This is a genomic window from Paraburkholderia sp. BR14312, assembly GCF_040948675.1.
Classification (GTDB): domain Bacteria; phylum Pseudomonadota; class Gammaproteobacteria; order Burkholderiales; family Burkholderiaceae; genus Paraburkholderia; species Paraburkholderia nodosa_A.
The window spans coordinates 56451-169844 of the sequence record NZ_JBFPKI010000012.1 but is presented as its reverse complement, the minus strand read 5'-3'; the positions used below and the strand labels follow the sequence as shown (position 1 = coordinate 169844).

The following is a 113394-nucleotide window of genomic DNA, read 5'->3' as shown; positions in this document are numbered from 1 at the left end:
GTGCCGACCAGGAGTTCATCGAGGCGCATCGGCACTTTCTGTTGCGCGGCGAGTTGCGCACGCGCTTCGCGCACCCAGTCGAGACCGTACTGAATCGTGCTGCGAGTGCCGCCCTTTTCCTGGATCGTCAGGACTTCTACCGGACGGCCGCTCGCGCGCACCTGCTCCACGAGATAGTGCTTGTTCATGCTCTCGCAGCCGAGCGAAACGAACAGCACCGCGCCCACGTTCGGATGCGTGGTGAGCTGCTTCATCATCTTCTCGGCGTAGCTGTTGGGGAAACAGCCCGGAAAACCGATCAGATGCACCGGCGGCGCTTCTGGCTGCTGCAGCGCGGGCGGATCGTCGAACGCGCCAAGGGGTTCGCGGAACTGCGCGACGATTTCCTGCGCCACGTGGTGCGCGCATTCCACGAGATAGGCCACCGCAACCACGTTGCGTATGCCCTTGCGTCCGTCGTTGCGCAGCCAGCCTTGGAGCATGGGCGCGGCGGCTCGTGAAGGGGTGACGTTGCTATCGCTCATAACATGAATCCTGCTCGCGGCGCGTGCCGCATCATGGTGGCGTTACTTGTGCGGCACGAATTCGTGCCCCGCGTCGTGCGTGTAGGTCGGCAAGTAATCGCTTTCCAGGTTGTGCGTGTGCAGATGCTCGCCGCGCGCCACCGGCTCGTTTACGTGGCCGATGCGCGCGCCATAGCGCAGCACCTTCTCGTCTTGTGCGAGCGCGCGGCGCGCCACCTTGTGACCGAGTTCGATCGTCCTGGCGAGCGTCACACGCTCGCCTTCTATCTCTACCGTTTCGCCCGCTGCCAGACGCGCTGCCGCGATCAGGCAGTTGTCCTCGGGCGCGAGCAGAATCAGGCGTGCGTCGGTATGGGGTGCGTTGCCGTTCACAGATCGTCTCCGCGTTTAATCCTGCGCCCTTGTCGCCATCGAGCGAAATGCCGCCGCGCCCGCGACCTGTTGCAACTGCCTTTTCCCAACCTGACGACGCTGGCGTTTATTCACCAGTGAATGCATTATTCATATACGCACATCCCAAGGTCAAGCGATGTGCAGTGCAGCATGGGTCCGTGATTTCCCTGGGGACGATCGAATGGAAAAGAACACGAAGAAAAGTCAGATGGACAACGTGCCCGAGGAAGCCGACGAGAAAGACGACGCCGATCGCTATCGCGCGCCCGCGCTGGACAAGGGGCTCGACATCCTCGAACTGCTTGCGGAACAGCGCGCCGGCCTCACGCGCGCCGAGATCACGAAGGCGCTGGGACGCAACGCGAGCGAGATCTACCGCATGCTTGAGCGGCTCGTGGCGCGGCAATACGTTATCCGTTCGGAAGGCGGCGACCGCTATGCGCTGAGCCTGAAACTCTTCGCGCTCGCCCATCGTCACCCGCCCATGGAGCGCCTGATCTCGGAAGCGCTGCCGCTCATGCAGCGCTTCGCCGACGAAGCCGAACAGTCGTGCCATCTCACCGTCTACGACCGCGGCAACCTGCTCGTGATCGCCCAGGTGGACGGGCCGGGCACATGGGGCATCGCGGTGCGGCTGGGTTCGCGCGTGGGTCTCGTCGACACGAGTTCGGGCCGCACGCTGCTCGCCTGGCAAACGCCGGAGCAGCGCGCGCACATGCTCGCGGAGCATACGAAGGTGAAGGGCGAGGTGGCGATCGATCACGCGGCGCTCGAAGCCGCGTGCGAGCAGGTGCGCGAGGCGGGCTTCTCGCGCAAGGACAGTCAGCAGATTTTCGGCGTGACCGACGTGACGTTTCCGGTGCTCGGGCCTTCGGGTCAGGCGATCGCGGCGCTCACCTGCCCGTTCCTCAAGCGCATCGACGACTATGTCGCGCCCTCGCTCGACGAGGCGACGCAAATGCTGAGCGCGACCGTGCAGACCTTGTCGATGTTCCGCGAGGACGGCGCAGCCTGACGCCCGGTGGACTCAAGCCGGCCACGCAAAACGGTTAGAATGGCGGCCCTCTCAAAAAAACCTGTGCGCCGCGCGCGCTGCCGCAAACCGGCGGGCAAGCGGCTCACGCGCATTCGAAACCCATGGCGAAACTCCTGACCGATCAAGAATTCCAGCGCTTTTCCGAGCTTCAGCAGAAACAGGCGAGCTTCACGATCTCGGCCGACGAAGCCGACGAGTTGCGCGATATCGTCGCGCGCGCACAGAAAAAGCGCGACGACCGCGACGACGCGATGAAGACCGTCGAAACCGCCATCGCGCAATTCGAGATCGCTCCCGAGGAGCTGTTCACGGCCGAGCAGATAGCCGAAGCCGCGCGCAATTTCGGCCTGATTCCGGCCACGCGCAAGGAGCGCGTGCTGCCGCCGTCGCTCACCTTCAACGGCAAGACGCATCAGTGGACCACGCGCGCGCTGCCCGAGGAAATCCGCATGCCGCTGTTCGAGGCGTTCCAGGGCGGCCAGTCGGTGAAGGCGTTCATCGCCACGCCCAAGGACGCCGCGCGCTGCGCTGCGACCATCGCGCGGCTGGAGAAGGAAACCGGCGCGCAGTACGGCGAGGCCTGGCTTGAAGAGCTCGCACTCACGCGCGGCCAGATCGACGACGCGCTCGCGAAGCTGGCCGCCTAAGCAGCGAGGTGCGCCGGCTCAGTCGAGCGGCATGCGAAAGCCGACCACGCCCGGGTCTTCCGTGGGCGTGACGGTGAAGCCGCAGGCGCGCGCGAGGCCGATCATCGGCGCGTTCTCGCGCAGCGCCTCGCCGAGCAGCCAGTGCGTGCCGCGCGAGCGCACGTACTCGATGATGCGCGACATCAGCAAGCGGCCAAGGCCGCCGCGCTTGAGATTCGACAGAATCGCGACCGCGAACTCGGCGGTCTCGTTGTCCGGATCGGCCACGGCGCGCACCACACCCAGCGTGCGCGGCTGGCCGTCCTCGCCATGCACCACCGCAATCAGCGCCATCTCGCGGTCGTAGTCGATTTGCGTCATGCGTGCGAGTTGCGTGTGATCGAAGCTGCGCACCGCCGAGAAGAAGCGCAGGCGCAAGTCGTCGGGTGTCATCGACTCGACGAACGTGCGGTGCATCTCCTCGTCTTCGGGACGGATCGGGCGGATCGTGAGGCGCTCGCCGTGCCAGTCGATGGTTTCTTCGAGCCGCCGCGGATACGGCATGATCGCGAAGCGGCTGCGCTTTTCCGCGAGCTGCAGGCAGGGCGCGACGACCACGACCGCCTCGGGCAGCACACGCAGCGTCAGACGCAAGCCCACGATTTCCCGCACCTCGCACACGAACTGCGATAGCTCGGTGAGCGCGGCCAGCGTCGGCTCGGGCGCCGCGTAGCGCGCATAGGGCGAGTGCGCGACGATGTCGCGCGAGAGCACGGGGTTCAGTGGCGGCAGGCTGTACACGCGCAGCGGCGGCGAAAAGTCGTCCGGCGAAGGCGCGGCGAAACGGAACACCGGGCCGAAGTTGTCGTCGTCGCGAAACTCGACCGACACATCCACCACGGGCTTCACACCCGGTTCGTCCTGCGCCTGCGTGGCGAGTCCGAACAAGGCCAGCAGTCTGCCCGCCTCCTCCCCTTTCAGTTCCGTGCGCCCGGCCGCCAGCGCCGCGCGCGCTTTGCCCTGCGCGGCCTCGATCGCGGCCGGGCCCTGCGCGGGCATGGTCTCCGGCGTCTGCATCAAGAGCTCGCGGCCCAGCCGGTAATCGACGAGACGGGCAAACGCGCGCGCGAGGCGCCGCGGCGTGGTGTGTACCGGAATGCCGTGCGCGTGCAGTTCGTCGCGCGTGGTTTCGTCCACCCCGCCGAAGAAGCACGCGAGCATGCCGCGATACGCGAAACGCTGTTGCTCGATCAGCGTGCGCGCCACCGCGTCCACCGGCGCGCTGTGGGTGGGCGCGTGCACGACGAACGCCGTGCCGCTCGAGCGGTGCGTGGCGAGCGTTTGCAGCGCGAGGCCGAAGTGCTCGGGCTTCGCGGTGTCGCCGAGCACGAGCGGATTGCCGGCCTGCGCGTGCGGCAGCGCGGCCTGGACGGCCGCCAGCGCTTCGTCGTTCCAGCGGGCGAGCGTGTCGCCGGCTTTCATGAAGGCGTCGCGCGCAAGTGTCGCCACGCCGCGGTCGCTCGTGATGAGCGTGGCCGTGTCGCTCGCGGCCACGCGGCCCACGCCGAGCGTTTCGATTTCGTCGAGCAGGTCGTCGAGCGTGTCGACGCGCACGAGACCCGCGCGCCGGAACGCCGCCGTGTAGAGCGCATCGCCCTTGTCGTCGCGGCCGCTTCTCAGCGCGAGCACAGGCTTGTTGCGCGCCGCCGCGCGCGCCGCCGACATGAACTTGCGCGCCGCGCGGATCGTGTCCACTTCGAGCAGGATCGCGCGCGTGCTCGGGTCGCTCGCGAGGTAGTCGAGCACGTCGCCCACGTCGACGTCGGCTTCGTCGCCGAGCGCGATCACGTGCGAAAAGCCCAGGCCGCGCGGCGCGGCCCAGCGCAGCACCGCGTTGGTGAGCGCGTTGGACTGCGACACCCAGGCCACGCCGCCCTTGCGCGCAATCGACGCTGCCGCGCCCAGCTGCGCGTTGAGCGCGGGCGTGAGCGCGCCGAGACTGCCGGGGCCGACGATGCGCAGCAGATGCGGGCGCGCCGCCGCCAGTGCGTGGCGCAGGTCGGCCTGATCGGCCTCGTCGCTCGCCTCGCCGACGATGATCGCCGCACGCGTGCCCATGCCGCCCAAGCGATGCACGAGCGCGGGCCACGTGGCGGGCCGCGTGCAGATGATCGCGACGCCGGGCGCCTCGGGCAGGTCGCTTGCGTCGGCGAGCACGGGCCGGCCGTCGAAGGCTTCGAAGTCGCCCGCATGGCGCGGATTGACGGCCCACAGCGGGCTCGTGAAGCCGCCTTCGATCAGCCGCCGCCATACCATGCTGCCGATGCTGCCGGGGCGCTGCGAAGCGCCGATCACGGCCACGGATTTCGGCTGGAACACTGCATCGAGATTGCGTACGGTCACAGGCACTCCTCGTCGGTCGGACAGGCGCTTGCCATAGAGGCGAACGCCGGTTTGTCGTCTTTTACCGTTACGAGAAGAGGATAGGGCAAGCGCGCAGGCGCTGCGCGTATTTCGCCCGGCGCCTATGAGCGCAGATGCGGCGGCATGGCGCCGCACGCCGCCCTGGGCGTGTGGCACCACGATGCGCGAGAAGGACTTTGCCTGGTCTGTGAACGCGGCGCGAGCGCGCCGTGTGTGTTACATCGACTTGCGGAACGGCGCGCCCGAATGCTCGCGCAGCTCGTTGAACACGATCTTCGGCCAGGCCTTTTGCGCGACCTCGATTTCGGAGACGTGCGAGGCGAGATAGGTCGGCGCGTTCGACGCGTCGTAGGCCATGCGGGCCTCGTACGAATCGGTGAAGCGGCGCAGTTCGGCGGGATCGTCGCAGGTCACCCAGCGCGAGAGGCGATAGCGCGCGGGCATCAGGCGCACGGCAACCTTGTACTCGGCCGCGAGGCGGTGCGACACCACTTCGAACTGCAGCTGGCCGACCGCGCCCAGGATCGTCGCGCCGCCGTGGATCGGGCGGAACACCTGGATCGCGCCCTCTTCGCCAAGCTGCTTGAGCGCTTCGCCCAGTTGCTTCGCGCGCATCGGATCGACCACTTCGATGGTCTGGAAGATTTCCGGCGCGAAGAACGGCAGACCCGTGAATTGCAGGTCTTCGCCTTCGGTGAGCGTGTCGCCGAGGCTCAGCGTGCCGTGGTTAGGAATACCGATGATGTCGCCAGGGTACGCCTCGGCCACGGTCTCGCGGCGCTGTGACAGGAAGCTCACCACGTTATTCGCGCGGAAGGTCTTGTTGTTGCGCGTGACCTTCAGCTGCATGCCGCGCTCGAAATGGCCCGAACACACGCGGATGAACGCCACGCGGTCGCGGTGCGCGAGGTCCATGTTGGCCTGCACCTTGAACACGACGCCCGTGAACTTCGGCTCTTCTGGCGAGACCGGTCGCTGCACGGCCATCCGCGGCGACGGCGGCGGCGCGAGATCGACCAGCGCGTCGAGAATTTCCTTCACGCCGAAGTTGTTAATCGCCGAGCCGAACAGCACCGGCGACTGCTCGCCCGCGAGGAAGGCGTCGCGATCGAAGGTGGGCGTCGCGCCCGTGATCAGCTCGACTTCTTCCTTGGTGCGCTTCCAGTGATAGCCGAAGCGCGCTTCGCCATCGGCGTCGCTGATGTGCTGCAGCGTTTCCACCGCGCCGCCCAGCGACTCCTGACCCGCGCGGAACACGCGTACCTGGTCGCGCTGGATGTCGTACACGCCCTGGAACTCCTTGCCCATGCCGATGGGCCAGGTGAACGGCACGGCAGCCACGCCCAGGTGCTGCTCGATTTCGTCGAGCAGGTCGAGCGGCTCGCGCACTTCGCGGTCGAGCTTGTTGATGAACGTGAGAATGGGCGTCTTGCGGCTGCGGCAGACTTCGAGCAGCTTGAGCGTTTGCGCTTCCACGCCGTTCGCACCGTCGATCACCATCACGGCGGCGTCGACCGCCGTGAGCACGCGGTACGTGTCTTCCGAGAAGTCCTCGTGGCCCGGCGTGTCGAGCAGATTGATGACCGCGTCGCCGTACTCGAACTGCATGACCGAGCTGGCGACCGAAATGCCACGCTGCTTTTCGATCTCCATCCAGTCGGAGGTCGCGAAGCGGCCGCTCTTCTTGCCCTTCACGGTGCCCGCGATCTGGATCGCGCCCGAAAATAGCAGCAGCTTTTCGGTGAGCGTGGTCTTGCCCGCGTCCGGGTGAGAAATGACCGCGAACGTGCGGCGGCGTCTGAGTTCGGCTACTGACATGGATAGGGCGGGTATCACAGATGAATTCGGGCAACCGGGCCGCGCGGCGGGGGTTGCGGCGAGCGCGGCGGCGCTTGCGGGCGCGTTTTCAAGCAACGCTTACGGCGCGTGCGGCGAGCAGTGCGCTGCCTGCGACGCACGGCAAATAGCACGAGCGATCGGGAATGTCCCGCGGATGCCCGCGCAAAAAAGCGAAAAGGCGCCGGGACCGAATGATACACGGCATTCGCCCCGCCGACTAAAGGTTTGATGGGGTTCGAACGGGTTGGACGCGCTGGTTCGCGCCGCGTTGGCAAAGGTGAGCTTTTACAGGACCTCGATGCGAGCGCACCGTCGACAGCTTCGTGCACCCGCCGCGCTCGCGAGACGCCCCCGTTTTCACGAGAATTTCCTTTCGCCACAGACATGCAAGCGCTGCGTGAGCGTCCTGGTCCCGCTCGTTGCGGCATGCCGCTGCGCGCCGCGCGGGACCTGAGGTGAGCTTTTTCGGGACTCAATACGGTGCGGCCGTCACGGCGGGTGCTGCGCACCCCTGGTGCAACGGCCTGGCAGGAATTGGCCCGTTATTCCTTGATGAGGAAGCGTTCGCGGTTCTTGCCCGCCAGCCAGCCCGGCGCGCGGCCACGGCCGCTCCAGGTCTCGCCGGTTTTCGGGTTCATGTAGCGGGCCGGCAGCGCCTTCTTGCGCGCGGGGCCTGCACGTCGGCTCGTGAAGCCCATTTCTTCCGCGGTGATGTCGTACTCCGCGATTTTTTCCTTGATCTCGGCGATCGCCTGGTCAATTTCCTTTTCACGCGCCGCAGCCACTTCCTTGTGAAGCTTCTCCAGCTGGGCGGTCAGTTGCTTGTAGCTCGGCATGAAAACGCATCTCCAGTTCGGTCAAGAGAGTGCCATTGTGACCGGTTTGGAGCCCGTGCGACGATGCAGGCGCGCATTTTTACAACGCTATCGCAAACGTTGGCGTTACCGTTCGCGTTGCCCAAGCGATTCGTGCGACAGACGGCTTTCGAGCGCGCGCAGCGCTTCGTTGAGCCGCTTCACGCGCTGCACCTGCGAAGGCACGAGGTTCTCGCCGGAAACCGACTCGAGCCGGCCGCGCCAATAAGAGAGCGGAATACGGTCGCGCCCCGAGAGCCGCCCGATGATATGTTCGAGATGCTCAATGTCCTTTTCGAGTTGGTGATGATTCATCGCTGCCCCCGGTAATGACAAGTTTTATCGAGCGCGCACAAAAAGCGCGCACTCACTTTCGTCGCATCGCCGCTTTTCCGCACGCCGCGGATAATCGGTCGGCTTGGTAATCGCGCCGGCTGACCGTGCTAAATGCACGCCGCAGCGGATTGACTGCTTTTGTTCGTACTGTCAGACCAGAATAAAGCCAGCGCGACCGGCTATCCGTTGGATACCGCACGGAATTCCAGAGGCCGCTCGTCCACGCTCGCGGTTGTATCCGCATCCATATCGAAAGGCAGATTAACGGGGGCTATTGCGCCTGTATATTCCTCAATTGTGGAACGCTATGCGGAGCGCATTTTGCTGCCATCAGTCTTTCACAATACGAACAACGAGAATGGCGTGAAAACAAACGAATTACAATACGATCGCCTGCTGCACCTTATTTACGACACCCTCGATAATCCTTGCGCCTGGAAGGATTTTTGCGCGCAATTGCGCGAAGCGACTGGAGTGGCGTCAGTTCATTTGTATGCCTTTGACCGGCAGCGCGATCTATTTTCCTGGAGCGACGGTTTCGCACTCACCGGCGCGGAACCGCTGGAGCGCATCCGGCCGCTGTACCGCGACGATGCGCGCCTGGCATGGCTGCGCGCTTACCCGCCGGGCAAGTGGCTGCATTGCGGCATCGAGCTCGACTGCGCGGACGGCGACTGCTCAGCCGGGTTCGAGCTCTGCCCGCTCGAGGCAGGCCATCGCTGCGCGGCGCTGTGCAAGCTGATCGAACAGAACGGGCTCGCCGTTATGCTCGCGTGCCGTGTGGACGCCCAGGCCGGGCCGCTCCCGGGCGAGCACCGCGAGCTGCTCGAGCGGCTCACGCCGCACCTCGTGCGCGCGGTGCGCCTGTACCTGCGCCGCTTTGCCTTGAACGCCGACACGCTTGCAAACCGCTCACGTCCGCCAGCCATGCTCGTGAGCGCGCTGGGCGAGGTGCTCCATAGCAACGAGGCCGCACAGCGGCTCCTGAAGGCGACCTCGCTCGTGCGGGTGCGCGGCCGGCGCATCACGCTCGCGGCGCCCTATCACGCGCGCCTGCTCGAGGACATCGCCGTGAGCGAGGCGCGCCTGCGCAACCGCATGAGCGGCGCGCGGGCTGCGGCGGCGCGCTTTCGCGCGTTGCGTATCGTAGGGGCCGCCGACGGCACGCTCGCGCCGGATGCGCCCGATGCTGCGGCCGCAACGGACCCGCACGGCCAAACCCATGATGGGCGGGGCCGCGCGCAGGCCTCGGCGAGCCAGCAGGAGGTGCTCTACGCGTTCTACAACGTGGTGACGGCCGACGACGCCTCGGCCCCGGAATTGCGCGCTTTCGCGGCGCTGACCTTCTATCACCCGCGCTCCGCGCCGCTGGTCGACGAGCGGGTGCTCGCGACGGCCTTCGATCTCTCGCCGGCCGAATGCCGTATTGCGCTGCTGCTTGCGGAAGGTCTCACGCAAAAGGAAATCGCCGCGCACGTCGGCGTGAAGCACGACACCGTGCGCAAACAATTGCAATCGATCTTTCAGAAGACGGCGACGCGCCGCCAGCCCGACCTGCTGCGCCTTTTGCTGAACCTGCCGGCGCGCGGACCGAGCGCCGCCGCCGAGGGCTGAGCGGGGCGCGAGAGGCTTATTGGGCCTTGCGGCAGGCGAACACGAGCGTGTAGTTGCCGTTGTCGGTCGAGGTCGCGACGGTGTCGTAGCCTGCGCCGGCGCAACGGGCACGCGCCTGCTGCGCGCAGGAATCGCGATCGCCCGAGGCCGGGCATTGCACCTGGATCGTCGGACGGCCGTCCGACAGGAACAGCGGCGGGCCGCTGCTGCACGCAGCCAGCCCTGCGATCAAGGTCAACGCACACGCCGCGAACGGCAATCTGTGCAAACGGAACAACGACGAACCAGGACGAGTCATTTGGAGCACCCCAACGGGCTTCTAGTTTTTCGACGTTGCGATTGTGCCACGCCGCGAGCCATGTGCGATGCATCGCCGCGAGCGCCGCGTGCACGCGCTCAGGGCGCGGTCGAGAGCGTCTTGTACGGCAGCGCGCCTTGCGGGTCCGAACTCACGCGTACGAAGACCTGCTCGACGTCGGGAATCGCGGCGAGCCGGCGCTCGAGCGCCGCACTGTCGAAGCCAGGGCCCGCGCATCCCTCCGCGTAGACGAAACGGCGCTGCACCGTGATCCAGATGCTCGTGCCCGCAAACAGGGCATCGCCTTGCAGTTGCTGGCGAATCGCCGCTGCAATGTCCGCATCGTAAAGATACGAGTTCGGCTTCGAGCACTTGTGCGCGAGCCAGCAGGTCGTGCCGCGCTCCACGCGATAGTGGGCGTCGTCATCGGCTTCGGCTTTCGTCATCCGCGGGCCGAGCGGCTGCGGACAGGCGCTGATCGCGTTCGACAGCGCGAAGAACGGGTCGTTGTACCAGTTCTTGCGCTGGGTATCCGGCGCGTTCGTCGTGTTCTCGGCCTTTGAGCCGGGCGCGGAAGCGCCGGCTTGCGATTGTGCGAACGCTGCGCCCGCCCAAATGACCGCAAAAGCGCCCACGCAAACAAGCGCCGCCGCAAGCCGCGCTGTCTGCACCGCCCGCACGCGCCACGCACCTGGCCCGCCATTACCGATTGCACTCATTGACTGGCACCTCTGCGGCTCGCTCTTCTGCGCAACGATAGGACCGAGCGGCCACGCTCGCAATAACGAGATAAATCCTTTCGTTACAATCGCTGCGACGCACCACGGCCTCGCCGCACGAAAGGACGCAGCGAAAGCCATCACACACGCAGCAAGCTGAATCGCGCAACGCGATCGATCCGCAGGAGACTCCATGTCGTTTGTTATCGTTCTCGCCGCCCTCGCGTTCCTCATGCTTGCCGCGTACCGCGGCTACAGCGTGATTCTCTTCGCGCCCATCGCCGCGCTCGCCGCGGTCCTCCTCACCGAACCCGCCGCTGTTGCACCCGTCTTTTCGGGCATCTTCATGGAAAAGATGGTGGGCTTCGTGAAGCTCTACTTTCCTGTGTTCCTGCTCGGCGCGGTATTTGGCAAGGTGATCGAACTATCGGGATTTTCCGAAGCGATCGTGCACGCCGCCATCCGCTATATCGGCCGCTCGCGCGCCAACGCCGTGATCGTCGCCGTCTGCGCGCTGCTCACGTACGGCGGCGTTTCGCTCTTCGTAGTGGTGTTCGCCGTCTACCCGTTCGCCGCCGAACTCTATCGCCAGAGCGATATTCCGAAGCGCCTCATGCCGGGCGCCATCGCGCTCGGCGCCTTTTCGTTCACGATGGATTCGCTGCCCGGCACGCCGCAGATCCAGAACATCATTCCCACCACGTTCTTCAAGACCACCGCGTGGGCCGCGCCTGCGCTCGGCGTGACCGGTTCGCTCTTCATCATCGTGGTGGGCCTCTCGTACCTCGAATGGCGCCGCCGCAGCGCGATGTCGAAAGGCGAAGGCTACGGCACCTCGCTCGTGAACGAACCGGAACACGTCAAGACCGAACACCTGCCCAACCCGCTGCTCGCCGTCGCGCCGCTCGTGCTGGTGGGCGTGGCGAACTTCCTGCTCACGCACTGGATTCCCGTCTGGTACGGCGACACCGTGACCGTGCCGCCCGAAGTGCTGCCCGGCATTCATACGCCGGTCACGGCCACCGTCAAGCAGGTCGTGGCGATCTGGGCGGTTCAGGGCGCGCTGCTCGCGGGTATCGTGCTCGTGATCGTCACGGCGTTCGGCCGCGTGAAAGACCGCTTCGCGAACGGCACGAAGGCGGCCGTGGCCGGGGCGCTGCTGGCTTCGATGAATACCGCCTCGGAATACGGCTTCGGCGGTGTGATTGCGGCGCTGCCCGGATTCATCGTCGTGAGCGATGCGCTCAAGAGCATTCCGAATCCGCTCGTGAACGCCGCCGTTTCGGTGAGCGCGCTCGCGGGTATCACGGGGTCGGCATCGGGCGGCATGAGCATCGCGCTCGCGGCCATGTCGGATCTCTTCATCAAAAACGCACAGGCAGCGCATATTCCGATGGAAGTGCTGCACCGCGTGGTGGCCATGGCCAGCGGCGGCATGGACACGCTGCCGCACAATGGCGCGGTCATCACGCTGCTCGCGGTTACGGGGCTCACGCACCGCGAGTCGTATCGGGACATTTTTGCGGTGACGGTGATCAAGACGTTGGCCGTCTTCTTCGTCATCGCTGTGTACTATGCGACGGGGATTGTTTGACGTGGGGTGCTCGCAGCGGCACTGGTGAAACAACTTGAGTTTTTCTTTCTCCGGAAACTCAAGTTGCAGCGTGTCCATATCTTCTGAAACAAGGGCGGCAAACTCGTGTCGCCCTGCCCTGCCCGACCCGATTTCATTCAGAAAAGTCCTCCGGAATCTCCTTTGCCGCGCTCTGATAAAGAATCATCACGAGCGGAATTCTGGGCTCTGCCGTGGCGTCGGTTCGTCGTCCCGTCACCTCGCCCGTGACTTCGGTCGTATACTCCGCGACCACTTCGCCAAAGGTATTGCGCTGGATTGCCACTTTCTGGCCCGCGTTGACCTTGTCATTGACTTTGACCAGCAGTTCGACGAATCCACCGTGCGTCGACATGACTGAGTGGCCGCTGTTGCCGACGAAGGTCCCGACGTCTCGTCCAGTGCGCCCCATCGGACCCGATACGATGTTGTAGCGCTTGAGCACGTTCATCGTGCCTTCGACGAACGACGGAATCATGTCGAAATCGAAAACGCGCGCGGAACCGATCTCGGGCGTGATTGCGGGAATCCCCACGTTGATGAATGCATTGGCAAGCAGCGTGGGATAGGCGGGGTTGTCGAAGATTTGCTTGATCGGAAAAAGCTCCGCCATGGCTCGCGCCTCCGGCAATTCCATTCTGGCCAGATTGAAGGACGTCAAATCCATGCCGGTCGTGGCCGTATGAAAATCGAGTGCGTAGTCGGTGTTCGGCCTCAACAGCCGGTTGAACAGCAGTCCCGCATGCCGGCTCGGCGCGCTGCCGCCATTCTCGTTGCCCGGCCATTCGCGGTTGATGTCGATGAGGCCGATTCCAAGTGCGGAATTGGGCCATCTGCGCTCCATGGCCTCGAGCGCGGGGCGCGATACGTCGAGCACCGCCAGCACGGTGCCTGACATCTGCGCGGGGTCGAGCTGGCTTATCACGCTGTGGATGGTATGCACGGGGCTCATTTCATCGCCATGCACCCCGCTGATCAGCGCGACGCGCTTGCCCGGCTTCGCACCGTGGACAACGATCACCGACACATACCAGTTCTGCCCCGTCGGCATTTGCACGCCCTGAAAGTAGAACTTGTGTGTCTTGCCACGCTCGAGGTCGCCGACGTCGAGCGCGCTGATGACCTTCTTTGCCTGGATCACATCGCCGGTATAAACCGTCCCCGTCCCTTGCGGGCCCCCGGCGGTCGGCGCATTGGCGCCTTGGGCATTTGCGGCCTCGCTTTGCGAGACCAATGCGGATGTTGCGCCGACCAGCGCAACGGCCTTCTTCATGAAGTCGCGACGAGCGACAACATCTTCCGATTCGTCTTGCATGATGGCGAGGTCCTGACGTAGTGGGGAGAGATCAGTCAACGGCGCCTCACGGATTACCGGTTACCGCGAATGGCATTGCGATAATGCCGGCTACGCTGGCGGCCGCCAGGCACTCTGTGGGGAGTCGTGCCGCCGCCGATTACGGCGACTGTCGGTCAGTTCAGAACATCTGCTAACGTCTGCATTCGTTTCCGGCTAGTGACTTCGAACAGGCCTCCTGCTCAGCCTTTCGAAGCTCGCCGCCAAAACCGCGCTCCCGCCTTTCGCACGTCTGCGAGGGCGCGTCGACATGCATTCTCCCCCGAAGCGCGGAAGCTTGCTTCCCCCATGCGAAAGCCCCCCTCAGAGCAGTTCAGCTGACCCGCCGGGGCCCCTGCGGCCCACTTCAGCACTGCCGCCCCTGTCGTACGTGCGCCTTCGTACATTCCTGACCTCGCAATCCGGAACGCAGAAGCTATATTTGTAGACCTGATGTTCGGCACGCGCATCGCACGCCATGCCGCATCGGCTGAGTTAACGCACCGGACAATAATCAGGATAGCGAACAAATGTTCCGTGGATAGCGACTGAATTGCCTGTGAGGAGCCGGCGATGTCCAAAACGATAGTCTTTTGCGCAGACGGCACGTGGAACGGCCCCGAAGATCCGGCAGGAAAAGGCGACGGTGCCGCGCCTGACGCCGCGGCAGGGTGCCAGCCGGGACTGACCAACGTATGCAAGCTTTTCGCGTGGCTCGATGGAAACCTGCTGCCCGAAGGAAGCAACTGGGGTGGCCTCGAGATGGAAAAGGCGCTTGCAGACGCCAACGGCACACCCGTACAGATCGCGAAATACATTCACGGCGTCGGAAATTCCCAGCAACTGCTCGATAAAGTCGCTGGCGGCGCATTCGGGGTCGGCGTCGTCGCTCGAATCGCGCGCGGCTATACGTATATTTCGCGCAATTTCGAGCCCGGCGACGGCATCGTGATCGTCGGATTCAGCCGCGGCGCGTACACCGCGCGAGCCCTTGCGGGACTGATTGCGGGACAGGGTCTGCTTCGGCCGGATCTCGCCGCGATCGACGATCAGAAACGTTACGACACCGCAGTGGCAGCGTGGTATCGATGGAGACACGGCCACGAAACGACGTTCCAGAAGATCGCAGACGGCGTGACGGAGTTCTTGACGATCCATCGCGCCTTCTCCAACCCGAAGCCTTTGGATGCCAACTCGTTCGTGAACGCAAAAGTCACCGCCGTGGCGGTTTGGGATACGGTGGGTTCGCTCGGCATTCCCATCTACTACGAGGGTTCCGCCATCGATCTGTTCCGGTTCTGCGATCTGACGTTGAACCCGGACATTGGCCTCGGCGTGCACGCGGTTTCGCTCGACGAGCAACGCAGACCGTTCGAACCGACCTTGTGGAATCCCAACCCGAACGTGACGCAAGCGCTCTTTCCCGGCGGTCATTGCGATGTCGGCGGCGGCTACCCCGATCACGGCCTCTCCGACGGCCCGCTAGTCTGGATCGTCGACAGGTTGCAGCACACTGACGTCGGATTGAAGTTCGCCCTTCATCCGCCCGTTGCCGTCCAGTCCAACCCCTTGGGGCCGCGACACCGCGAATGGGTAGAGGACCGTGCCTGGCTGGCCGCCGGAGTGGGACCGCGGGCGTTCCCGGAAGGCATGGTCGTCAACGACAACATACGGCAGCGGATGAACGGTCAACCCGAAGATCTTTTTGGGGCCAACGGCCAGCAGCCCAACTACTCACCGGGTAACTTGCCCGCACGCTAAGCGCAATGTCTTCCGCAGACCGAACGCTCGAAGCGCGCCCTACACTTCGAGCCATTCCTGGCGAACGCGCACATCGGCCTTCAACTGCTGCGGCGTCCCCTCGAACACGATCTGGCCGTGCCCCATGACGTACACGCGCTGCGAGATATCGAGCGCGATGGCCTGCTTCTGCTCGACGAGCAGCACCGAAATGCCGCGCGCCTTCAGCGTCTTCAGGTACTCGCCCACCTGCGCGACGACGAGTGGCGCGAGCCCTTCGGTCGGCTCGTCGATGATGATGAGGTCGGGGTCGCCCATGAGCGTGCGGCACAGCGTCAGCATCTGCTGCTCGCCGCCGGACAGCAGGCCCGCCGGCGTGTCCTCGCGCTCCTTCAGGCGCGGGAACATCCGGTACATGTCGTCGAACTGCCAGCGCGGCTTCTGGCGCGAACGGATGCGCTTTTCGCCGAGCATCAGGTTCTGCCGCACGGTGAGCGTCGGGAAGATATCGCGGTTCTCAGGCACGTAGCCGATGCCCCGGTGCGCAACCTCGAAGGTGCGCAGTCCGCGCACTTCCTCGCCGCGCAGCAGAATCTGCCCCTCGCACCGCACGAGCCCCATGATGGCTTTGGCGAGCGTCGAGCGGCCCACGCCGTTGCGTCCGAGCAAGGCGACGATCTCGCCCTCGCCCACCTGCATCTCGACGCCGTGCAGGATATGGCTCTTGCCGTAGTACGCATGCAGGTCGCGCACCTGAAGCATGGAATTCGCGGTCGCCATCAATGTGCACCTGCGGGTTCGTCCAGCGTGGTGCCCAGATAGGCTTCCTTCACGCGGCGGTTGTTACGGATGACTTGTGGCGTGTCCGTGGCGATCACCTCGCCGTACACGAGCACCGAGACGCGGTCGGCGAGGCCGAAGACGACGCTCATGTCGTGCTCGACCATCACCAGCGTCTTGCCGACGGTGACCCGGCGAATCAGCTCCACCGCATGATCCGACTCCGAGCGGCTCATGCCCGCCGTGGGTTCGTCGAGCAGGATGACTTTGGCGCCGCCCGCGATCGTGATGCCGATTTCGAGCGCGCGCTGCTCGGCGTAGGTCAGCAGTCCGGCAAGCGTGTCGTGGCGGCCCTGCAGGCCGATCAGCTCGAGCACTTCTTCGGCGCGCTCGCGCGCGTCGCGCAATTGCTCGAGCCGATGCCAGAACGAATACCGGTAGCCGAGCGACCACAACACGGAGCAGCGCACATTCTCGAACACCGAAAGGCGATGAAAAATGTTCGTCACCTGAAAGCTGCGCGAGAGCCCCATGCGGTTGATCTTGTACGGCGGCAGCCCGCCGATCTCGGCGCCGTTGAGTTTGACCGTGCCGGAACTCGGCGCCATGCGCCCCGAAATCAGGTTGAACGTGGTCGACTTGCCCGCGCCGTTGGGACCGATCAGCGCATGACGTTCGCCCTGCGCGATACTCAGGTCGACGCCGCGAATGATCTCCGTGCGCCCGAAATTCTTGCGCACGTCACGCAATTCCAGTGCGGCCGTCATGCGTTGCTCCCCGCGATTTCCCGTTGCACGCCCTCCCACGCGTCGCGCACCCGCGCGCCCGCGAGGCGTCCCGCCTGTGCGCCCACGGCCCACAGCACCGCGGCGACGGCCCAGGGCTTCCACGACGCCGCATCGAAGTTCAGGCCGAAGAACGCCATGGCCGTGCCGTTGTCGCTATCGATCTGCACCTTGTAGACGAGTTCGACCGTCAGCACGAGCGCCGCAAGCAGAATCATCCCGGCGCCCAGCGCCGCCGCATAGGACGGCAGCATGCGATTCAGCTTGCGAGCCGCAATGAGAGGGACCTGCTTCATCAGCAGGCTCGACACGCCGCCCGGCACGTACATGACCACCAGCACGAAGAAAAGGCCGAGGTACAGCAACCATGCCGGCGTGAGATTGGACAACGCGACCGCGAATAGCACGAACAAGATGGAACCGATGATCGGCCCGAAGAAGAACGCCCCGCCGCCGATGAACGTCGCGAGCAGCACGCCGCCGGACTGTGCGGCGCCGACATTCTCCGCCGTCACGATTTCGAAGTCGATCACCGAGAGGCCGCCCGCAATGCCCGCGAAGAACGCCGAGAGGACCATCACGAAAAAACGTACGCGCTGCGTGTTGTACCCGACGAATTCCGCACGCTCGGGGTTGTCGCGCACGGCGTTGGCGATACGGCCGAGCGGTGTCTGCGTCCACGCGTACATGGCGATCATCGACACGAGACACCACACCGCGATCAGGTAGTACACCTGGATCGCCGGGCCGTACGTGATGCCGAGCACCGCATGGCCAACCGTGCGATTGGTCGGCACCCCGCCTTCGCCGCCGAAAAAGCCGGGAAACATGAGCGAACTCGCCGCCACCATTTCGCCGATGCCGAGCGTGATCATCGCGAAGGTGGTGCCCGACTTGCGCGTGGTCACGTAGCCGAACAGCACGCCGAACAGCATGCCGCCGAGTCCGCCGACCAGCGGCAACATCGAAACGGGCAACGGGAAATGGTTCGCGCCGATCTGGTTGAGCACATGCGCCGCCACGAATGCGCCGAGCCCGGAGTACACCGCGTGCCCGAACGAGAGCATGCCGGTCTGCCCGAGCAACATGTTGTACGAGAGCGCGAAGATGATCATGATGCCCATCTGCGAGAGCAATGCGATCGCAAAGCCGCTGGAAAACACGAGCGGCAGCACCAGCATGATGAGCACCGTGGTGCCCCAGATGATCCAGCGCAGCGAATGCGCGGACTGCAGCCATCCGTGGCGTTGCATGGCCGAACCGGCGCCGGCCTGAATGAGCGGTTTCATCGGTCAGCCCTCCCGCTTGCCGAGCAACCCGCGCGGTCGCAGGATCATCATGAGCACCATGAGCAGATAAGGCAGAATCGGCGCGACCTGCGAGACCGGCATGCGCAACAGCGACGAGAGCGTCGTGCTGTCCGTGACCGTCACGCCGACGAGTGAGAACAGATCGGAGAGCGAGGCATCGATCGTGACGGCGAAGGTCTGCATGATGCCGATCAGCAGCGAGGCGATGAACGCGCCCGGCAGCGAGCCCATGCCACCCACCACGGCGATCACGAATACGATGGTGCCGACCGACTCGGCCATCGAAGGCGACGTGACGAACGCGTTGCCGCCGATCACGCCGGCGAGGCCCGCCAGCGCGGCGCCGCCGCCGAACACGAGCATGAACACGCGTTGCACGTTGTGCCCGAGCGCCTCGACCATATCCGGGTGCGTGAGCGACGCCTGAATGACGAGGCCGATGCGCGTGCGCGTCAGTACCAGATACAGCGCCACGAGCATGGCGATCGAGATGAGCATCATGAAGGCGCGATACTTCGGAAACTCCGACGTGTACACCTTGAACAGCGCCCCGTTCAGTTCAGGCGGAATGGCGTACGGCACCGCGGCCAGCCCCCAGACCAGCTTGACGCCCTCCACGATCAGATACGACAGGCCGAAGGTGAACAGCAATTCCGCCACATGCCCGTACTTGTGCACGGTGCGCAAGCCGAAACGCTCGACGAGTGCGCCGACACACGCCACGAGCACCGGCGCCGCCACGAGCGCCGGCCAGAAACCGATCTTGCTGGCAATGGTGTAGGCGAAGTAGGCCCCGAGCATGTAAAAGCTGGCGTGCGCGAAATTGAGCACGCCCATCATGCTGAAGATCAAGGTGAGGCCCGAGGAAAGCATGAACAGCAGCAGCCCGTAGCCGATGCCGTTCAACAGAGAGATGGTCAGGAATTCCACTGCCCGATGATCCTTGTGAAGTGTCGTAGCGAGAGCACGTTCAGCCCGGGCGCTTCATCTGGCAAGTGGTCGGCTGCGTTGCCGCGGTCGGCCCGAGCTGGACGTCGGTGCGCCAGCCATAGCCGGTGTTCTCCTGGTCGTACTTTACCGTTTTGCCGTCCGCCTTGGTCCATGTCGCGATCACGAGCGATTGCTGCGCCTGGTGATCGGCGGCGCGCATCGCGACCGGACCGTTCATGCCGTCGACCGTCATGCCCTCCATGGCCTTGGCCACCTTGACGGGATCGGTCGACTTTGTCGCGTTGATCGCCTTGCTCAGCATTTCGATGCCGGCATAGGCCGTCGCCAGGTAATAGTCGTCGTTGTACTTCTTCTTGTAGCCCTCGATGATCTGCCCAACCACCGGCGGATTGTTCGCCGTGTTCGGGCCGAACACGCCCACGTACTTCACGTGGTCGGCGCCGGACGCGCCCATGGCGGTCGGCACGCCGGTCGTGCCCGCGTAGTAGGTATAGAAGTTGGCCGTCACGCCCGCGTCCTTGCTCGCCTTCACGAGCAATGCGAGGTCGCTGCCCCAGTTGCCCGTGATCACCGTGTCGGCGCCGGACGCCTTGATCTTGGTAGCGTAAGGCGAGAAGTCCTTCACGCGCGCGAGCGGATGAAAATCGTCGCCGACGATCACGATATCCGGGCGCTTGCTCTTCAGGTCCTCGCGCGCCACGCGCGAGACGTCGTGGCCAAACGAGTAGTCCTGATCGATGAGGTAGACCTTCTTGATGTCCTTGTCGCGCGCGAGGAACGTGGTGAGCGCATCCATCTTCATGTCGGCGTTGGCGTCGAAGCGGAAGTGCCAATAGTCGCACTTCGCGTTGGTCATGGCCGGGTCCACCGCCGCGTAGTTCAGGTAGACGATTTCCTTGCCCGGATTGCGCGAGTTGTACTTGGCGACCGCATCCTCCAGCGCGAGGCCCACCGACGAGCCGTTGCCCTGCACGATATAGCGGATGCCCTGGTCGGCGGCCTGGTTGAGCAGGGTCAGGCTCTCCTGCGGCGAGAGCTTGTTGTCGAATCCGACCACCTCGAACTTCGTGCCGTTTGCCCAGTTGTGCTCGTTGGCGTATTCGGCCGTGTATTGCCAGCTATGCAGCTGATTCGTTCCGAGCGACGCCATCAAGCCTGACAGCGGATCGATGAAGGCAATCTTGACCGTTTGCGCTTGCGCGGCCCCCGCTAACAACGCCGACGATACCACCGCACCAACCAGCAACGAGCGCAACATCCTCATGGACTGTCTCCTTTGTTTGGGCATTGCTTATCGAGCGTGAATTTTCTGTCCGACCGTGCGATTTTTCGCTATATCACCACATTCCAGACGCTAATGACAGCACTCCAGGGAAATCGCTGACGCGAGCCGGCATAGCGAGTCATTGCGACTGGCTTACGGTTAGCCTGGGTCCGTTGGCGATCGCTCAAGCGCGCGTTCGGGACTTCAGGCCCGGCGCAACCGGGGCTTGCCGCCCGCCATCCGCCGCGCAGGCTCGAGAGAAGGCGAGCGCTCGGTCAGCGCCGGCGCAGCATGATCGTCGTCGAGCTTTGCGCCCTTGAATTGCTGTCGATAGGCCACGGGCGTCAACGCTTTCGTGGCCTTGAACTGCCGGTTGAAATTCGCGGCGTTGGGAAACCCCGAGCGGGTGGCGATCACCGAGATGGGCATCTGCGTGTCGGTCAACAGCCGGCAGGCATGGCCGATTCGCACCCGCGCGATGTACTGCCCCACGCTTTCGCCCGTGTGCTGCACGAAATGCCTCGTCAGCGTGCGTTCAGAGAGACCCGCGGCTTTGGCGAGCGTCGACAGCCGCAAGGGTTGCGCGAACTGCGTTTCGATCAGCGCAAGCACCCGGTTCAGCTGCTCGGGCTCGTAGCCCGACGACGCGCCAACGCGGCCTTCGAACGCGCTGGGCGTCGCCAGCTGGGTGGCAGGCACGTCGGTCAGCCAGACGAGGATCTCCAGCACGGCAGCCAGACGCCCGCGCGGGTCCGCAGACAAAAGACGGTCCAGATAGCCGCGCATCTGCGCGCCGGCGCCTTCTTCGAAGACCAGTCCGCAGGCCGCGCGGCGCAGCAGGTTGCGCAGGTTCGCGTATTCCGGGCAAACGTCGGCGAGGCGCTGCACCCAGCCGCCTTCGAACCAGATGACGATGGCAACCTGCGAGTCCGCCGGGTCGATCGAGCGATTGGACGACCAGGTGTGCGGCATGTCCGGCGGGACCAGGACGAGATCGTCGGCGCCATAAACGGTGACCGAGTCGCCGATATAGCGCTTGCCCTGGCTGTTCATCGTCAGCGTGAGTTCGTATTCCGGGTGGTGATGCCACTCGAACGGAATGCGCGGCAAGCGCCGGTGGTAAACCCGCACCGAACAGCGGCTACCAAAGTCGACGTGCTCGTACGCTGCTTTCATGGCCGAATCTACAAAAACATTGACTTGATAATATCACCGGCCAAGGCTGCGCCGGCGTACGCTCGCATCATTCGAAATCACCAGGATGGAGACAACGACATGGCTTTGCATATCGACGACCTGCCCGCGGCTATCCGCAAGGCCAAGCAGGAATTGCGGGAAATGCTGCCCAACTATCAGGCCGTGTTCGCCGAGGTCGAATCGGCCATGCACGAAGAGGCGCATCGCATCGCCCAGCTTCGCGACCGGGGTGAGCCGGTCATCCCCGAAATCGCGTTCGCGGACATCGTCGGCAACCGCGTGAGCGCGGAGCAGATCGCGCACGTAAAAGCGCGCGGCGCGTGCGTCATCCGCAAGGTCTTCGACCGCTCGCTCGTGGAGCGGTGGGACAACGACATTGCCGACTACGTCGCGCGCAACGATCTCGACCGCAAGCTGCTGCATCGCGCCGAAGACAAATACTTCGGCCAGTTGGCCTCGAGCAAGCCGCAGATCTACGGCGTCTACTGGTCGAAGCCGCAAGTGCTGGCGCGCCAGTCGCCGGAGCTCACGCAGGCGCGCGTGTTCCTGAACCGGCTGTGGCGTACCGAGAGCGAAGGCCGCGTGCATTTCGACCCGGATCACGTGCCGGTTTATGCAGACCGGCTGCGCCGCCGGCCGCCCGGCTCCGGGTCGCTGGGACTTTCCGCGCACTGCGACGGCGGCTCAGTCGAGCGCTGGATCGAAGCGAACTTCCGCAAGGTCTACCGCCACGTGTTCACCGGAAACTGGCGCGACTATGACGCGTTCGATGCGGCGTGGCGCACCGCGGTCGAGGAGATTCCGTCACCCGCTGTTTGCTCGATGTTCCGTACGTTTCAGGGCTGGACGGCGCTCACGCAGCAGGGCCCCGGCGACGGCACGCTGCAACTCGTGCCCATCGCGAACGCGATGGTCTACATCCTGCTGCGCGCCCTGCAGGACGACATCCCCGACGACGACCTGTGCGGCGCGATGCCGGGCCGTGCGCTCTCGATCAAGCCGGAGTATCATGCGCCGCTTTTCCACGCGCTTTCTTCGATTCCCTTGATGCAACCGGGCGACACCGTGTTCTGGCATAGCGACGTGATTCATGCCGTGGAGGACGCGCACCGCGGCAAGGGCTACAGCAACGTGATGTACATCGCTTCGGCGCCGTCCTGCGCCAAGAACGACGCGTATCTCGCGCGGCAGCTACCGAACTTCCTCGAAGGCAAGAGCCCGCCGGATTTCCCGACGGATCACTTCGAAGTCGATTTCGTCGGGCGTGCAACGGTGGCAGACCTGACGCCGCTCGGACGCGCGCAGATCGGGCTGAAGCCCTGACCATGCGTCATTCGGTCTTGTTCAGCGCATTGCGTACCGCAACGGCAAGCTCGTCGTATCGATAGGGCTTGCTGATGAGCGCGACACCTTCGTCGAGCTTGCCGTCGTGGAAAATCACGTCGCGCGTATAGCCGGAGGCAAACAGGACTTCGGCGTAATACGGCGGCCCGCTCGCGATACGAGCCAATTCGCTGCTTCGCACCGTGCCCGGCGTCACGACATCCGTGAACAGCAGGTCGAAGCGCTGGCCGCTCTGGATCAGCTTGAGCGCACTTTCGCCGTCTTGCGCGGAGACCACCTTGTAGCCGAGCTGGGCCAGCATTTCGATCGCGGCAATGCGAACGTCGGCATCGTCTTCGACGACGAGAATCGTCTCGCCGCCTCGCTCCTGTCTCGCAACGGTCGGCTTGTAAGCGTCGTATTCCGCTTCCAGGCTTCGCGGGAAATAGAGGTTGACGGTCGTGCCCTGGCCTTCTTCGCTTTCGATGAAGACGTGGCCGGAACTCTGCGCCACGAATCCGTGCACCATGCTCAAGCCCAGTCCCGTTCCCTGGCCCTCGGCCTTCGTGGTGAAGAACGGCTCGAACACGCGCGCTTTCACGTGGTCGGGCATACCGCTTCCCGAGTCGGAGACTTGCAGGCGTACATATTCGCCCGCCGGGACGCCATCGCGCAGCGCCAGTTCGTCGTTGCCCGCATCGATGTTCGCGAGACAAACGCAGATGCGTCCGGGTCCGTCGATCGCATCGCGCGAGTTGATGACCAGATTCAACAGCGCACTTTCCAGCTGGCTTCGGTCGGCGCAGATATTCCAGCTTTCCTGCGCAGGCACGATGGCGAGTTCGATCGTCTCCGGCAACGTACGGTGAAGCATCTCGGCGATGCCTTCGACCAGCCGGAAGGGATTCAGAACGGCCGGCGCGAGCGGTTGTCTGCGTGCAAAGGCCAGCAGTTGCGCGGCGAGTTTCGCGCCGCGCGACACAGCGTTGCTGACCGCCGCCACGCGCCGCTCGAGCGCGGCGTTGCCGCGCGTCGAAAGCTCGATGAGCTGCAGATTGGCGGAGATGACCTGCAGGACGTTGTTGAAGTCGTGCGCCACGCCGCCCGTGAGACTGCCGATCGCTTCCAGCTTTTGCGCCTGACGCAGCCGTTCCTCCATTGCCACGCGCGCCCCCACTTCCTCGGCGACGCGCTGCTCGAGTGTCTGGGTCAGTTGCAGCAGCGCGTCTTCGGCCACCTTGCGCTGCCTCTCCGCCAGGATTTTCGCGGTCGTTTCGAACACGATGGCAATGACGCCGGCCGGCCGCTCGTCATCTTCGAAAACCGGGCTGTAGCTCAGGTCCATCCAGACGTCTTCGGCGTGCCCCTCGCGATACAGCACGAGCTGCTTGTCCTGGAAGGCCAGCGTTCCGCCGGCGAGGCACGTATCGACGACATTGCGGTTGAACGCCGCCACCTCCGGCCAGCCGGTTTCGACCGGTTTGCCGAGCAGGAACGGATGCCGGCTGCCCGCGAAAACCGCGTAGGCGTCATTATAGACCATCGTGCCTTCGTGTCCCCAAAGCATGACGAGCGGAGATGGCGAGGCGAGGAGCATATTGATCGCGGCGACGAGGCTCGCCGACCACGTTTCGCGAGGGCCGAGCGCCGTGTCGCTCCAGTCGAATGCGGCGATGCGCTCGGCCATTTCGCCCGGCCAGCGGGTCGAGGGGCGCGCGATCGGCGGTGGAACTTCCTTGTTCATGACGCGACTCGGCTCCCAGGAGACGCTGGTGGAGATCGGAACTGCGAGGCTCGTGGAAATTCGAGGCTGCGCACGAGTCAGACGCTGCGCGCAATTATTGTTCCGGCTCCCGAGGGGAGCCTGGACCGCCACAAAGGGTAGCCGGCGCCAAAGCGGCAGTCGGTCAGAGCGGCGTCACAGGCAGGCCAGCAAGTCTTCGAGCCGCACCGGTTTCGTCAGACATTTTTCGAAACCGGCTGCCGCCGCCCTGGCCGTGATATCCGGGTCGACGTGTCCCGATAGCAGAACGTACCGGGTATGTGACAGAGCGGGGTTGAGCCGAAGCTGCCCCACCAGTTCGCCGCCGCTCATGTCGGGAAGCTTCCAGTCCACGAGAGCGAGCTCGGGAAGGAACGACCCGGCAACGAGCAGGGCCTCTTGTCCATCGGCGGCGCATCGGGCTTGATGACCTTCGAACTCGACGAGCGCCGCGAGCGCATCTGCGACGTCGCGGTTGTCATCGACCAGCAAGATTCGTTTTGGCATCGGGCACAAAAAAATGGCAGGAGAGTGAGCGCGACACAGGCAGAACCCGCACCGCGGTTCGCCTTCGAGTGTACCCGGATTCCGCCTTTGACAAACGCCCGCGCCATCGCACGCCAGGGTCGAAGTCCCGCATGCTCCATCACGCGAATTTCCTCGTTGTACTGAACAATGTGCTTTGCCCAGCGACAATGCGGCAAGTGCTTAACTCGTTGTTACCAATCTCGCAGCGCCGTTGCACCTGTGTCAGAGGGGGGCGCCTAGACTCGGAGCCGTGCTCATCAAAAACGCACGCAGCGTGCGAAGGAGTGGCGATATGAAGAGGACGATTCTCGGCCTGGTCCTGGGCGCAACGGCGTTGGCGGCTTCTACCGCTGCATTGGCCCACGTGGATGTGGCCGTGGGCGTTGGCGTGCCAGGCGCGGCCTATGCGGCGGCTCCCGTCCAGACCGACTGGCGGGGCGACGACGACTGGCGCGCGCGGCGTTGGCGGGAACACGAATGGCGCGAGCATGAACGTCGTGAGCACGAATGGCGCGAGCGGCAGTGGCGCGAACGCGAATGGCACGACCGCGACCGTTGGAACTACTGACGCCGGTCAGCGCAGGGCGTCCAGAAGCGCCTGAATGGGATGGCGCAGCTGGCGCCCGCGCAAGCGCTTCACCTGGCAGCGGCACGAATAACCCGTCGCGAGCAGTTCTTGCGCGCCCTGCGTCGCCGTCGATGCCGCATCGACATGCCGCGCCCACGATTGCTCGAAGATCGTTTCCGAGGTCGCGCGATTGCGCGCCTCGTGGCCGTAGGTGCCCGACAAGCCGCAGCAGCCGCTGGCCGGCGTCGCGAGCGCGAGGCCGGCCGCCGCGAAGACGTCTTTCCATAGGAGCGTAGCGGCGCTCGCGTTGGTGCGCTCAGTGCAATGCGGCAGCAGTCTGAACGAGCCGGACGCGCGCGGCGTCGTTGCACGCGTGCGCAATGCGCCGATCAGCCATTCCTGCGGCAACTGAACGTCGGGCACGGTTTCGATGCCTTCCACCTTGCGGTACTCCTGGCGGTACACGAGCGTCATCGCCGGATCGATGCCCACCAGCGGCACACCCGATCTGGCAAGCGCGGTCAGTTGCGCCGCATTGCGCTGCGCTGCCCGGCGAAACTGCGGCAGAAACCCCTGCACGTGCAGCGGCTTGCCGTTCGGCAGATAAGGCGCGACGAAGACCTTGAACCCGAGCCGCGCGGCGAGTTCCAGAAGCGCGGCGGCGACCGGCGTTTCAAAGTAGCGCGTGAACGCGTCCTGCACCACGATCACGCTGCGCTGGCGCTCGGCAACGGCGAGCTGCGAGAGGCGTTCGGGCGTTGCGATCTCCGCTCCCGAGCCGTGCAGAGCGGCACGCCATGACACCGGGCTCAACAACGGGCTATCGACAAGGCCAAGACAGCGCGCAAGCAACGACTTGACGGGACCCGCGCCCATCACCGCGTTGTAGACGGGTCTCGCTCCAGGCACCGCCGCTACGCGCGGCACCGTGAATTCGAGCGCGCCGATCAAATAGTCGCGCAGCGGCCGCAAATAGCGCGTGTGATACAGCTCCAGAAAGCGGGCGCGGAACTCGGGCACGCTCACTTTCACAGGGCACTGCCCCGCGCATGACTTGCACGAGAGGCAACCCGCCATGGCGTCATACACCTCATGCGAGAAGTCTTGTTCGCCCTGGCGTTTGCGCAGGCTATTGATCATGCGCACCGGCAACGCCGCCGCGGTTGGCACAGCCGTGAGATCCGCTCCGGCATCCTGTTGCCGACGCAGCCATTCACGCATCAGCGAAGCCCGGCCCTTTGGCGAATGCACGCGCTCGCGTGTGGCTTTCCACGACGGACACATGGCGTCGTTCGGGTCGAAGTTGTAGCAGGCGCCGTTACCGTTGCAGTGAACGGCGTCGGCATTGGCCTGCCAGACGCGCTCGTCTATGCGCCGGTCCAGTTCGCCGCGCAGCGTCGTCGCGTCGATCTTCAACAGCGCCGCACTCGCCCCCGCCGGCGTGGCGATCTTGCCGGGATTGAGCTGATTGTGCGTATCGAATGCCGCCTTGAGACGCTGCAGAGCAGGATACAAAGGCCCGAAATACTCCGGCACGTACTCCGAGCGCACGCCCTTGCCATGCTCGCCCCACAGCAGGCCGCCATACTTCATCGTCAAGGCGGTCACCGCATCCGAAATGGGGCGCACGAGTGCGGCCTCGTCGGGATTGCGCATGTCGAGTGCAGGGCGCACATGGAGCACGCCGGCATCGACGTGGCCGAACATGCCGTAACGCAAATCAAAACCGTCTAGCAGTGCCCGAAACTCCGCAATATAGTCGGCGAGATTTTCGGGCGGCACGGCCGTGTCTTCCACGAAGGGCTGCGGGCGGCTCGCGCCGCGGGCGTTGCCCAGCAGGCCCACCGCACGCTTGCGCATCGTATAGACGCGCTGGATCGTCGCCTCGCCCTCGGCGATCGTATGTCCCAGGCGCTTGACGCTCGCGTCGGCGCCCAGGTGCTCGGCGAACGCGGCCACGCGCGCGCGCAATTCGTCCACATCGTCGCCGCTGAATTCGACCATGTTGATACCGCTCGCCCCGCCTTCGACGCCTTCGTCGTCGGGGAAGAATTCGGCCACGCTTTGCCAGACGCTATCTTCGCGCGCCAGCCGCAGCACCGTGGAGTCCACGGTTTCGATCGAGAGCGGACGATGGGCCATCAACGCGCGTGCGTCGCGCAGGGCGTCCATGAAACTCTCGTAGCGGATATTGACGAGCGCGGCGTGCGTCGGAACCGGCAGCACGTTCAGCGTCGCCTCGACGATAAAGCCGAGCGTGCCCTCCGAGCCGCACAGCACGCTATTGATGTCGAAGCGCTCTTCGCCGTCACGCAAATGGGCGAGGTCGTAACCCGTCAGGCAGCGGTTCAGCTTGGGAAAGCGCTCGCGTATCAGGTCAGCTTCGCGCTCGCTGATGTCTCGCGCGGTGCGGAACACTTCGCCGACCTTGTCTTTGCGCGCACAGAGCGCCACGAGCGTGGCCTCATCGACCGGCGCGCTCGACAGGCGCTCACCGCCGACCAGGACCGTTTCCAGCGCGAGCACGTGGTCGCGCGTTTTCCCATAGGTGCAGCTGCCCTGCCCGCTCGCGTCCGTGCTGATCATGCCGCCGATGGTCGCGCGGTTCGACGTCGACAGTTCCGGCGCGAAAAAGAGTCCGTGCCGTTTCAGTTCGGCATTGAGCTGATCCTTGACGATACCCGCTTCCACTCTGGCCGTGCGCGCAACCGGATCGATGTCGAGGATCCGGTTCATATGGCGCGACATATCGACCACGATGCCTTCGGTCAGCGACTGCCCGTTCGTGCCCGTGCCGCCGCCGCGCGCCGCGACCGCCACGCCGCGAAACGCCTCGCGTCCGAGCAGGCTCGCGAGGCGTGCGACGTCATCCGCGTGGCGCGGAAACACCGCCGCTTGCGGATAGCGCTGATAGATCGAATTGTCCGTGGCCAGCACCGTGCGCGTCGCGTGAGTCGCATCCACCTCGCCTTCGAAACCCGACCTCTCCAATTCATGCAAAAATTGACGGATCAGCGGATGGTTGAATTCGCCGATGGGAAGCGGGGCAATTGTCATATCGTTCTCGAAGTCTCGCCTGGGGCGCACTATTCCCTTTCTGGCAGGGATTGTCGCGCCCCGCCCGGCACCGGGCAAACGTATATTCGTTGGGTTGATCATGAGGTTTATGAATGAATTTCCGCAAGCTCACGCCGTCCATGTCGCTGCTGCTCGCGTTCGAGGCATCCGCGCGACATGAGAGCTTCACGCGTGCCGCCGAGGAGCTGTCGCTCACGCAGAGCGCCGTGAGCCGCCAGGTTCAGGCGCTCGAAGCGATGCTCGATCTCGCGCTCTTCACGCGCGAGGGCAAGCGCATCATCCCGACGGACATCGGCCGCGCCTATATGGCCGAGATCTCGCACGCGCTCACGCTGATCCGCAGCGCGACGCTGCAGGCGCTCACCTCGAACGCGCCAAAAACGCAGTTGCGCGTGGCGACCCTGCCGACATTCGGCGCCAAGTGGCTGCTGCCGCGCCTGCACCGCTTCTATCAGGCGCACCCCGATCTGCAGATCGACCTCGACTCGCGCATCGAGGCCGCCGATTTTTCGACCCAGGACCTCGACGCTGCCATCGTGGTGGGCGACGGCCGCTGGCCTGGGGTGACGGCACACCGGCTCTACGCAGAAGAGCTGGTGCTGGTCGGCAACCTTGCCGCGTTGCCCCTCGCGCGAAAACCGAGGCGCAGGGCCGCCGCGCCAACCATCGAATCCCTCGAAGGACTCACGCTGCTGCGCGTGCGCAGCTTTCCCGACGCATGGCGCGAATGGTGCGCGCATTTCGGTTTGCCTCACGACGCGCTGCGGCCGGGCCCGAGTTTCGAACTGACCTCGCATTTGATCCAGGCAGTCGTGGCCGGTATCGGCGTGGGCCTTGTGCCGCGCATGCTGGTGGAAGACGAATTGAAGGAAACCCGGCTTTTCAGCCCATTCGAAGCGGTGCCGAGCTCACGCTCGTATTACCTCGTCTACCCAGAGCGTGCTCAGCGCCACCCCGTGCTGGTGGCGTTTCGCGAATGGCTGCTGGAGGAGCTTTCCGGGCAGTCGTGACGTCAAGGTTGCATCGGGGCCGCTGCATACGCGTGCCGATGCTGCTGGGCGGACGCTCGGCCGGGCGCACCGCCGACGTTTTCAACGCGCAAGTGTATGAGTTCAGCGACCGGCCTTCACCGCCGGCACGCCCGCGACCAGCGCCGCGCCGCTCGCTACCAGCAACGCCGCGAGCAGATACAGCGCGTTATCCATGCTGCCCGTATGCGTCTTGATGAGCCCGATTGCCCACGGGCTCACGATGCCGCTCGTAATGCCGATACTGCTGATGAGCGCGATGCCCGCGGCGGCGGCCTTGCCCGTGAGATACGCCGAAGGTACCGCCCAGAAGATCGGCAATGCGGCGAAGATCAGCACCGCTGCGATCGAAAGAATCGCCATCATCGCGGCGAAGCTCGCGAGGTGCAGCGTGAGCAGCGCCAAGGCAATGCCGCCGCCTACTGTGCACGCCGCGAAGTGCCAGCGCCGTTCGCCATGCCGGTCCGAGCGGCGCGCGATCCCCATGAGGCCCACCGCGCCCACCGCATTCGGAATGACGGTGTAGAGGCTGATCGCCAGCACGTCATGCACCCCGAAGTCGCGAATCATGAGCGGCATCCAGAAGTTCAGCGTGAGCGACGCACAGGTCAGCGAGAAATAGATGAACGCGAACAGATAGACGCGCGGGTTGCGCAGCGCCGCCCCGAACGAACGCGTGGAATGCGCGTGATCGCCGTCGCCGTCGCGTTGCGCGAGGAGGTGGGCCTTTTCTGCATCGGTCAGCCAGCGCGCCTTCTCAGGCCCGTCCACGAGCCAGAACGCAGCCATGAGGCCGAGCAGCACGGCCGGCAGCCCTTCGATCAGGAACATCCAGCGCCAGCCGGCAAGGCCCGCCACGCCGGCCATGTCGCGCATGATCCAGCCCGAGATGAGGCCGCCCAGCACGCCCGCCACCGCCACGCCCGCGAAGAAGATCGAGAACACGGCCGCGCGGCGCCGCGCCGGATACCAGTACGTGAGATAGAGCACGATGCCGGGAAAGAAGCCCGCCTCGAATACCCCCAGCAAAAAGCGCAGCGCATAGAACTGCGTGGGGCTCGACACGAACATCATGCTGGTGGAGGCAATGCCCCATAGCAGCATGATGCGCATGAACGTGCGACGCGCGCCGAAGCGCGCAAGCAGCATGTTGCTCGGCACTTCGCACAGCACGTAGCCCACGTAGAACACGGCGGCGCCGAGGCCGTACATCGCGTCGCTGAAGCCGAGATCGTGCTTCATCTGCAACTGCGCGAAGCCGATGTTGATGCGGTCGAGGAACGAGACGACGTAGCAAACGAACAGGAACGGAATGACGCGCGCGGAGACCTTGCGATAGAGCGCGTCTTCTTGCTGCGAGGAATGCTGCGCGGACGTAGCGTACGCGCGCGCGGCTTCGGACCGCCGGTCCGGGGCAATCGATTGGGGCATCTGCCTGTCTCCAAACATGACTCCGGTTCACCTGGGCGGGCCCGGGTAGACCGTCGATGCGCGGCGTCTTGCGCGCCTTGCGCGGCTCGCCCGGACACGTGGTTCGCGAATTTCCAGGCAGTGACGCCGATCATAGGTGGGGCAGGTTTAATTTGTCAATGGCGAATCGGTTCGTTTTACGCTAATGCGGGTTTGTCTTTACATGACACGGTTGATGGCGCATCGGCTCACGCTTTCGTCACACAAAAGCCGGTTCGAAACGCAATGTGCGCGCGCCAATAAAAAAGCGGCACACCGCGAGGTGTGCCGCTTCGTTACCGTGAGGGCTTTTGTGTCTTAGTGCTTCAGGAAATCGATCACCATGCGGTTGAAGGCTTCCGCATGCTCCCATTGCGCCCAGTGGCCGCACCGATTGAACACGTGCAGTTGCGCGTTCTGCATGCCCGCGAGCAAACGCAAGCCGATGTCCATCGGCACGAAACGGTCGTCGCGGCCCCAGATCACGAGCGTGGGCGCGGCGATTTCGCCAAGGCGCGGGCCGTAGTCGCTGAACTGCTTCGGGAAGGCCGCGAGGCTCTTTGCGAAGTTTTCCAGGTGGTCGCGGCGCGCGAGCATGTTGTCGAGGCGCGTTTGCATCAGCTCGTCGGTGAGCGCGCTCGCGTCGTACACGAACACGTTCATCATGCGCTTGAGGTTCTCGATCGTCGGATCGCGATAGAGACCTTGCAGCAGCTTGATGCCTTCGGTGGGCATCGGCATGAAGCTGCTCGGGCCGCCGGTGCCGCCGCCCATCAGCACGAGCTTGCCCACGCGTTGCGGGTTCGCCAGTGCGAACGCAACGGCGCTATGGCCGCCCATCGAATTGCCGAGAATATGCACGCGCTCGATGTCGAGCACGTCGAGCAGGCCCTTGAGCACGCGGCCGTTCAGGTCCGAGCGCGAGCTCGTGCAGACGATCGGGTCGCTCTTGCTCCAGCCCGGGCAGTCCATCAGGATCACGCGGTAGCCGGCCGCGACGAGCGGTTCGACGTTGCGGTTGAAGTTGGCCCAGCCGCTCGCGCCCGGACCCGAGCCGTGCAGCATCACGACGGTTTCGGCGCCAGCGCCTGCGTCGTTGTAGTGAATCTGGAACTCGACCTCGCCGTCCTTCACGCGCGCGAACCTGCTCGTCGAGGCTTCGGTGATTGCTTGTGCCGTATCCGTCATGATGACCATCCTTTAAAACGTATTTACCCATGCGGAAGAAGGCGCATGCCTTCTTCCCTTCACATTCATGCGCCCTGTGCGCCCAACGCGCTGCGCTGCCTGAAAGCACCCACCACGCTGAGCGCGCCAAGCGCCGCGATCACGACGAGCGGAATGCTCGAGCCCACCAGCATCGACGGGCTCTGGCCGAGTGCAAACAGCTGACCCGCCACGAGCGGCCCGAGAATCGACCCCAGACGCCCCACGGCCACTGCCGCGCCCACACCCGTGCCGCGCACTTCAGTGGGGTACGCATGGCCCGCGAGTGCGTACAGCACCGACTGGCCGCCCACGATAAAGAAGCCGCACAGCAGGCCGCCTACGGCCGTCGAGCTTGCGCCGCCCGCGCTTGCGAGCACCGTGAGCGCCACCACGATGCCGATGTACATGCCGATCACCGTGCCGCGGCGGCCGAAGCGATCCATGATCGTTGCGATCGCAACGGCGCCGATGCCACCGCCGATGTTGAACAGCATCAACACGAGATTCGACTGCACGCGCGTGAGGCCGCGTGCGAGCACCATCGAGGGCAGCCAGTTCATCAGGAAGTACAGCACGATCAAGGTGCCGAGGTAGCTGATCCACAGCGCGATGGTGGTACGCGCGCGGCCTTCTTGCCAGAGCGCTTGGGACACGCTCGGCGCGCCTTCCTGCACGACCTTCGAAGCCTGCGCGGCGACGAACTGCTGCGACTCGCGCAGGAACAGGCCAAGCAGCGGCACCATCACGATCGGGCCGAGACCGCCAACATAGAACACGTGGCGCCAGCTTGCGTCGCCCGTGCCGAGCATGCCGATGACGGCGGCAATCGCCGCGCCGAACGGCATGCCGCAGTACATCGCGCCCACTGCCGTGCTGCGCTGCCGCTCGCCCGCTGCCTCCGAGCACAGCGCGATCAGGTTCGGCATGGCCGCACCGAGACCGAGACCCGTGAGCAGACGCGCGACGAGCAGGCTTTCGAAATTCCACACCATGGTCGTGGCGAGCGAGAAGAGCCCGAACAGCGCCACCGACCACATGAGCACGCGCTTGCGGCCAAAGCGGTCGGCAAGCCGCCCGCCCAGCGCCGCGCCCGGCAGCAGGCCGATCGCGCCCGCGCTGAACGCCCAGCCCATTTGCGCGACGGCGAGATGAAACTCTTTCGCCATGCGCGGCCCTGCTACGCCCGCCGATTGCAGGTCCAACCCTTCGAGCAGCGCAATCGCCAGACACAGGGCGATGGTTGCCTTGCTGCTCGTTCCACTTCCTCCAGCACTACTGTTTCGCGACGTCATAAAAAGTCTCCATAGGTATATGCGAGCCACTCTTTCCGGCGGCTATAAGTGGCAACGCCGCGCACCACCCGAAGGCGATGCGCGGCGTGCTTGATCAGGACTGCAATGCTTGCTGGCGCTTCTTCAGATCGAGCGCCACGTCGACGATCATGTCTTCCTGGCCGCCCACCATCCGGCGCTTGCCCAGTTCGACGAGAATATCCACCGTCTTCAGGTCGTACTTCTTCGCGGCCACTTCCGAGTGGCGCAGGAAGCTCGAATACACGCCTGCATAACCGAGCGCGAGCGTTTCGCGGTCCACGCGAACCGGGCGGTCCTGCAGCGGGCGCACGATGTCGTCGGCGGCGTCCATCAGCGTGTAGAGGTCGGTGCCGTGGTTCCAGCCCATGCGTTCCGCAGCGCCAATGAACACTTCGAGCGGCGCGTTGCCTGCACCTGCGCCCATGCCCGCGAGCGAGGCATCGACGCGGTCGCAGCCTTCCTCCACCGCCACGATCGAGTTCGCCACGCCCAGCGAGAGATTGTGGTGCGCGTGCATGCCCGTCTGCGTTTCGGGTTTGAGCACGGCCTTCACTGCGCGGAAACGGTCTCGCACGTCGTTCATCGTGAGTGCGCCGCCCGAATCCACCACGTAGATGCAGGTCGCGCCGTAGCTTTCCATCTTCTTCGCTTCGATAGCTAGGTTCTCGGGCGTGGTCATGTGGCTCATCATCAGGAAGCCCACCGTGTCCATGCCCAGTTCGCGTGCGTATTCGATGTGCTGCTTCGAAATGTCGGCTTCCGTGCAGTGCGTGGCGATACGCACCACGCGCGCTCCCGCGTTGTACGCGGCCTTCAGGTCGTGAATCGTGCCGATGCCGGGCAGCAGCAGCGTGGCGATCTGCGCGTGCGTGACGACGTCGGCCACGGCTTCGATCCATTCCAGGTCGCTGTGCGCGCCGAAGCCGTAGTTGAAGCTGGAGCCTTGCAGGCCGTCGCCGTGCGCGACTTCGATGCTGTCCACTTTCGCCTTGTCCAGCGCGCGGGCGATGTCCTGCACGTTCTGGATCGAGTACTGATGGCGGATGGCGTGGCTGCCGTCGCGCAGCGTCACGTCGGAGATATAGAGTTTCTTGCTCATGGTCTTATCCCTCCACGCTCAGAAGCGTCTGCGCCATGCGTTCGGCGGTGGCGAGCGCGGCGGAAGTCATGATGTCTAGATTGCCTGCGTATGCGGGCAGATAATGCGCGGCGCCTTCCACTTCGAGGAACACCGAGGTCTTCAGACCGCTGAACTTGCCAAGGCCCGGAATATTCAGGGGCGCGTTCGCGGGAATCTCGTCGAACTGCACCTTCTGCTTCAGGCGATAGCCCGGCACGTAGGCGTGCACCTTCGCGGCCATCTCCTCGATGGACTGCTCGACCTTCTCGCGGTCGGCCGCCTCAGAAAGCGTATAAACCGTGTCGCGCATCATGACGGGCGGCTCGGCCGGATTCAGCACGATGATGGCCTTGCCCTTCGCCGCGCCCCCAACCACTTCGATCGCCTTCGACGTCGTCTCGGTGAATTCGTCGATGTTGGCCCGCGTGCCGGGGCCCGCCGACTTGCTGCTGATCGACGCCACGATCTCCGCGTAGTGGACCTTCGCGACGCGCGAGACCGCCGCGACCATCGGAATCGTGGCCTGGCCGCCGCACGTCACCATGTTGACGTTGGGCGCTTCGATATGCGCGTCGATGTTCACGACCGGCACGCAGTACGGGCCGATTGCGGCGGGCGTGAGGTCGATCACGCGGATCGACGGCTTGAGCGTGCGCAGCAGCGCGTCGTTCTTCACATGCGCGCCGGCGGAAGTCGCATCGAACACGAAGTCGATGTCGTTGAACACCGGCAGGCGCGTAAGGCCTTCGACACCTTCATGCGTGGTCGCGACGCCAAGCCGCGCGGCGCGCGCGAGACCATCGGAGTTCGGGTCGATGCCGACCATCGCCGCCATCTCCAGATGCTTGCTGTTGCGCATGATCTTGATCATCAGATCCGTGCCTATGTTGCCGGAGCCGATGATCGCAACCTTGAGTTTTTCGGAAGCCATATGAATTCCTGTATCAGGCGGAAAAAGTCGCGCGAACGCTGCCGAGGTCTTCGATCTGCGCGGTGTACGTGCCGGGTTCCTTCACGGCGACCATGGGTCCGAGTGCACCCGTAAGCACCACGTCGCCCGCACGCAGCGGCGTGCCGAGCTGCACCATGCGGTCGGCGAGCCACACGGCGGCGTTGAGCGGGTTGCCGAGACAGGCGGCGCCGTTGCCGCGCGAGAGCACTTCGCCGTCGCGCGAGAGTTCCATCGCGCACCCTGTCAAGTCGATCTGCGAGAGCGGCACCGGGCGGCTGCCCACCACGAAGCGCGCGCTCGAGGCGTTGTCGGCCACCGTATCGACGAAGCGGATGTCCCAGTTCTGGATGCGGCTGTCCACCACCTCGATGGCTGCGAGCGCATAGGCGCTGGCGCGCAGGATATCGACGAAGGTGTGCTTTTCGAACGTGAGGTCGTGCTCCAGCACGAGCGCGATTTCCGCTTCCACCTTCGGCTGGATCAGTTGCGAGAGCGGCATCGCTTGCGCGTCGCCGCAAGCCATCGACGCGAACAGGGCGCCGAAGTCAGGCTGATCGACACCGAGCTGCTTTTGCACCGCAAGCGACGTGAGACCGATCTTGCGGCCCACGATGCGCTCGCCGGTCGCCACGCGCAGATCGACGTTGGCTTGCTGGACAGCGTAGGCGGTGGCGATATCGTCCAGGGCGATCTCGCCGCGCACCGGCTCGATCACCTTGCGCGAGGCTTCGGCTTCGTAGAGGCGCGCGGCAAGCGCCGCGACGAGTTTCGGTTCTGACATGTTGATTCTCCGGAGTCCGTACTGTCCTATCAAGCCGCGTCGGGCGTGGCATGCATGGTGGCGAAACCCGCAATCCACTCGGGAATTTCGCGGTAGTAGTCGAGCGAAGCGCGATACGGGCCGTAAGCGGCCAGCACGCCGAATGCCGCGACCCACGTGCGAATCTCGTGCGCCGACTTGCCGCCGTCACGCGTGATAGCCGCGTTCGTCATGCCGTCCACGGAAGTCAACTCGCCCGATGCAAGGCGCGCGAGGAACGCGCGGTCCCATTCGGGATTGAGCGGATGAAGATGGCTGTCGCCCGCCGTGAACGATTTCGCCGCGGCCACGGTGCGCGCCTGACGTGCCGCGCGCGAATCCGCCGAGGGATTGCGGCCCGCGATCAAACGTTCGGCCACTTCCGGTGTCGCGCCGAACAGCTCCGGCACCGGCGGCTCGTGAGAAATGCCGCCCGAGCCCACGACGAGCACGCGCGTGTCGCTTCGCGAGAAGAAGCGGCCAATCGCGTCGCCGAGCAGTCGTGCGCGGCGCAGCGTCGCCATGGGCGGCGCCACGGAGTTGATGAACACCGGAATCACCGGATAACGGTCGAGAGCGCCCGTGAGCACTTCCAGCGCCTGCGCGCAGCCGTGATCGACCTGCATGCGGTACGAGAGCGCCACGTCGATATCGGCGGCGAGCACGCTTTCGGCGAGCTTGTGCGCAAGCGCTTCGGGCACCGGCAGCGTACCGGCCATGCTCTTGAAGTCGCCGATCGCATCCGCGCGCGCGCCGATGCAGAACGGCGGCATCACGTCGTAGAAGAAACCGTTGAAGTGATCCGGTGCGAACGCAACGATCACGTCCGGGTTGAAGGCTTCCACGCGTTCGCGCGCGGCGCGGCCGACCCGTTCGACTTCCGCCACCACGTCAGGCAGCGGATCGAAATAGCCATGCAACGGCGTATGCGACAGACATTCGAGGTGAATCGGCATGCTCATGCTCCTGCTGTGCGCGCAACGGCCACGCCGCGCACGGGACGGTTTTGCGGGGCAGCGGCGCTCGCCGCATGCAAGGCGGCTTCGGCCATGCCGAGCTTGCCCGCGAGTTCGACGATCGCGTCCGAGACCTGTTGCGGCGTGCAGACGGCCGCGACGAAGCGGTCCGGGCGCAGCAGCACGACGGATTCGGGCAGACGGCTGAACCACTCTTTCAGGCGGCCCTGCACGTCGCCGAGCGCGAGCACGCCCTCGGGCACGTCGTCGGCGTATTCGAGCTGCACGTCGGGCTTCGCGAAGATGAAGCGGGCGCCCAGGCGCTCCCACAATGCGCGGGCTTGCGGCGTGAGGCCGAAGGTCGGGTCCGCGCCCCAGGCCAGCACGGCGAAGCCGTTGCCGATCGCGTCGTCGAGGCGCACCACGCGGCCATCGGCAAGACGCACGCGCGGCTGGATGAACATGCGGCCCACGGGCGACGCCGCGAGCGGATCGCGGCCATACGCGAGGCGGCCGATCAGCGAGTCGCGCTTCTGACTCATCAGGCCGAGCAGGCGGCCCGGCGCCGAGTTGCCCGAGCGCTCCAGCAGGCTGGCGAACCAGCCGCCCGTCTTTTGCGGCGGCGGCAGCAGCACGATGCCCGCTTCGTAGCGCGGCATCGGCTTGAAGCGCATTTCCACGAAGTAACGCTTCACCGAAGGGAACACATTCATGTAGCGCACGAACGTGTCGCGAAAGCGCGCGCCAAAGCGCGTGGTGGGGGCGAAGATATCGCCCGCCACTTCGGAGAGGTGGATCATCGAGCGCGCGTGGGCGCGACGCTCCACCGTATAGCTGTCGAGCAGGCGCCCATCAGCCTGGCCCTTCGCGACCATCGCGAGCTTCCAGCCCAGGTTGTTCGCGTCGCGAATGCCGCTGTTGTAACCTTGGCCCTGCCACACCGGCATGATGTGCGCCGCGTCGCCCGCGAGCAGCACGCGGTCCACGCGGAACGTTTCGGCGAGACGCGCGTTGTGCGTGTACACACGCTTGCGGATGTAGTCGACCTTGTCGGGGTCCGCCACCACCTTGCGGATCAGCGCGGCCATGTTCTCGGGCTTCGAGAGTTCTTCTTCCGTCTCGCCCGGCATCACCATGAATTCGAAGCGGCGAATGCCGTGCGGCAGCGCAGCCGACACATACGGGCGCTGATGATCGCAATGCATATAGATATGCGGCGAGCCGATGGGGTCGTTGCGCACGTCCACCACGATCCATTGATTCGGCTTCGTCCGGCCTTCGAAAGGCACGTTCAGCGCGCGACGCACGAAGCTGTTGCCGCCGTCCGCGCCCACCAGGTACGCTGCGCGGATCGTGCGGCGCTCGCCGTTCGCGTCGCTCACGTCGATCGTCACGCCCTGCGTGTCCTGCTCGAATGCGTTGACCGTGTGGCCGAACAACACATCCACGTGCTCGAAGCGCGCGAGCCCTTCATACAGCACGCGATCGGCGAGCGGCTGAATGAACGCGTTGCGGCGCGGCCAGCCGAATTCGTCGGTGCGCGGCTCGATCGAGGCGAAGCAATGGCCGTCTTTCGTGACGAAGCGCATCCAGTGGTCGGGCGTGGTATGCGGCAGCAGCGCATCGGCAAGACCAATGGACTGGAACACGCGCAATGCTTCGTCATCCAGACCAATGGCGCGCGGGTAGTCGATGATCTGGTCGAGCTTCTCGACGAGCGTGACACGCACGCCTTGCAGGCCGAGAATATTGGCGATCATGAGGCCGACCGGACCCGCGCCGATGATGGCGACGTCGGTGGCAATCTGGCGAGGGCGGACGGTATCCGCCTCGTGGGCGAGGGGGGTGTTCATGTGTCTCCTTCTCGCGCGGCTTATGGAGCCGCTGCGGATGCTGACAGGTGGTGCCTGAAAACGGATCACCCGGGTGGACGTTCTGTCACAGTGCGGTGAATGGAAGCGAGTCTAGGTTCCGCCCGATGCGCGCTCAACATTTTTAGAGAAATGTGCATAGAATGCACACACCTGATTTTTAAGGCGTTTTTGATGACGAAGTATGCAAACGTGCGGGGACTGGCGCGCGGCCTGCAGGTCCTCCAGGCGCTCAACGCCATGGAGAACGGGCGCGCCACGAGCCAGCAGTTGAGCGAGGCAACGGGCCTGCATCGCACGACGGTGAGGCGCCTGCTGGAAACCCTGGTAGAGGAAAAGTTCGTGCGCCGCAGCGCTTCCGACGACAGCTTTCGTCTGACGATGAACGTGCGCGGCCTGAGCGAAGGCTTCACCGACGACGAGCTGATCGCGACCATCGCGCCGCCGATCATGGCGCAAATGCTCCAGCGCACCGTGTGGCCATCGGATCTCACGACGCCCGACGGCGACTCCATGGTGATCCGCGAGACCACGCACCGCTTCAGCCCGCTTTCGTTTCACCGCGCGATGGTGGGCCGCCGTCTGCCGATCCTGCTCACGGCGGCTGGCCGCGTGTACTTTGCGATGTGTCCCGAGGCCGAGCGCGAGGACATTCTCGAACTATTGCGCGCGGGGGCGGGCGGCGAGCAGCAGCAAAAACTCGCCGGCGACGCGGCCTATATCCGCAATCTCGTGCGCCAGACGCGCGCCGACGGCTTCGGCTCGAACCACGGCGACTGGGCCGACCAGCGCAAGATCGGTGCGCTCGCAACGGCCATCGAGGCGCATGGGCGCGTGCTCGCGAGCCTGAACGTGATCTACCTGGAGCAGGCCATCAATCCGGCAGAGGCCGTGCGCCGCTTCGTGCCCGAGTTGCAGCGCGCCGCGCAGGAAATGGTGACGGCACTGGAGGCGCAGGAGGAAACCACGAAGCGTTAAGCTTCGTTCTCGCGCACGAGTTCGAATAGCGCTTCAAGCTCCGCAGCATGCGGTTCTTTGCGCGACACCATCAGCAAGTCAATGGTGGGCGGCTCGCCTTCCAGCGGGCGCGTGCAGATCGCGCTGCTCGTGAGCGACGAGACATACGCAGGCAGGAGCGCATAGCCGAGCCCCATCCCCACGAGATTCAGATTGAGCAGAATATTGGTCGCGACCTGAGCCACCTTGCGCTCGATTCCGTGCGCCTCGCAATACGCCTCGACCACACTGTGCACCTGCCCCGAGAACTGCGGATGCGTGCTGATGAACGGCTCGCCGCTCAGCTGCGCCGGTGCGATGCGCGCTTGCTTCGCGAGCGGATGGCCGCTCGGCAGCACCACCACGAGCGGCTCGGTGAGCACGACTTCGCTGCGCAATTCAGGCGACAAAACGGGCCGCCGCATGAACGCCACGTCGATATCGCCGCGCAGCAGCGCGTCTTCCTGCTCGGCCGTCGGCAGGCTGCGCAACTCGACATTGACCTCGGGAAAGCGCAATCGCAAACGCGGCAAAATCACCGGGAAAACCCGGATCTCCGCGGCGGGCACGAAACCGATCGTCACCGTCGCGCGCCCCTGCCCCACCTGGCGTGCACGCGCCACTGCCCGGTCGGCCTGCGCCACCACGAGACGCGCCTCGGCGAGAAACACCTTGCCCGCGTCCGTCAATTCCACCTTGCGGCGCGTGCGCTCGAAGAGCGGCGTGCCCACTTCGTCTTCCAGATTGCGGATCTGCTGGCTCAGCGATGGCTGCGCCGTATGCAGGCGCTGCGCCGCGCGCGTGAAGCTCAGCTCGTCGGCAACGGCAATGAAGTAGCGCAGGTGTCTCAGTTCCATGCTCGATTTATCGTTTTGAAGTCTTAGTGGCAACAAACAAAATATTTCACATCGGCAGAGCGAGCAACGATCATCCGTCTGCGTTCTCCGCCAAAAGGAGAATGCTGCCACGGAGGAGACTCGCATGTCCGCAATCATCGACATCGATGCACTCGTCGACGCGCAAAATGGTCGCGTCACGTCGTCGATCTATACCGACCCCGACATTTACGCGCTCGAACTCGAGCGCATTTTCGGCCGCTGTTGGCTCTTTCTCGCCCACGTCAGTCAAATACCGAAAGCCGGCGACTTTTTCAATACCTACATGGGCGAAGACCCCATCGTCGTGGTGCGCCAGAAGGACGGCTCGATCAAGGCCTTCCTCAATCAGTGCCGCCATCGCTCGATGCGCGTGAGCCACGCCGATTGCGGCAACACGCGCGCGTTCACGTGTCCGTATCACGGCTGGTCGTACGGCGTGGACGGCGCGCTCATCGACGTGCCGCTCGAATCGCGCGCCTATCCGCAGGGCCTGTGCAAGGAGCAATGGGGCTTGCAGGAAGTCACGCGCGTGGCCGTGTACAAGGGCCTCGTGTTCGGCAACTGGGACGCGAACGCGCCCGACCTCGAAACCTATATGGGCGACATCGCCTGGTATCTCGACGGCGTGCTCGACCGACGCGAAGGCGGGACCGAAATCGTGGGCGGCGTGCACAAGTGGGTGATCGACTGCAACTGGAAATTCCCGGCCGAGCAGTTTGCGAGCGATCAGTATCACGCACTCTTCACGCATGCGTCCGCCATCGAGGTGCTCGGCGCAAAGGAAGGTGCGGCCGACAAGGCGCTGGGCGCGGGTCAAACGGCGCGCCCCGTGTGGGAGACCGCGAAAGACGCGCTGCAGTATGGCCAGGCGGGCCATGGTAGCGGCTTCTTCTTCACCGAGCAGCCCGACGCGAACGTGTGGGTGGACGGCGAAGTCTCGCAGTACTTCCGCGACACCTATGCCGAAGCCGAAGCGCGCCTGGGCAAGGTGCGCGCAATGCGTCTCGCGGGCCACAACAACATGTTCCCGACGCTTTCGTGGCTCAACGGCACGGCCACGCTGCGCGTGTGGCACCCGCGCGGGCCGAACCAGGTGGAAGTGTGGGCGTTCTGTATTGCCGACAAGGCAGCGTCCGATGAAGTCAAGGCCGCCTTCGAGCGCAGCGCGACGCGCGCGTTCGGGCCCGCAGGCTTTCTCGAACAGGACGACTCGGAAAACTGGGCTGAAGTGCAGAAGGTGCTGCGCGGTAGCCGCGCGCGCAAAACGAAGCTATGTCTCGAAATGGGCCTCGGCAACGAGCGCGTACGCGAAGACGGCATACCTGGCATGACGAACTACATTTTTTCGGAGACGGCGGCGCGCGGCATGTACCGGCGCTGGGCAGACCTGCTGATTTCCGAAACGTGGGACGAAGTGAACGAGCGCACCGCGCGCTACGAAGCGGAGGTGCTCAAATGAGCGAAGTCGCCGAACCGGTTTTCACGCCCACGCGCGTGGGTCTCGAACTGCATCATGAAATCGAGCAATTCCTCTTTGACGAAGCGGCGCTGCTCGACGGCTGGCGCTTTCGCGCATGGCTCGACCTCATGGCGAAGGACATTCGCTACACCATGCGCACGACCGTCAACGCGCAAACGCGCGACCGCCGGCGCGGCGTGCAGCCGCCCACCACGTGGATCTTCAACGACACGCATTTCCAGCTCGAGCGCCGCGTGGCGCGTCTCGAAACCGGCATGGCGTGGGCGGAAGAACCGCCTTCGCGCACCCGCCATCTCGTGACGAACCTGCGAGCGTTCACCACCGAAACGCCCGGCGAATACGAGGCACACGTGAACTACGCGCTCTACCGCTCGCAGAAGGAACGCGACGAGACGTTCTACGTGGGCCGCCGCATCGACCGCGTGCGCCGCGTGGAGGGCTCGCGAGGCTGGCAGGTGTCCAACCGTGAAATCACGCTGGACCAGGCGGTGCTCACTTCCCATAACCTGAGTGTGCTTTTCTGATCATGGCCCGTATTTTTGTCTGCCAGGACGACGCGTTGTCCGATGGCGAAGCGATCAAGGTGGACGGCCCGTCCGCCGCGATCGCCGTATTCAAGGTGAACGGCGAGCTTTTCGCGCTGAACGACCGCTGCTCGCATGGCAATGCCTCGATGTCCGAAGGCTATATCGAAGACGACGGCACCGTCGAATGTCCGCTGCATGCCGCACGCTTTTGTCTGAAGACCGGCACGGCCCTGTGCCAGCCTGCGACCGAAGCGCTCAAGACGTTCCCTGTCACGTGCGTTGACGGCGCGGTTTTCGTCGACGTTCCGGAGGCCGCGTAATGGGCTGGCTCGATAACGAAGTCGCGCTGATCACGGGCGGTGGCTCGGGACTCGGCTTTGCACTCCTCGAACGCTTTCTCGACGAAGGCGCGCGCGTGGCGGTGCTCGAACGTTCGGCAGAGAAAGTCGCGGCGCTGCAAGCGCGCTTCAGTGCGCAAAACGTCGTCGCCGTGCAGGGCGACGTGACCTCGTACGCCGACAACGAGCGCGCCGTGAGCGCCGCCGTCGAAGCGTTCGGCAAGCTCGACATCTTCATCGGCAACGCAGCGATCTGGGATCATGCTTCGAGCCTCGTCGATCTCTCGCCGGCGCAGCTCGACAGCGGTTATGAAGAGCTTTTCTCGATCAATGTGAAGGGCTATCTGCTCGGCGCGAAAGCGGCGGCTCGCGCGCTCATCGCGAGCGAAGGCAGCATGATCTTCACGCTCTCGAACTCTTCGTTCTATCCGGGCGGCGGCGGTCCCTTGTACACGGCGAGCAAGCATGCGGCCGTGGGCATCATCCGCCAGCTGGCCTACGAACTCGCGCCCAAGGTGCGTGTGAACGGCGTCGGCCCTTGTGGCATGGCGAGCGATTTGCGCGGCCCCGCTTCGCTCGGCCAGCAGGACTTGCGCATCATGGATTCGCGTTCGCCCGAAGCGATTGCGGGGATCCTGCCGCTGCAGTTCTTCCCGCAGCCTGCGGATTTCACCGGGCCCTACGTGATGCTTGCTTCGCGCGCGAACAATCGCGTGCTGAGCGGCGTGATGATCAATGCGGACGCCGGCCTCGGCATTCGCGGCATCCGTCACGCGGCGGGCGGCCTGCATCTGTAACGGGAAACAGATCATGAACGTCTCGACTATCGTCATCGTCGGTGCGGGCCAGGCGGGCGCGCTCGCCGCCGCCGAATTGCGCCAGCAAGGCTATGCGGGCCGCGTCGTACTGATCGGCGAGGAAGCGCACGCGCCTTATGAACGGCCGCCGCTTTCGAAGGACGTGCTGCTGCAACCGCAAACCGCGCGCTGTGCGATTCACAGCGAAGGCTACTACGCGGAGCAGAACATCGAGTTGAAGCTCGGCGTGGCCGTGACCGAGTTCGACGCGCAGGCGCGCATCGTCACGCTCGCGAACGGCGAATCGATCGCCTTCGACGAACTGCTGCTCGCCACGGGCGCGCGCGTGCGGCGCTTGCCGATGCTCGACGCGCTGGGCGAGAACGTCTACACGCTGCGTACGCTGGAGGACGCGCAACGCCTTATACCCGTGCTTCAAGCGCGCAAGCGCGTGCTGCTGGTGGGCGCGGGCGTGATCGGTCTCGAACTCGCTTCGAGCGCGGTCGATCTCGGCGCGGAAGTCACCGTGATCGAACAGGCGCCGCGTGCGATGGCGCGTTGCGCTCCGCCGCTGCTTACCGAGCATCTGTGCGACGTGCATCGCGCGCGGGGGGTGACACTGCATCTGGGCTCGCCGCTCGCGTCAGCCACTCGCGAGAACGGCGAACTCGTGCTGACGCTCGAAAACGGCACACGCATTACCGGCGACGCGGTGGTCTACGGCATCGGCGTCGAACCCGAAACCACGCTCGCTCGCAAAGCAGGCCTGCAAATCGACAACGGCATCGTGATCGACGCGCGGTGTCGCAGCTCGCACGCGCACATCTACGCAGCCGGCGACGCCGCCAGCCAGTGGGACGAGACAAGCGGCCACCACCAGCGCCGCGAAACGTGGGAGAACGCGAACCGTCAGGCGCAAACGGCGGCGCGCGCAATGCTCGGCCTCGAACCCGAAGCCTGGCAAGCGGCCTGGTTCTGGACCGATCAATGCGGCCTCAACATCCAGTTCGCGGGCGACATGACTGCGCCTGAATGGCTCACGCGTGGTTCGCTGCAAGCGCCGCCCTGCGTTCTGTTCGGCCTCGACGGCGAAGGCGCGCTGGTGGGCGCGATCACCGTGAATCAGGGTCGCGACATGCGCAGCGCCAAAGCGCTGATCGGCAAGCGCGCGCGCATCGCCCGCGAAACGCTCGCCGATCCCACGCATAACCTGCGCAATCTGGCGCGCGAATTCGCCTAGGCGCACACCCGAAAACCCGGCGTTTCACCCGATTCGAGAAAAGCGCTTGCAAGCGCGCGCGAGTGTCTCTATAATTCGCGCCTCGACAGGCTCGTAGCTCAGTTGGTTAGAGCACCACCTTGACATGGTGGGGGTCGTTGGTTCGAATCCAATCGAGCCTACCAACGAACATGCAGTAAAGAAGCTGTACCTTGCAGCATCTTGTGAATGACGCATTCCCTCGCGGGTCTGCGTCATTTTCTTTTGGTGCGCGCTAATCACACACGCAGCTATCCATAGCGCACTAACGCTCGCATAGCTTCGCAGAAATCGTCAGTTCTTCTCGCGGCGCAAGCCTGCTTGAATGGACGTTCCACGTCCAGCCGAGGAGACTTTCGATGTCCGACGTTCACACGCAGCGCCCCGCCGTTTCCGTTCCGTCTGCGCATCTGCATTCCTCCACGCAGCAACACGCCAGTACCACGCTAGACCTCCATCAGGTCGCGGGCCGCATCGGCGCGCGCATCGACGGTGTGCGTCTTCATGCCGATCTCGACAGCGCCACGTTCGACGCGATCAACGCCGCCTTGCTGCGCCACAAGGTGCTGTTCTTCCGTGGCCAGCAGCATCTCGACGATACCGCGCAGGAAGCCTTCGCGCGGCGCTTCGGCGAAACGGTCGCGCACCCCACGGTGCCCTCGGTGGAAGGCGGCAGCCTGCTGGAACTCGATTCGCTGCACGGCGCGCGCGCCAACTCGTGGCACACCGACGTCACCTTCGTCGACGCCTACCCGAAAGTCTCGATCCTGCGCGCCGTGGTGATTCCGCCGTTTGGCGGCGACACGGTGTGGGCCAATACGGCCACCGCGTACGCGCAACTACCCGAGCCCCTGCGCGCGCTCGCCGATACGCTCTGGGCGCTCCACACCAACGCCTACGACTACGCGTCCACGCACACGAACGCGGACAGCGCGCAGCTCAAGCGTTACCGCGAAGTCTTCACGTCGAAGGTGTACGAAACCGAACATCCCGTGGTGCGCGTGCATCCGGAAACGGGCGAACGCACGCTCGTGCTCGGCCACTTCGTGCAGCGGCTCAAAGGTCTCTCGTCGTCCGATTCGGCGCATCTGCTGCAGGTGTTCCACGAGCATGTCACGCGGCTCGAAAACACGGTGCGCTGGAACTGGCAGGAAGGCGACGTCGCGATCTGGGACAACCGCGCCACGCAGCACTACGCGATCAACGACTACGGCGACGCGCGCCGCGTCGTCCGGCGCGCGACCGTGCGCGGCGAAGTGCCGGTGAGCATCGACGGACGCACGAGCGTGGTCGTGCGCGAGGAAGGCGCGACGCTGCAGTAGCGCCGCGTTGGCGAATCAGCGAGCCAGATCAGCGGCCCGGCGCGAAGGCGTCGCCGTCGATCGGCAACTCGCGCTCCGCCAGCAGATCGGCGAGCAGCTGTGCGCTGCCGAGCGCGAGCGTGAAGCCGAGCGCGCCGTGCCCCGTGTTGAGCCACAGGTTGCGAAAGTGCGTGGCGCCGATCACCGGCTTGCTGTCCGGCGTGGCGGGACGCATGCCGGTCCACGTCTGCATGGCGTCGTAGTCGCCGGCGTTGGGGAAGGTTTCGCGCGCCTGGCGAGTGAGCAGCGCGATGCGGGCGTCGTCGGCGTGCGGGTTCATGCCTGTGAGATCGACCATGCCTGCAATGCGCAGTCGCTCGCCGAGCGGAGCGTAGACGACCTTGTGATGCGCATCCGTGACCGAGACGCGCGGCGCGCCCTGCGCATTTGCATTGGGGAGCGTGAGGCTGTAGCCCTTGAGCGGATACACGGGCACGTGCACGCCGAGCGAGGCGAGCATCGGCTGGCTCTGAAAACCCAGGCACACCACGAAAGCGTCGGCTTCGATGTCGCCCTGCGAGGTCTGCGCGGCGACCACCCGCAGCCCTTTCGTTCGCAGTCCGGAAAACTCGGTCGCCAGTTGCAGGTTGACGCCGTCGCGCTGTGCCGCTTGTGCAAGGCCGCGCGTGAACTGATCGCAGTCGGCGGCCTCTTCGCCTGGCGTGTGAATGCCGCCCACGATCTCCGCGCCGATATGCGCGAGCGCGGGTTCGAGCGCGACGCACGCCGCGCCGTCGAGCGCGTGTTGCACGCAGCCCAGCGTCGATTGGTAATGCGCCTGGCGGCGCGCAAGCGCAAACCCTTGCTCGTCGCGATACACCACGAGCTTGCCGTTGCGCACGTAGTCGAATGACAGCGCTTCGCGCTCGACCACCTCGTGCATGAGTCGCTGGCTCAAAAAGCCGAGGCTGAGCAATTCGGCCGTGGTCGCGCGACTGCGTGCGCGCGTGCACGCACGCAGGAACGCGGCGCACCAGCGCCATTGGTGCGGATCGAGCCGCGGCACGAAACGCAGTGCGGCGTCGCGCGAGAAGAGCCATTGCGGCAGCTTGGGCAGCGCGGAGGGGTCCGCGAGCGGCGCGACGTAGCTGTAACTGAGCTGCCCGCCATTGGCGTGGCTCGTTTCGCGCGCCACATCGGCATGGCGCTCGACCAGCGTGACTTCGTGCCCATCGCGAGCGAGCGCGTACGCCGTGCTTACGCCAATCACCCCACCGCCTAAAACGCAAACTCGCATGATCCCTTGTTCTCTTTCGCTGACGACCAAACCCTGACGGCCTATGCCGCCAGTCTCGCCGGGAACGATGGGGAACTCAATTGCGAATTGCGCGCGGGGTATAACCTCAGGTTAAAGCGGCCGGAGGTTGTCCTTGCAACGGCAAGGACAACCCGCCACGGCTGGCTCAGGCCAGCGCCGGCGTACTCCCGCGGGCCGCGCGCGCGTCCGCCGCAGCGGCTTGCGCCGGACGCGTACCGGCCTGCCCCGCGCTGCCCAGATTGAACACCGCTACGGCCTCGCGCAGCAGATCGGCCTGCGATTCGAGCGACTGCGCGGCCGCCGCCGCTTCCTCCACGAGCGCCGCGTTACGCTGCGTGACCTCGTCGATCTGCGCAATCGCGCGGTTCACCTGTTCGATGCCGTCGCTCTGCTCGTGCGTCGCGGTTTCGATCTCGCTCATGATCCCGCTCACGCGCGCCACCGCACTGCGCGCCTCCTCCATGGTGCGGCGCGCGTCTTCCACGAGGCGCGCGCCCGCGCCGACGGTCGCCGCCGAGGCCGCGATCAGCTCCTTGATCTCCTTGGCCGCCGTGCCCGAGCGCTGCGCGAGGCTGCGCACCTCGCTCGCCACGACCGCGAAGCCGCGGCCCTGCTCGCCCGCGCGCGCCGCCTCCACCGCCGCATTGAGCGCGAGGATGTTGGTCTGGAACGCGATGCCCTCGATGATGCCGGTGATCTCCTCCACCTTCTGAGACGAGGCCGTGATGTCGTTCATCGTCGCGTTCACGCGGGCCACCACGTCGGCGCCGCGCGTGACCGTTTCGAGCGCGGTCTGGGCGAGCCCGCTCGCTTCCTTCGCGCCGTCCGTGTTCTGGCGCACCGCCGCCGAAAGCTCCTCGATGCTCGCCGCCGTTTCTTCGAGCGCCGCCGCCTGCTGCGCCGTGCGATCCGAGAGATCGACGTTGCCCGACGCGATCTGCTTCGCGCCCTGGGTGATTTCGTGCGTGCTGCCGCGCACGCGCGAGACGGTGCCCACGAGGCCGTCGCGCATGGTCTGCAGCGCGCCCAGCAGCTGGCCCATCTCGTTCTTCGAGCGCACCCGCACGTCCACCGTGAGGTCGCCCGCGGCGATGCGCTCGAAATGGCGGATCGCATGGTTCACCGGCTTGACCACGGCGGCGGCGAGCCCCACGCGCGCGAACACGCCAATCGCCACGCCCACCACGCCGATCACGCCGAACACGATGAGCGACAGGCGAAAGCGCTGCGCGGCGGTGTCGGCGTCCTGCTGCTGGCGCGTAGCTTGCCAGGTCTCGAGCGCGTCGATCGCCTTCGCGTAGGCGCCGTAGTAGCGGTCGGCGGTTTCGCCCTGGATCGTGCGGAAGGTGTTGAAATCGTTGTCGACGAGCGACTTGTACTCGGGCTCGAGCGCTTGCGAGACGAGCGCCTCGCGCGCGCTGCTCACGGCCTGGGCGAGGCGCGCCTCTTCGGGGTCGTCGAACGGGCCGGCGCTGTAGCGCGCGAATTCCTTGTTCGAATTCACGAGCACCTCGTGCGCCTTGTCGAGCAAGCCGTCCGTGGCCTTGCCGACGCTGAAGAGCGTCTCGTAGCCGCCGAGCGCGAGACGCACCTGGAGCAGGCGTTCCGAACTGCTCTTGAGGGCGTCGAGCGACTGCGCGCCGCGCTGGGCGTCGTGCAGGCTGTCGTTGGTGATCTTGAGCGCGCCATACGACACGCCGATCACCGTCAGCAGAAACGCGACGAAGATACCGATAACGAGCGTTAGCCCACGGCGAATGGTGATATTTCCCAGCATGAGGTCTCCGTTGCGTTTCTTTTATCTTCCAGCCAGTGCGACTTTGCGCGGCCCACGCGTCTTCGCACCTCGTCTCGCCTAACGGCAGACGGCGCGCGGCGCTGCATAGGGGAAATCCATGATGGGCGCAGGGCTTCGCGGGATTTGGCGCAGGTTCGTCCCAATGTCTGGGAAAGCCCCGTCTGGACGGGGTTTGTGGCGATGTCTCATGGCCCAACGCGAGTCGCGAAAAGCCGGCCCGGGGGCTCGGCCAGACCGATTTGCGATTCGTGCTATCGTTTTGCTTTCATCGATTGATTTTCCTGGCGGCTTTCCGGGCTGCCCCGCTCCCATGTCCGACCTCTCCACGCCGCTCGCGCGCGCGCCGCGCCGACTCGACTCCATCAATCCCAGGCCGCTAGGCATCGCGCTGTTGCTCGTCGCGCTCGGCGCGGTATATCTCGCGCAGACCGTGAGCGGGCGTCAGGCGGCGCTCTACGTGGTCGGCGCGCTGCTCGGCATGACGCTCTATCACGCGGCGTTCGGCTTCACCTCGGCATGGCGCGTATTCATCGCCGATGGGCGCGGCGCCGGCCTGCGCGCGCAGATGGTCATGCTCGCCATCGGCGTGCTGCTGTTCTTCCCCGCGCTCGCGGCAGGTTCGCTCTTCGGCCATCCGGTCACGGGCCTCGTTTCGCCCGCGGGCACATCGGTCATCGTCGGCGCGTTCATGTTCGGTGTCGGCATGCAGCTGGGGGGAGGCTGTGCCTCGGGCACGCTCTACACCGTGGGTGGCGGCAGCACGCGCATGGTCGTGACGCTCATCGCCTTTATCGTGGGCTCCGTGGTCGCCACGGCGCACATGCCGTTCTGGACGTCGATGCCGCAATTGAAGCCGTTCTCGCTCGTGAACGCGTTCGGCGCCGCGCCGGCCATTGCGCTCAACCTCGTCGTGTTTGCGCTCATCGCCGCGCTCACCGTGCTCGTAGAAAAGCGCCGCCACGGCCGCCTCGTCAACGAACCGCGCGCGCCGCACAGCTCCCCGTGGCTGCATGGCCCGTGGCCGCTGCTCGCCGGCGCGGTCGCGCTCGCGATCCTGAATTTCGCGACGCTCGCGCTCTCGGGCCGCCCCTGGGGCGTGACCTCGGCATTCGCGCTGTGGGGCGCGAAGGGCTTCGCCACGCTCGGCATCGACGTGGCGAGCTGGAAGTACTGGATGGCCGGCCCGAACGCCGCCGCGCTCGCCGCCCCGGCAAGCCACGACGTCACCACGGTCATGGACATCGGCATCGTGCTCGGTGCAATGGCAGCGGCTTCGCTCGCGGGCCGCTACGCGCCGGTGTGGCGCATTCCGCTGCGCTCGCTCGTGGCGGCCGTGATCGGTGGGCTGCTGCTTGGCTATGGTGCGCGCCTCGCCTACGGCTGCAATATCGGCGCGTATTTCAGCGGCATCGTATCGGGCAGCCTGCACGGCTGGCTGTGGCTCGTGTGCGCGTTCGCGGGCAATGTGCTCGGCACGAAGCTGCGCCCGTGGTTCGGCCTCGAAGTCGAGCGTGTGAAGAATATGGGCTGCTGAGTGACGTACGCGGTGACGTACGCGGCGGCGCCAGTTCGAGCCGCGCAGAAATGACGAAGGGCAAGGCTTGAGCGCCTTGCCCATTTTTACATGATCCGGCGCTTTTTACCGGTGCGCGCCTTGTCAGATATTCAGACGCGTGACCTTGGTGCCCGCCAGCGAGACGTCGGCCATCAGGCCCGCGTTGGTCAGCACGAAGGCTTCGACCGGGTGCGTGGCCGTGTTGGTGTCGACGACACCGTTTGCGCCCACGGTCACGAGCGCGACCGAAGCGTCGGCCCCCGCCGCCCAACCGTCCGTCGCGCGGAATTTGTCGAGTGCGTCCTGCGTCATGAAGGCGAAGATGAGCGCCTTCGACTGAGCGCCGGCCTGCAGGCCGAACGAGCCCGACACGGTGCTGTAGTAGCCGACCGTGGCGCCGCCCACGCGCAACGCACCCTCGCCATACTGCGCGCCGACGATGAAGCCGGCCTGCAGCACTTCGGGGAACACCAGCACGCCGCGCGACTTCGCGAGGAGTTCGTGCGAGCCTTTCACGGTCGAATACAGCCGCGAGAGGGTGCCGTCCACAGACGCGTCGATCGACTGCCGCTTGGACATGTTCTGCGACGCCGTGGAATTCGAATTCGTCGTGGTGGTGCAGCCCGCGAGCGTGAGACCGCCCGAGGCAAGGGTCACCGCCGCCGTCAGCATGAAGTTGCGTCGTTGCATTTGGTTATCTCCACACGAATGAGAGTGCGGGAAAGATTGAGCAAGCTACATGCCCGACCTCTCCGCTTCCGTTGGCCAAAGCCCGCATCGGGCGACAGCCACGTCGCCGTGGCTTGATTGTGCCCGAATTCCGTGTGAGGCGTCCGTTGGAGAACAAACCTGGACATCATGCCCACCGACGGACCGCGGATCGCCAATCAGGGTTTAGTGGCCTGCCAGGACGAGTCGGGATCGAATGCCTTGATCGCCGCTGCCGTATGCGCGCCGTTCGGCCCGAGGTTCTTCTGATAAAGCTGGCCGTCCTGGTTGATGATGAAGCTCATCACACCGGTTTTGCCGTATTGCGCCGGCCAGGCCACGAGCGCAAAACCGCCGCTCAGATCCCCGTTGTCGAGATAGCTGCGCGCGCCGCCACTGGCGTGCGGTCCCTGCGCGGTGAGAATGCGAAAGTGATAGCCGTGATACCCCTCGGTCGGCGTGATCTTCGCGTTGCCCGGCATGGCTGCCGCGAGCGGCCCAAGCGGACTTTCGGTCTCGCCCGGTTCGACCGGCCAGTACAAACCGTCGTGCGTGCCCGGCGTGCTCACGAGGCGCTGCGCATAGTGCTGCGTGAGCTTGCGATAGTCGTTCTGCGCGTCGACGTAGGCGAGCGAGGTGAGCATGGCAGCACGCTCGTTGCGGCCGATGCGGCGCGTGAGAATTTCGCTCGCGCCTTCACGCGGGTCGAAGTGCCAGCCCGTGCCCGACTGCACGATGGGGATGGGCAGCGTCCAGCCGCTGTCGCCCACCTCGACGTGAGCGCTCGCCTTGCCGGCAACCGGCGTGGCATCAGGGACGACGCGATGACCCTTCGCCCAGGCGCCAAGGTAGTCGTCGATATCGTCCTGACCGATGTTTTGCGTGGGGATGAACTCGGTGAAATCGTTGCCGAGCACACGCTTCATGGCGCCCTGGTCGTTGGTCGCGAGTGCATCGGTGAACGCGTTCGCCGCGGCTTGGGGCGTGGAGAAGACGGCCTGTGCGTAGACGGCGGCGCCGCCGAACTGGGCGGGCAGCAGTGCGGGCGCGCCAAAGAGGGCGAGTGCCGTACCGAGCGCGAGCGCGTAGTCGTGTGGCAGGCGGCGTGCGGAAATGCGGATCATTTTTAGACTCCTCATGATATTCAACGTTATCGACGGCCGAAGTGACGTCCGCCACCCCCGCCGCCACCGCCGAACCCGCCACCACCACCATGGAAGCCGCCACCGCCTCCGCCGCCGTCGAAGCCGCCATGGCTCTGGAGCGCTTCACGGCTTTGCTGGCCGCGTTGTTGTTCGAGGCGCGCATTGGAGCCATCGCCCGCACCGCGTAACGCGTTGTCGCGATTCATGCTCTGTGCACGGTTGTTGAGATCGTTCGCGCGGTTCGCGTTTTGCGCGCTGTTCTGCCCGCGGTTATTCAGCTCGTTGCCGCGGTTGGCGTTTTGCGCGCCATTCTGGGCGCGGTTGTTGAGCCCGTTGCCGCCGTTGGCATTCGGCCGGCCGCCTTCCTGGATGCCCTGGAGTCTTTGCTGGGCATTGCCGCTCATGTTCTGGCCGGTGCGGTTCTGCAGGGTCTCCATAGCCTGCGAGCGCGACTGGTCGTAGCCCCGGTACTGGTTGCGCTGTCCGTTCAGGTTCGCGTTGTTGTAGTTCTGGCGGCGCTCGACATTGGCGTTGCGATTCCAGTTCGCCGTGCCGTTGTTCGAGTTGATGCGGTTGTTGACGTTGATGTTGTTGTAGCGATTGACGTTGATGTTCACGTCGTGGTTGTTCCAGTTGAAGCCGCCCCACAACGAATTCGCGACCGCGATGCCGGCACCGAACGCGAGCCCGCCGACGAACCCCGACGCGATGGCGTAGCCCGGAGGCGGTGGCATATACACGGGCGGATAGGCCGGATACGGCCATACGCCAAAAACCACCGTGGGGTTATAGGTCGGCACGTACACCACCTGCGGATTCGCAGGCTCGATCACGATGGTCTGCGTGGTCGAAGTGCTCGAGGCCGGCTGGACCACGACCTTTTGCTGCTCATTGGACTTGAGGTTGCCCGCCTTCTGCGCCTGCACGCGCAGGCGCTGCACCGAGTCCATCACGTCGTTGGGCTGCGCGAGAAACGCCTTGCCGATCTGCTGGACCCAGTCGGGCTTCGAAGCCATGGTTTCGAGCACCTGCGGGAACGCTACGAGCGATTGCACACTCGGGTCCCACGGCTGCGAGGCGACGGCCTTCACTGCGTCGTCGCCCTTGAGGTTCGGGTTGGACTTTGTCCACGCGGCGGCAGCGGACACGTCTTGCGGGAACGTGGCGGCCATGAGGACCTGCGCGAGCAACGCGTCGGGATAGAGCGCGATGGGCGCGGTGAGGGAATCGAGCTGCTGATTCGAAAGATGCGCCGCGTTCTGCGCAAGCGCGGCAGTGGGCCCGAGCGGCCCCACGAAGAGCGGCGCGCCCGCGAGTGTGGCACACACGAGCCAGGCAAGACGCTGGCTTGCACCGGATGTTTTCACGTTATGGTCCTCCCGGTTACGAGCAATGGTTCTGATACGCGCAGGGATCGAACATTCGCAAACCTCAAGCGATCCTTACTGTCTCGACGCCCCGACGGCGTGGCTACAAAAAATAAAGGCGCGAGACTCGCAGTGTCAACCGAAGATCTGTTGCAACACGGCGATTAAGCGACGTGCATCAACGAGAAGGAAACTACGTTGGGCGTAACAATATCGTGAATACGAATTAGACCGCGCTGGAGTGCGATTGCGACTCGCCGGCATTCAAGTGCATACGTACGAAACCCACGTGTTCGCGCAACACGTAAAACGCATCGGCGAACGCGAGCGGCATGCGCAGCGTATTGAGGGATCGCTCGATCTCGTCGAGTTCTTCGATCAGCGCGCGCCGCTGTTCTTCGTTCGTATGCATGCGCGCGTCGCGCTCGATGGCGATGAGCGCGCCATAGTAGCGATAAATGCGCGAGCGCACGCGCCAGCGATACAGCGCCGGTATCGTGCGCAACGCGGGAATCACGAGCACGGCCAACGGCAGCAGCAGCACGAGCAGACGGTCCGTCACGCTCGCGAGCCAGAACGGCAGCGCGCGATAGAGAAAGCTCTTGCCCGACTTGTAGTAGCGCGTGGCGTCCTCGCTCACGCGAAAGTCGTGCACCGCCGGGCTCGGAAACTGGCCCTCGCGCTGCAGGATGCCGGGCGCGCCGTTCACCTCGCCTGCCGCTTCGATGAGCAGATCGGACAGCGCGGGATGCAGCGTATCGCGCGCGACGAGTTCGACGGTCGGGCCGATCAGATGCACCGTTTCGCGTGGCTGGCGCCTGCGCAGATCGAGCACGCCGGGCGGCAGGTCGACGTCCTCCAGATACGGAAAGAGCCGCGTATAAGCGGCCGCTTCGTCGAAGCTCATCACCGAGATGCCGGGAATATCGAGCAAACGCAGCATGAGCGCGCGCGTGGTCGAGTCGCCGCTCAGCATCGCGGCCTCCACGCGGCCGGAGACGAGCGCCGTGGCCGCATCCATGCCGTCGAGCGGCAGGAACGTGGAGTCGCCGCCGGGATCGATGCCGTTCGCGGAGAGCAGCTTGAGCGCCAGCTCGCGCGTGCCGCTGCCCACGCGGCCAATGGCGATGCGCTGGCCGTCGAGTTCGGAGAGCCGTGTGAGGCCCGAGCCGCGATAGAAAACGACGATAGGCAAATAGGCCACGCTGCCGAGCGACATCAGCGAGCGTGTGTCGATACCGTCGGCGACACCGCCCTGCACGAACGCGAGATCCACATGCTGCTGCGGATCGAGCAGGCGCTGCAGGTTCTGCACCGAGCCGTCCGATTCGAGGATGTTGAGCGTCACGCCATTGCGCGCGAGGATCGCGCGGTAGGCTTGCGCCATCTGCATGAAGGAGCTGTCGGCGGGGCCCGCGCTAATCGTGATCGTGCGCGGCGGCGCGGGATCGACGAGCCAGAAGACGAGGCCGACGACCATCGCGCAGAACAGGGCCACGGGCAGCGTAGTCAACGCGATATCGCGCCAGGCTGGATGCGCGTGGTCACGCAGAAAGTTGGGCGGCGGTCGATATCGTCTCATGAGAACCCGGCGGCAGAGCGTCAGACTCCTGGAATTCTCATGATGCCATTTTCGCGCCAGATCTGATTGCTGGCGTGGCCGCCTTCCCTCAAGGGCTTACGAAACGCGTGCGCGGTAACCGGTGTGTCAGCCCGACGCAGCCTTCGTCAGGGCAAACAGCTCGGTGCGCAGCGCCTTCGCGCGGTCGCGCTTCATGTGCTGCTCGAACTCGGCCTGCGCGTCGAGCCATAACGCATGCGCCTTGTCGTAGCGACGCAAGCCCGCAGCCGAAAGCCGGTAGACCAGCGTGCGGGTGTCGTGCTCGGCCGCCGCCGTGAGCACGAGGCCGTCGCGCTGCAACGGCTTGAGCGCCCGCACGAGCGTCGTGCGGTCCATCACGAGGTCGTCGGAGAGTTCGGCGGCCGTGGCGTCGGGCCGGCCCGCGAGGCGAGAGAGGATGGTGAACTGCGCGGCGGTCACGTCGGCCTGCGAGAGGTGCCGCTCGTAAAGCTGCGTGACGAAACGCGCGGCCTGCCGCAGCGCAAAACAGTTGCATTCCTCGCGTGTGATCCGCTTCGTCATCGTGTTCCCCGCCTGTTACCCAGTTCGTATCTCAGCCCCACGCGCCTCACGTGGCCCGGCCATCATACTTTCTCGAGCGCGAGCGCGATACCCTGGCCACCGCCGATGCAAAGCGTCACGACGCCGCGACGCAACCCGTCGCGCTGCATCGACCAAGCGAGGCGCGTGGTGAGAATCGCACCCGTCGCGCCGATGGGGTGGCCGTGCGCGATCGCGCCGCCTTCCACGTTCACGATGTCCTCGGGAATGCCGAGCTGCTTCATGACCGCGAGCGGCACCGCCGCGAATGCCTCGTTGATCTCGAAGCGTTCGACGTCAGCCAGCGACCAGCCGGCGCGCCCCAACGCGAGTTGCACGGCGGGCACGGGGCCAAGACCGAACAGGCCCGGCTCCACCGCCGCGACGCCCCACGCCACGAGCCTGACCATCGGCGAGAGCCCCTCGGCTTCGGCAAAGCCGCGCTCGGCCACGAGCATGGCGCTCGCCGCGCTGTTCAGGCCGGGCGCGTTGCCCGCCGTGATCGTGCCGTCCGGTCGAAACGCGGGACGCAGTTTCGCGAGCCCTTCGAGCGTCGTGTCGGGGCGCGGCGCTTCGTCGGTATCGATGCGCTCCATGCCCTTCTTGCCCTTGATCTCCACCGCGACGATTTCTTCCTTGAAGCGCCCCGCCGCTTGCGCGGCAGCAAAGCGTTGCTGCGAACGCGCGGCCCAGTTGTCCTGTTCAGCACGCGTGAGCCCGGCCCGCGTCACGAGGTCTTCCGTATGCCAGCCCGAATGCTGGCCCGAAAACGCATCGACGAGGCCGTCGCGCAGCATGCTGTCGTGAATCTCGGCGTTGCCCATGCGATAGCCCCACCGCCCGCCGTCCAGCAAGTACGGCGCGCGGTCCATGTTCTCCATGCCGCCCGCGAGCGCGACGTCGGCAAGACCCAGCATCACTTCCTGCGCAGCGCTCGCAACGGCTTGCGCACCGGAGCCGCATACGCGGTTCACCGTGAGCGCGGGCACCTGAACCGGCACGCCGCCGCCAAGCTCGGCCTGACGCGCGGGATTCATCTTGTTGCCCGCCTGGACCACGTTGCCGAGCACCACGGAGCCGAGCCGCGCCGGGTCGAGCTTCGCGCGCGCGAGCGTTTCGCGCACCGCCGCCGCGCCTAGCTCCGTAGCCGGCACGCCCTTGAACGCACCGTTGAATCCGCCAATTGCCGTACGCACCGGCTGGCACAAAACGATCTCGCGTGTACTCATGGTCGACTCTCCTTTCATATGCGCTGTTCCACTACCATTCTATGTATGCATATGCACACTATCAAACGATTTTGTGGAACAAGCGCTCGCGTGCGCTGGCACGATTGATGTCGTGTCCAGCGCACGCGGGGTGGTAAAACCGTTGCCGCTACGTTACGGTGCGGCCGGGAAATCGAGCGTCGTATCGTTGACGCGGTTCACGAGGTTCGTGAACGTGATCGACGTCACGGCGAGCGCGATTTCCACGATCTGGCGTTCGGTATAACCGGCTTCGCGAATCGCGCTAACTTCCGCTTCGGGCACCGTGCCGTGCGTCTTCACCAACAGGCGGACGAAGTGCACGAGCGCGTCACGCTTCGCGTCGCCGGTGGCTTCGCCTGCGCGGACCGCCTTCATCGTTTCCGGCGCGAGCCCGGCGAACTTGCCCGCCAGCGTGTGCGCGGCGAGACAGTAATCACAACCCGCCACTTCGCTCACCGCGAGCTTGATCGCTTCGATGTCGGGCTTCGACAGCGTGCCGGCGGAGATCACGGCCTCCATGTTGAGCAGCGCGCCGAGCGCTTCGGGGCTATGCGTGCCGATGGTGGCGTAGGCGTTGGGCACCTTTCCCACGGCCTTGCGGATCTTTGCAAAGATTTCAGCGGCGGCGCCGGTGGCGGCTTCGGGCTTGATGGCGGAAAGACGGGACATGTTTTGCTCCTTTAACGTTGCGGGTCGCGAGCGGGTGTCTGTGTCGCGCTGCCATCGTCGATGGCATGGATGCAGTGTAGTCGCGCACCGTCGCGCTTTTAATGCCAGAATGGCGCGACTTCATGCTCGATCGTCTCACTCGCCCACCATGGATCTGCTGAGCCGCCTTCTCGCGCTGATGCCCGTTGCCGGCCGCCTCGACGTGCGCTGCCATTTCGGCGCGCCCTGGCGCATCGACGATCCCGCTGCGAAGGAGCGTGAAATCCGCTATCACGTGCTGCTTGCGGGGCGCGCCATCGTCGAGGACGCGCACGGCGCGCCCGTCGCGCTCCATGCGGGCGACATCGTGCTGTTTCCCTCGGGCAGCGCGCACGTGCTGCACGACGGCAGCGGCACGGCGCCCGCCGTAGTTGCCAGGCGGATGGAAAACGGCGTGAGCATCGAAACGAATGTGGGCGATGGCGCCATCGCCGACGTCCTGTGCGGCCGCTTCCTGCTGCCTGCCGTGCCGCAGCGCCTGCTGCGAGAGAATCTGCCGGCGCGCCTCGTCGTGCATAGCGCGCGCGACGGCACGCAGGCGCCCGAACGTCTCGTGCGCCTGATCGCGCTGTTGCGCGACGAAGCGTATGAGGCGGCGCCGGGCAGCGAGTCGCTCGTGAACCATCTGTCGGGCGCGCTGTTCGGGCTCACACTGCGCTACGCCAGCGCCGGAGACGCCCCGCCGCGCGGCCTGCTCGCGCTCGCGCAGCGGCCGCGCCTGCAACCCGCCATCGACGCCATGTTCGAAGCGCCCGGCAAGTCCTGGACGCTGCCCGAGCTTGCCGAGCTTTGCCACATGTCGCGCGCGACCTTCGCGCGGCACTTCGACGAGGCCATCGGCCGCTCGGCCGCCGACGTGCTGACCGATATCCGCATGACACTCGCGGGCCGCATGCTCGCGCAGAGCAACGACAGCGTGGCGGAGATCGGCGAATTCGTCGGCTACCAGTCGGACGCCGCGTTCCAGCGCGGCTTCAAGCGCCACGTGGGCATGACGCCGGCGCAGTGGCGCTCGCTGGCGCGCGAGGCGGCTTCCAGCGCTTGAGCGCAAAGTCATGGCTTCTGGCCGTGCCGTCTAGCCGCCGTGCGCGGGCGTTTCCTGCGCGAGCACCACGTCGCCGCTCTGGCTCCAGCCGCCGCCCAGCGACCGGTAGAGCGCCACCGCCGCTTGCGCGCGCTCGCGCTGCGCGTCGTTGAGCAGGTCCTGATCGGCGAGCAAGGTTTGCTGCGCGCTCAGCACATCGAGAAAGTCCGTGGCGCCGCCCTTGTAGAGCTGGTTAGCGAGCTTGAGCGATTGCGCCGACGAAGCCAGCGCGTCGTTCAACTGCTGCGTCTGGCTCGCCGTGCTCACGAGATCGCTGCGGCTGTCTTCCACTTCGCGCAGAGCCTGCAGCATGGTCTCCTGCAGATTCAGTTGCGACTCGCGCATGCGGCTCTCGCTCTGGTCGATGTCGGCCGTGATGCGCCCCGCGTTGAAGATCGGACTCGTCGCGCCGATCGCCGCACTAAAGAGGTTATCCGTGAGCGTGGGCATGCCGAGGTAGGACGCCGCGAGAATGCCGTCCGTGAGATTGAGCGTGAACTTCGGATAACGCTCGGCGCGCGCCACGCCCACTTCCGCCGCGCGCTGCTGCACGGTGGCGTAGGCGGCCTGCACGTCGGGGCGGCGCAGCAGCGCTTCGGAAGGCAGCATCTGCGGCACGCTCGCGGGCACGCCGGGAATGGGCGCCGTTTGCGCGAGCGCGAGCTGCGCCACCGACTCCGGCGTGCGTCCCGTGTACACCGCGATCAGGTTCAACTGATGATCGATGCTCGCCTGCGCCCGCGGAATGCGCGCCTGCAGTTCGCTTAGCTGCGTTTGTGCGCGTGCCACGTCCAGTTGCGTGGAAAGGCCGTATTTCAGGCGGTCTTGCGTGAGCAGCAAGGTGTGTTTGCGAATCTCCAGGTTATCCTGAAGGATCTTCAACTCTGCCTGTGCATAGCGCAGATCGACGTACGCCGAGGCCGTATTCGCCGCCAGCGCGAGACGCACGGCATCGAGCGCATGCTTCTGGCCCACGAGGTTCGCTTGCGCCGCGAGCAGGTCGAGCCGCTCGCCGCCGAACACGTCGGGCGACCAGCTCAGCGCGAGACCCGCGCCCGCCTGCTTCACATAGCCGAGCGGCGGCGGCGTGTTCTGCCGCGTATAAGCGCCATGCGCGGTGAAGTCCAGTTGCGGCAGCAGCGCCGCGTGCTTTTGCGTCGTGATCGATTGCGCCTGCTTCACGCGTTCGGCGGCGGCCTTCAAGTCGAGATTGCCTTCGAGCACCGTGGCGAGCAGCGTATCGAGCGTCGGGTCGCCGAATTGCGCCCACCAGGCGCGCGCTTCGATGGCGTCCTGCGGCGCGTCGATCCGCCATGCCACCGGCGCCGTTTCGTGCACCGTGGCGGGCAGGTCGGGATGCTGCGCGGGCTGCACCGCGCATGCGGCGAGCACGGCGGCCGAAAGCAGCGAGAGTACGAGACGCATGGGAGTCGATGAGCGTTCAGGGGTTTTCATGGGGCACCTCAATGGGCGTCGGGCGGCGGGCCACCCAGCGAAATCGGCTTGGAGAACGCCACGCTCGCAATGGCGACCAGGAAGCAAAGCGAGAGCACGAAGAACGTATCGGAGAACGTCATCACGAGCGCTTCGCGCAGAACCAGTGCGTGCAGTTGCGCGAGGCCCGCTTCGGCGGCATCGAGTGCATTGCCCGCCACGGACGACCAGTACGCGGTACGGCCCGCCAGCAGCAGCTGCACCTGCGGTGCGCCGCCGGTCACGCTCTCGTTCAGGCGCAGATAGTGAAAGTTGAGCCGGTCGTTGAGCATCGTCGCGCTCACGGCAATGCCGATCGCGCCGCCCAGGTTGCGCATGAGATTGAAGAGACCGCTGGCCGACTTGAGCCGCGAAGGCGGCAGCGAACCGAGCGACATCGTGACGATAGGCGGAATGGCGAACTGCTGGCCAATGCCGCGCAGCGCCTGCGGCACCAGGAACTGCTGCCAGCCCCAGTCGTGCGTGAGCGGCACATACAGGTAGCAGCCAAACCCGAAGCAGATCAGCCCGAACAGCATCAGCGCGCGCATGCTGAAATAGCGCGTGGCGAAGGCGTAGACGCCCAGCGCGAGCAACTGGAACACGCCCACCGAAAGCAGCGACAAGCCGATCTGCAGTGAACTGTAGCCGCGCACTTCCGCGAGAAAGAGCGGCGTGAGATAAACGGCCACGAAAATGCCGATGCCCGTGACAAACGAAAGCAGACTGCCAATGCCGAAGTTGCGTACGAGCAGCGCGCGCAGATCGACGATGGGGTCCTTCGCCGTGAGCGCGTGAACGATGAAGAGAAAGCCGCAGATCGCGGAGATCCACGTACAGGCAACGATCACGTCGTCGCCGAACCAGTTCTTGCGCGGGCCTTCTTCGAGCACGTATTCGAGGCACCCGAGAAAGCCGCACATGAGCACGATGCCGAGATAGTCGCCCCGCTTGAGCAGCGAAAGATCGGGCTTGTCGATGTTCACGTACTTCGGCACGAGCGCAGCCACCGCAATACCCGGCACGAGGTTCAGATAGAACAGCCAATGCCACGACCATTGATCGGTGATCCAGCCGCCGATCACGGGCCCGAGCGTGGGCGCGAGCGAGGCGAGCGCGCCAATGGTCGTGGAGGCGACGAGACGCTGCTTGCCGGGAAAGAGCACGAAGGCCGTGGTGAACACGGTGGGGATCATCGCCGCGCCGAGTGCGCCTTGCAGGCCGCGGAACACGATCATCGAGTTGATGTCCCAGGCGAGGCCGCACAGCATGCTCGTGATGGTGAAGCCCACCGCGGAGGCCACGAAAAGCCAGCGCGTGGAGAACACCTTCGAGAGCCAGCCCGACATGGGGATCACCATGATCTCGGCAATCAGATAAGCCGTCTGCACCCATGAGAGCTCGTCCTGGCTCGCGGAAAGACCGCCGCCGATGTCGCGCAGCGACGAAGCGACGATCTGGATGTCGAGCGTGGCCATGAAGAAGCCGATGCACATCAGCGCGAACGCGAAGGCGCGTTGCGCCATCGGCTGCAGATGGGGAGCGAGTGTCGGGTCGGCGCTGGTCGTGGCGTTCATCGTCGTGGCCCCTTCAATGCGCTTGCGTGAGATGCACTTTCACGGTCGCCGAAAGACCGGGCCGCAGCGCGGCTTGCAGGTCCGCCGGCGCATTCGCGTCGACGCGAATGCGCACCGGCACGCGCTGCACGATCTTCGTGAAGTTGCCCGTGGCGTTCTCGGGCGGCAGCACGCTGAAGGTCGCACCGGTGGCGGGCGCGAGGCTCTCCACGGTGCCGTGCAGCGTGCCGCTGGCCGCGTCGAGCGTCACGTCGGCACGGTCCCCTGCGTGCATCTTCTTCAACTGGTCTTCCTTGAAGTTCGCGTCCACCCACAGGCCCGTGGCAGGCACCACGGTCAGCAGCGGCGCGCCCACGTTGGCAAGCGTGCCCACCCGCGCCGTACGATTGCCGATGTAGCCATCCACGGGCGCGGTCAAGGTCGTGTATTCGACGTTCAGTTGCGCGAGGCGCTGGTTGGCCTCGGCCGTTGCGACACGCGCCTGGGCGTCGTTGATCTGCGCGGCCAGCACGTCGAGCTGGCGTTGCGCCGCCAGCACCGCCGCGCCGCTTTGCGCAACCGACGCCTGGGCCTTCGCGTAGTCGGAATCCGCGCGCTCGACCAGCTGGTTCGAGACCGCGTCGTCCTTCACCAGTTCGCGGTAGCGCGTCTGGTCCTGACCGCTGCGCGTGAGTTCCGCATTCGAGGCGCGCACTTCGGCCTGGTGCTGGTTGATCACCGCTTCCTGCAACGTGCGCCTCGCCTGCAACTCGTCGACCGCGGCGCGCGCGCTCGCCAGCTCCGCGTTGGCCTGGGCGAGCTTCGCGTCATAGTCGCGCGAATCGAGACGCAGCAGCACCTGGCCTGCGTGCACGCGCTGGTTGTCCTGCACGGGAATCTCGGCGACGAAGCCGCTCACGCGCGGCGCCATCACGGTGACATTGCCGCCGACGTAGGCGTCGTCGGTGGTCTCGACGAAGCGCAGCACAAGGAACCAATAGCCGGCGGCAGCCGCCAGCACGAGAGCGACCGCGCCTAGCGCGAGACGCATGCGCGAGATGCGCGTACGCGCTCTCGCTTGCGTGGGCTCGACCACGACGGAAGTGGAAGGACTCGACATGACGTTTACCTGTGCATATACACTACTAAAGATGAAAAAAACGCCGCGATGGGAACAAGCGCGACGCAACCCACAAATCCAACCGAAAACGTTAAACCGCCCGTGTGATGCGAAACAGCTCGCGCCGCAGCCACGCGGCGCGTCGTGCGCCAAAACGGCGCTCGAATTCGTCCTGCGCCGCGCGCCAGTGGTCGTGCGCCGCTTCGAGGCGCGTGCGGCCCGCTTGCGTGAGCGCGAGACGGCGGCGTCGTTCGCCGCCGTCCGGCGCATCGGCCACGAGCGCGCCTCGCAGGAGCGGCCGCAAGGCGCGCACGAGCGTGGTGCGCTCCATCACCATCGAGCGCCCGAGTTCCGCCATCGTGAGACTCGACGCACGGCCCAGCGCGCCGAGAATGCTGAACTGCGTGGGCGTGAGTCCTGCCGCGCTCAAGTGCCGCTCGTAAAGCTGCGACAGATGCCGCGCGGCCTGGCGTACGGCAAAACAATCGTCGTGCTCGGGTGACTGGTAGATGTGCATATGCACAGAGTAGGCGGCAATCAGGCCCCGAACAAGCCTTACGCACGGCATCACATTATGGCCGCGGCGACAATAATCGCGGCCATGCTTTCAATTAGCCTTCGCCTCCAGGGCCGCGTCGTGCGTCACGTCATCGAAAAACGCCGTGGCGTGGTCGATGAACGCGCGCACCTTCGCCGGCAGCAGCGTGCGCGTGGTATACGCGAGGCGAATCTCGATCTGCATGTCGACGAGCGGGAAGTCGTCGAGTACCGTCACGAGCTTGCCCGCCTCCAGTTCCTCCCCGACGAGCGCGGTGGGGAGAATGCCGATGCCGAAGCCTTGCAGCACCATCGCGCGGTTGAACTCGGGATTGTTCGAGGCGATTTCGTGGTGCAACGGCACGACGACTTCCTCGTCGCCCACGCGAAACGCGATCGCGGGCTTGCGCATGGAAGGCGGCATCGGCACGAACACGTGGTCGACGAGGTCGGCAGGATGCCTCGGCGTGCCACGCGCTGCGAGATACGCGGGCGTCGTGACGAGCGCGAGCGGAATGCGCTCGAGCAGGCGCGTGACGGTCGATTCGTTGTTGAGCATGAACGGCAGCACGAGGCCGAGATCGTAGCCGTCCGCGATGAGATCGACGGGGCGCTCGGTGAGGATCACGTCGAGCGTCACCTTGGGATGCGTGCGCTTGAAGCTGGCGATGAGCGGCACGAGGCGATTGACCGTGGCCGTGGTGTGCGCGACCAGGCGCAGCACGCCGCTCGCTTCGCGCGTTTGCACGGTGGCGTCGGCCTCCAGCGCATCGAGATCGTCGAGCACGCGGCAGCAGCCTTCGTAGAAGCGCTCGGCCGCCTCGGTGAGCGACACCGCGCGCGTGCTGCGATGAAAGAGCCGGCTGCCAAGGCGCTTTTCGAGGCGCGCGATGGCGCGCGAGACGACAGGCGTGGTGAGGCTGTGCATGTCCGCGGCGCGCGTGAAGCTGCGCGCCTCGACGACGGAGCGGAAGATCCGCAGGCTGTCGATGTAATCCATGGTCGTGAGGGGAATGGTGTTGGCGTAGCTTAATGCGTTTCAGTCGCCCTCGCCGAACACCTCCGCACAAAACGCCCGCCCCTCGTCCGACAAACTCGCCGTGCCGCTCCCATCTTCGGCCTGCGTCGTCACCACGAGGCCGCCGTCTACGAGCGCCGTCAATTGTCTGCGCAATCCGCTCATCGGCACGCCGGCCTGCTTCGAGAGTTTCGCGAGCGACCATGCGCGCCCCTGGCGCTCGTGTTTCTCGCATTCCGCGCGCCACAACTGCTCGAGCACCGCGATCAGCACCGGGTCGACGCCCAACTCGTCAGCGTCGCCGTCTTCGCGTTCTTTATCTGCGTTCATCGTCTGTCTCCTCATGCCATCTTCGCGGCCATTTCGCCTAGCGTCTTCAGCGCGGCTTCGGTCTGCGCGTTCCATGGGTAGCTGTAGTTCAGCCGGATGTAGTGGTGATACTCGTTGCGCATCGAGAACATGTAGCCTGGCCCGATGGTGATGCCCTGCGCGAGCGCCGCCTGATAGAGCCGCATCGAATCGACGCGCGGCGGCAGTTCCACCCACAGCACGTAGCCGCCTTGCGGCTCCGAGGTGCGCGTGCCCGCTGGAAAGAAGCGCTCGACCATCGCCCGCATGAGCCGCGCCTGTTGCCGGTAGAAGCGCCGCACGCGGCGCAGATGCCGGTCGTAGCCATCGTGGCGCAAGTAGTCGGCGAGCGCCACCTGGGGAACCGAGGGTGTCGTGAGCGTGTTGAGGAACTTGAGCTTTTCGACCTGCGCGCGGTAGCGCCCCGGCAGCGCCCAGCCGATGCGGTACGAGGCAGAAAGGCTCTTCGAAAACGAGGCGCAATGCAGCACGAGGCCGCGCATGTCGAACTGCTTGAGCGTGGAAGGACGCGTCTGCCCGAAGTACAGCTCCTGATAGACGTCGTTCTCGATCACGGGCAAGTCGTGCGCCTCGGCAAGCGCCACGAGCCGCGCCTTGTTTGCGTCGGGCATGCGAAAGCCGAGCGGATTCTGGAAGTTCGGCATCACCATGCAGGCCGCGACCTTCTGGCGCGCCAGCACGCGCTCCAGCGCGTCGAGGTCGATGCCGGTATCCGCGTGCGTGCTCACTTCGATCGCGCGCATGCCCAGACGCTCGATGGCGTGCAGCATGGCGTAGTAGGTGGGCGATTCGACGGCCACCGTGTCGCCCGGCCTGGCCACGGCTTGCAGGCTCAGGTTGATCGCCTCGGTCGCGCCCACGGTGATGACGATTTCCTCGGGATCGACGCTCACGCCGTTTTCGGCATAGCGCCGCGCGATCTGGCGGATCAGTTCCGGGTTGCCGGGCGGCAGGTCGTCGATCAGGTTCCAGCTCGCATGGCGGCGCGCAATCGCGTTGGCGTACTGGTTGATGCGCCGCCAGGGGAACAGCGCCGGGTCCGGGTACGGCGAGCCCAGCGGTACGGCGTCCCGCGCGCCGATGCTGCGCAGCGTGGAAAGCACGAGCCGGCTCACATCCACGTTGGCGGGCACGGGTTGCCTCGGCGCGCTGGCGCGGCGCGGCTTGCCCGGCGAGGCGGCGTCCTTGCCCTCTGCGCCCTGTGCGCCCTGTACGCCCGCCGCGCCGCGCCCTTGCGGTGCGCCCACGCGCGCGCGCACGAAATACCCCGATTGCGGTCGCGACTCGATCACGCTGCGGCTTTCCAGCAGCGCATAGGCGCGCAGCACCGTCTTGATGCTCACGCCGTGCTGCTGGCTCGCGCGCCGCACGGAGAGAATGCGCTCGCCGGGGCCGAACACGCCGCGGCGCACGGCGGCTTCGATATCGTCGGCGAGTTGCTCGTAGCGGGTCACGTTCGGGTCGTTCCGGTCATGTTCAATCAGGCGAAGGGGTAAAGCCACGCGCGCGAGGCCGATGCCGATCCCGGCAAGTCTATGACAAAACACCGCAACTGTATCCCTTGCTTTTTGGTTTTTCTGTGATCTCCGGGAGCACAGGAACACAGTAGCCTTGAGTCATCGGGCAGACCGCCCTGGAAGACGAAAAGCCAACCGCATCATGAAGAAGCCGCAAGGTCGCATCGAGCCGTATCATCATCCCGCCGCCGGCTGGGGCGCGCTCAAGCAGGTCGCCATCAACCTGATCAAGGAGAAGGTGACGGGCGGCAATTACCGCACGCTGCTCAAGCAGAACCAGCCCGACGGCTTCGACTGCCCCGGCTGCGCGTGGCCCGACCGCGAGCACGCTTCCACGTTCGAATTCTGTGAGAACGGCGTGAAGGCCGTGGCGGCGGAGGCGACCAGCAAGCGCGTGACGCCGCACTTCTTCCAGGAGCACACGGTTAGCGAACTGATGGCGCAGTCCGACTACGAACTGGAGCAGCACGGCCGCCTGACCGATCCGCTCGTGTACGACGCGCTGCAGGACCGCTACGTGCCGATCGAGTGGGACGACGCGTTCAAGCTGATCGCGAAGCACCTCAACGCGCTCGACGACCCGAACCGCGCCGCGTTCTACACCTCGGGCCGCGCGAGCAACGAGGCCGCGTTCCTCTACCAGCTCTTCGTGCGCATGTACGGCACGAACAATTTCCCCGACTGCTCGAACATGTGCCACGAGGCCACGAGCCGCGGCCTGCCGGGCACGGTGGGCATCGGCAAGGGCACGGTCACGCTCGACGACTTCGAGCACGCCGACACCCTGCTCATCTTCGGCCAGAACCCGGCAACGAACCATCCGCGCATGCTCGGCGAGTTGCGCGAATGCGCGAAGCGCGGCGCGACCATCGTCTCGATCAATCCGCTGAAGGAGCGCGGGCTGGAGCGTTTCGCGAGCCCGCAGCACACGCTCGACATGCTCTCGCCCAAGGGCGTGCAGATCAGCTCGGTGTTCATCCGTCCGCGCGTGGGCGGCGACTTCGCGCTCATCAAGGGCGTGGCCAAGCGCGTGGTCGAACTCGACGACGAAGCGCTCGCGCAAGGCACGGAACGCGTGCTCGACGTCGATTTCATCGCCGAACACTGCGTGGGCTTCGACGCATTCGCCGCCGACCTGCGCGCCGAATCGTGGAACACGATCGTCGCCGAAGCGGGCGTGCCGATCGACGAGGTGCTCAAGCTCGCCGACATCTACGTGAAGGGCAAAGCCGTCATCTCGACATGGGGCATGGGCCTCACGCAGCACAAGAATTCGGTGGCGACGATCCAGTTGCTTTCGAACCTCATGATGATGCGCGGCAATATCGGCCGCCGCGGCGCGGGCCTATGCCCCGTGCGAGGCCATTCGAACGTGCAGGGCGACCGCACGGTGGGCATCGAGGAAAAACCCACGCAGGCGTTCCTCGACCGTCTCGGCAAGGCCTACGACTTCGAGCCGCCGCGCGAGCACGGCTACGACGTCGTAGAAACGATTCACGCGATGCTCGAAGGCCACGTGAAGGTGTTCATCGGCCTGGGCGGCAACTTCTCGATCGCCACGCCCGACACGCCGCGCACGTGGGAGGCCATGCGCGCGTGCGCGCTCACGGTGCACGTGACGACGAAGCTCAACCGCAGCCACCTCGTTCACGGCCACGACGCGCTCATTCTGCCCACGCTCGGCCGCACCGAGATCGACCTGCAGAACGGCGTGCCGCAAGGCGTGAGCGTCGAGGACTCGATGAGCATGGTGCACATCTCCTACGGCATGAACCGGCCCGCTTCGACGAACCTGCTTTCGGAAATCGCGATCGTCGCGCGCATGGCGCACGCCACGCTCGGCAGCGACAAGGTAGACTGGCTCGACCTCGCCGCCGACTACGCGAAGATCCGCGACGGCATCGAAAAAGTGTTCGACGGCTTCGAGAACTACAACGAACGCCTGAAGCACCCGGGCGGCTTCCACCTGGGTGTGGCCTCGCGCGAGCGCGTGTGGAAAACGCCGAGCGCCAAGGCACAGTTCGTCGTGCACGCCATCGCGCTCGATACGCCCATTCATCGCGCGCGCGCCGAGCACGGTCCGCGCCTCATGACGCTCATGACCACGCGCTCGCACGATCAGTACAACACGACGATCTACGGTCTCGACGACCGCTATCGCGGCGTGTACGGCCTGCGCCGCGTGCTGTTCGCGAACCGCGAAGACATGACGATGCTCGGCTTCGAGCCGGGCCAGCACGTGGACATCACGAGCGTGTGGGACGACGGCGTCGAGCGCCACGTCGAGGACTTCATGCTGGTGGAGTACGACATTCCACGCGGCTGCCTCGGCGCGTACTACCCCGAGACCAATCCGCTCGTGCCGCTTTCGTCCATTGCAGACGGCGCGGGCACGCCGACTTCGAAGTCGATTCCGGTCCTGCTGACCCCGGCGAAGGCTATCGATCACGCCATCGCGGCGTGATGTCTGATCCCAAAGCCCCGGCAATGGCGCCGGGGCGTTTTTGCATGCGCTGCGCTTAGCTTGCGAGCTTGCGGAACGTTTCCAGCACCGCTTCGCCCTTGAACGGCTTCACGATCCAGCCGCGCACGCCAGCCGCCTTGCCGCGCTCCTTCATGGCCGGGCTGCTTTCCGTGGTCAGCATGACCACGTTCACGGCCGTATTCGCGAGTTCGCTGCGAATCTTCTCGACCATCGTGAGGCCGTCCATGTTCGGCATGTTCACGTCGCTCACCACGAGCTTCACGCCGGGGTTCGAGCGCAGCTTCGCCAGGCCGTCCTTGCCGTCCACGGCCGTGTCCACGTCCAGACCGTTCTTGCGCAGAAAGCCGGCCACTTCGTCGCGCACCGTGCTCGAATCGTCCACCACCAGAATCTTTGCCATGCTGTCCCTCTCTGTTGCGCCGCGTTGGGCGCGCATTTGATCAAAATAATTCGAGTTCGCCGCTGGCCTGCTCTTCGACGGCAGCGGCGGCGGCCTGAGCGGCCGTCTCGTCAAACCCTTCGCGCGACCAGCCGAGGCTGAACACGAACCGCTGGTCGATCACCACTTCGCGGCCCGTATCCGGGCACGTGAGCCGGTACTTGATGCACAGCTGCGGGTTGTCAGAGCCAAACGACAGATAGCGCCGCCGATGATTGATGAGCAGCGGCACCTGCACCTGCGCGCGGCCCCAACCCGCCTCGCCGGCTGCGTGTGCGTTACCCAGGTAGCGGTTGCGGAACGCACCCCACACGAGATTCGTGAGCTCGGCGAGCACGCCGTTCACGTCGCGGAAGTCGCTCGCTTCATCGCGGCCCGCGCGCGGCGGCAGCAGTTCGATCAGCGGCGCCTCCTCGGTCTGCATGAGAAGCCAGCCGCGGCACCATGCGGTCTCGATCGGAATCAGCGTCAACACCTCGCCGAAGATGATGCGGTCGCGCACGATGCTCGGCGTGTCCCAGTTCACCTCGAGTCCGGCAAAGAGGCCGCGCAGGCGCCCGAGCGTCATGTCGGTGATGCCGTCCACGAGCGGGTCCGGATAGTCGTGCGAGAACACGTGCGCTTCGAGCGCCGCGATCAACGTTTCGGGATCGCTTTCGTGCCAGCTCGCGCACGGCAGGCGGCGCAACGGCTCGGGCAACGCATCGCCGTGCCCGTTTGCCGCGCGCCGCAGCACGACGGGCAGTTCGGGGCGCTCCGCTTCCAGCGCGACGGCCACCGCCGCCGCGGCTTCGAGCGTGCCGCCAAAGTCCTCGCCTAGCAGCACGCCGCCCAGGTCGTAGTGCGTCTTCAGCGCCGCAGAGAGCGCATCGCGTCGCACCGACACGCACACGCAATCGTGTGCGGCTGCGGTTTGCGCGATCGCCTCGGCGCGCGCCGTATCGCTTTCCAGCAGCAACAGCTTGCTGACTGGCTTGTTCGTGTTCATGTTTCCTTTCTCTGCCTTCAAAACAACTCGAGTTCGCCCGCGCTGTCGTGCACTTCGACTGCGGCGGTGCTCGCCACGAAATCGAGCGGCGCCTGCGTGCAGACGCACAGCGTGGCGCCAAGCCGGACGTCGTGATCGATCGTGAGCGCGTACGACTGCACGTAATCCGGCTTCAGTTCGCGCAGATACGGAAGACATCCACTACTGAGCGCATAGGGCGTGGACATGCCGAGGTCGGGGAAATGCTCGACCAGCCGCTGGTTCATGGCCCCGCAGCACAGATTGCCGAACTCCATGAAGCACTCGGTGAGCGCACGCGCGGCGTCGCCCACGTAGTAGCGCCGCGTGCGCTCGTCATCTTCGAAGTGCAGCAGCAACAGCAGGCGGAACTGCATCGACGAAATCGTCAGCACGACCAGGTGCTCGCCCTGGGGCGCGTCGCCCGCACGAGGCTCGATTTCACAGCTGTGCTGCGCGTCGGTCACGAGACGCATGCGCGCCGCCGCGAAAAAAATCCGCTCGATGCTGTCTTTCGCTTGCGTGCCGATCATGCGTGCGCCCCGGCGCGCGTCGCTTCGAGCTGGTGATGCAGCTGCTGCGTCGACGCTTCCACGCTCGCGAGCGTCGCCGCGATCATCTTGCCGCCCGCCTGAATGTCCTGGAACGTCGCGGCCGTGATGAGGTCGTTGCGGTTCAGGCTGTCGCGGTAGCTCTTCGAGAGTTCCTGCGAACGCGTGGCGAGCGAGCGCACTTCACCCGCCACGATCGAGAAGCCACGGCCGGCCGCGCCCGCGCGCGCCGCTTCGATCGAAGCGTTGAGCGAGACGATGAGCACATGGCTCACGATCGACGACAGCTCCTGGTTCTTCTTGTGCATGTCGTTGTTCTGCGCCATCAGCGAGATCATCTGCTCGTGCCAGCGCTCGAACGTCGACGACATGAGCTTCAGGCGCGCAGCCTCGCTCGCGATGCGCGCCGCGTGCTGCATGGCGTCGTCACGCTGTGCGCGCTCGCTGGCGAGCGCCGCTTCGAGTGCGTCGGCCACGGACCTGCGCTGCGCGAGTTCCGCGCGCAGCGACTCGATCTGCGCAGCCAGCGACTCGTGTTCGCGTGCGGCGTCTTCCTGCTGCGCCGTGTGGTGCGCTTGAGCCTGTGCAAGCGTGGCTGCGTGCGCGGCATCCTGCGCGCGCGCTGCCTCACGTGCGTGCGTTTGCGCACGCTTGCCCCACAGGACAGCCGCGCCGGCCGCCAGCGCGATAAGCGCTGCACCTTCGATCAAATACGGTAAGACCACTTCCACCCCCGCCATGCGCTAGCCCGCCAGCGCTTCCTCTTGCTTTGCCTGTGTTGCATCCGCCATCTTTACGGCCCACTGCTGCGGCAAACGCACGACGGTCTGGAAATGCCGATAATCGGCGCCCGCGCGATCATCGGTGAAACGCAGTTCGATGGCGCCACCCTCGCGTTCGAGGAAATCGCGCACCGCGTCCATGCCCACGCCGCGGCCGGAGACTTCGGTCACGCTCGTCGCCGTCGAAAAGCCGGGGCGGAAAATGAACGCCGCGATCACGTCGTCGCTCACCGCTTCATAGGCCTGCAGCCAGCCGCGCTCAACCGCAATGCCGCGAATGCGCGCGAGCGCAAGGCCGCGGCCGTCGTCGGCGAGCGTCAGTTGCAGCGCACCGTCGTGCACGTTCACGTCGATGTCGATGTGACCCGACTCGTCCTTGCCGATGGCGCGGCGCTGCGCCGGCATTTCAATGCCGTGGTCGAGCGAGTTGCGCAGCAGGTGCATGAACACGTTCTTCACCGTGCCGGCGGCCTCGCTGCGCAGGCGATAGCCGTTGTCCGCGATCCGCACCACCGGTTCCACCTTGCCGAGTTCCTGGGCGAGCGAGGGCAGCGAGCCGGTCACGCCCGCGAGCGCATCGGCCACGCGCTCGGTGCCGATGGCGCGCAGCGTAGCGCGCAGTTCGGCGCGCATCGCACGCAGGGCCGGCAGGTCGTTGTCGTCAGTGCGATCGACGATGCGCAGCGTCTCTTCGATCGCTTCGCGCGTGACCGTGAGGCTCGCCGCGCCGTTTTGCGCGCCAGCCGCACGCGGGCCGCGCCCGAGGCTCACTTCGTTGATGCTCGAATAGTGCTCGAGCGCCGTCTTCACGCGCTCCAGATCGGCGATCAGCGCCTGCTGGTCCCACGCGTGGCTCGTGTCCTCGCGGCGCAACGCGTCATAGCGCTGCTCGACTTCGTGCACCACGCCCGTGAGATGCTGCAGGCTGTACGTGCGCGCATTGCCCTTGATCGTATGCATGTTGCGGAACAGCGCGGCAATCGCGCTCGTGTCCGCGCAGTCGTGCTGGCGAATGATGTGCTCGTTCTCGTGAATGAAGCTCGTCGAGCTTTCCACAAAGTGATGGAACTTCTCTTCGCTCACCGCGAGAATTTCGCCGATCATTTCGAGGCGGCGCTTCTGCTCGCCCGCTTCGGCCGCGAGTTCGCGCAGCTCCGTCACGTCGCGCACGCACAGCATGAGGCGCACGACCACGTCGTTTTCGTCGGTGATGGCCGACCAGCTCAGGTCGAGCACCTTCGCGCGGCCATCGGGCAGCGTGCGCGTGATTTCGTTCACGAGCAGATGCTGATTGAAGGCGAAGTTCACGTCGTCTTCGCCAAGGCACGCGTGCACGGCGGCGTCGATTTGCGCGAGGGTGTCGGCGTCGAGATCCGTGTGCGAGAACACGAGGTCCATCAGCGAGCGGCCCGCAATCTCGTTCGTTTCGAAGATTGCTTCTAGATACGCCGAATATTCGTTGTGGATCGTCGCGCCTTCGACCACCGTGAGAATGCCCTGCTGCATGTTCTGCAGCATCGCCTGAATGTCGGCGGTCTTGCGCTTGAGCTGCGCGGAGCTTTGCTGGATCTTCTCGATCATGCCGTTGAAGGCGACGATCGAATGACCGATTTCGTCCATGCGGCCCACGGGCACGCGGCGCGTAAAGTCCTGGCTGGACGCGATCTCGCTCATCATGGCCTGCATGCGCGAAAGCGGCCGCGTGATCTGGCGGTAGAGCAGCGCGCCGATGAGCGTGAGCAGCAGCACCGCGCCGCCCGTCACGCCTGCGATCGCGCTCGTCGTGGTGTCGAGCGTGCCGTTGAGCGTGCGGATCGCGTCGTCCTTCTGGCGGTTCTTTTCCACGCGCATCGTCGTCACGATGCCTTCGAGTTCGTCGCGGTACTGCGCGACGTTCGCGAAGAGATAGGCCTGCGCGAGGTCGTTCTTGCCGCTCGCCTTCATCTTCGCGGTGTCGTCGATCGCGGAGAAGTAGTTCGCGAGGCTTTCCTGCGCCTGCGAAACGAGGCCTTCCTGCGCGTGGCTGGCTGCCGCCTTGCGCTGCACGTCGAGCGCGGCGCGCAACGCGGCTTCCTTGTCCTTGAGTTCGTTTTGCGCGAGCGACGCGACCGTGGCGTCGGGTGCGTAGACGAGCGTCATGGTCGCGAGCTGCACGTCTTTCACGAGCGACACGAGGTCAGATGAAGCGAGAGCGCTCGGCACGACGCCCTGGGTAACCTGGCGGACGTCGGTGGCGCTGCGGCGGGCCTGCAAGGCCGCGTAGCCGCCGATGGCGGACAGCGCGACGAACATCAGGACGATGAGTAGCGTGATGCGGTGACGAATGGTCATGTCGAAATCCCCGGGCCTTCGTCGCGCCGGCTGCGCTATGGTTGCGCAGCTCGGGACACGTCGGCCAATTATTCGCGGTGGATTATCGACGTTCAGGTATGACGAAATGATGACTACGCATAATTCGCCCGAGCGCACTGTGCGTTACGCCACACTTGACGTTCGCTCTGCGTTGCGCATTGTCCGGCCGCGCCGCGGCGCTCAGTCGGGCACGGCCGGGTCGTCGAGAAAGAGCACCATCAGTTCGTCGTCGGCGTACTCGCCGTCGAGGTACAGGCCGCGGGGCTCGACTCCGTAGCGCACGAAGCCGCACGAGCGGTAGAACGCCTGGGCGCGGGGGTTCAGCACGCTCACCACCAGTTGCACCTGGAGCAAGCCTAGCGCACGAGCGTGAGCGATGACGCCCTCCATCAATTGCCTCGCAATGCCCGCGCCTCGCCATGCAGGATCGACAAAGACGCCCCAAATGAGCCCTTTGTGTGCCAGCTTGCGGCGCGGCTCGCGCATGAGGCCGGTGATGCCGACTAGCGTGTCGTCCACGAATGCGCCGAATACGACCTGGTTCTCCGTGGCACGCACCCGGGCGCGGCTTTCTTCGGGCGTGCGCTTCGATTCCTCTTCATAGGTCGGGACGATGCCGGCGGGATTATTTCTGGTCGCGTACAAACGCATGGCGTGAAACGCCTCGGCGTCCTGCTCGGTCAGCGGGCGAATCGCTGTATGCGTTGGCTTCGTCGGCTTCGTTTCGTTCATGTGCAGCGCCTGGCATGGAAAGGGAATGAGCCCTGCGATTCGAACTAGCCTATCACGTCCCGCCTGCCTGCTCGCGTTGCGCTAAGATGGACCACCTGCGTCGCTCGATGCGCGCAGCATCACTCCGGGGTCTCCCATGCCGCAAGCCACGACGTCCGACGCACAACCTTACTTCTGGCGCGACGCTGACCTGCCGTTCATCGAGGTGCGCGCGATCGCCGACGGCCGCAAGGTCCGCTACGGCCGTCACGCACACAGCACGTTTTCGATCGGCGCGGTCACGGGCGGGCGCAGCACCTACCTGAACGGGAGCACGCTCTCGCATATCAGCGCGGGCGCGGTGGTGGTCATCAACCCGTAAGTCGTGCACGCCTGTAACCCGGCCGCCGACGAGCCCTGGGCCTACCGCATGTTCTATCTCGACACGGCGTGGCTCGCGAATCTGCAGCACGACCTGGGCTTCGGCGCGCACGAGGCCTTTCGCCCGTTCGAACAGACCTTGAGCTGGGAGCGCGATTTGTTCGACGGGCTCAACGCGCTTTACGAGCTGCTCGTCGATACGAATGAGTCGGCACTGCGCAAGGAATGCGCCGTCGTAGCGTATTTCTCGAGGCTCCAGCAGTCCCTGAATCCGGCGCCGGTCAGCGCACGCGAACCGAACGAGCGCCTCGCGCGCGCAGCAGAATTCATCGACGGCAACTACACGCGCACGCTCAAGCTCGAAGAAATCTGCGCCGCCGCCGATCTTTCGCCCTCGTACCTCATTCGCGCGTTTCGCGAGCAATACGGCATGACGCCGCACGCGTATGTCGTGAACCGGCGTATCGAGTTCAGCCGCGCGCAACTGCGTCAAGGGCACGCCATTGCCGATGTTGCGGCGCAAGCGGGTTTTGCCGATCAGGCGCATCTGCAGCGCGCGTTCCGCCAGTTCGTTGCCGCAACGCCGGGCCAGTATCGCGGCTAACGTCGCCGCCGCGCGCTCAGGCAAGCACGAGCCAAACCGCACTGCCCGCCAGCAACAACGCCATCGCGCGGTTCACGAAACGCACGCGCGACGGTTCGCGCAAAGCCTGGCGCAGAGACGCACCCGCCCACGCCCAGCACGCAATCGACACGTAGCACACGACGAAATAGATCGCGGCGAACTGCCAGACGAGCGCATTTTCGCCGGAAGCCGCATATAAGCCCATGCCCGCCACCGAGGCGAGCCACGCCTTGGGATTGAGCCATTGCATCGTAGCGCCCACCATCAGCGAGGGACCGCGCGCCGCGTTCGGAGAGTCGATGCGGCCGTCGTCGGTCGCGAGCCGGTAGGCGACGTACAGTAGAAAAGCCACGCCCGCCCATTCGAGCGCGCGCGTGAGAAACGGCAGGCGCGCCAGCAGCTCCTGCATGCCGAGACCGATCAGCAGCAGCAGCAACGTGAAGCCCACGGTCGCGCCGGTGACGTGGCGCAGGCTCGCGCGCAGCCCGTAGCGCGCGCCCGCGCTCAGCGCAACGATATTGACGGGTCCAGGGGTGATGGAAGTGGCCAGCGCGAAGGCGGCCATCGACAAGGCAGTGCTCACGGTTTTCCTCGCTACGCTCATGGGCGATCAATATGCGTCGAGGGTAGACGCGCGCGCCGCCGGCGTATTGAAGAAAATTGCCCTCCCGGCGAGCGCGGCACCGCGCCGAACCCGCGCTATCATTGCGCCGCACCGACGACTCCCATTCCGGAACTGCAACGTGAAAAAGATCCTCATCATCGGCATCGGCGCGGGCGATCCGAAGTACCTGACCGTGCAGGCAATCGAAGCGCTCAACGCAGCCGACGTGTTCTTCGTGATGGACAAGGGCGCGGCCAAGGACAAGCTCGTCGCGCTGCGCAAGGAAATCTGCGCTCGCTTCATCAAGGACCACGACTATCGCATCGTGGAGGCCACGAGCCCCGAGCGGCGCCGCGACGAAGGTCTCGATTACAAGGCCGCCGTGGACGAGCTCAACCGCGACAAACAGCGCGTATTCGAGCGCCTGATCGAAGAGGAATTGACCGACGGCCAATGCGGCGCGTTTCTCGTCTGGGGCGACCCGTCGCTCTACGACAGCACGATCCGCATTCTCGATTCGATCCTGGCCGATGGCCGGCTCGCGTTCGACTTCGAAGTGATCCCCGGCATCAGCAGCGTGCAGGCGCTCGCGGCGAAGCACCGCGTGCCGCTCAACTTCATCGGCAAGCCGGTGAGCATCACGACGGGAAGGCGGCTCGCGGAGGGCGGTTTTCCGCACGACGTGGACAGTGCGGTGGTCATGCTCGACGCGCAGAACGCGTACGCGCAGATCGCGGGCGAAGCACTCGATATCTACTGGGGCGCCTATGTCGGCACCCCGGACGAGATCCTGATGGCGGGCCGGCTGGAAGACGTGAAAGACGAGATCGTCCGTGTTCGCGGCCAGGCGCGCGAAGCGAACGGATGGATCATGGACACGTACTTGCTGCGCAAGCGCGGCGTGAAAGACTGAAAGAAGAACGGGGCGCGAACATCGACGTTCGCGCCCGTTGCCGGGTTCACACGTTGAGGCTTACGCCAGGCCCACGCATACCGCCACGATAATCGAGCCGAACAACAGCACGGCACCCAACGTCTTGCGCTTGTTGAGCTCAGTCCACAGCAGCACGCCCGTAAGCGAAAGCAGAATGAGCGCCCCGGCGAAGCTGTCGATGAACAGCACCCAGCCGACGCTCATCCCCGTTCCCTTGTGGAGGTTCGTGATCGTCGAGACGAGCGAGTTGTCGTTGCGCTTGAGCGTGAGCTTGTCGTTGCCCAGCCAGTACTCGACCATCACGCTCTCGCCGGGCGATGTGAACATGATCTGCCAGTGCTCGGGCTGCACGACCTGGCGATCGCCCCAGGCCACGTTGTGCTCGGGCTCCTTCTGCACGCGGCCCATGCGCGCGGGCAGTTTCAGATCCGGTTGCGAGCGCAACCATTTCACCATCTCGCGCGGCGTTTCGGGCGCGGGGTCGGGCACGGCGATCTGCACCGTCGAGACTTGCGGCGCGCCCGGCGAAATGCGCAGCGGCTCGGCGCGATGGTTTAGCACGAATCCCGTTGCGCCGAACAGCAGGCCGAGCGCAGCGCCCCACAGGCCCACCCAGCCGTGCACCTTGCGCAACCACTTGATGAAGGTCGCACGGCGCGAGCGCTTCGCGCGCTCGTCGCGCCGTTCGGCGTCGAGACGTGCGCGCGGCGTTGCCGGCGCGTCGATCTCGGCGGTATCGGAAAAGCTCATGTTTCACTCCAGAGTCGCAACGTACAGCAGGAAGGCCACTCCCGCCCACTCGAGCGCGCGCGTGAGAAACGGCAGGCGCGCCAGCAGTTCCTGCATGCCGAGACCGATCAACAGCAGCAGCAATGTGAAGCCAGGTTCGCCGCCGTCGCATTCGTCGGCGACGAGAGAAAGAGCGTGCAGGAAACGTCGGCGCGCAGTTTTCACGGCGTTGGGCAGCACACGCACTGCACCATCCACGTGACTGCCGGACGTCATGCCGCCTTCGCAGCGGTTCAAGAGCAGCGCATAGACCTGGTTGGGGCTGGGGAGGGTTCCACGGTAATGAGAATCGATATCATTCCATATTTTGTATTTTCTTTCAAATGGAATTGGCTTTTAGCGACACCGCTGGCGACATCGATTTTCTTCATGCTGGAAAAGCTCGGCGCAGTCGTCGGGACTTCGAACCTTCACATCTACGCGGCCATGCGTGGCGGCCGCGCGCTTGCGGCCGCCGCATTGAAAACCTGCGATCAGTCGAGCGCGCGATCGTTCGGATGCGCAAACAGCGCCCGATTCTCGTTGGACAACGGATAGTTCAGGTTCATCCCCTTGGGCGGCACGGGCTGCGTAAACCACTTCGTGTACAGCCGCTGCGCTTCACCCGAAGTCTGCATGCGAGCGATCACGCCATCGGCCAGTTTCTTGAAGACGGGATCGTCCTTGCGCACCATGCAGCCATAAACCTCCGAGAGCGGCGGCGTACCGGTGATCACGTAGTCCTGCTGGTCCGCCTCCTTGGCCCGCGCCCCGTACAACAGCGGCTCGTCCATCACGAACGCGACCGCGCGACCCGTCTTCACGTTGAGAAACGACTCCGCGTGGTCCTTGGCGGCGATGAGTTGCATGCCCATCTTCTTGTCGTTGTTCATCTCGCGCAGCAGCCGGTCCTCCGACGTGCCCGCCGTGGTCACGACCGTCTTGCCTGCGAGATCGGGGAAATCCTTGATGCCGGAATCCTTTTTCGCAATCAGGCGCACGCCGTACTGAAAGAAGCTGTTCGTGAACGCGACCTGGTTGTCGCGATCCTTCGTGTGCGTGGTCGAACCGCACTCGATATCGATCGTGCCATTCTGCACGAGCGTAATGCGGTTCTGCGAAGTGATCGGAATTTCCTTGACCGTGAGCTTGTCGAGCTTCAGCTCCTTTTTCACCTCGTCGACGATCTTCAGCGCGATGTCCTGCGCATAGCCGATCGTGTGTTGCTCGCTGTCGTAGTAGGAGAACGGCACTGACGATTCCCGCACGCCCAGGGCAATCACGCCTGTATCGCGGATTTTTTTCAGAGTAGCGCTCGTGGCGTCCTGCGCCTGAGCCGGCCCGAGATACGTGCATCCCATGACGACTGCTGCGAGCGTTGCAACTTTTTTCATTTAGTCTCCTCCGGATGGTCCGTCGGCGCTTCGTGCGCCGCACCCGAGTATTCATGCCTTGCAGCGAGGCGGCAATTGAAATCGGTTACGACGACATAACTCAAGGTTAAGTCGCCGGTGAGGCGCGTCGTTCGAAGCGCGCCGTCGAGGCCGGTTTCGTTGGCAACACGAAGCGTTCCGCACGCCATGACTTGTCCACACATTTTGTTGGCAGCCCTGTGCGTAACCGTTGGAAGACCGCATCAAGTCCTTGATGCGCTTCGGTTAACCCACGGCGGTCCCAATCGCGGCAACACCGTCTCGCAGCGCCTCGAAACGCACCCGTCTTTTCCACAGATTTTGTTGGCAGCCCTGTGCACAACTTCTGGACAGCGAACCTAAGTCCCTGATCGCAAACGTCAATGCGCCAGGCGACAGAGAAGTTGCACGTTTTGGAGGCACTGGACTTGTCCACAGTTAACGGGGAAAAGTCTGTGCATACACCCCCCAACATCCGCGCCAATCCATTGATAGCACAACGGATTTTCTCGCTGCGCGCGGATCGGACCAGACCTGCCTCACGCGTGCATACCCCTAAAGTTTGTAAGGGAAATGCCGTTATGCCTCGCTGTGTTGTTGGGTCTCAAGCGGCCCCATCGAAGGAATCTCATGCGCAACAATCAACCCGTCACGCAGCAGGAATTCGACTATCCCGCTTCGCAGATGCTCGTCTCGGCCACCGACCTCAAGGGCCGCATTCAGTACTGCAATCCTGCGTTCGTCGCGGTGTCCGGCTTCACGAAAGAAGAGCTGATCGGCAAGGCACATAACATCATTCGTCATCCCGACATGCCGGCCGAAGCGTTCGCCGACTTGTGGGAGACCGTGCGCGATGGCCGTCCCTGGACCGCGATCGTCAAGAACCGCCGCAAGTCGGGCGACCACTACTGGGTGCGCGCGAACGTAACGCCCGTCTCCGAGCAGGGCACGGTGGTCGGTTATCTGAGCGTGCGCGTGAAGCCCACGCGCGAGGAAATCCGCACGGCAGAAGCCTTCTACACGCAAATGCGCGAGGGCCGTCTGCAAGGCGTGCGGCTGCGCCACGGCTCGGTGGTGCGCACAGGCCTCGTGGGCGCATTGCAGTCAGTCCTGCGCGTGCCCATCGCCACGCGTATCGCCTTCGGCTATGGCGCCGTGCCCGCCGTGTTCGCCGCGGCCGGCTTCGCGGCCTGGCAGGGCCTGCCGCCGCTGCCGTTCTGGGGTGCATTCGGCGCGGCCTGCCTGTGTGCGTTCGGCGCCTGGCGTCTGACCACGCGCCACCTCGGCGCACCGCTCGCGCAGATGACCACGGCCTCCACGCGCATGGCGGCGGGCGACCTCACGGCCACGCTCGCGGTCGCCACGAACGACGATCTCGGCGACGTGCTCCAGGCGCTCAATCAGCTGCAGGCCAATCTCACGGCGATCGTGTTCGACGTGCGCTCGCAGATCGACGGCATGCTCGACGCCGCGCACGAAATCTCGAGCGGCAATCTCGATCTCTCGCGCCGCACCGAAATGCAGGCGGCATCGCTCGAAGAAACCGCGGCCACGATGGATCAGCTCACGACCACCGTGCAGGCCAACGCCGAAGCCAGCGCCCGCGCGCTCGATCTCGCACGCGACGCGCAGTCCGCCGCCGCCGAGGGCGGCTCGATCGCCGCGCAGATGGAGCGCACGATGACGGGCATCACCGACGCATCGCGCCGGATCAGCGACATCACCGGCGTGATCGACGGCATCGCGTTCCAGACCAACATCCTCGCGCTCAACGCCGCTGTCGAAGCCGCGCGTGCGGGCGAGGCCGGCCGCTCGTTCGCCGTGGTGGCGGGCGAGGTGCGCATGCTCGCGCAGCGCTGCGCGGCATCGGCCAAGGAGATCAAGCAGGTCGTGGACGCCAGCGTCAACGAGATCGCCGAGGGCACGCGTCTCGTCGGCAACACGACGGCGCAGATGCGCTCGATCGACGAAGCCGTGAGCCGCGTCTCGTCGATCATCACCGAGGTCGCGAACGCCAGCGGCGAGCAGGCCGAAGGCATCCGCCAGGTCAATCAGGCCGTCGCGCATCTGGACAGCGCCACGCAGCAGAACGCCGCGCTCGTCGAGCAGGCCGCCGCCACGGCGCAGCGGCTCGCCGAGCAGGCCGACGTGCTCGACGAGGCCGTGCGCCTCTTCACCGTGGCAGGCGCCGAAGCGGAAAAGCGCGCAAAGCCCGCCCGCACCCCGGCGCGCCGCCAGAGCGTCAATCTTGCCGAAGCGGCCGAGGAGATCGCAGCGTAACGACCGGCTCGCACGCCGCGCCGCAAACGCAGTCGGGTGGCTTCGTCTATTGGTCTGAGAGATCGGCGTTAGTCCCATCTCGACAGTGCAGCGCGCGGGCGGCACCATGAAAACCGTCAGCAAGCCGTACCCCGGTTTGCTGATCCGAGTAACAACGGCGTTTCAACGGCTCGCCCGGCCTGCCCGGGTGGGCCGTTTTTTCTGTTGCGCACGCCTGGCGCCTGGCATCGCTTTGCTTCGCAACCATGACAGCGGTGCAACGCGCAACGCATTTCGCATGGCCCGTTGCAGGGCGCGCAAAAACGGGCGTTGCGCCGGCGAGTCGCGTTACACTGGCTGGCCAGGGTCGCGGCACAGCGATCTCGCTGTGTGTGTCTGCGCTCACTTGCATGAACACGCCGCGCAGCCGACCCCGTACAATGGCTCGACCACCCAACGCACGAGGACAACATCAATGCGCACGACCGGGTCTTCCGGAAACATGACCCTGCTCACCGAGCATGACGACGCGACCGGACGCGAACTGCGTTCACTGCGCCTCGAATCGGCGGCCGACGGCAAAAGCCTCTTGCTGGTCGAAGTCGACGAGCGCAAGCCGGGCATCCATCGCGAAGTGCGTTACGAAATCACGCCGGCCGAGCTGATCGCGGCCATTCGCGCACAAGGCGCCGAGCTGCCCGGGGAATCACACACGCGCTAAGCGCACGGAAACCGACGGCACGAACGCGGCACGCGCAGTCTCGTGTGCCGCGTACTGTCGCTTTCCACTCATCGGGCGCCTCTCGCGAACACCTCGCGTTTCTCTCTTTTAATCCGGCGCTTTTTTCATATGCCTGCCCTACTCGGCAGGCATTCTCACGCGCGTGCAGGGGGTCGCTTGCACGCGTTCGAAATACGTCCATAATCTTTACGTTACCCTTCTATCTTTCCCGTTCCTCGCCTGACGGCGCAACGGAAGTAAGCCGATGCTACATGACCTCGTCGCGCAATACGGGCCTGCGCTGGTGTTCATCAATGTGCTCGCCGGATCGCTTGGGCTGCCCGTGCCCGCGATGCCCGCGCTCGTGTTGTTCGGCGCGATGGCGGCCATGCATCCCGGTTCGATCGGCCAGCAGGTCGCACCGGTGCTCGGGCTCGCCATCTTCGCCATGCTGATTGGCGACAGCGTCTGGTTCATGGCCGGGCGCCTCTACGGCGGCAACACGCTCAAGACGCTCTGCAAGCTCTCGCTCTCGCGCGACACCTGCGTGAAAAAAACCGAGCGCTTTTTCGGCCGCTGGGGCGTGCGCGTGCTCGCCGTCGCCAAGTTCGTGCCGGGGCTGTCGCTCGTGTCCGTGCCGATGGCCGGCGCGATGGGCGTGCCCTACCGCCAGTTCGTCGGCTTCGACGGCATCGGCGCGGCGCTGTGGTCCGGCACCGGCCTGCTCGTCGGCGTGATGTTCGCGCCGCAGATCGACATGCTGATGAGCGGCGCAAGCCGGCTTGGCCGCTTCGCCCTCGTCGTGGTGGCTGTGCTGCTGGTGCTTTACGCGACCTACCGCTGGCAGCGCCGCCGCCAGCTCATCAAAAAGCTCGCGAACGCGCGCATCACGGTGGAAGACCTTTACCGCGCGATGGGCGCCAAGCCGCCGCCGGTCGTGTTCGACATTCGTTCAGAAGAAAAGCGCAAGCTCGATCCGTACATCATTCCGGGCGCGTTGTTCGCCGACGAGCGCAAGCTCGACGAGATCGTCGGCAAGTACCCCAACGACCAGAAGCTCGTGATCTACTGCTCGTGCCCCAATGAAATTTCCGCGGCCTGGATGGCGAAGAAGCTAGCCGAGGCCGGCTTTACCGATGTGGTGCCGCTGCTGGGCGGTCTCGATGCGTGGCGCGACGCCGGCCGCACGCTCGAGTCGCTGCAGATGCACGCCCACGCCGACGTCCCGGTCAACATCACGCCTAAAGCTGTCTGATCCGGGCGGCCCGCTCCCGAGCCGCCCGCACGAGGAGAACCGCCAGATGGGCACGATCACCGAAGCCGAGGTTCCCGAATCCGAGGAACTTCCTTCCGCGAGCCGCCACTCCGACACGCAGCCGCAACCCGCCGAAGCGCCGTTCTCGACGCTCTCCACGCGGCGCCATCAGATGTTCCCCCAGCTCACCGACGACGAAATCGCGCGCCTCGCGCGCTTTGGCGAAGAGCGCCACTGGTCAGCAGGGGAGCTGCTCTTTCGTACGGGCGAAACCGGCCCCGGCATGTTCGTGCTGCTCTCCGGTTCGGTCAAAGTTTTCCAGCGCGACGGGCTGGGCCGCGAGCGGCTCATCGTCGAGCATGGGCGCGGGCATTTCCTCGCCGAAGTGGGCCAGCTCTCGGGCGGCCCCGCGCTCGTGGACGGCATGGCGCTCGAACCCGTCGATGCGATCCTGATTCCGCCCGAGCGGCTGCGCGCGGCCATCGTCGCCGAAGCCGAACTCGGGGAGCGCATCGTGCGTGCGCTGATCCTGCGCCGCGTCTCGCTGATCGAAAAGGGCGCGGGCGGCCCGATTCTCGTCGGCAAGCACGACGATCCCACGCTCGTTTCGCTGCAAGGCTTCCTTTCGCGCAACGGCCATCCGTATTCCGTGCTCGACGAGCGCGACGAAGGCATGCTTTGCGGCGTAATCGAGCGTTTCGCCGCGCGCTGCGAGGACCTGCCGCTCGTGATCTGCCCCGACGGGTCGGTGCTGCGCCGTCCCAGCGCGCCCGAACTGGCCACGTGCCTCGGCATCCTGCCCGAGCTCGACGGCGAGCGCGTCTACGACGTTGCCGTGGTGGGCGCGGGCCCGGCCGGTCTCGCCACGGCGGTCTACGCCGCTTCGGAAGGCCTTTCGGTGATCGTGCTCGACTCGCGCGCGCCCGGCGGCCAGGCGGGCGCCAGCTCGCGTATCGAAAACTATCTGGGCTTTCCCACCGGTATCTCCGGCCAGGCGCTCGCCGGCCGCGCGTTCGTGCAGGCGCAGAAGTTCGGCGCACACGTGGCCATTCCGGTCTCGGTGCGCAAGCTGATCTGCGATGAAGAACCGCGGCGGCTCGAAACCTGCAGCGGCGATGTGCGCGCGCATACAGTCGTGATCGCGAGCGGCGCCGTGTACCGCAAGCCCGCGATCGAGGGCATCGATCGCTATACGGGGCGCGGCATTTACTACTGGGCCTCGCCGGTCGAGGCGAAGCTTTGCAAGCACGAGAACATCGTGCTCGTGGGCGGCGGCAATTCCGCGGGCCAGGCGATCGTCTACCTCTCCACGCACGCGCGCCAGATCGACGTGCTGATCCGCAAGGCCGGTTTCGAATCGACGATGTCGCGCTATCTGATCGACCGTATCGCTTCGCTCTCGAACGTGCGCGTGCATGGGCACAGCGAGATCGGCGGCCTGGACGAAGACACGAGCGGCCTCGCCTCGGTGCGCCTGAAGATGCCGTGCCCGGAGGGCGTCGACCATTTCGATTCGCGCCATCTGTTCCTCTTCACGGGCGCGGACCCGAACACCGGCTGGCTGCGAGCATGCGGCGTGAAGCTCGACCCGCACGGCTTCGTGCTGACCGGCGACAACGAGTCGTGCAGCCTCGCGACCTCGGTGGAAGGCGTCTACGCGATCGGCGACGCGCGAGCGGGCTCGACCAAGCGCGTGGCCGCGGCGGTGGGCGAAGGCGCGGCCGTGGTCGCGCAGATCCATCAACGGCTCGCTGCGCTGCGGCCGGTGACGGTGGTCGCGGGCGTTCATGCGTGAGCGCGCTGTGGAGGTTGCAGAAGCGCCCACGGTTGCCGAAGCCGGTTCCTCGCTAGTTCTGCCGCTCGCGGCGGCTCGCACGCTGCACCTCGCGGCGCAAGGGCTGCTCACGCCGCCGCGCCGCAAGGCTACGCAAGAAGACGTGCTCGATGCGATCCGCCGCATGGCGCAGCTGCAGATCGACACGATCCACGTGGTCGCGCGCAGTCCCTATTTCGTGCTGTTCAGCCGCATTGGCGCGTTCGAGCCGGCCTGGCTCGACGCGCATCTCGCGCAGGGGCGCCTGTTCGAATACTGGGCGCACGAGGCCTGCTTCCTGCCGATCGAGGACTACGGGCTGCTGCGCCATCGCATGCTCGACCCTTCCGGCATGGGCTGGAAATACGCGGCCGAGTGGCATGACCAATACCGTGACGAGATCGACGCCCTGCTCGAGCGCATCCGCGCCGAGGGCGCCGTGCGTTCCGCCGACTTCGCGCGCGCCGAGGGCGACAAAGGCAGCGGCTGGTGGGACTGGAAGCCGGAGAAGCGGCATCTGGAAGTACTGTTCGCAACCGGCGCGCTGATGGTGGCGCAGCGGCACAACTTCCAGCGTGTGTACGACGTGGCCGAGCGCGTACTGCCGCACTGGAACGATGCGCGCGACCTGCCGCCACGCGCCGAAGCGGAGCGCGCGCTGCTCCTGCGCTCCTGCCGCGCGCTCGGCGTGATCCGCGCGGACTGGGCCGCCGACTACTTCCGCCTGCCGCGCCGCCCGTATGCCGATGCCCTCCACGCACTCGCCGACGCGGGCGAGCTGCTGCCCGTGCGCGTAGAAGGCTGGAAACACGATGCGTTCGTGCATCGCGAGCACGCGGCGCTCATCGGCGAAGCGGCGAGCGGCAAGCTCGCCTCCACGGTCACGACCCTGCTCTCGCCCTTCGATCCGGTGGTGTGGGATCGCAAGCGAGCGCTCGCGCTATTCGATTTCGATTACGCCATGGAATGCTATGTGCCGGCCGCGAAGCGCAAATACGGTTACTTCGCACTACCGATCTTGAATCGCGGACGGCTGATCGGGCGCATCGACGCAAAGGCGCATCGGGCGCAGCAGGTGTTCGAGGTGAAATCGCTGCATCTGGAGCCCGGCGTACGCGCGAGCGGCCGTCTGGTGGCAGACTTGCGCCGGGCGCTGCAGCGTTGCGCGGACTGGCACGGCACGCCGGAGCTACGCATCGGCGCAGCACCGGACGGCCTCGCGGCCGCCCTGCTGGCTGCGTGAGCGTGCGACTGCTGACCCGGCAGAGCCGCCGCACGCGTTGAGAACGATTAGTGCTCCAGCTTGGCGCGCAGTTCGCGCGCGGCTTCGAGCAAGCCTTCGTAGCCCGAACGCGCGTGTTGCGGCAGGTCGGGGTCGCCCACCAGCGCGCCCAGCGTTTCGACGAGGCTGAAGACGAGGCCCTTGGCCGCGCCCGCCGCGATCTTGCCGGACTTCACGCCTTCGTCGACGTGGCTGAAGGCGGCGTTCAGGCTCTCCAGATCCGGTTGCGATGAACCGGCGCCAGGCTTTTGAGCGTCCTGCTTTTGCTTGTCGTCGCTCGTCATGATGAACTCGATCTCCCTTGGTGAGCAGTAGTCAAAAGAATCACGCACTTAATGTTATATACCCATCGGGTGCGGGCGTCCATTCGAGGCCCGGCAGCGCGAGGAGCAACGCAAAGCGCACTCCCGAATCTTCTCACCTTTGCCGCCCACGCGCAGAAGCCGCGAGCGCGACGGCTTGTCGCTTCGTCACGCCCGGGGACTAAAAAAGCCTTGAAATCAGGGCTAATGTGGATTTCGCACGATGGATCGGCAGGTGCCTCGCCTCGCTTCACACGAGCGCCGATGGCGCGTTACGACCTCTCCCGCAAACGCTCACCATTGCGCTTCGAAACGTGGATTCTCGCCGCTTCGAGTGCGTCTGCCGATCGGTTCGCGCTCACCGCACCCCACGTCGGATTTGCATTTCACCCTTGTTTTCAAGGTACTTCTGCTCATGGCGGCACGTCCCGCGTGCTCGCGCCGCTCCGTTCAAGGTGCGTGACCGGTTGGCAACCTGCTCACTCCCGAAAAGCCTCACCTCTCGCGCGACTGTCCATTTGGGGCGTCCAGTGCGATGCCTGAACGTTGCCGCGCGATGCGGTATCGTATGTGGATGTCTGCAGATGCCAATACGAGGAATCACATGATGAGCTACGCCACGAACGCGCCCGCCCGCAAGGAAATCGACTCGCTCAGCGGGGCCGCCGTCGTCGAATTCGGCACCGACTGGTGCGGCTATTGTCAGGGTGCGCAACCGCTGATCGGCGCGGCGTTCGAGCGTAATCCGCAGGTGCGTCGCCTGAAAGTGGAAGACGGACCGGGCCGCGCGCTCGGCCGCTCGTTTCGCGTGAAGCTCTGGCCCACACTCATTTTCCTGCGCGACGGTGTGGAGGTCGCGCGCGTGGTGCGTCCACAAAACGCCGCCGAACTCGACGAGGCGTTCGCTTCGCTCGCGTAGTCGCGCCACGCCCTCCTACGCGGTCCGAACGATCGGCGCAGACCGCTCCCGAAAAGCCTCACCTTTGCCAGCGGGCGCGCCCGAAAGCGCCCGCCGCGCTCACGCCTCCAGGCCGGCGAGCAGATCGTCGATCGCGCGATACACACGCTCGACCACCTCCGGCCCCACCTCCGCTTCCAGCGCCTTGTAGCGCGCCTCCAATTCGTTCGAAATCGCTTTCACGAGTTGATGGCTCTTCTTCGTGAGCGAGACGAGCACGCGCCGCTGGTCGTCGGCGAAACGCTCCTTCGTCACGAGGCCGAGCGTCTCCATACGTGCGAGCACGCCCGCCATGCTCGGGCTGGAGATCGTGCACAGGTCGGAAATCTGCCGCGGCTCGAGCGGTCCGCTTTCATTGAGCGCGCGGATCACGCGCCACTGCTGCTCAGTGAGGCCGTGCGACGTGATGAGCGGGCGAAAGCGTTCCATCATCTTTTCGCGCGCGCGCAGCAGCAGCATGGGCAGGTTGCGGTGCGCAACGCGAGTGGTCGGGCGCGAAGTATCGGACATGGCGGTTTCAGCTAAACGAAGAATTCGACGAACAGGCCCAGGAGAAACCCGAAAAGTTCTCATCGACGATTGACGACGGATCATAGCAAGCGCACTATCACTCACATATTAGTGTTTCCGTGAAGCCAATCCAAGCCATGTTTTCCGTTGCCGATCATCTGCTGCACGTCGAAGGCGAGGCCTTGCCGCGCGACGTCAGCGCCGCTGCCGTGCGCGGGCTGCTCGCGACCGGCGCGCGTTGCCGGGCGCCGGTGAGCGGCGCTGTCTACGGCACGCTGCTCAACGACCGCCACGCGCTCGAAGCGCTGGGCGACGCCGTGAACGCGCCCCCTTACAAGGCGCCGCCGCGCGCGCCCATTCTCTACCTGAAGCCGCGCAACACGCTCGCAGGCCACCGCGCGCGCGTGGCCGTGCCCGGCGGCGAGGGCGTCCAGGTGGGCGCATCGCTCGGCGTCGTGATCGGGCGCACCGCCGCGCGCGTCGCCGCACCTGAAGCGTTCGATTACATCGCGGGGTATACGCTCGTGGCCGATCTGAGCGTGCCGCATGCGAGCGTCTATCGCCCCTCGGTGCGGTTTCGCGCACGCGACAACTTCTGCGTAATCGGCCCCGCCGTGGTCGCGCGCCGGCATGCGGCCGATCCGGATGAGCTTGCCATTGCGGTGAACGTCGAAGGCGGCGCGGCCTTCCGTGCAACGACGGCCACGAACGTTCGCGGCGTCGCCCAGTTGCTCGCCGACGTCACCGACTTCATGACGCTCGCCCCCGGCGACGTCATCACGCTCGGCGTGCCGCATGGCGCACCCGTGGTTCAGGCCGGTGCGCGTGCAGCGATCTCCATTGGAGACTGGGCGCCGCTCGAAATCGAATTCGTCGCGGCAGACGTGGCGCTGGGAGCACAAGCATGATGCGCGCACGCGTTGCCTATGCAGGCGCCATCCACGAAGCCACGCCCGAAGGAGACCGCGTGCGGCTCGCCGACGGCCGCGTGCGCGAGGAACATGAAGTCGTCTGGCTCGCGCCGTTCGAGCCCGGCACGATCTTCGCACTCGGGCTCAATTACGCCGAGCACGCCAAAGAACTGCAGTTCTCGAAGCAGGAAGAGCCGCTCGTGTTCCTCAAGGGGCCGGGCAGCGTGATCGGCCATCGCGGCACCACGCGCCGCCCCGCCGACGTCACGTTCATGCACTACGAGTGCGAGCTCGCCGTCGTGATCGGCCGCACCGCGCAGCACGTGAAACGCGAGGACGCCATGCAGTACGTGGCCGGCTACACGATCGCGAACGACTACGCGATCCGCGACTATCTGGAGAACTACTACCGCCCGAACCTGCGCGTGAAGAACCGCGACGGCGGCACCGTGCTGGGCCCCTGGTTCGTCGACGCCGCCGATGTCGCCGACGTCAACGCTCTCGGCCTGCGCACTTACGTGAACGGCGAACTCAAGCAGAACGGCAACACGCGCGATTTCGTCACCGGCATCGCGGAACTCATCGAGTATTTGAGCGGCTTCATGACGCTCGCCCCCGGCGACGTCGTTCTGACCGGCACGCCCGAAGGCGTCGTCAACGTGAATGCAGGCGACGAAGTCGTCTGCGAGATCGACGGTCTGGGCCGTCTCGTCAACACCGTCGCGAGCGACGCCGACTACGGGCGCTGATCCGCCAACGAATCGAACACGGACTACGTTAGACATGCGAATCGACCATCTGATCAACGGCCGCGCACACAGCGGACGCGACTACTTCGAAACCGTGAATCCCGCGAACCAGGACGTGCTCGCGGAAGTGGCGCGCGGCGGCGCAGAGGAAGTCGATCTCGCGGTGCGCGCCGCGAAAGACGCCTTTCCCGCCTGGGCGGCAACGCCCGCCGCGGAGCGCGCGAAGGCGATCCGCAAGCTCGGCGAGCTGATCGCGAAGAACGTGCCCGAAATCGCGCAGACCGAAACGAAGGACACCGGCCAGACCATTTCGCAAACCGGCAAGCAACTCGTGCCGCGCGCCGCCGACAACTTCAGCTACTTCGCCGAAGTCTGCACCGCCGTGGACGGCCACACCTACCCCACGTCCACGCATCTGAACTACACGCTGTTTCATCCCGTGGGCGTGTGCGCGCTCATCTCGCCCTGGAACGTGCCGTTCATGACCGCCACGTGGAAGGTCGCGCCCTGCCTCGCGTTCGGCAATACCGCCGTGCTGAAGATGAGCGAGCTATCGCCGCTCACGGCCTCGATGCTCGGCCAGCTCGCGCTCGATGCCGGAATTCCGGCGGGCGTGCTCAATGTCGTGCACGGCTATGGCAAGGAAGCGGGCGAGCCGCTCGTCGCGCACCCCGACGTGCGCGCCGTTTCGTTCACGGGCTCGACGGCTACGGGCAACCGCATCGTGCAGGCCGCGGGCCTCAAGAAGTTCTCGATGGAGCTGGGCGGCAAATCCCCGTTCGTGATCTTCGACGACGCCGATTTCGAACGCGCGCTCGACGCCGCCGTGTTCATGATCTTCTCGAACAACGGCGAGCGCTGCACGGCGGGCTCGCGCATTCTCGTGCAGCGTTCGATCTACGCGAAGTTCGCCGAGCGCTTCGTCGAGCGTGCGAAGCGCATCAGCGTAGGCGATCCGCTCGACGAGACAACCATCGTCGGCCCGATGATCAGCCAGGGCCATCTCGCGAAGGTACGCAGCTATATCGAGCTCGGACCGAAGGAAGGCGCGACGCTCGCTTGCGGCGGCCTCGACGCGCCGGCGCTGCCCGACGCGGTGAAGAATGGAAACTTCGTTATGCCGACCGTGTTCGTCGATGTCGATAACCGCATGCGCATTGCGCAGGAAGAAATTTTCGGCCCGGTGGCGTGCCTGATTCCCTTCGACGACGAGACTCATGCGATCCGCCTTGCCAACGACATCGCCTATGGTCTGTCCAGCTATGTGTGGACCGAGAACACCGGCCGCGCGCTGCGCGTGGCCGCCGCCGTCGAAGCGGGCATGTGCTTCGTGAATAGCCAGAACGTACGCGACCTGCGCCAGCCGTTCGGCGGCACGAAGGCTTCTGGCGTCGGCCGCGAAGGCGGCACATGGAGCTACGAAGTGTTCCTCGAGCCGAAGAACGTGTGTGTTTCGCTCGGCTCGCATCACATTCCGCACTGGGGCGTGTAATGGGCAAACTCGCGCTGGCGGCCAAGGTCACGCACGTGCCTTCGCTGTACCTCTCCGAACTGGACGGCCCCCACAAAGGCTGCCGCCAGGCGGCCATCGACGGCCATCACGAGATCGGCCGCCGCTGCCGCGAGCTGGGCGTCGATACGATCGTCGTGTTCGATGTGCACTGGCTCGTGAACAGCGAGTATCACATCAACTGTGCACCGCGCTTCGAAGGCGTCTACACGAGCAACGAGCTGCCGCATTTCATCAAGAACATGCCGTATGCGTACCCCGGCAATCCGCGGCTTGGCCATCTGATTGCCGAGGTCGCGAACGAAATGGGCGTCAAGACCCGCGCCCATAGCGAAACGACGCTCGACCTCGAATACGGCACGCTCGTCCCCATGCGCTACATGAACGGCGACGAACATTTCCGCACGGTTTCGGTGGCGGGCTGGTGCATGTGGCACGACCTCGCCACCAGCGCGCGCTTTGGCCTGGCCGTGCGCCGCGCGATCGAAGAGCGCTACGACGGCACGGTGGCGATACTCGCGAGCGGGTCGCTGAGCCACCACTTCGCCAACAACGGCACGGCCGAAGCCTTCATGCACAAGGTCTGGGACCCGTTTCTCGAAGCGACCGATCGCAACGTCGTGGCGATGTGGGAGCGTGGCGACTGGAAAACCTTCTGCGACATGCTGCCGATGTACAACGAAAAGTGCTGGGGTGAAGGCGGTATGCACGACACGGCCATGCTGCTCGGCGCGCTCGGGTGGGACCGCTACGAAGGCCGGGCGGAAGTCGTCACGCCGTATTTCGGCAGCTCCGGCACAGGGCAGATCAACGCCATCCTGCCGGTCATGCCGCTACCGGCTTAAGCGGCTCAAACACGGGAGAACGCCATGCCCCATCTCACCCTCGAATACAGCGCGAATCTCGTGGATGCGAGCAGCATGGGTCAGCTATGCGAATCGCTTGCGCACGTGCTCGATGCACAACGCGACGAGAACGGCGCGCGCGTGTATCCACGCGGCGGCATTCGCACCCGTGCGCTGCGCTGCGAGCAGTACTTCATTGCCGACGGCAACCCCGGGAACGCCTTTCTGCACGGCTGCCTGAAGATCGGCGCGGGCCGCTCCCAGGCCGTGCGACGGGCGACGGGCGATGCGCTCTTCGAGGCGATCAAGCAGCACTTCGAACAAGCCTTCGCGTCACACGGCCTCGCGCTCTCGCTCGAAATCGTCGAGTTCAGCGAGGAAGGCGCGTGGAAGCACAACAACCTGCACGCCCGGCTCAAAAACGCGAGTTCATGATGCTAGATCAGCAAACCATCTGCGAGCTGGCCGCACGGCTCGACGAAGCGGAACGCACGCGCACGCAGCTGCGGCATTTTTCGCGGTTGCATCCGGAGATGACAATCGACGACGGCTACGCGATCCAGCGCGAGTGGGTCAAACTCAAGCTCGCCGCGGGCCACACGATCAAGGGCCGCAAAATCGGCCTGACGTCGCGCGCCATGCAGCGCGCGTCGCAGATCGACGAGCCCGACTACGCGCCGCTGCTCGACAGCATGTTCATCCCCGCAGGCAGCGAGATTCGCGCGGACCGCTTCATCGCGCCGCGTGTGGAAGTGGAATTGGCGTTCGTGCTGAACCGGCCACTGCAAGGGCCCGACGTCAAGCTCTTCGATGTGCTCGACGCAACGGCCTATGTGACGCCGGCCATCGAGATCATCGACGCGCGCATCGAGCAGTTCGACCGCGAAACCAAAGCGCCGCGCAAGGTGTTCGACACGATTTCCGACTTCGCCGCCAACGCGGGCGTCGTGCTGGGCGGCCGCCCGGTGAAGCCGCTCGACGTGGACCTGCGCTGGGTCGGCGCGCTGCTCTACAGGAACGGCGCCGTGGAGGAAAGCGGCCTGGCCGCCGCGGTGCTCGACCATCCGGCAACCGGCGTTGCCTGGCTCGCCAACAAGATCGCGCGCCACGACGAGCGCCTGGAAGCCGGCGATGTGATCCTGAGCGGCTCGTTCACGGCGCCGATTCCGGCACGCGCGGGCGATACGTTCCATGCCGATTACGGCCCGCTGGGCGGCATCGGTTTCCATTTCATCTGATCAGGATGCCGTCATCATGGCCGTACCCGCCAACCCGTTCAAGCGCGCGCTCGCGCAAGGCCGCCCGCAAATCGGCCTGTGGGCCGCACTCGCCGACTCGTACGTAACCGAACTGCTTGCGAACACGGGCTTCGACTGGCTGCTGATCGACGGCGAGCACGCGCCCAATGATTTGCGCAGCACGCTCGCGCAACTGCAGGCCGTCGCGCCCTACCCCACGCACGCGATCGTGCGGCCCGTGCGCAACGACGCGGCCATCATCAAGCAACTGCTCGACATCGGCACGCAAACCCTGCTCGTGCCGATGATCGAGAACGCCGAGGAGGCACGCGCCGCCGTCGCCGCGACGCGCTATGCGCCGCACGGCGTGCGCGGCGTGGGCAGCGCGCTTGCGCGTGCCTCGCGCTGGAACGGCTCTGCGGATTATCTGCATCACGCAGCGGAAGAACTGTGCGTGCTGGTCCAGGTGGAAACGGCGAGCGCGCTCGCGCAGCTCGAAGCCATCGCGCAGGCAGGAGGCGTGGACGGCGTGTTCTTCGGGCCCGCGGACCTGAGCGCTTCGATGGGCCTGCTGGGCCAGCCAGGCTCGCCGCAGGTGCGCGAGGCGATCTGCAACGGCATTCGCACTGTGCGCGCGCAAGGCAAAGGCGCGGGCGTGCTCGCGGCCGATCCGGTCATTGCGAACGAATATCTGGAAGCTGGCGCGACGTTCGTCGCCGTGGGCAGCGACGTGTCGTTGCTTGCACGCAGCGCAAGCGAACTGGCCGCGAAATTCCGCCAGCCTGCGGCGCGCGGCTAACGCGCGTTCATCCCGCGTTCATCGCGTCGCGCGCGAAGCGCGCTTCATTCGCCCGCTTCCCCGCTCTGTATGAGCTTGGCCAGCACGCTTGCCAGCACTTCGCGCTCGTGCTCGCTCAGCGTGGCGAGAATCGCGTCGTTCGTCGCCTTCGAGATCGCCGTGGCGCGCCGGTAGGTGCTGCGCCCCTGCGCCGTGAGCGCCACGAGCACGCCGCGCCCGTCCGCCTCGTTCGAGGTCTTGGCGAGCAGGCCCTTGCGTTCGAGCACGTCGGTGGCGCGGCTCGCCTGGCTGCGGTCGAGATTCGACACGCGCCCGAGATCCGACACCGACAACGAACCGAACGCGCCCACGCTGAGCAGCAGCCGCGCCTCCGTGAGCGACAGGGAGAGCGCTGCCTCGAACGCGTCGCTCATCGTGCGATCGGTCTGCTTCTTGAGCACATGGAGCCGGTAGGTGAACAGCTCCGCGATGTTGTACTTCCCCGTCATGGATCTTCCCGCCTGGTTTTCACCGGCCGCGAAATGCGGCCACGCCGTCAGGATAGCATCGATGAAAGCGCTGTTCTGCAGGCATTTCATGGAAAGTTTGATGCTTGCACACGCATTTATTTGCGCGTAGGATCGGCGAGATCAGAGCCCGCCACGAGGAGACTTTCATGAATGAAAACATCCAGCGCACGCGCCCCGAATGGTGCGACCCCACGGAATGGGCGGTGCGCGTGCAACTCGCCGCTGTGTATCGCGTGTTTCATCTCATGGGTTGGACCGAGCTGATCTTCAATCACATTACGCTGCGCGTGCCCGGGCCGCACAAGCATTTCCTCATCAACCCGTTCGGGCTCACGTATGACGAAATCAAGGCCTCGAATCTCGTCAAGATCGATCTCGAAGGCAATATCCTGAGTCCGAGCGAGTATCCGATCAATCCGGCCGGTTTCGTGGTTCACAGCGCGATACATGCAAACGTGGCAGACGCGCATTGCGTGATGCATACGCACACCACGGCAGGGCTCGCGGTGGCGTGCATGGAAGGCGGCCTCGCGTATACGAACTTCTATTCGGCGCAGCTGCACGACATGGTCGCGTATCACGACTTCGAAGGCATCACCGTGCACGCCGAAGAAAAATCGCGCATCCTGAAGTCGATGGGCGACAAGCGGCTGCTCATTCTGCGCAACCACGGGCTGCTTTCGCATGGTGTGACCCTCGCGCACGCTTTTGCGCTGCTCTGGACGCTCAATCGCGCGTGCGAGGTGCAGGTCGTGACCGATTCGATGCGCGGTCAGACGCTGCCGATCTCGCCCGCCATTACCGAACGCTCGACGCGCGACGCCTTGCAGTTCTCGCCCGAACACGGCGCGGGCCAGAACGTGCTCGACGCGCTGGTCCGTCGTGTCACGCGCATCGACCCGTCTTATCAGGAGTGAAAGTTTGAACACCCCGAACCGGAAGATCACCGTCATCGGCGGCGGTGCGATCGGCGGCCTGCTCGCGGCGCGCCTTGCGCGCGCGGGCATCGCCGTAAATCTGCTCGCTCGCGGTGCGCATCTGGAAGCGATTCGCCGCGACGGTCTGACGATCGTCGAAGGCGACACGCGCTACACGCAATCCGTCAACGCCACGAACGACGCCGCAACACTCGGCGCGCAAGACATCGTCTTCGTTTGCCTGAAGGGTCAGGCGCTCGCCCAGTCGGCCGCTTCGCTCGCGCCGCTCGTGGGCCCGCACACGCATATCGTCTCGGCGATGAACGGCGTGCCCTGGTGGTTTCTCCACGGCTTCGGCGGCACGCTTGCGAATGGCCCGCTCGAAGCGGTCGATCCTGGCGGTGTCGTCTCGAAGGCGCTGCCGCCCGCGCAGGCTTCGGGCTGTGTCGTGCATCTGTCGTCGTCGATTGCGGGGCCGGGCGTGATCCGCAAGGGCGGCGGCAATCATCTGATCGTCGGCGAGGGCTCGGCGCACATGGCCGCGCACGCGCAGGAAGCGCGCGATCTGCTTGCGCAGGCCGGCTTCGAGGTCACGAAAGCCGCGCCCATTCAGGCCGATATCTGGGCGAAGCTCTGGGGCAACATGACGATGAACCCCATCAGTGCGCTCACGCGCTCGACCGCCGACGTGATTCTCGACGACCCGCTCACGGCGCAGCTCGTGAGCGCGGTCATGGCCGAGGCGCGTGCGATCGGCGAAGCGCTCGGCATTCGCCTCGCGATGACCATCGAGGAACGCAACGCGATCACGCGCAAGCTAGGCGCGTTCAAGACTTCGATGCTGCAAGACGTCGAAGCGCAACGCTCGCTCGAAGTCGAAGCCCTGCTAGGCGCGCCCTATGAACTGGCACAGCGTGTGGGCGTCGCGGCGCCCTCGCTCGGCATGCTCTACGGTCTGGCGCGGCAGCTCGACGCGAATCTCGAAGCGGCGCGCCAGAAAGACTAACCGTCAATCCTCGAGCGGCTTGCCCGTAAGGTCGCGAATAAACGGCAACGCGAGGCACGAGATCGCCACGCACGCCATCACGTACCACGCGGGCGCGAGCAGATTGCCCGTGCTCTTCACGAGCCAGGTGGCAACGGTCTGCGCGAAGCCGCCGAAAATCGCCACGCCGATGCCGTAGACGATCGCCATGCCTGTCGCGCGTACGGCGCGCGGGAACATCTCGGGCAGCATCGTGATGGAGGGCGCGGCCTGCAGCCCAAGCAGCACGCTCAGGCCGCCTACGGTGATCAAAAGACGCGCGGCATCCGGGCCGCTCGCGAGCCACAGGAACGCCGGGTAGATCAACAGCAAGACACCCACGCGCGGCCAGAAGATCAGCGCGCGGCGGCTGAACCGGTCGCAGAGCAGGCCCGATACGGGCGCCACCAGAAAGGTCACGACGCCGGAAACGAGCCCCGCCAGCAAGGCCGTGGGCGCGGGCACCTTCAGTTCGTGAATCGCATACGTCGGCATATAGAACGTGACGACATAGGCCGTGACCGTGGAGCCGATCGTCAGCAGGATGCCGAGCGCCGCGCGCCGCCAGTGATCGCGCAGCACGGCGAGCACCGGCATGCGCACCACGCTCGCCTGCGGCGGCAACTGCTCGTCAAGACGCCGGCGAATCCACATACCGAGCGGCGCGATCGCCACGCCCATGAGGAAAGGCACGCGCCAGCCCCAGGCGAGCAGCGTGTCGGCGGCGAGGAAAGTCGTCAGGAGTCCGGCCGTTAATGCGCCGAGCGAAACGCCCATCCCCTGGCTCGCGAACTGCCAGCTGCCGAGCAGGCCGCGATTGACGGGCGTGCCCGCCTCGATCAGCAGCGTGGTGGATGCGCCCACTTCGCCGCCCGCGGAAAATCCCTGCAGCAAGCGCGCGAACACGATCAGGACCGGCGCGGCCACCCCGATCTGCGCGTAGGTGGGGGCGAGGCCGATCAGCATGCAGCCTAGCGCCATCATGAAGATGGTGAGCGTCATGGCGGGCTTGCGTCCGGCGCGGTCGGCATACGCGCCGATCACCACGCCACCCAGCGGCCGCATGACGAAGCCCACGCCGAAGGTCGCCACCGAGGCCAGCAACTGCCCGTAGCTCGACATGGTGGGAAAGAACAGCTTGCCGATGGTCAGCGCGAAGAAGCTGTAGACGGTGAAATCGAAGAATTCGAGCGCATTGCCGATTGTCGCGGCGACGATCAACTGCGTGCGGCTCAGTTTGCCCTTGCGCACTCCGGTCATGCTGACGCTGTTCATGGCTCTCCTCGTCGGCCTCTGGCGGGCCTGAATGTTGACCGTGCAACGGTAGCATTCGCCCGGGCGCATGCGCCACTGATCAAAACCCGCGTACGCCGCGAACCGCGTATGGCAATGAAGCGTCCCTTTTATCGGTGCCCGGCATGAGCGTCTCATCCGCGTTCGTAAGGTAAAAGAGGCATACTCCCGGCATAGTCAGCACTCACGTTTCGCGCGCCGCGCCATTTTTTGGCGGTTCCGCAAACGCCCTGCGGGCCACCCACGCACAAAGTGGGCACCGAAATTGCGGCAGCGCGTCGAACGTTCCGACGAATCGGGCGCCGGCAGGCTATGCGCCGCGCCAACGCGCTTCCAGCCGCGCGTTTTGTCCCGCTGTCTTTTCCTCCGCCGCCACTGAAGGGTCGCCGCAGTCGCGACCCGTAAGCCCATGACAAGGATGTCCCTTTCTTCTGCCTTTCGGTTCCCGCGCGCGTCGCGCCTGCAAGCTCTCGTTGCCGTCCTCGCCGTTTCAGCCGGCCTGACGCTCGCGCTCTGCGCGTCGCGTGCAGCGGCGGCGACACCGGCCACCGTCGCCGAAGCGTTCAAGCCCGGCGCGAGCCCAGCGCATCCCGCCCAGCCTGCCGCGCCCGCCGCTAATGCCAACGCGGCCAACCCGGCCGCCCCCGTGGCGCTCACGCCCACCCAGGCGCAAGCCGCCCTGCAGGTTCTCGACGATCCCGTGCAGCGCGGCCACATGGAAGACACGCTGCGCGCCATCGCCGCCGCTGGCGCGCTGGCCGTGCCCGCCTCGGCGAGCGCGGCGGCCAGTGCGCCCGCCGCGGCCTCCGGCGCGGCGGCATCCACAGCCGCTTCGGCGCCGCTCGCGGGCGCATTGCGCTCCAACGGTCTGGTCGTGCAGATCGCCGATCACGCGGCGCACGGCGCGCGCACGATGGGCCAGCATCTGAGCCATACGTTCGCGACGCTGCTCGGCCTCTGGTCCACGCGCAACTGGTGGCAGGACCATCTGAACACGCCGCAGGGCCACGCGCTGATGCTCGCGCTGCTGCGCGTGCTGCTGCTCACGCTCGTGCCCGCGCTCGCGCTCGCCACGCTGCTGCGCCGCGTCGTCGCCACGCCGGAGCGCGCCATTGCCGCGCATCAGGCCGCGAAACAGCGCGAGGACGCCGGCCCTGCGCAAAGCGGCACGCCGACGCCGCAGCCACAAACACCTGAAGCGACGGGCACGAGCCTCGCGCTCGCCGCGCAGGCGAAAGCCGCCGATGCGAAGGCCGACGCGGAACAAGACGCCCTGCGCGAAGCCGCCGGCATGGAGCCGGCCGAGGGCAAGAGCGGCCAGGATGAAAAGGACAGCGACCCGAACGCCGGCCCCAACGCGAACGCGGGCGCCAACGCGGCAGCGCGCGCCACCGTGGTCGCGGCGCAAGCCGAGGACAACACCAGCGCCTCGCCAAAAACCGCCGCCGACCGCGCGAAAGAGGCGTACCACGCGCTGCGCGGCGCGCATCACTGGCGCCTCTTGCAGCGTCTGCCGGGCGCGTTGCTCGTGATGCTGCTCGAAGTCGTGCCCGTGATCGCCTTCGGCCTGTGCGCCGCGGGCGTGCTGTCGCTCTTCGGCCCCGACGACGCCGCGCCCGCCGAAGCCGTGGGCCAGATCGTCGATACGTATGTGATCTGCCGCGTGATCGTGATGTTCGGCAAGCTGCTGTTCGCGCCCGACGCCGCCGCGCTGCGCCTCGTGCCGCTGCCCGACGACTGGGCCGCTTACGCGCAGCGCTGGCTCGTGCGCGTCGTCGTGATCGGCGGCGTGGGCGGAGCGATTGGCGGCGCGGTGCCGCTCGGCATGACCGAGGACGCGCATCTCGCACTCGTGAAGGTCGTCACGCTGGTCGGCCACCTCGCGCTTGCCGTGATGATCCTGCAGCTGCGCCGCCCCGTGGCCGACGCCATGCGCGCCGCCGCCGCACGCCATGGCTCGTATGCCTGGTTCATGCAATGGTTCGCCGACATCTGGGTGGGCGTGGCGCTCTTCGTCGTCCTCGCGCTCTGGTTCGTCTGGGCGCTCGATCTGCGCGGCGGCTACGCGGCGCTGCTGCGCGCGGGCGGACTCTCGCTCGTCGTGCTGCTCGCCGCGCGCGTGAGCGCCATCGTGCTGCTCGGGGCGTTGAGCCGCGCGTTCGGCTTGCGCGACGATCAGGAGAAGATGAGCTTCGGCCAGCGCCGTGCGTATCGCTATTACCCGGCACTGCGGCGCATCGTCGTCGTGGCGATCTGGATCGTCTCGCTCGACCTGCTGCTGCACGTCTGGGGCCTGCGTCCCGCACGCATTCTCGCGCTCGCGCCGATGGGGCATCTGCTGGGCTCTGCACTCCTCACTATCGTGATCGCCGTCATTGCCGCCGTCGCGATCTGGGAGTTCGCGAACGGCGCGGCCGAGCGGCGCCTGAACGCATGGACCGACGCGGGCGACTTCGTGCGCGCCGCGCGTCTGCGCACGCTCTTGCCGATGTTCCGCACGACGCTGCTCGTTTCGATCCTCGTCGTGGTCGGGCTCACCGCGCTCTCGCAGCTCGGCGTGAACACCGCGCCGCTGATTGCGGGCGCGAGTATTTTCGGCGTGGCGCTCGGCTTTGGCTCGCAAAAGCTCGTGCAGGACTTCATCACCGGCATCTTCCTGTTGACGGAAAACGCCATGCAGGTGGGCGACTGGGTGACGGTGGCGGGCGTCTCGGGCACGGTCGAGTTTCTCTCGATCCGCACCGTGCGCCTGCGCGGCGGCGACGGTTCGCTCTACACCGTGCCGTTCAGCTCGGTGACGACGGTGAACAACACGAATCGCGGCATCGGCAACGCGGCGGTGAAGGTGCAGATCGCGCATGGCGCGGATCTGCAGCGCGCCATCGACACGCTCAAGGACATCGGCGCCGAGATCCGCAAGGAAGACGCGTTCAAGAACGGCATTCTCAGCGACTTCGCATACTGGGGCGTCGATCAGGTGGATGGCGCGGCCGTCACGCTCGTCGGGCAGATTCAGTGTAAGGACTCGGCGCGCTGGGGTGTGCAGCGCGAGTTCAACAAGCGCGTGTTGCTGCGCTTCACGGAGCGCGGCATCGAGCTGGCGAATCCGCAGCGCAACTTCCTCGTGGGCATGGCGCGCGGTGACGATGTCGAAGGGCATACGCACGGCGACGATCACGACGATGACGACGCCACCGACAACGATCGCGCGCGGGCGCAGGCGCACGGCGCTTCGAAGACGGGCGCGCAAGGCGGCAAGCCGCGCGCCGGCCGCGCCGGTGCGTCGGGCGACGGTAACGGGTCGTCGAGCGGCAAGCCGAATTGATGCGTGGACATCATGGCCGGTGCGCGGCTCGCGCGCGCCGGCCTCACCCGTCGCTTCGCCCGATCGATCTCCCGAAAAGTCTCACCGATACGGGGCGAGCAACGTCGCGGCGCAACGCTGGCAGGGTAAAGTTCTCCGTCTAATCAAGGGTCTGCGAGCGGTGGCATGAGGCGCTGCACGCGCGGCGCGGTGAGTCCCGAAGAAGCTCACCTTTCCTCTGCTTGCGCGGCGCGCCCGATATAATCGATTTGCCATTCAACGAGGACATCTCATGAAATCACTGATTGCCCTGGTCGCCGCTGCCACCGTTGCAACGACCGCGTTCGCCGCCAACCCCATCGACAAGTTGCCGTCGGGCGTCGTCGTCGAACACATCAAGCAAGGCACCGGTCCGCAGCCCACCGCCACCGACGTCGTGCGCGTGAACTATCGCGGCACGCTCGCGAACGGCACCGAATTCGACAGCTCCGACAAGCACGGCGGCCCGGCGACCTTCCCGCTCAATCGCGTGATTCCGTGCTGGACGCAAGGCGTGCAGAAGATGAAGGTCGGCGGCAAGGCGAAGCTGACCTGCCCGGCGGCGACCGCTTATGGCGATCGCGCGGTCGGCCCGATTCCGCCGAACAGCGATCTCACGTTCGAAATCGAGCTGATCGGGATCGGCCAGTAAGGCCAGCAGATTCTGCAGGCAAAAAAACGGGCGGTTGAGGTGTCATCCTCGCCGCCCGTTCTTGTTTTTGCAGGGACACAGGCCTTACGCCTCGACGTCCTCGAAACTGAAGATTTCCGACTGGTCGTTGTACGAAAAGACCTCGCCGTAACGCGCCCACTCGATCACGGTATCGAGCGTTTCTTCGGCGTCGACATCGGAAAGCACGTCCTCCAGCTCCTGCTCGAAGCGCACGCGCGGCGCGCGATGGCCCGGGCGCTCGTCGAGCACCTTCTTGATGCGCGCCGCGAGCGGCACGTTGCGCAGCAGGTGATCGGCGAACATGAGCTTGCGCGCCTGCGTGCCCATCTCCGCAAACACGCGGGCGGGCGGCGTGAGCAGCACATCGCCTTCGCGCACGTCGGCGAAGCCGAGCTGCTGCAGCATTTCCACGATCGGGAACAGGTCGTCGACTTCCAGATGCAGCGAGCGCGCGATTTCCGGCATGTCGGCGCGGCCGTGATACGGTGCGGCCGCCAGCGTTTCGATCAGACCGGCCATGATGTTGGTCGACACGTCCGGCAGGCGGCTGCCCACTTCGAGACGGCGAGTCGTGGCCTCGGCGGCTTCGCGCGCCGTCATCTTCGCGTAGATGTCGTCGACGAGCTTGCGGAACGCCGGATCGAGACGATTGCGCGGATGCTTGAACGGCACCTTGATCTCTGCCGACACGCGCCCAGGGTTCGACGACAACACGAGAATGCGGTCGCACATGAACACCGCTTCCTCGATGTTGTGCGTGACGATCAGCACGGACTTGATCGGCAAGCGGCCTTGCGTCCACAGGTCGAGCAAATCGGTACGCAGTGTTTCGGCGGTCAGCACGTCGAGCGCGGAGAACGGCTCGTCCATGAGCAGGAGCGTCGGGTCGACCACGAGCGCGCGCGCGAAGCCCACGCGCTGGCGCATGCCGCCCGAAAGCTCACGCGGATAGGCGTTTTCGAAGCCGTCCAGACCGATCAGGTCGATGGCCGCCAGCGCCCGTTCGCGACGCTCGCGCGCGCCCACGCCCTGTGCTTCGAGGCCCGCTTCCACGTTCTGCAGCACCGTGAGCCACGGGAACAGCGCGAAGGTCTGGAACACCATCGACACGCCTTCGGCCGGCCCTTCGAGCGGCTTGCCGAGCCAGTTCACCTCGCCTTCGGTCGGCTCGATGAGCCCGGAGATGATGCGCAGCAGCGTGGACTTGCCCGAGCCGGAACGGCCCAGCAAGCCGACGATCTCGCCCTCGCGCAGCGTGAGGTTCACGTCGTCGAGCACGAGACGCTCGTCCTCTTTCTTCGCGAAGCCGCGCGAAACATGCTTGACGGCGAGCACTTCCTGGCCGGGAGCGGGCCGCATCGGCAGCAGGTCGGAAGAGACGATTTTCGGATTCAGCATGATGTCACTCCATCTCAATCGAGGCGCAGCCGGGACTCGGCGTAGGTGTACAGCGGACGCCAGAGCACGCGATTGAACAACGTAACGAACAGGGACATCATCGCGATGCCCAGAATGATCTTCGGGAAGTCGCCGGCGGCGGTCGTTTGGGCGATGTACGAGCCGAGGCCATGCGCGACGACTTTCGTGTCGCCCCACTGCACGAACTCGGAGACGATGCTCGCGTTCCATGCGCCGCCGGAAGCCGTGATCGCGCCCGTGATGTAGTACGGGAAAATGCCCGGCAGCATGGCCTTCTTCCACCATTGCCAGCCGCGAATGCGGAAGTTCGTGGCCGCTTCCTTGTAGTCGTTCGGATAGGCGCTGGCACCCGCGATCACGTTGAAGAGGATGTACCACTGCGTGCCGAGCACGATGAGCGGCGAGAGCCAGATGTCCGGGTTCAGGTGAAAGCGCACGATCACGATCACGAACACGGGGAACAGCAGGTTGGCCGGGAACGCGGCGAGGAACTGCGCGAGCGGCTGAACCTTCTCGGCAATCGCCGGACGCAGGCCGATCAGCACGCCGAGCGGCACCCAGATCACCGAAGCGATAGCGATCAAGAGCAGCACGCGAAAGAGCGTGATGAGGCCGAGCACGAACACGTGCCAGACTTCATCGAGCGTGACGCCCGTGCGCACATAGGCCACGACGCGCCACACCACGAACACAGTCAGCGCGATCACGAACGCGGCCCAGACGATGTCGCCGATACGCGAGCGCTTGCTGATCGTGGTGACGACGGGCAGCGACTTCGGCAGTTGCACGCGCAACGGAATGCGCGCGAGCGTGGCGAGCAGGAAGCCCATCGGCACGAGCAGACGGTGAATGAGACGCGTGCGGCGAATCAGGTCGAGCAGCCACGATTCGGGCGCGTCGCCCGAGCTCGTGTTCTCCATGCGGAACTTGTCGGCCCACGCGACGAGCGGGCGGAACAGGAACTGGTCGTACGCGAGAATCACGACGACCATCGCGAGGATCACCCAGCCCACGGCGTGCAGGTTCTTTTCCGCGATCGCCTGGGCCAGATACGCGCCGACACCCGGCAGCGTGATCGTGTTGTTGCCCACCGTGATCGCTTCGGAGGCCACCACGAAGAACCAGCCGCCCGACATCGACATCATCATGTTCCAGATGAGGCCCGGCATCGAGAACGGCACTTCGAGCTTCCAGAAGCGCTGCCAGCCCGTGAGATGGAAACCTCGCGAGACTTCATCCAGATCGCGCGGCACCGTGCGCAGCGACTGGTAGAAGCTGAAGGTCATGTTCCACGCCTGGCTCGTGAAGATCGCGAAGATCGCCGCGAGCTCGGCCCCCAGCACGCGCGAGGGAAAGAGCGCGAGAAAGAACGTGACCGTAAACGAGATGTAGCCGAGCACCGGCACCGACTGCAGGATGTCGAGAATCGGCACGAGCACCTGGCCCGCGCGGCGGCTCTTCGCCGCGAGCGTGCCGTACACGAGCGTGAAGATGAGCGAGGCCACCATCGCCGCAAGCATGCGCAGCGTGGTGCGCATGGCGTACTCGGGCAGGTTCGCGGGATCGAGCGAGATGGGCTGCGCCTTCAACGTGGCAATGGGCGCCATCGTTTCGTGAAAGCCCACGGCCGCCATTGCGATCAGGCCGATCATCAGCGGGAACGCCACGAAGTCCCAGCGGTTCGGCAGCACGCGCCACGCCGAGGCGTTGGCCGTGCGGTTCAGGTTGAAGCTGAACTCCATTAGCGGCCTCCGTTAGCGAGTACTGGCGTGGGCACGAGCACGCCGGCGCAGGCGCGCGCTGCGCGGCGGGTCGTTCGCAATGTGTGGTTGAACTGGTTCATGTCGAAGCACCGGCGATGGGTTATTGCGCGAATCCCTCGCGCGGCGCGTAGGGCCGGCCTGGCCGGCAGGGCATACGCGCGGGGATCCGTTACTGCTTGTCTGATTCAGACTCGAAACACGCGCGCTCGCAGGTCTCGCCAGCGCGCGGCGAGTCGCGATTCCCGGCAGGGCGGCGGGGCGCTCGCGCGCTCACGCGCGCCGAGCAGATCGGGATGGAAGGTGTGCTGCGTTTGCTGCAGTTGCGACAGATGCGGCAAAAGAAGGCCGAAGTTCATACTGGTTCTCCTGGCGTCGCGGGGGACGCGTTGGGGAGGAAAGCCAGCAGACCGGCAGGGCGCAATCTTTCAGCGCGCGGCGGCTCGCGTCTGCCCGCTTTCCTCAGTGCAATTCGAAAGGAAGCGGCATAACGGATAACTGTCACTGTCAGACATCGGAACTCCTTATCGTCACGGCGGCTGAGCCCAGGGCTTGCATCGAGTCGGTAGCTCGAACGCGAAGCGGCTTCAAGGGCTTCAAAGCGCGCATGTGTCGATCCGCGCGTCGCGCTCAGGGCGCAACGAACGAACCGTGCCGCAAGCGCGCATCGATCAGGGCGGGCTTACGGCGCGATGTCGGCCATCCGCGGCGCTCGATACGGTCAAGGCGCTGCGGCGTCGGTCGACGCTATTCAAGAGTGCACGAGGATTTACTGCTGGACGCGCACCATCTGCCTGGCTGGCAAGACGGCGGCTGGAAGAAAAGGAGCGCGGACGTCCTGCCGGTCAGGCAGCGAAACTGTTCGAAGATCGACAACTGCTACTGTCCAAGGCGTCAGCCCCTTTTGTTAAGACGGGCGAATTTTAGGCGCGCCACCTGTCCGAAGTCAACACGATTCGCATCCCGCGTCAAATCTCGTGCCAATGTCACCACAGCGCGCACCGGCGGCCCGCTCGGGCACGCGCCCGGTTCGCCACAGCGCATCCCTGGCTCGATCGGCGCGGCCATGCATTTTTTGGGGATGCATCGCCCGCCGGCGGCCTTCCGTCTGTCGCCTCGATCCGGCTCGTCTTTCAAAGAGGATCGTTCACTTCACCATACTGCCTGCTAACTACTGGGTCTGTGCGGCGACGGTCATCCAAGCCGGCCGCAATGTGCGTACCCGGCGTCGCGCGCGTCACGCGCTCTTGCGCAATGCGTGCTGGCTGGCATCGCCTGCGCCCATGCGCTCGAGCCGCTCGCTTGCCTCGGTCAGCGCCCACAGCGGCGCGCCTTGCAACTGGCGGTCGTACACATTCACGAGTTGCGCAACAGCCTCGAATCCCGCATCGTCCAGCTGCCAGCCGCCGCCCGTGTTGCCGCTCTCGAAACAGGCGATCAGCGCGGCATCCGCCGCTCGCACCTGTTCCGGCTCGAGCGCGCCATATCCGGCCTCCGCAATCGATTGCGCGAGCACGTGAGCATGGAGCAACGCGCGTGCGTCGTCGCCGGTGCCGCCGCGGCGCAGCGCGGCGAGCGCGAGATGCACCTGCAGCGCGAGTTCGTTGGCGACCGCGCGCGGGATCGGCAGCAGCATCGACTTGCTGCGTCGGGGGCGACCGGCTTGCGAGCGCTGCGGGAAAGGGATGGTCCTGGCCATGGAAGGGCAAGTAAGAGTCTGTTCCGTGCAATAACGGCACGGCGCGCCGAAGGTTAAGCGCCGACCCTCAAATCGAATGTAACTATCAGTGACAGACATGCGCCGCGCATCGCCTGACAGGCGGGCAAGCGGCTGGCGGCGGCCGGCTCAGCGCGGTTCGCGCTCGCCCCCGCCGTCGGCGCGTCGCGCGGCCATGAACGCCTCGATGTGCGCGATGGCCCGCTCGCACTGCTCGAGGCTCAGAAGGTGGATCGACGGATTGGGCAGGTCGAAGCCCAGTTCGTCCCCGAGCCAGCGGATGGCCTTGCCCCGTGCCTCGAAGGCGTTGACCTTGTCGCGCCGCATCTTCGCGGCCACCAGCGGTTCGAGCGCGTCGTGCAGGCGGCTCTTGGCGTCGCGCAGGGCGGCGTTGGCAAGCCGGCCGAGCGGCACGTTGCGCGTGCTGCGCGCGGGCACGCCGATCCAGGCCTCGCAGGGCGTGCAGACCCATAGCGGGCCGTGATCGTCGCGATACGGGTAGGCCTCGTCGGCGAAGCGCGCGAGCACCGCTTTCGCGCCGCAGTAATCGCACAGCGGCTGCGGCAGCGCCTTGACGGGGCGGCCTACGCGCATGCGGCGCTCCTCGGGACGATGGTCGATGGATGCATGACTTGATGGGTGGATGAGAAATACAGGGGTCCGCTACTTCCGCTGCTGCGAGCGGGCCCTCGCGAAAGGATAACGGCAAACCCCGGCGCACGGCAGCGGCGAAACGGGGCGCCGCGGGTTGCCGCATGCGCGATCAGTTCGCGCTGGCGGTGGCGTGCGCCTCTTCGCGCTCGAGCGAGCGCGTGTCGCGCAGGGCCGGAAAGAGCCGCATCCACAGCAGCGCGACGCAGATCGTCGCCACGCCGCCCACCAGCACGGCGCGCTGCGCGCCCCACCAGCCAGCGGTGAGGCCCGACTCGAACTCGCCAAGCTGGTTCGACGTGCCAATGAACAGCGAATTGACCGCGCTCACGCGGCCGAGTTTTTCGTCGGGCGTGCGCAGCTGCACGAGCGACGTGCGCACGACCACGCTCACGACGTCGGAAGCGCCCAGCACCGCCAGCGCCATCAGCGACACGACGATGTCATGCGACAGCCCGAACGCGATCGTCGCGCAGCCGAACACGATCACGCCGCCGAACATCGCGAGACCCGGCCGGCGCCGAAGCGGAAAATGCGCGAGCCAGATCGAGCCCGCCAGCGCGCCCGCGGCCGTCGCCGAGCGCAACAGACCGAGCGCGATGGGCCCGGCGTGCAGGATGTCGCGGGCGAACACGGGCAAGAGTGCCGTCGCGCCGCCGAACAGCACCGCGAACAGATCGAGCGACAGCGCGCCGAGAATGACGGGCTGCGAACGGATGAACGCGATGCCCGAGAACACCGATTCGAGCGTGACGGGGGCGCGCGCGGGCGGTTTGGCGCGCAGCGGGATCGTGCCCGAGAGCGTAGCGGCCGCCGCGAACGCGAGCGAGCAGGCCGCGTAGGCCGGCGTCGCGCCGATGCCGTACAGCAGGCCGCCCAGCGCCGGGCCGACGATGTTCGCGGTCTGGTTCGCCGAGGTCGACCACGCGGTCGCGTTCGGCAGCTGCGAGCGCGGCACGACACCCGGCAGCAAGGACGAAATGGCGGGCGACTCGAACGCGCGCGCCGCGCCTACGCACGCGGCAAGCGCATAGATGAGCGGCGCACTCAGCCAGCCGCCGACCGTGCCGGCCGCGAAGGTCAGGGCGGCGGCGCATTCGATGAGCTGGCAGACGGAGGCGATGCGTCTGCGGTCGTAGCGGTCCGCCACGTGGCCGACGACGAGCGTGAGGCAGAACATCGGCAGGAACTGCGCGAGGCCGACGAGACCGAGCGCGAACGCACTATGCGTGAGCGCGTAGATGTGCCAGCCCATGGCGACGGCGAGCATCTGGAACGCGAGCGACGACAGCACGCGCGCGCCATAGAAGCGCTGGAAACCGCGATTGCGCGAAAGGCTGGGCGGGTCGTCGGACGCCGCCTCCGGAGAAGGTGTGGTCATTGAACAGCGGGAAAAAGCGAAAAATCGGGTGCGCGCGCAACGAGGCAATAAGCGAGGCGCAAAGCGGTAATTTTAGTTCATGCGGCGTGGCGCCACAGGAACACGGGCGCCGCGCGATTCATGCGCTCCGTCTCCCAATCGTTGTATCCTATAGAATACATCGAACGACCATCCAGCAGACGGAGGCAGGAATTGGCGAGTAGTCGGCGCCTCGTAAGCGCAACAACGGCAATATCGATACCGCAGGTGCGTCGCGTACCCGCGCCGGCCGGTGCGAACGGCTTCGCGGCCACGATCACCACGCTGCGCCCCGCGTCGGGGCACGAGCGCGCGGAGCTGATCCGCGACCTGATCGACGCGTTCCGGCGGCTGCGCAACAGCATCGAGCGCTTCGAGCGCATGCTCGCGCGTGGGGACGGCGCTGGCAGTGGCGGCATGGCTGACGCGCACGCATCGCCAGCCGGGGTGTCGCTGCAGCCGCTCCTCGTCGCGCTCTCGCGACGCATCGATGTGGCCCGCTTCGCCCGTCAGCGCGAACTCAAGCGCGCGATTCGCGACGCGCGCCGCCTCGACAAGACGCGCGATGCGCTTTTCAGCGACGCGTTCTGTCTCGACACCGAAGCGCTGCGCCGCACCGTGGCCGAACTGGAGCGGCTCGATGCGGCCTTCGTCGGGCTCGGCGTCGAACATGTGCTTGCGCAGCACGCGAACGCGGCCGAAGCGCAATCGTCCGGGGCGGCCGCAGGCTGGTCAGTGGCCAATGCCGTCGCCGTCACCGGCATCGCAACGACGCTCGTGCGCGAAACCGCCACCTGAACTGCGTTCCTGGCCGTTATCCGGCCTTCGTTATATTCCATGGTATATTGCGCTCTCGACGCGCGGCCAGCCGGGGGCGCCCAGCCGGGGGCGCCCAGCCGGGTCGAGGCGCAGTCGCCGCTCACGCCATGCACAGCCCCCCGTTCCGCAGTGGATCAGAGGTCACCATGCACGCACCGCCGTTCCGCCTCGCCCGCACGCCGGGCGGCACATCTGCCGAAGAGACCACGCTGCGCGCGATGGCGAGCGCAGACTGCTGCGGCCCTTCGCAAGCCGAACTCGCCCGCGCGCGTCAGCGCACGCGCCTCGTCGAACTCGACGCCCATCTGCATTGCTCCATCATCGGCACCTGCCTGAGCACGCACGAGCTGCGCAAGCTCGTCCCTAAATTCACCCGGCTCGACGCCCAGCGCGCGAGCGATCTCGAGATCCATCACGCCGCGGTCGAACTGGCGATCGAAGGCGGCGCAGGCGGCAAGGCATTGCAAAAGGCTCTCGACACCCGCTATGCAGGCGCGGTGCGCCGATTCGCCAGTGCGCGCGACACGCAGGCCGTGCTCGCGCTCTGGAACGACGCGCTCGCGAACGGCGACATCCCGCCCGCGTACTGGGCGGTGATGACACATCCGGCCACGACGATGGAAGTGCGCCAGGCCGCGTTCGGCGAGCTGCACATGCTCTCGCACCTGGTTGGCGCGGCCAATCGCGCGGACTTGCGCCGCCTCGTGGCGCTGGAAGCGGAAAACGCCGAACTCCGGGCCAAGATCGAGCGCCAGCAGGCGCGCCTGCACGAGATGAGCCGTGAGCGCGACGCCGCACGCCAAGCCCTCGACGCGCAGACCGCACAGCTGACGGCGCAGCGCGAAAACACCCCGCAGCAGGCGCAGCTCGAGGCGCTGCAGGAGGCGCTCGCGGCACGCGACGCGCGGGTCGCGCTGCACACGAGCCGCCGCGAGATCGCGGAGCAGCGCGCGAATGCCGATGCCGCCGCACTCCACACGCTGCGCGCGCAGCTCGACGAAGCCCACGCGCTGATCGACGCCTTGCGCGCCGAAGTTCACGCGATGGAGCAGACCACGCAAGCACACGAAGACCCGCAAGCCCAACGCACGCTTCCCGAGGATGCGTTAAAGGGCCGCCGGATCGTCTACGTGGGTGGCAGGCCGGGTTCGAATCACGCGCTCAGGCGCTGGGTGGAGTCGGCGGGAGGCGAGCTGACCGTGCACGACGGCGGTGTGGAAGATCGCAAGGGCCTGCTCGCCGCAGCCCTCGCCAACGCGGATCTCGCGGTGTTTCCCGTCGACTGCATCGACCACGATTCGATGAGCACGCTCAGGCGCGTGTGCGAACGGCACCAGGTCACGTGGCACCCATTGCGAACGGCGAGTCTCGCCAGCTTCGTCGAGTTGATGATGCGGCTCCATGCGAACGCGCCGCCCACGCTCGCGGCGGTGCCCGTCTCGCGTTTCTGCCTGCGCCACGGCTAGGCGCCTGGCGTTGGCGGCAGTGCGCCGCCGCGGCACATCACGTCACATCGCGTCAGGATTTCACGAGTTTGACGAGGGCTTCGATCTCGGCCTCGCAGACCGCCGCCGCACGCGCCTCGATGCTGCGATACAGGCGCACGATCTCTTCGCCCACCGGCGTCAGCATGCTACCGCCGCCGCTCTGCCCGCCATGCTCCGAAACCGTGGCCGGCGACTCCAGCGCGCGGTTGAGTTCATCCATCAGCAGCCACGCGCGGCGGTACGACATGTTCATGCTGCGCGCCGCAGCCGAGATCGAGCCATGTTCGCGGACGGCTTCGAGCAGCGACACCTTGCCTGGACCGAGCGCGAT

General features: G+C 65.6%; 101 protein-coding genes, 1 tRNA gene and 2 pseudogenes (2 of these 104 running past the window's edge). 40 read left to right on the top strand and 64 right to left on the bottom strand.

Annotated features, from left to right (window positions below; genetic code table 11):
- Both AB3X98_RS30450 and AB3X98_RS30445 read right to left on the bottom strand, forming a co-directional pair.
- Positions 1–524, bottom strand: the start of a protein-coding gene (locus AB3X98_RS30450) for a UxaA family hydrolase (protein WP_368604952.1). Its footprint begins 790 nt before the window's first position; the window shows 524 of its 1314 coding nt (coding positions 1–524); it begins with the start codon at positions 522–524; the stop codon falls past the left edge of the window.
- Positions 525–566: 42 nt separating this feature from the next.
- Positions 567–896: a UxaA family hydrolase gene (locus AB3X98_RS30445; RefSeq protein ID WP_368604954.1), complete on the bottom strand. Its 330-nt coding sequence runs from the start codon at positions 894–896 to the stop codon at positions 567–569.
- A gap of 202 nt (positions 897–1098) precedes the next feature.
- Between AB3X98_RS30445 and AB3X98_RS30440 the strand changes: the two genes are divergently transcribed.
- Together AB3X98_RS30440 and AB3X98_RS30435 are read left to right on the top strand one after the other, a co-directional pair.
- Positions 1099–1932 carry an IclR family transcriptional regulator gene (locus AB3X98_RS30440; protein WP_256094445.1) on the top strand — a complete coding sequence of 278 codons (834 nt, stop codon included), beginning with the start codon at positions 1099–1101 and terminating at the stop codon, positions 1930–1932.
- A gap of 122 nt (positions 1933–2054) precedes the next feature.
- Positions 2055–2600: a hypothetical protein gene (locus tag AB3X98_RS30435; protein WP_368604955.1), complete on the top strand. Its 546-nt coding sequence runs from the start codon at positions 2055–2057 to the stop codon at positions 2598–2600.
- Positions 2601–2618: 18 nt separating this feature from the next.
- On the opposite strand, the gene AB3X98_RS30430 is transcribed toward AB3X98_RS30435, so the two are convergent.
- The 4 genes from AB3X98_RS30430 to AB3X98_RS30415 form a co-directional block, all read right to left on the bottom strand.
- A complete protein-coding gene (locus tag AB3X98_RS30430) occupies positions 2619–4982 on the bottom strand; it encodes a GNAT family N-acetyltransferase (protein WP_368604956.1) in 2364 nt (787 codons plus the stop codon).
- A 237-nt stretch (positions 4983–5219) separates the two neighbouring features.
- Positions 5220–6821, bottom strand: coding sequence for a peptide chain release factor 3 (locus AB3X98_RS30425; RefSeq protein ID WP_069261446.1), 1602 nt, complete (start codon positions 6819–6821; stop codon positions 5220–5222).
- 563 nt (positions 6822–7384) lie between these two features.
- Positions 7385–7678 carry an H-NS family nucleoid-associated regulatory protein gene (locus AB3X98_RS30420; protein ID WP_368604957.1) on the bottom strand — a complete coding sequence of 98 codons (294 nt, stop codon included), beginning with the start codon at positions 7676–7678 and terminating at the stop codon, positions 7385–7387.
- Positions 7679–7783: 105 nt separating this feature from the next.
- Positions 7784–8011 carry a hypothetical protein gene (locus AB3X98_RS30415; RefSeq protein WP_069261448.1) on the bottom strand — a complete coding sequence of 76 codons (228 nt, stop codon included), beginning with the start codon at positions 8009–8011 and terminating at the stop codon, positions 7784–7786.
- 384 nt (positions 8012–8395) lie between these two features.
- Here AB3X98_RS30415 and AB3X98_RS30410 point away from each other — a divergent pair, with 384 nt between their 5' ends.
- Positions 8396–9646, top strand: a complete 1251-nt coding sequence (locus tag AB3X98_RS30410; RefSeq protein WP_368604958.1) for a helix-turn-helix transcriptional regulator — start codon at positions 8396–8398, stop codon at positions 9644–9646.
- A 16-nt stretch (positions 9647–9662) separates the two neighbouring features.
- Here the strand turns inward: AB3X98_RS30410 and AB3X98_RS30405 are convergent, their stop codons facing one another.
- Together AB3X98_RS30405 and AB3X98_RS30400 are read right to left on the bottom strand one after the other, a co-directional pair.
- A complete protein-coding gene (locus AB3X98_RS30405; protein ID WP_368604959.1) occupies positions 9663–9884 on the bottom strand; it encodes a hypothetical protein in 222 nt (73 codons plus the stop codon).
- A gap of 158 nt (positions 9885–10042) precedes the next feature.
- Positions 10043–10663 (bottom strand): BON domain-containing protein, encoded by a 621-nt coding sequence (locus AB3X98_RS30400; RefSeq protein WP_368604960.1) that lies wholly within the window; start codon positions 10661–10663, stop codon positions 10043–10045.
- 193 nt (positions 10664–10856) lie between these two features.
- Here AB3X98_RS30400 and AB3X98_RS30395 point away from each other — a divergent pair, with 193 nt between their 5' ends.
- On the top strand, positions 10857–12257 hold the full coding sequence (locus tag AB3X98_RS30395) for a GntP family permease (RefSeq protein ID WP_368604961.1): 1401 nt from the start codon (positions 10857–10859) through the stop codon (positions 12255–12257).
- Between the two features lie 133 nt (positions 12258–12390).
- Here the strand turns inward: AB3X98_RS30395 and AB3X98_RS30390 are convergent, their stop codons facing one another.
- The gene (locus tag AB3X98_RS30390; protein WP_069261453.1) at positions 12391–13590 is read right to left on the bottom strand and encodes a succinylglutamate desuccinylase/aspartoacylase family protein; all 1200 of its coding nucleotides are present in this window, start codon (positions 13588–13590) and stop codon (positions 12391–12393) included.
- A 591-nt stretch (positions 13591–14181) separates the two neighbouring features.
- Here AB3X98_RS30390 and AB3X98_RS30385 point away from each other — a divergent pair.
- Positions 14182–15369 carry a DUF2235 domain-containing protein gene (locus tag AB3X98_RS30385; RefSeq protein ID WP_368604962.1) on the top strand — a complete coding sequence of 396 codons (1188 nt, stop codon included), beginning with the start codon at positions 14182–14184 and terminating at the stop codon, positions 15367–15369.
- A 39-nt stretch (positions 15370–15408) separates the two neighbouring features.
- Here the strand turns inward: AB3X98_RS30385 and AB3X98_RS30380 are convergent, their stop codons facing one another.
- The 6 genes from AB3X98_RS30380 to AB3X98_RS30355 form a co-directional block, all read right to left on the bottom strand.
- Positions 15409–16128, bottom strand: coding sequence for an ABC transporter ATP-binding protein (locus AB3X98_RS30380; RefSeq protein ID WP_069261455.1), 720 nt, complete (start codon positions 16126–16128; stop codon positions 15409–15411).
- Positions 16128–16895, bottom strand: a complete 768-nt coding sequence (locus AB3X98_RS30375) for an ABC transporter ATP-binding protein (protein ID WP_368604963.1) — start codon at positions 16893–16895, stop codon at positions 16128–16130. The genes AB3X98_RS30380 and AB3X98_RS30375 overlap by 1 nt, the downstream gene beginning before the upstream one ends.
- On the bottom strand, positions 16892–18166 hold the full coding sequence (locus tag AB3X98_RS30370; protein ID WP_368605010.1) for a branched-chain amino acid ABC transporter permease: 1275 nt from the start codon (positions 18164–18166) through the stop codon (positions 16892–16894). The genes AB3X98_RS30375 and AB3X98_RS30370 overlap by 4 nt, the downstream gene beginning before the upstream one ends.
- 39 nt (positions 18167–18205) lie before the next feature.
- The gene (locus AB3X98_RS30365) at positions 18206–19153 is read right to left on the bottom strand and encodes a branched-chain amino acid ABC transporter permease (protein WP_368604964.1); all 948 of its coding nucleotides are present in this window, start codon (positions 19151–19153) and stop codon (positions 18206–18208) included.
- 40 nt (positions 19154–19193) lie between these two features.
- Positions 19194–20438, bottom strand: a complete 1245-nt coding sequence (locus AB3X98_RS30360; RefSeq protein WP_342946916.1) for a branched-chain amino acid ABC transporter substrate-binding protein — start codon at positions 20436–20438, stop codon at positions 19194–19196.
- A 204-nt stretch (positions 20439–20642) separates the two neighbouring features.
- Positions 20643–21614 carry an AraC family transcriptional regulator gene (locus tag AB3X98_RS30355; RefSeq protein ID WP_069261459.1) on the bottom strand — a complete coding sequence of 324 codons (972 nt, stop codon included), beginning with the start codon at positions 21612–21614 and terminating at the stop codon, positions 20643–20645.
- 99 nt (positions 21615–21713) lie between these two features.
- Here AB3X98_RS30355 and AB3X98_RS30350 point away from each other — a divergent pair, with 99 nt between their 5' ends.
- Positions 21714–22958 (top strand): DUF1479 domain-containing protein, encoded by a 1245-nt coding sequence (locus AB3X98_RS30350; protein ID WP_368604965.1) that lies wholly within the window; start codon positions 21714–21716, stop codon positions 22956–22958.
- A 7-nt stretch (positions 22959–22965) separates the two neighbouring features.
- On the opposite strand, the gene AB3X98_RS30345 is transcribed toward AB3X98_RS30350, so the two are convergent.
- Positions 22966–24702 (bottom strand): ATP-binding protein, encoded by a 1737-nt coding sequence (locus tag AB3X98_RS30345; RefSeq protein WP_368604966.1) that lies wholly within the window; start codon positions 24700–24702, stop codon positions 22966–22968.
- 174 nt (positions 24703–24876) lie between these two features.
- Entirely contained in the window at positions 24877–25212 is a 336-nt protein-coding gene (locus tag AB3X98_RS30340) for a response regulator (RefSeq protein WP_069261462.1), read from the bottom strand.
- A gap of 328 nt (positions 25213–25540) precedes the next feature.
- On the opposite strand from AB3X98_RS30340, the gene AB3X98_RS30335 reads away from it, so the two are divergent.
- Entirely contained in the window at positions 25541–25816 is a 276-nt protein-coding gene (locus AB3X98_RS30335; RefSeq protein WP_069261463.1) for a hypothetical protein, read from the top strand.
- Between the two features lie 6 nt (positions 25817–25822).
- On the opposite strand, the gene AB3X98_RS30330 is transcribed toward AB3X98_RS30335, so the two are convergent.
- Positions 25823–28873 carry an FAD-binding and (Fe-S)-binding domain-containing protein gene (locus tag AB3X98_RS30330; RefSeq protein WP_368604967.1) on the bottom strand — a complete coding sequence of 1017 codons (3051 nt, stop codon included), beginning with the start codon at positions 28871–28873 and terminating at the stop codon, positions 25823–25825.
- 113 nt (positions 28874–28986) lie between these two features.
- Here AB3X98_RS30330 and AB3X98_RS30325 point away from each other — a divergent pair, with 113 nt between their 5' ends.
- A complete protein-coding gene (locus tag AB3X98_RS30325) occupies positions 28987–29904 on the top strand; it encodes a LysR substrate-binding domain-containing protein (RefSeq protein ID WP_368604968.1) in 918 nt (305 codons plus the stop codon).
- A gap of 102 nt (positions 29905–30006) precedes the next feature.
- On the opposite strand, the gene AB3X98_RS30320 is transcribed toward AB3X98_RS30325, so the two are convergent.
- From AB3X98_RS30320 to AB3X98_RS30285, 8 genes are all read right to left on the bottom strand, one after another.
- Entirely contained in the window at positions 30007–31353 is a 1347-nt protein-coding gene (locus tag AB3X98_RS30320; protein WP_368604969.1) for an MFS transporter, read from the bottom strand.
- A gap of 336 nt (positions 31354–31689) precedes the next feature.
- Positions 31690–32559 (bottom strand): alpha/beta fold hydrolase, encoded by an 870-nt coding sequence (locus tag AB3X98_RS30315; RefSeq protein WP_368604970.1) that lies wholly within the window; start codon positions 32557–32559, stop codon positions 31690–31692.
- Between the two features lie 65 nt (positions 32560–32624).
- The gene (mhpT, locus tag AB3X98_RS30310) at positions 32625–33872 is read right to left on the bottom strand and encodes a 3-(3-hydroxy-phenyl)propionate transporter MhpT (protein WP_368604971.1); all 1248 of its coding nucleotides are present in this window, start codon (positions 33870–33872) and stop codon (positions 32625–32627) included.
- A 94-nt stretch (positions 33873–33966) separates the two neighbouring features.
- The gene (gene dmpG, locus AB3X98_RS30305) at positions 33967–34992 is read right to left on the bottom strand and encodes a 4-hydroxy-2-oxovalerate aldolase (RefSeq protein ID WP_368604972.1); all 1026 of its coding nucleotides are present in this window, start codon (positions 34990–34992) and stop codon (positions 33967–33969) included.
- Between the two features lie 4 nt (positions 34993–34996).
- Positions 34997–35944 (bottom strand): acetaldehyde dehydrogenase (acetylating), encoded by a 948-nt coding sequence (locus tag AB3X98_RS30300; protein WP_368604973.1) that lies wholly within the window; start codon positions 35942–35944, stop codon positions 34997–34999.
- 13 nt (positions 35945–35957) lie between these two features.
- Positions 35958–36746, bottom strand: a complete 789-nt coding sequence (locus AB3X98_RS30295) for a 2-keto-4-pentenoate hydratase (protein ID WP_368604974.1) — start codon at positions 36744–36746, stop codon at positions 35958–35960.
- Positions 36747–36775: 29 nt separating this feature from the next.
- Entirely contained in the window at positions 36776–37720 is a 945-nt protein-coding gene (locus AB3X98_RS30290) for a 3-carboxyethylcatechol 2,3-dioxygenase (RefSeq protein ID WP_069261470.1), read from the bottom strand.
- A gap of 2 nt (positions 37721–37722) precedes the next feature.
- Positions 37723–39573: a bifunctional 3-(3-hydroxy-phenyl)propionate/3-hydroxycinnamic acid hydroxylase gene (locus tag AB3X98_RS30285; protein ID WP_368604975.1), complete on the bottom strand. Its 1851-nt coding sequence runs from the start codon at positions 39571–39573 to the stop codon at positions 37723–37725.
- 192 nt (positions 39574–39765) lie between these two features.
- Here AB3X98_RS30285 and AB3X98_RS30280 point away from each other — a divergent pair, with 192 nt between their 5' ends.
- Positions 39766–40569: a DNA-binding transcriptional regulator gene (locus AB3X98_RS30280; RefSeq protein WP_342946903.1), complete on the top strand. Its 804-nt coding sequence runs from the start codon at positions 39766–39768 to the stop codon at positions 40567–40569.
- On the opposite strand, the gene hcaR is transcribed toward AB3X98_RS30280, so the two are convergent.
- Positions 40566–41444: a DNA-binding transcriptional regulator HcaR gene (hcaR, locus tag AB3X98_RS30275; RefSeq protein ID WP_368604976.1), complete on the bottom strand. Its 879-nt coding sequence runs from the start codon at positions 41442–41444 to the stop codon at positions 40566–40568. The two genes, AB3X98_RS30280 and hcaR, sit on opposite strands and share 4 nt — an antisense overlap.
- Positions 41445–41568: 124 nt before the next feature.
- Between hcaR and hcaE the strand changes: the two genes are divergently transcribed.
- From hcaE to AB3X98_RS30240, 7 genes are all read left to right on the top strand, one after another.
- Positions 41569–42924, top strand: coding sequence for a 3-phenylpropionate/cinnamic acid dioxygenase subunit alpha (gene hcaE / locus AB3X98_RS30270; protein WP_368604977.1), 1356 nt, complete (start codon positions 41569–41571; stop codon positions 42922–42924).
- Entirely contained in the window at positions 42921–43469 is a 549-nt protein-coding gene (gene hcaF / locus AB3X98_RS30265; RefSeq protein ID WP_368604978.1) for a 3-phenylpropionate/cinnamic acid dioxygenase subunit beta, read from the top strand. Before hcaE ends, hcaF begins: the two co-directional genes overlap by 4 nt.
- Before the next feature lie 2 nt (positions 43470–43471).
- The gene (gene hcaC, locus AB3X98_RS30260) at positions 43472–43792 is read left to right on the top strand and encodes a 3-phenylpropionate/cinnamic acid dioxygenase ferredoxin subunit (RefSeq protein ID WP_069261476.1); all 321 of its coding nucleotides are present in this window, start codon (positions 43472–43474) and stop codon (positions 43790–43792) included.
- Positions 43792–44607: a 3-phenylpropionate-dihydrodiol/cinnamic acid-dihydrodiol dehydrogenase gene (gene hcaB / locus AB3X98_RS30255; RefSeq protein ID WP_368604979.1), complete on the top strand. Its 816-nt coding sequence runs from the start codon at positions 43792–43794 to the stop codon at positions 44605–44607. The genes hcaC and hcaB overlap by 1 nt, the downstream gene beginning before the upstream one ends.
- Before the next feature lie 13 nt (positions 44608–44620).
- Positions 44621–45847 (top strand): 3-phenylpropionate/cinnamic acid dioxygenase ferredoxin--NAD(+) reductase subunit, encoded by a 1227-nt coding sequence (hcaD, locus tag AB3X98_RS30250; protein ID WP_368604980.1) that lies wholly within the window; start codon positions 44621–44623, stop codon positions 45845–45847.
- An 87-nt stretch (positions 45848–45934) separates the two neighbouring features.
- Positions 45935–46011: transfer RNA gene (locus AB3X98_RS30245), tRNA-Val, on the top strand.
- 213 nt (positions 46012–46224) lie between these two features.
- Positions 46225–47187 carry a TauD/TfdA dioxygenase family protein gene (locus AB3X98_RS30240; protein ID WP_368604981.1) on the top strand — a complete coding sequence of 321 codons (963 nt, stop codon included), beginning with the start codon at positions 46225–46227 and terminating at the stop codon, positions 47185–47187.
- Positions 47188–47215: 28 nt separating this feature from the next.
- On the opposite strand, the gene AB3X98_RS30235 is transcribed toward AB3X98_RS30240, so the two are convergent.
- A complete protein-coding gene (locus tag AB3X98_RS30235) occupies positions 47216–48463 on the bottom strand; it encodes a D-amino acid dehydrogenase (RefSeq protein WP_368604982.1) in 1248 nt (415 codons plus the stop codon).
- 166 nt (positions 48464–48629) lie between these two features.
- Entirely contained in the window at positions 48630–50261 is a 1632-nt protein-coding gene (locus tag AB3X98_RS30230) for a methyl-accepting chemotaxis protein (RefSeq protein WP_368610363.1), read from the bottom strand.
- A gap of 331 nt (positions 50262–50592) precedes the next feature.
- Here AB3X98_RS30230 and AB3X98_RS30225 point away from each other — a divergent pair, with 331 nt between their 5' ends.
- Positions 50593–51816 (top strand): YeeE/YedE family protein, encoded by a 1224-nt coding sequence (locus AB3X98_RS30225; RefSeq protein ID WP_368604984.1) that lies wholly within the window; start codon positions 50593–50595, stop codon positions 51814–51816.
- Between the two features lie 123 nt (positions 51817–51939).
- On the opposite strand, the gene AB3X98_RS30220 is transcribed toward AB3X98_RS30225, so the two are convergent.
- From AB3X98_RS30220 to AB3X98_RS30190, 7 genes are all read right to left on the bottom strand, one after another.
- A complete protein-coding gene (locus AB3X98_RS30220; protein ID WP_069261483.1) occupies positions 51940–52527 on the bottom strand; it encodes a YSC84-related protein in 588 nt (195 codons plus the stop codon).
- A 197-nt stretch (positions 52528–52724) separates the two neighbouring features.
- Entirely contained in the window at positions 52725–53669 is a 945-nt protein-coding gene (locus AB3X98_RS30215; protein ID WP_368604985.1) for a DUF2950 domain-containing protein, read from the bottom strand.
- 26 nt (positions 53670–53695) lie between these two features.
- Complete coding sequence (locus tag AB3X98_RS30210; RefSeq protein WP_368604986.1) at positions 53696–55057, bottom strand: DUF3300 domain-containing protein; 1362 nt, start codon at positions 55055–55057, stop codon at positions 53696–53698.
- A 226-nt stretch (positions 55058–55283) separates the two neighbouring features.
- Positions 55284–56639, bottom strand: a complete 1356-nt coding sequence (locus tag AB3X98_RS30205) for a TAXI family TRAP transporter solute-binding subunit (RefSeq protein WP_368604987.1) — start codon at positions 56637–56639, stop codon at positions 55284–55286.
- Between the two features lie 126 nt (positions 56640–56765).
- Complete coding sequence (locus tag AB3X98_RS30200; protein ID WP_069261486.1) at positions 56766–57200, bottom strand: MarR family winged helix-turn-helix transcriptional regulator; 435 nt, start codon at positions 57198–57200, stop codon at positions 56766–56768.
- Positions 57201–57262: 62 nt separating this feature from the next.
- The gene (locus AB3X98_RS30195; protein ID WP_368604988.1) at positions 57263–58447 is read right to left on the bottom strand and encodes an acetyl-CoA C-acyltransferase; all 1185 of its coding nucleotides are present in this window, start codon (positions 58445–58447) and stop codon (positions 57263–57265) included.
- A gap of 153 nt (positions 58448–58600) precedes the next feature.
- Positions 58601–59137 (bottom strand): carboxymuconolactone decarboxylase family protein, encoded by a 537-nt coding sequence (locus AB3X98_RS30190; RefSeq protein WP_069261488.1) that lies wholly within the window; start codon positions 59135–59137, stop codon positions 58601–58603.
- Positions 59138–59285: 148 nt separating this feature from the next.
- Between AB3X98_RS30190 and AB3X98_RS30185 the strand changes: the two genes are divergently transcribed.
- Positions 59286–60221, top strand: coding sequence for an AraC family transcriptional regulator (locus AB3X98_RS30185; RefSeq protein ID WP_368604989.1), 936 nt, complete (start codon positions 59286–59288; stop codon positions 60219–60221).
- A gap of 30 nt (positions 60222–60251) precedes the next feature.
- Here AB3X98_RS30185 and AB3X98_RS30180 read toward each other — a convergent pair whose 3' ends face one another.
- The 7 genes from AB3X98_RS30180 to AB3X98_RS30150 all read right to left on the bottom strand — a co-directional run bounded on the left by AB3X98_RS30180 (position 60252) and on the right by AB3X98_RS30150 (position 67787).
- Positions 60252–61715: an efflux transporter outer membrane subunit gene (locus AB3X98_RS30180; protein WP_368604990.1), complete on the bottom strand. Its 1464-nt coding sequence runs from the start codon at positions 61713–61715 to the stop codon at positions 60252–60254.
- 8 nt (positions 61716–61723) lie between these two features.
- Positions 61724–63259, bottom strand: coding sequence for a DHA2 family efflux MFS transporter permease subunit (locus AB3X98_RS30175; protein ID WP_141710551.1), 1536 nt, complete (start codon positions 63257–63259; stop codon positions 61724–61726).
- Between the two features lie 64 nt (positions 63260–63323).
- On the bottom strand, positions 63324–64409 hold the full coding sequence (locus AB3X98_RS30170; RefSeq protein ID WP_368604991.1) for an HlyD family secretion protein: 1086 nt from the start codon (positions 64407–64409) through the stop codon (positions 63324–63326).
- A gap of 91 nt (positions 64410–64500) precedes the next feature.
- Complete coding sequence (locus AB3X98_RS30165) at positions 64501–64926, bottom strand: MarR family winged helix-turn-helix transcriptional regulator (protein ID WP_069261493.1); 426 nt, start codon at positions 64924–64926, stop codon at positions 64501–64503.
- Between the two features lie 90 nt (positions 64927–65016).
- Entirely contained in the window at positions 65017–65946 is a 930-nt protein-coding gene (locus AB3X98_RS30160) for a LysR family transcriptional regulator (protein ID WP_368604992.1), read from the bottom strand.
- A gap of 39 nt (positions 65947–65985) precedes the next feature.
- Positions 65986–66294: a helix-turn-helix domain-containing protein gene (locus tag AB3X98_RS30155; RefSeq protein WP_069261495.1), complete on the bottom strand. Its 309-nt coding sequence runs from the start codon at positions 66292–66294 to the stop codon at positions 65986–65988.
- A gap of 11 nt (positions 66295–66305) precedes the next feature.
- The gene (locus AB3X98_RS30150; protein ID WP_368604993.1) at positions 66306–67787 is read right to left on the bottom strand and encodes a PLP-dependent aminotransferase family protein; all 1482 of its coding nucleotides are present in this window, start codon (positions 67785–67787) and stop codon (positions 66306–66308) included.
- A 205-nt stretch (positions 67788–67992) separates the two neighbouring features.
- On the opposite strand from AB3X98_RS30150, the gene AB3X98_RS30145 reads away from it, so the two are divergent.
- Positions 67993–70314, top strand: a complete 2322-nt coding sequence (locus AB3X98_RS30145) for an FdhF/YdeP family oxidoreductase (protein WP_368604994.1) — start codon at positions 67993–67995, stop codon at positions 70312–70314.
- A gap of 55 nt (positions 70315–70369) precedes the next feature.
- Here AB3X98_RS30145 and AB3X98_RS30140 read toward each other — a convergent pair whose 3' ends face one another.
- The 6 genes from AB3X98_RS30140 to AB3X98_RS30115 all read right to left on the bottom strand — a co-directional run bounded on the left by AB3X98_RS30140 (position 70370) and on the right by AB3X98_RS30115 (position 76197).
- On the bottom strand, positions 70370–70735 hold the full coding sequence (locus tag AB3X98_RS30140) for a response regulator (RefSeq protein ID WP_028229743.1): 366 nt from the start codon (positions 70733–70735) through the stop codon (positions 70370–70372).
- A 40-nt stretch (positions 70736–70775) separates the two neighbouring features.
- Positions 70776–71762 carry a chemotaxis protein CheX gene (locus AB3X98_RS30135; RefSeq protein WP_368604996.1) on the bottom strand — a complete coding sequence of 329 codons (987 nt, stop codon included), beginning with the start codon at positions 71760–71762 and terminating at the stop codon, positions 70776–70778.
- Positions 71763–71779: 17 nt separating this feature from the next.
- Positions 71780–72313 (bottom strand): hypothetical protein, encoded by a 534-nt coding sequence (locus tag AB3X98_RS30130; protein WP_069261498.1) that lies wholly within the window; start codon positions 72311–72313, stop codon positions 71780–71782.
- Positions 72310–73071 (bottom strand): methyl-accepting chemotaxis protein, encoded by a 762-nt coding sequence (locus AB3X98_RS30125; protein ID WP_141710538.1) that lies wholly within the window; start codon positions 73069–73071, stop codon positions 72310–72312. The genes AB3X98_RS30130 and AB3X98_RS30125 overlap by 4 nt, the downstream gene beginning before the upstream one ends.
- Before the next feature lie 3 nt (positions 73072–73074).
- Positions 73075–75444 carry a HAMP domain-containing protein gene (locus AB3X98_RS30120; protein ID WP_368604997.1) on the bottom strand — a complete coding sequence of 790 codons (2370 nt, stop codon included), beginning with the start codon at positions 75442–75444 and terminating at the stop codon, positions 73075–73077.
- A 201-nt stretch (positions 75445–75645) separates the two neighbouring features.
- On the bottom strand, positions 75646–76197 hold the full coding sequence (locus tag AB3X98_RS30115; RefSeq protein WP_342946880.1) for a GNAT family N-acetyltransferase: 552 nt from the start codon (positions 76195–76197) through the stop codon (positions 75646–75648).
- A 136-nt stretch (positions 76198–76333) separates the two neighbouring features.
- Here AB3X98_RS30115 and AB3X98_RS30110 point away from each other — a divergent pair.
- Positions 76334–77161: pseudogene (locus AB3X98_RS30110) on the top strand (AraC family transcriptional regulator).
- Positions 77162–77177: 16 nt separating this feature from the next.
- Here the strand turns inward: AB3X98_RS30110 and AB3X98_RS30105 are convergent.
- Positions 77178–77765 carry a LysE family translocator gene (locus AB3X98_RS30105; protein ID WP_141710539.1) on the bottom strand — a complete coding sequence of 196 codons (588 nt, stop codon included), beginning with the start codon at positions 77763–77765 and terminating at the stop codon, positions 77178–77180.
- A 160-nt stretch (positions 77766–77925) separates the two neighbouring features.
- Between AB3X98_RS30105 and cobF the strand changes: the two genes are divergently transcribed.
- The gene (gene cobF, locus AB3X98_RS30100; RefSeq protein WP_069261857.1) at positions 77926–78699 is read left to right on the top strand and encodes a precorrin-6A synthase (deacetylating); all 774 of its coding nucleotides are present in this window, start codon (positions 77926–77928) and stop codon (positions 78697–78699) included.
- Positions 78700–78759: 60 nt separating this feature from the next.
- On the opposite strand, the gene AB3X98_RS30095 is transcribed toward cobF, so the two are convergent.
- The 3 genes and pseudogenes from AB3X98_RS30095 to AB3X98_RS30085 form a co-directional block, all read right to left on the bottom strand.
- Positions 78760–79470 (bottom strand): PepSY-associated TM helix domain-containing protein, encoded by a 711-nt coding sequence (locus AB3X98_RS30095; protein ID WP_069261503.1) that lies wholly within the window; start codon positions 79468–79470, stop codon positions 78760–78762.
- A 69-nt stretch (positions 79471–79539) separates the two neighbouring features.
- Positions 79540–79725, bottom strand: a pseudogene (locus tag AB3X98_RS30090) (hypothetical protein); the annotation flags it as partial.
- A 257-nt stretch (positions 79726–79982) separates the two neighbouring features.
- On the bottom strand, positions 79983–80882 hold the full coding sequence (locus AB3X98_RS30085) for a glutamate/aspartate ABC transporter substrate-binding protein (RefSeq protein WP_342946878.1): 900 nt from the start codon (positions 80880–80882) through the stop codon (positions 79983–79985).
- Positions 80883–81530: 648 nt separating this feature from the next.
- Here AB3X98_RS30085 and AB3X98_RS30080 point away from each other — a divergent pair.
- The 5 genes from AB3X98_RS30080 to AB3X98_RS30060 all read left to right on the top strand — a co-directional run bounded on the left by AB3X98_RS30080 (position 81531) and on the right by AB3X98_RS30060 (position 88191).
- On the top strand, positions 81531–83180 hold the full coding sequence (locus tag AB3X98_RS30080; RefSeq protein WP_342946877.1) for a methyl-accepting chemotaxis protein: 1650 nt from the start codon (positions 81531–81533) through the stop codon (positions 83178–83180).
- A 454-nt stretch (positions 83181–83634) separates the two neighbouring features.
- Complete coding sequence (locus AB3X98_RS30075; RefSeq protein ID WP_028207914.1) at positions 83635–83880, top strand: hypothetical protein; 246 nt, start codon at positions 83635–83637, stop codon at positions 83878–83880.
- A 265-nt stretch (positions 83881–84145) separates the two neighbouring features.
- Positions 84146–85135: a DedA family protein/thiosulfate sulfurtransferase GlpE gene (locus AB3X98_RS30070; RefSeq protein WP_368610362.1), complete on the top strand. Its 990-nt coding sequence runs from the start codon at positions 84146–84148 to the stop codon at positions 85133–85135.
- Positions 85136–85181: 46 nt separating this feature from the next.
- On the top strand, positions 85182–86930 hold the full coding sequence (locus AB3X98_RS30065; RefSeq protein WP_368604999.1) for an FAD-dependent oxidoreductase: 1749 nt from the start codon (positions 85182–85184) through the stop codon (positions 86928–86930).
- Positions 86923–88191, top strand: a complete 1269-nt coding sequence (locus AB3X98_RS30060; RefSeq protein WP_368605000.1) for a winged helix-turn-helix domain-containing protein — start codon at positions 86923–86925, stop codon at positions 88189–88191. The genes AB3X98_RS30065 and AB3X98_RS30060 overlap by 8 nt, the downstream gene beginning before the upstream one ends.
- 47 nt (positions 88192–88238) lie before the next feature.
- Here AB3X98_RS30060 and AB3X98_RS30055 read toward each other — a convergent pair whose 3' ends face one another.
- On the bottom strand, positions 88239–88514 hold the full coding sequence (locus AB3X98_RS30055; RefSeq protein ID WP_028207911.1) for a hypothetical protein: 276 nt from the start codon (positions 88512–88514) through the stop codon (positions 88239–88241).
- 625 nt (positions 88515–89139) lie between these two features.
- Between AB3X98_RS30055 and AB3X98_RS30050 the strand changes: the two genes are divergently transcribed.
- A complete protein-coding gene (locus tag AB3X98_RS30050; protein WP_324154874.1) occupies positions 89140–89451 on the top strand; it encodes a thioredoxin family protein in 312 nt (103 codons plus the stop codon).
- Positions 89452–89550: 99 nt separating this feature from the next.
- On the opposite strand, the gene hpaR is transcribed toward AB3X98_RS30050, so the two are convergent.
- Positions 89551–89949, bottom strand: a complete 399-nt coding sequence (hpaR, locus tag AB3X98_RS30045; protein ID WP_069261859.1) for a homoprotocatechuate degradation operon regulator HpaR — start codon at positions 89947–89949, stop codon at positions 89551–89553.
- 188 nt (positions 89950–90137) lie between these two features.
- Between hpaR and AB3X98_RS30040 the strand changes: the two genes are divergently transcribed.
- Genes AB3X98_RS30040 through hpaI form a run of 7 tightly spaced genes read left to right on the top strand, consistent with a single transcriptional unit; the run spans position 90138 to position 96052 of the window.
- A complete protein-coding gene (locus AB3X98_RS30040) occupies positions 90138–90908 on the top strand; it encodes a fumarylacetoacetate hydrolase family protein (RefSeq protein WP_368605012.1) in 771 nt (256 codons plus the stop codon).
- Positions 90905–91660: a fumarylacetoacetate hydrolase family protein gene (locus AB3X98_RS30035; RefSeq protein WP_342946874.1), complete on the top strand. Its 756-nt coding sequence runs from the start codon at positions 90905–90907 to the stop codon at positions 91658–91660. Before AB3X98_RS30040 ends, AB3X98_RS30035 begins: the two co-directional genes overlap by 4 nt.
- Positions 91661–91694: 34 nt before the next feature.
- Positions 91695–93152: a 5-carboxymethyl-2-hydroxymuconate semialdehyde dehydrogenase gene (hpaE, locus tag AB3X98_RS30030; protein WP_368605001.1), complete on the top strand. Its 1458-nt coding sequence runs from the start codon at positions 91695–91697 to the stop codon at positions 93150–93152.
- Positions 93152–94015: a 3,4-dihydroxyphenylacetate 2,3-dioxygenase gene (gene hpaD / locus AB3X98_RS30025; RefSeq protein WP_368605002.1), complete on the top strand. Its 864-nt coding sequence runs from the start codon at positions 93152–93154 to the stop codon at positions 94013–94015. Before hpaE ends, hpaD begins: the two co-directional genes overlap by 1 nt.
- Positions 94016–94039: 24 nt before the next feature.
- Positions 94040–94450, top strand: coding sequence for a 5-carboxymethyl-2-hydroxymuconate Delta-isomerase (locus tag AB3X98_RS30020; RefSeq protein ID WP_368605004.1), 411 nt, complete (start codon positions 94040–94042; stop codon positions 94448–94450).
- Positions 94450–95253: a 2-oxo-hept-4-ene-1,7-dioate hydratase gene (gene hpaH, locus AB3X98_RS30015; RefSeq protein WP_368605013.1), complete on the top strand. Its 804-nt coding sequence runs from the start codon at positions 94450–94452 to the stop codon at positions 95251–95253. The genes AB3X98_RS30020 and hpaH overlap by 1 nt, the downstream gene beginning before the upstream one ends.
- A gap of 16 nt (positions 95254–95269) precedes the next feature.
- Positions 95270–96052 (top strand): 4-hydroxy-2-oxoheptanedioate aldolase, encoded by a 783-nt coding sequence (hpaI, locus tag AB3X98_RS30010; protein WP_368605005.1) that lies wholly within the window; start codon positions 95270–95272, stop codon positions 96050–96052.
- A 44-nt stretch (positions 96053–96096) separates the two neighbouring features.
- On the opposite strand, the gene AB3X98_RS30005 is transcribed toward hpaI, so the two are convergent.
- Positions 96097–96540, bottom strand: a complete 444-nt coding sequence (locus AB3X98_RS30005; RefSeq protein WP_069261861.1) for a MarR family winged helix-turn-helix transcriptional regulator — start codon at positions 96538–96540, stop codon at positions 96097–96099.
- A 167-nt stretch (positions 96541–96707) separates the two neighbouring features.
- Here AB3X98_RS30005 and AB3X98_RS30000 point away from each other — a divergent pair, with 167 nt between their 5' ends.
- Together AB3X98_RS30000 and AB3X98_RS29995 are read left to right on the top strand one after the other, a co-directional pair.
- The gene (locus AB3X98_RS30000) at positions 96708–97478 is read left to right on the top strand and encodes a class II aldolase/adducin family protein (RefSeq protein ID WP_368605006.1); all 771 of its coding nucleotides are present in this window, start codon (positions 96708–96710) and stop codon (positions 97476–97478) included.
- Between the two features lie 4 nt (positions 97479–97482).
- Positions 97483–98484, top strand: coding sequence for a 2-dehydropantoate 2-reductase (locus AB3X98_RS29995; protein WP_368605007.1), 1002 nt, complete (start codon positions 97483–97485; stop codon positions 98482–98484).
- 3 nt (positions 98485–98487) lie between these two features.
- Here AB3X98_RS29995 and AB3X98_RS29990 read toward each other — a convergent pair whose 3' ends face one another.
- Entirely contained in the window at positions 98488–99777 is a 1290-nt protein-coding gene (locus AB3X98_RS29990) for an MFS transporter (RefSeq protein ID WP_342946866.1), read from the bottom strand.
- Positions 99778–100213: 436 nt separating this feature from the next.
- Here AB3X98_RS29990 and AB3X98_RS29985 point away from each other — a divergent pair, with 436 nt between their 5' ends.
- Complete coding sequence (locus AB3X98_RS29985) at positions 100214–103120, top strand: mechanosensitive ion channel family protein (protein ID WP_368605008.1); 2907 nt, start codon at positions 100214–100216, stop codon at positions 103118–103120.
- 271 nt (positions 103121–103391) lie between these two features.
- Positions 103392–103790: an FKBP-type peptidyl-prolyl cis-trans isomerase gene (locus tag AB3X98_RS29980; protein ID WP_069261520.1), complete on the top strand. Its 399-nt coding sequence runs from the start codon at positions 103392–103394 to the stop codon at positions 103788–103790.
- A gap of 84 nt (positions 103791–103874) precedes the next feature.
- Here the strand turns inward: AB3X98_RS29980 and AB3X98_RS29975 are convergent, their stop codons facing one another.
- From AB3X98_RS29975 to AB3X98_RS29950, 6 genes are all read right to left on the bottom strand, one after another.
- On the bottom strand, positions 103875–105209 hold the full coding sequence (locus tag AB3X98_RS29975; RefSeq protein WP_069261521.1) for an AAA-associated domain-containing protein: 1335 nt from the start codon (positions 105207–105209) through the stop codon (positions 103875–103877).
- A 14-nt stretch (positions 105210–105223) separates the two neighbouring features.
- Positions 105224–106972: an ABC transporter permease subunit gene (locus tag AB3X98_RS29970; RefSeq protein ID WP_069261522.1), complete on the bottom strand. Its 1749-nt coding sequence runs from the start codon at positions 106970–106972 to the stop codon at positions 105224–105226.
- A 206-nt stretch (positions 106973–107178) separates the two neighbouring features.
- Positions 107179–107349, bottom strand: coding sequence for a hypothetical protein (locus AB3X98_RS29965; protein ID WP_176732804.1), 171 nt, complete (start codon positions 107347–107349; stop codon positions 107179–107181).
- Positions 107350–108227: 878 nt separating this feature from the next.
- Complete coding sequence (locus AB3X98_RS29960) at positions 108228–108626, bottom strand: hypothetical protein (protein ID WP_256094447.1); 399 nt, start codon at positions 108624–108626, stop codon at positions 108228–108230.
- A 210-nt stretch (positions 108627–108836) separates the two neighbouring features.
- Positions 108837–109301 (bottom strand): zinc-finger-containing protein, encoded by a 465-nt coding sequence (locus tag AB3X98_RS29955; RefSeq protein ID WP_069261524.1) that lies wholly within the window; start codon positions 109299–109301, stop codon positions 108837–108839.
- A gap of 169 nt (positions 109302–109470) precedes the next feature.
- Entirely contained in the window at positions 109471–110739 is a 1269-nt protein-coding gene (locus AB3X98_RS29950) for an MFS transporter (protein ID WP_342946862.1), read from the bottom strand.
- Between the two features lie 246 nt (positions 110740–110985).
- On the opposite strand from AB3X98_RS29950, the gene AB3X98_RS29945 reads away from it, so the two are divergent.
- Both AB3X98_RS29945 and AB3X98_RS29940 read left to right on the top strand, forming a co-directional pair.
- Positions 110986–111555, top strand: coding sequence for a hypothetical protein (locus AB3X98_RS29945; protein WP_368606540.1), 570 nt, complete (start codon positions 110986–110988; stop codon positions 111553–111555).
- 167 nt (positions 111556–111722) lie between these two features.
- A complete protein-coding gene (locus AB3X98_RS29940) occupies positions 111723–113042 on the top strand; it encodes a DUF2325 domain-containing protein (protein WP_368606539.1) in 1320 nt (439 codons plus the stop codon).
- A gap of 52 nt (positions 113043–113094) precedes the next feature.
- On the opposite strand, the gene AB3X98_RS29935 is transcribed toward AB3X98_RS29940, so the two are convergent.
- Positions 113095–113394 carry the 3' portion of a winged helix-turn-helix domain-containing protein gene (locus AB3X98_RS29935; RefSeq protein ID WP_069261862.1) on the bottom strand. It continues 24 nt past the right edge of the window, so only the last 300 of its 324 coding nucleotides appear in the window; the start codon falls outside the window, past its right edge — the gene reads right to left on this strand; its stop codon occupies positions 113095–113097.

Excerpts from the sequence above, each read along its gene's own strand:
- AB3X98_RS30415 (WP_069261448.1), bottom strand. The coding sequence starts at position 8,011 with ATGAATCATCACCAACTCGAAAAGGACATTGAGCATCTCGAACATATC.
- hpaI (WP_368605005.1), top strand. The coding sequence starts at position 95,270 with ATGGCCGTACCCGCCAACCCGTTCAAGCGCGCGCTCGCGCAAGGCCGC.
- AB3X98_RS30360 (WP_342946916.1), bottom strand. The coding sequence starts at position 20,438 with ATGAGGATGTTGCGCTCGTTGCTGGTTGGTGCGGTGGTATCGTCGGCG.
- AB3X98_RS30155 (WP_069261495.1), bottom strand. The coding sequence starts at position 66,294 with ATGAACGCAGATAAAGAACGCGAAGACGGCGACGCTGACGAGTTGGGC.
- AB3X98_RS30315 (WP_368604970.1), bottom strand. The coding sequence starts at position 32,559 with ATGACGGATACGGCACAAGCAATCACCGAAGCCTCGACGAGCAGGTTC.
- AB3X98_RS29970 (WP_069261522.1), bottom strand. The coding sequence starts at position 106,972 with ATGGAGTTCAGCTTCAACCTGAACCGCACGGCCAACGCCTCGGCGTGG.
- AB3X98_RS30380 (WP_069261455.1), bottom strand. The coding sequence starts at position 16,128 with ATGGCGACCGCGAATTCCATGCTTCAGGTGCGCGACCTGCATGCGTAC.
- AB3X98_RS30160 (WP_368604992.1), bottom strand. The coding sequence starts at position 65,946 with ATGGATTACATCGACAGCCTGCGGATCTTCCGCTCCGTCGTCGAGGCG.
- AB3X98_RS30235 (WP_368604982.1), bottom strand. The coding sequence starts at position 48,463 with ATGCGAGTTTGCGTTTTAGGCGGTGGGGTGATTGGCGTAAGCACGGCG.
- AB3X98_RS30215 (WP_368604985.1), bottom strand. The coding sequence starts at position 53,669 with ATGATCCGCATTTCCGCACGCCGCCTGCCACACGACTACGCGCTCGCG.
- AB3X98_RS30395 (WP_368604961.1), top strand. The coding sequence starts at position 10,857 with ATGTCGTTTGTTATCGTTCTCGCCGCCCTCGCGTTCCTCATGCTTGCC.
- AB3X98_RS30370 (WP_368605010.1), bottom strand. The coding sequence starts at position 18,166 with ATGCAACGCCACGGATGGCTGCAGTCCGCGCATTCGCTGCGCTGGATC.
- AB3X98_RS30170 (WP_368604991.1), bottom strand. The coding sequence starts at position 64,409 with ATGTCGAGTCCTTCCACTTCCGTCGTGGTCGAGCCCACGCAAGCGAGA.
- AB3X98_RS30390 (WP_069261453.1), bottom strand. The coding sequence starts at position 13,590 with ATGCAAGACGAATCGGAAGATGTTGTCGCTCGTCGCGACTTCATGAAG.
- AB3X98_RS30175 (WP_141710551.1), bottom strand. The coding sequence starts at position 63,259 with ATGGCGCAACGCGCCTTCGCGTTCGCGCTGATGTGCATCGGCTTCTTC.
- AB3X98_RS30060 (WP_368605000.1), top strand. The coding sequence starts at position 86,923 with ATGCGTGAGCGCGCTGTGGAGGTTGCAGAAGCGCCCACGGTTGCCGAA.
- AB3X98_RS30230 (WP_368610363.1), bottom strand. The coding sequence starts at position 50,261 with ATGCTGGGAAATATCACCATTCGCCGTGGGCTAACGCTCGTTATCGGT.
- AB3X98_RS30020 (WP_368605004.1), top strand. The coding sequence starts at position 94,040 with ATGCCCCATCTCACCCTCGAATACAGCGCGAATCTCGTGGATGCGAGC.
- AB3X98_RS30345 (WP_368604966.1), bottom strand. The coding sequence starts at position 24,702 with ATGAACAAGGAAGTTCCACCGCCGATCGCGCGCCCCTCGACCCGCTGG.
- AB3X98_RS30200 (WP_069261486.1), bottom strand. The coding sequence starts at position 57,200 with ATGACGAAGCGGATCACACGCGAGGAATGCAACTGTTTTGCGCTGCGG.
- AB3X98_RS30280 (WP_342946903.1), top strand. The coding sequence starts at position 39,766 with ATGACGAAGTATGCAAACGTGCGGGGACTGGCGCGCGGCCTGCAGGTC.
- AB3X98_RS30115 (WP_342946880.1), bottom strand. The coding sequence starts at position 76,197 with ATGAACGAAACGAAGCCGACGAAGCCAACGCATACAGCGATTCGCCCG.
- AB3X98_RS30435 (WP_368604955.1), top strand. The coding sequence starts at position 2,055 with ATGGCGAAACTCCTGACCGATCAAGAATTCCAGCGCTTTTCCGAGCTT.
- AB3X98_RS30135 (WP_368604996.1), bottom strand. The coding sequence starts at position 71,762 with ATGAACACGAACAAGCCAGTCAGCAAGCTGTTGCTGCTGGAAAGCGAT.
- AB3X98_RS30385 (WP_368604962.1), top strand. The coding sequence starts at position 14,182 with ATGTCCAAAACGATAGTCTTTTGCGCAGACGGCACGTGGAACGGCCCC.
- hcaC (WP_069261476.1), top strand. The coding sequence starts at position 43,472 with ATGGCCCGTATTTTTGTCTGCCAGGACGACGCGTTGTCCGATGGCGAA.
- AB3X98_RS29955 (WP_069261524.1), bottom strand. The coding sequence starts at position 109,301 with ATGCGCGTAGGCCGCCCCGTCAAGGCGCTGCCGCAGCCGCTGTGCGAT.
- AB3X98_RS29975 (WP_069261521.1), bottom strand. The coding sequence starts at position 105,209 with ATGCTGAATCCGAAAATCGTCTCTTCCGACCTGCTGCCGATGCGGCCC.
- AB3X98_RS30220 (WP_069261483.1), bottom strand. The coding sequence starts at position 52,527 with ATGCAACGACGCAACTTCATGCTGACGGCGGCGGTGACCCTTGCCTCG.
- AB3X98_RS30190 (WP_069261488.1), bottom strand. The coding sequence starts at position 59,137 with ATGTCCCGTCTTTCCGCCATCAAGCCCGAAGCCGCCACCGGCGCCGCC.
- AB3X98_RS30130 (WP_069261498.1), bottom strand. The coding sequence starts at position 72,313 with ATGATCGGCACGCAAGCGAAAGACAGCATCGAGCGGATTTTTTTCGCG.
- AB3X98_RS30145 (WP_368604994.1), top strand. The coding sequence starts at position 67,993 with ATGAAGAAGCCGCAAGGTCGCATCGAGCCGTATCATCATCCCGCCGCC.
- AB3X98_RS29985 (WP_368605008.1), top strand. The coding sequence starts at position 100,214 with ATGTCCCTTTCTTCTGCCTTTCGGTTCCCGCGCGCGTCGCGCCTGCAA.
- AB3X98_RS30335 (WP_069261463.1), top strand. The coding sequence starts at position 25,541 with ATGAAGAGGACGATTCTCGGCCTGGTCCTGGGCGCAACGGCGTTGGCG.
- AB3X98_RS30070 (WP_368610362.1), top strand. The coding sequence starts at position 84,146 with ATGCTACATGACCTCGTCGCGCAATACGGGCCTGCGCTGGTGTTCATC.
- hpaD (WP_368605002.1), top strand. The coding sequence starts at position 93,152 with ATGGGCAAACTCGCGCTGGCGGCCAAGGTCACGCACGTGCCTTCGCTG.
- AB3X98_RS30440 (WP_256094445.1), top strand. The coding sequence starts at position 1,099 with ATGGAAAAGAACACGAAGAAAAGTCAGATGGACAACGTGCCCGAGGAA.
- AB3X98_RS30225 (WP_368604984.1), top strand. The coding sequence starts at position 50,593 with ATGTCCGACCTCTCCACGCCGCTCGCGCGCGCGCCGCGCCGACTCGAC.
- dmpG (WP_368604972.1), bottom strand. The coding sequence starts at position 34,992 with ATGAGCAAGAAACTCTATATCTCCGACGTGACGCTGCGCGACGGCAGC.
- AB3X98_RS30420 (WP_368604957.1), bottom strand. The coding sequence starts at position 7,678 with ATGCCGAGCTACAAGCAACTGACCGCCCAGCTGGAGAAGCTTCACAAG.
- AB3X98_RS30125 (WP_141710538.1), bottom strand. The coding sequence starts at position 73,071 with ATGGCGGGGGTGGAAGTGGTCTTACCGTATTTGATCGAAGGTGCAGCG.
- AB3X98_RS30350 (WP_368604965.1), top strand. The coding sequence starts at position 21,714 with ATGGCTTTGCATATCGACGACCTGCCCGCGGCTATCCGCAAGGCCAAG.
- AB3X98_RS30140 (WP_028229743.1), bottom strand. The coding sequence starts at position 70,735 with ATGGCAAAGATTCTGGTGGTGGACGATTCGAGCACGGTGCGCGACGAA.
- AB3X98_RS29940 (WP_368606539.1), top strand. The coding sequence starts at position 111,723 with ATGCACGCACCGCCGTTCCGCCTCGCCCGCACGCCGGGCGGCACATCT.
- AB3X98_RS30325 (WP_368604968.1), top strand. The coding sequence starts at position 28,987 with ATGAATTTCCGCAAGCTCACGCCGTCCATGTCGCTGCTGCTCGCGTTC.
- AB3X98_RS30095 (WP_069261503.1), bottom strand. The coding sequence starts at position 79,470 with ATGAGCTTTTCCGATACCGCCGAGATCGACGCGCCGGCAACGCCGCGC.
- AB3X98_RS30375 (WP_368604963.1), bottom strand. The coding sequence starts at position 16,895 with ATGACGGCCGCACTGGAATTGCGTGACGTGCGCAAGAATTTCGGGCGC.
- AB3X98_RS30075 (WP_028207914.1), top strand. The coding sequence starts at position 83,635 with ATGCGCACGACCGGGTCTTCCGGAAACATGACCCTGCTCACCGAGCAT.
- AB3X98_RS30205 (WP_368604987.1), bottom strand. The coding sequence starts at position 56,639 with ATGAGACGATATCGACCGCCGCCCAACTTTCTGCGTGACCACGCGCAT.
- AB3X98_RS30425 (WP_069261446.1), bottom strand. The coding sequence starts at position 6,821 with ATGTCAGTAGCCGAACTCAGACGCCGCCGCACGTTCGCGGTCATTTCT.
- AB3X98_RS30165 (WP_069261493.1), bottom strand. The coding sequence starts at position 64,926 with ATGCACATCTACCAGTCACCCGAGCACGACGATTGTTTTGCCGTACGC.
- AB3X98_RS30240 (WP_368604981.1), top strand. The coding sequence starts at position 46,225 with ATGTCCGACGTTCACACGCAGCGCCCCGCCGTTTCCGTTCCGTCTGCG.
- AB3X98_RS30290 (WP_069261470.1), bottom strand. The coding sequence starts at position 37,720 with ATGCCGATTCACCTCGAATGTCTGTCGCATACGCCGTTGCATGGCTAT.
- AB3X98_RS30050 (WP_324154874.1), top strand. The coding sequence starts at position 89,140 with ATGAGCTACGCCACGAACGCGCCCGCCCGCAAGGAAATCGACTCGCTC.
- AB3X98_RS29960 (WP_256094447.1), bottom strand. The coding sequence starts at position 108,626 with ATGCTGCTGCCGATCCCGCGCGCGGTCGCCAACGAACTCGCGCTGCAG.
- AB3X98_RS30120 (WP_368604997.1), bottom strand. The coding sequence starts at position 75,444 with ATGACCATTCGTCACCGCATCACGCTACTCATCGTCCTGATGTTCGTC.
- AB3X98_RS30040 (WP_368605012.1), top strand. The coding sequence starts at position 90,138 with ATGTTTTCCGTTGCCGATCATCTGCTGCACGTCGAAGGCGAGGCCTTG.
- hcaF (WP_368604978.1), top strand. The coding sequence starts at position 42,921 with ATGAGCGAAGTCGCCGAACCGGTTTTCACGCCCACGCGCGTGGGTCTC.
- hcaB (WP_368604979.1), top strand. The coding sequence starts at position 43,792 with ATGGGCTGGCTCGATAACGAAGTCGCGCTGATCACGGGCGGTGGCTCG.
- hpaH (WP_368605013.1), top strand. The coding sequence starts at position 94,450 with ATGCTAGATCAGCAAACCATCTGCGAGCTGGCCGCACGGCTCGACGAA.
- AB3X98_RS30005 (WP_069261861.1), bottom strand. The coding sequence starts at position 96,540 with ATGACGGGGAAGTACAACATCGCGGAGCTGTTCACCTACCGGCTCCAT.
- AB3X98_RS30055 (WP_028207911.1), bottom strand. The coding sequence starts at position 88,514 with ATGACGAGCGACGACAAGCAAAAGCAGGACGCTCAAAAGCCTGGCGCC.
- AB3X98_RS30065 (WP_368604999.1), top strand. The coding sequence starts at position 85,182 with ATGGGCACGATCACCGAAGCCGAGGTTCCCGAATCCGAGGAACTTCCT.
- AB3X98_RS30285 (WP_368604975.1), bottom strand. The coding sequence starts at position 39,573 with ATGAACACCCCCCTCGCCCACGAGGCGGATACCGTCCGCCCTCGCCAG.
- AB3X98_RS30195 (WP_368604988.1), bottom strand. The coding sequence starts at position 58,447 with ATGAGTACACGCGAGATCGTTTTGTGCCAGCCGGTGCGTACGGCAATT.
- hcaD (WP_368604980.1), top strand. The coding sequence starts at position 44,621 with ATGAACGTCTCGACTATCGTCATCGTCGGTGCGGGCCAGGCGGGCGCG.
- AB3X98_RS29950 (WP_342946862.1), bottom strand. The coding sequence starts at position 110,739 with ATGACCACACCTTCTCCGGAGGCGGCGTCCGACGACCCGCCCAGCCTT.
- AB3X98_RS29990 (WP_342946866.1), bottom strand. The coding sequence starts at position 99,777 with ATGAACAGCGTCAGCATGACCGGAGTGCGCAAGGGCAAACTGAGCCGC.
- hpaR (WP_069261859.1), bottom strand. The coding sequence starts at position 89,949 with ATGCTGCTGCTGCGCGCGCGCGAAAAGATGATGGAACGCTTTCGCCCG.
- hcaR (WP_368604976.1), bottom strand. The coding sequence starts at position 41,444 with ATGGAACTGAGACACCTGCGCTACTTCATTGCCGTTGCCGACGAGCTG.
- hpaE (WP_368605001.1), top strand. The coding sequence starts at position 91,695 with ATGCGAATCGACCATCTGATCAACGGCCGCGCACACAGCGGACGCGAC.
- AB3X98_RS29980 (WP_069261520.1), top strand. The coding sequence starts at position 103,392 with ATGAAATCACTGATTGCCCTGGTCGCCGCTGCCACCGTTGCAACGACC.
- AB3X98_RS30185 (WP_368604989.1), top strand. The coding sequence starts at position 59,286 with ATGGATCTGCTGAGCCGCCTTCTCGCGCTGATGCCCGTTGCCGGCCGC.
- AB3X98_RS30320 (WP_368604969.1), bottom strand. The coding sequence starts at position 31,353 with ATGCCCCAATCGATTGCCCCGGACCGGCGGTCCGAAGCCGCGCGCGCG.
- AB3X98_RS30180 (WP_368604990.1), bottom strand. The coding sequence starts at position 61,715 with ATGAAAACCCCTGAACGCTCATCGACTCCCATGCGTCTCGTACTCTCG.
- hcaE (WP_368604977.1), top strand. The coding sequence starts at position 41,569 with ATGTCCGCAATCATCGACATCGATGCACTCGTCGACGCGCAAAATGGT.
- AB3X98_RS30300 (WP_368604973.1), bottom strand. The coding sequence starts at position 35,944 with ATGGCTTCCGAAAAACTCAAGGTTGCGATCATCGGCTCCGGCAACATA.
- AB3X98_RS30085 (WP_342946878.1), bottom strand. The coding sequence starts at position 80,882 with ATGAAAAAAGTTGCAACGCTCGCAGCAGTCGTCATGGGATGCACGTAT.
- mhpT (WP_368604971.1), bottom strand. The coding sequence starts at position 33,872 with ATGACGTCGCGAAACAGTAGTGCTGGAGGAAGTGGAACGAGCAGCAAG.
- AB3X98_RS30355 (WP_069261459.1), bottom strand. The coding sequence starts at position 21,614 with ATGAAAGCAGCGTACGAGCACGTCGACTTTGGTAGCCGCTGTTCGGTG.
- AB3X98_RS30035 (WP_342946874.1), top strand. The coding sequence starts at position 90,905 with ATGATGCGCGCACGCGTTGCCTATGCAGGCGCCATCCACGAAGCCACG.
- AB3X98_RS30080 (WP_342946877.1), top strand. The coding sequence starts at position 81,531 with ATGCGCAACAATCAACCCGTCACGCAGCAGGAATTCGACTATCCCGCT.
- AB3X98_RS29965 (WP_176732804.1), bottom strand. The coding sequence starts at position 107,349 with ATGAACTTCGGCCTTCTTTTGCCGCATCTGTCGCAACTGCAGCAAACG.
- AB3X98_RS30295 (WP_368604974.1), bottom strand. The coding sequence starts at position 36,746 with ATGTCAGAACCGAAACTCGTCGCGGCGCTTGCCGCGCGCCTCTACGAA.
- AB3X98_RS30330 (WP_368604967.1), bottom strand. The coding sequence starts at position 28,873 with ATGACAATTGCCCCGCTTCCCATCGGCGAATTCAACCATCCGCTGATC.
- AB3X98_RS30400 (WP_368604960.1), bottom strand. The coding sequence starts at position 10,663 with ATGAGTGCAATCGGTAATGGCGGGCCAGGTGCGTGGCGCGTGCGGGCG.
- AB3X98_RS30000 (WP_368605006.1), top strand. The coding sequence starts at position 96,708 with ATGAATGAAAACATCCAGCGCACGCGCCCCGAATGGTGCGACCCCACG.